This is a genomic window from Paenibacillus sp. 2TAB26, from assembly GCF_052115145.1.
GTDB lineage: Bacteria > Bacillota > Bacilli > Paenibacillales > Paenibacillaceae > Pristimantibacillus.
In genome coordinates this window covers 115,343-230,685 of the sequence record NZ_JBFRGC010000008.1, presented here as the reverse complement: position 1 = coordinate 230,685, position 115,343 = coordinate 115,343, and the positions used below count along the sequence as shown (strand labels likewise).

At 43.6% G+C, this 115,343-nt stretch carries 112 protein-coding genes (2 of these 112 running past the window's edge); 82 read left to right on the top strand and 30 right to left on the bottom strand.

Annotation, left to right across the window (positions count from 1 at the left end):
* The 3 genes from AB4Z50_RS11105 to AB4Z50_RS11095 form a co-directional block, all read left to right on the top strand.
* A protein-coding gene (locus AB4Z50_RS11105) for an ABC transporter substrate-binding protein (RefSeq protein ID WP_441878795.1) crosses the window boundary here: on the top strand, positions 1 to 860 show its 3' portion. The gene continues 133 nt to the left of window position 1, outside the view; only the last 860 of its 993 coding nucleotides appear in the window; the start codon falls outside the window, past its left edge; it ends in the stop codon at positions 858 to 860.
* Positions 861 to 1,020: 160 nt separating this feature from the next.
* Positions 1,021 to 2,655: a helix-turn-helix domain-containing protein gene (locus tag AB4Z50_RS11100; protein ID WP_441878793.1), complete on the top strand. Its 1,635-nt coding sequence runs from the start codon at positions 1,021 to 1,023 to the stop codon at positions 2,653 to 2,655.
* 123 nt (positions 2,656 to 2,778) lie between these two features.
* Entirely contained in the window at positions 2,779 to 3,759 is a 981-nt protein-coding gene (locus tag AB4Z50_RS11095) for an ABC transporter substrate-binding protein (protein WP_441878791.1), read from the top strand.
* A gap of 146 nt (positions 3,760 to 3,905) precedes the next feature.
* Here AB4Z50_RS11095 and AB4Z50_RS11090 read toward each other — a convergent pair whose 3' ends face one another.
* Positions 3,906 to 5,489 carry a sensor histidine kinase gene (locus AB4Z50_RS11090; protein WP_441878789.1) on the bottom strand — a complete coding sequence of 528 codons (1,584 nt, stop codon included), beginning with the start codon at positions 5,487 to 5,489 and terminating at the stop codon, positions 3,906 to 3,908.
* Positions 5,490 to 5,684: 195 nt separating this feature from the next.
* Between AB4Z50_RS11090 and AB4Z50_RS11085 the strand changes: the two genes are divergently transcribed.
* The 5 genes from AB4Z50_RS11085 to AB4Z50_RS11065 all read left to right on the top strand — a co-directional run bounded on the left by AB4Z50_RS11085 (position 5,685) and on the right by AB4Z50_RS11065 (position 10,324).
* Positions 5,685 to 6,752, top strand: a complete 1,068-nt coding sequence (locus AB4Z50_RS11085) for an HD-GYP domain-containing protein (protein WP_441878787.1) — start codon at positions 5,685 to 5,687, stop codon at positions 6,750 to 6,752.
* Between the two features lie 5 nt (positions 6,753 to 6,757).
* Positions 6,758 to 7,288 (top strand): heme NO-binding domain-containing protein, encoded by a 531-nt coding sequence (locus AB4Z50_RS11080; RefSeq protein WP_441878889.1) that lies wholly within the window; start codon positions 6,758 to 6,760, stop codon positions 7,286 to 7,288.
* An 8-nt stretch (positions 7,289 to 7,296) separates the two neighbouring features.
* Positions 7,297 to 9,006 (top strand): ATP-binding response regulator, encoded by a 1,710-nt coding sequence (locus AB4Z50_RS11075; RefSeq protein WP_441878785.1) that lies wholly within the window; start codon positions 7,297 to 7,299, stop codon positions 9,004 to 9,006.
* Positions 8,999 to 9,361, top strand: a complete 363-nt coding sequence (locus tag AB4Z50_RS11070) for a response regulator (protein ID WP_441878783.1) — start codon at positions 8,999 to 9,001, stop codon at positions 9,359 to 9,361. The genes AB4Z50_RS11075 and AB4Z50_RS11070 overlap by 8 nt, the downstream gene beginning before the upstream one ends.
* Positions 9,362 to 9,466: 105 nt before the next feature.
* Positions 9,467 to 10,324 carry an imm11 family protein gene (locus AB4Z50_RS11065; protein ID WP_441878781.1) on the top strand — a complete coding sequence of 286 codons (858 nt, stop codon included), beginning with the start codon at positions 9,467 to 9,469 and terminating at the stop codon, positions 10,322 to 10,324.
* Positions 10,325 to 10,918: 594 nt separating this feature from the next.
* Here AB4Z50_RS11065 and AB4Z50_RS11060 read toward each other — a convergent pair.
* Positions 10,919 to 12,520 carry a response regulator transcription factor gene (locus AB4Z50_RS11060; RefSeq protein ID WP_441878779.1) on the bottom strand — a complete coding sequence of 534 codons (1,602 nt, stop codon included), beginning with the start codon at positions 12,518 to 12,520 and terminating at the stop codon, positions 10,919 to 10,921.
* A 15-nt stretch (positions 12,521 to 12,535) separates the two neighbouring features.
* Positions 12,536 to 14,263, bottom strand: a complete 1,728-nt coding sequence (locus tag AB4Z50_RS11055; RefSeq protein WP_441878777.1) for a sensor histidine kinase — start codon at positions 14,261 to 14,263, stop codon at positions 12,536 to 12,538.
* Positions 14,264 to 14,605: 342 nt separating this feature from the next.
* Here AB4Z50_RS11055 and AB4Z50_RS11050 point away from each other — a divergent pair, with 342 nt between their 5' ends.
* The 12 genes from AB4Z50_RS11050 (at position 14,606) to AB4Z50_RS10995 (ending at position 24,462) form a co-directional block, all read left to right on the top strand.
* A complete protein-coding gene (locus AB4Z50_RS11050) occupies positions 14,606 to 15,514 on the top strand; it encodes an ABC transporter permease (RefSeq protein ID WP_076268873.1) in 909 nt (302 codons plus the stop codon).
* 27 nt (positions 15,515 to 15,541) lie between these two features.
* The gene (locus tag AB4Z50_RS11045; protein WP_441878886.1) at positions 15,542 to 16,447 is read left to right on the top strand and encodes a carbohydrate ABC transporter permease; all 906 of its coding nucleotides are present in this window, start codon (positions 15,542 to 15,544) and stop codon (positions 16,445 to 16,447) included.
* A gap of 44 nt (positions 16,448 to 16,491) precedes the next feature.
* The gene (locus tag AB4Z50_RS11040) at positions 16,492 to 18,084 is read left to right on the top strand and encodes an extracellular solute-binding protein (protein WP_441878775.1); all 1,593 of its coding nucleotides are present in this window, start codon (positions 16,492 to 16,494) and stop codon (positions 18,082 to 18,084) included.
* A gap of 24 nt (positions 18,085 to 18,108) precedes the next feature.
* Complete coding sequence (locus AB4Z50_RS11035; protein WP_441878773.1) at positions 18,109 to 18,861, top strand: ThuA domain-containing protein; 753 nt, start codon at positions 18,109 to 18,111, stop codon at positions 18,859 to 18,861.
* Positions 18,858 to 19,907 (top strand): Gfo/Idh/MocA family protein, encoded by a 1,050-nt coding sequence (locus tag AB4Z50_RS11030; RefSeq protein WP_441878771.1) that lies wholly within the window; start codon positions 18,858 to 18,860, stop codon positions 19,905 to 19,907. Before AB4Z50_RS11035 ends, AB4Z50_RS11030 begins: the two co-directional genes overlap by 4 nt.
* A gap of 188 nt (positions 19,908 to 20,095) precedes the next feature.
* A complete protein-coding gene (locus AB4Z50_RS11025) occupies positions 20,096 to 20,248 on the top strand; it encodes a hypothetical protein (protein WP_441878891.1) in 153 nt (50 codons plus the stop codon).
* Positions 20,197 to 20,637 (top strand): GNAT family N-acetyltransferase, encoded by a 441-nt coding sequence (locus AB4Z50_RS11020; RefSeq protein ID WP_441878884.1) that lies wholly within the window; start codon positions 20,197 to 20,199, stop codon positions 20,635 to 20,637. Before AB4Z50_RS11025 ends, AB4Z50_RS11020 begins: the two co-directional genes overlap by 52 nt.
* An 18-nt stretch (positions 20,638 to 20,655) precedes the next feature.
* Positions 20,656 to 21,408 (top strand): aminoglycoside adenylyltransferase domain-containing protein, encoded by a 753-nt coding sequence (locus tag AB4Z50_RS11015; protein ID WP_441878769.1) that lies wholly within the window; start codon positions 20,656 to 20,658, stop codon positions 21,406 to 21,408.
* Between the two features lie 373 nt (positions 21,409 to 21,781).
* Positions 21,782 to 22,216, top strand: a complete 435-nt coding sequence (locus AB4Z50_RS11010) for a YciI family protein (protein ID WP_441878767.1) — start codon at positions 21,782 to 21,784, stop codon at positions 22,214 to 22,216.
* Positions 22,213 to 23,502 carry an RNA polymerase sigma factor gene (locus AB4Z50_RS11005; RefSeq protein WP_441878765.1) on the top strand — a complete coding sequence of 430 codons (1,290 nt, stop codon included), beginning with the start codon at positions 22,213 to 22,215 and terminating at the stop codon, positions 23,500 to 23,502. Before AB4Z50_RS11010 ends, AB4Z50_RS11005 begins: the two co-directional genes overlap by 4 nt.
* Positions 23,503 to 23,594: 92 nt before the next feature.
* Entirely contained in the window at positions 23,595 to 24,029 is a 435-nt protein-coding gene (locus AB4Z50_RS11000) for a YciI family protein (RefSeq protein WP_441878763.1), read from the top strand.
* 91 nt (positions 24,030 to 24,120) lie between these two features.
* Positions 24,121 to 24,462 carry a DUF1801 domain-containing protein gene (locus AB4Z50_RS10995; RefSeq protein ID WP_076268722.1) on the top strand — a complete coding sequence of 114 codons (342 nt, stop codon included), beginning with the start codon at positions 24,121 to 24,123 and terminating at the stop codon, positions 24,460 to 24,462.
* A gap of 244 nt (positions 24,463 to 24,706) precedes the next feature.
* On the opposite strand, the gene AB4Z50_RS10990 is transcribed toward AB4Z50_RS10995, so the two are convergent.
* The gene (locus tag AB4Z50_RS10990; protein ID WP_441878761.1) at positions 24,707 to 24,892 is read right to left on the bottom strand and encodes an ROK family protein; all 186 of its coding nucleotides are present in this window, start codon (positions 24,890 to 24,892) and stop codon (positions 24,707 to 24,709) included.
* Positions 24,893 to 25,037: 145 nt separating this feature from the next.
* On the opposite strand from AB4Z50_RS10990, the gene AB4Z50_RS10985 reads away from it, so the two are divergent.
* Both AB4Z50_RS10985 and AB4Z50_RS10980 read left to right on the top strand, forming a co-directional pair.
* The gene (locus AB4Z50_RS10985) at positions 25,038 to 25,958 is read left to right on the top strand and encodes a phosphotransferase enzyme family protein (RefSeq protein WP_441878759.1); all 921 of its coding nucleotides are present in this window, start codon (positions 25,038 to 25,040) and stop codon (positions 25,956 to 25,958) included.
* A 29-nt stretch (positions 25,959 to 25,987) separates the two neighbouring features.
* On the top strand, positions 25,988 to 26,500 hold the full coding sequence (locus AB4Z50_RS10980; RefSeq protein ID WP_441878757.1) for a GNAT family N-acetyltransferase: 513 nt from the start codon (positions 25,988 to 25,990) through the stop codon (positions 26,498 to 26,500).
* A gap of 83 nt (positions 26,501 to 26,583) precedes the next feature.
* Here AB4Z50_RS10980 and AB4Z50_RS10975 read toward each other — a convergent pair whose 3' ends face one another.
* Together AB4Z50_RS10975 and AB4Z50_RS10970 are read right to left on the bottom strand one after the other, a co-directional pair.
* Positions 26,584 to 27,567: a sensor domain-containing diguanylate cyclase gene (locus tag AB4Z50_RS10975; protein ID WP_441878755.1), complete on the bottom strand. Its 984-nt coding sequence runs from the start codon at positions 27,565 to 27,567 to the stop codon at positions 26,584 to 26,586.
* A gap of 24 nt (positions 27,568 to 27,591) precedes the next feature.
* Positions 27,592 to 28,398: an alpha/beta fold hydrolase gene (locus tag AB4Z50_RS10970; RefSeq protein WP_441878753.1), complete on the bottom strand. Its 807-nt coding sequence runs from the start codon at positions 28,396 to 28,398 to the stop codon at positions 27,592 to 27,594.
* Between the two features lie 200 nt (positions 28,399 to 28,598).
* Here AB4Z50_RS10970 and AB4Z50_RS10965 point away from each other — a divergent pair, with 200 nt between their 5' ends.
* The 5 genes from AB4Z50_RS10965 to AB4Z50_RS10945 all read left to right on the top strand — a co-directional run bounded on the left by AB4Z50_RS10965 (position 28,599) and on the right by AB4Z50_RS10945 (position 34,461).
* Positions 28,599 to 30,383 (top strand): sensor histidine kinase, encoded by a 1,785-nt coding sequence (locus AB4Z50_RS10965; RefSeq protein ID WP_441878751.1) that lies wholly within the window; start codon positions 28,599 to 28,601, stop codon positions 30,381 to 30,383.
* Positions 30,358 to 31,149: a response regulator transcription factor gene (locus AB4Z50_RS10960; protein ID WP_076268731.1), complete on the top strand. Its 792-nt coding sequence runs from the start codon at positions 30,358 to 30,360 to the stop codon at positions 31,147 to 31,149. The genes AB4Z50_RS10965 and AB4Z50_RS10960 overlap by 26 nt, the downstream gene beginning before the upstream one ends.
* Before the next feature lie 106 nt (positions 31,150 to 31,255).
* The gene (locus AB4Z50_RS10955) at positions 31,256 to 32,587 is read left to right on the top strand and encodes an extracellular solute-binding protein (RefSeq protein ID WP_441878748.1); all 1,332 of its coding nucleotides are present in this window, start codon (positions 31,256 to 31,258) and stop codon (positions 32,585 to 32,587) included.
* 94 nt (positions 32,588 to 32,681) lie between these two features.
* On the top strand, positions 32,682 to 33,563 hold the full coding sequence (locus AB4Z50_RS10950; protein ID WP_076268733.1) for a carbohydrate ABC transporter permease: 882 nt from the start codon (positions 32,682 to 32,684) through the stop codon (positions 33,561 to 33,563).
* Between the two features lie 13 nt (positions 33,564 to 33,576).
* Entirely contained in the window at positions 33,577 to 34,461 is an 885-nt protein-coding gene (locus AB4Z50_RS10945; RefSeq protein ID WP_076268734.1) for a carbohydrate ABC transporter permease, read from the top strand.
* A 155-nt stretch (positions 34,462 to 34,616) separates the two neighbouring features.
* Here AB4Z50_RS10945 and AB4Z50_RS10940 read toward each other — a convergent pair whose 3' ends face one another.
* Positions 34,617 to 36,224 (bottom strand): glycoside hydrolase family 43 protein, encoded by a 1,608-nt coding sequence (locus AB4Z50_RS10940; RefSeq protein ID WP_441878745.1) that lies wholly within the window; start codon positions 36,222 to 36,224, stop codon positions 34,617 to 34,619.
* A 152-nt stretch (positions 36,225 to 36,376) separates the two neighbouring features.
* On the opposite strand from AB4Z50_RS10940, the gene AB4Z50_RS10935 reads away from it, so the two are divergent.
* From AB4Z50_RS10935 to AB4Z50_RS10910, 6 genes are all read left to right on the top strand, one after another.
* Positions 36,377 to 37,264, top strand: a complete 888-nt coding sequence (locus AB4Z50_RS10935; RefSeq protein WP_441878743.1) for an AraC family transcriptional regulator — start codon at positions 36,377 to 36,379, stop codon at positions 37,262 to 37,264.
* An 81-nt stretch (positions 37,265 to 37,345) separates the two neighbouring features.
* Entirely contained in the window at positions 37,346 to 37,777 is a 432-nt protein-coding gene (locus tag AB4Z50_RS10930) for a GNAT family N-acetyltransferase (RefSeq protein WP_076268737.1), read from the top strand.
* A gap of 103 nt (positions 37,778 to 37,880) precedes the next feature.
* The gene (locus AB4Z50_RS10925; RefSeq protein WP_441878741.1) at positions 37,881 to 38,468 is read left to right on the top strand and encodes a hypothetical protein; all 588 of its coding nucleotides are present in this window, start codon (positions 37,881 to 37,883) and stop codon (positions 38,466 to 38,468) included.
* A gap of 82 nt (positions 38,469 to 38,550) precedes the next feature.
* Complete coding sequence (locus tag AB4Z50_RS10920) at positions 38,551 to 39,435, top strand: LysR family transcriptional regulator (RefSeq protein WP_441878739.1); 885 nt, start codon at positions 38,551 to 38,553, stop codon at positions 39,433 to 39,435.
* Positions 39,436 to 39,545: 110 nt separating this feature from the next.
* Positions 39,546 to 39,983: a rhodanese-like domain-containing protein gene (locus AB4Z50_RS10915; RefSeq protein WP_441878737.1), complete on the top strand. Its 438-nt coding sequence runs from the start codon at positions 39,546 to 39,548 to the stop codon at positions 39,981 to 39,983.
* A 125-nt stretch (positions 39,984 to 40,108) separates the two neighbouring features.
* Complete coding sequence (locus AB4Z50_RS10910) at positions 40,109 to 41,167, top strand: serine hydrolase domain-containing protein (RefSeq protein ID WP_441878735.1); 1,059 nt, start codon at positions 40,109 to 40,111, stop codon at positions 41,165 to 41,167.
* A gap of 89 nt (positions 41,168 to 41,256) precedes the next feature.
* Here AB4Z50_RS10910 and AB4Z50_RS10905 read toward each other — a convergent pair whose 3' ends face one another.
* The 6 genes from AB4Z50_RS10905 to deoC all read right to left on the bottom strand — a co-directional run bounded on the left by AB4Z50_RS10905 (position 41,257) and on the right by deoC (position 46,902).
* Entirely contained in the window at positions 41,257 to 42,558 is a 1,302-nt protein-coding gene (locus AB4Z50_RS10905) for a pyrimidine-nucleoside phosphorylase (RefSeq protein ID WP_339206672.1), read from the bottom strand.
* A 41-nt stretch (positions 42,559 to 42,599) separates the two neighbouring features.
* Positions 42,600 to 43,307 (bottom strand): purine-nucleoside phosphorylase, encoded by a 708-nt coding sequence (gene deoD / locus AB4Z50_RS10900; RefSeq protein WP_441878733.1) that lies wholly within the window; start codon positions 43,305 to 43,307, stop codon positions 42,600 to 42,602.
* Positions 43,308 to 43,328: 21 nt separating this feature from the next.
* The gene (gene deoB / locus AB4Z50_RS10895) at positions 43,329 to 44,510 is read right to left on the bottom strand and encodes a phosphopentomutase (RefSeq protein WP_441878731.1); all 1,182 of its coding nucleotides are present in this window, start codon (positions 44,508 to 44,510) and stop codon (positions 43,329 to 43,331) included.
* Between the two features lie 17 nt (positions 44,511 to 44,527).
* Positions 44,528 to 45,709, bottom strand: a complete 1,182-nt coding sequence (locus tag AB4Z50_RS10890) for a NupC/NupG family nucleoside CNT transporter (protein WP_441878729.1) — start codon at positions 45,707 to 45,709, stop codon at positions 44,528 to 44,530.
* A 76-nt stretch (positions 45,710 to 45,785) separates the two neighbouring features.
* Positions 45,786 to 46,178, bottom strand: coding sequence for a cytidine deaminase (locus tag AB4Z50_RS10885; protein ID WP_076268745.1), 393 nt, complete (start codon positions 46,176 to 46,178; stop codon positions 45,786 to 45,788).
* Between the two features lie 55 nt (positions 46,179 to 46,233).
* On the bottom strand, positions 46,234 to 46,902 hold the full coding sequence (gene deoC, locus AB4Z50_RS10880) for a deoxyribose-phosphate aldolase (protein ID WP_339206677.1): 669 nt from the start codon (positions 46,900 to 46,902) through the stop codon (positions 46,234 to 46,236).
* Between the two features lie 308 nt (positions 46,903 to 47,210).
* Here deoC and AB4Z50_RS10875 point away from each other — a divergent pair, with 308 nt between their 5' ends.
* Positions 47,211 to 47,717 (top strand): HEAT repeat domain-containing protein, encoded by a 507-nt coding sequence (locus AB4Z50_RS10875; RefSeq protein ID WP_441878726.1) that lies wholly within the window; start codon positions 47,211 to 47,213, stop codon positions 47,715 to 47,717.
* Positions 47,718 to 47,807: 90 nt separating this feature from the next.
* On the top strand, positions 47,808 to 48,428 hold the full coding sequence (locus tag AB4Z50_RS10870) for a DUF1361 domain-containing protein (RefSeq protein WP_441878724.1): 621 nt from the start codon (positions 47,808 to 47,810) through the stop codon (positions 48,426 to 48,428).
* A gap of 110 nt (positions 48,429 to 48,538) precedes the next feature.
* Here the strand turns inward: AB4Z50_RS10870 and AB4Z50_RS10865 are convergent, their stop codons facing one another.
* Together AB4Z50_RS10865 and AB4Z50_RS10860 are read right to left on the bottom strand one after the other, a co-directional pair.
* A complete protein-coding gene (locus tag AB4Z50_RS10865) occupies positions 48,539 to 48,892 on the bottom strand; it encodes a hypothetical protein (RefSeq protein ID WP_441878722.1) in 354 nt (117 codons plus the stop codon).
* Positions 48,893 to 48,993: 101 nt separating this feature from the next.
* Positions 48,994 to 49,743, bottom strand: a complete 750-nt coding sequence (locus AB4Z50_RS10860) for a hypothetical protein (protein ID WP_441878720.1) — start codon at positions 49,741 to 49,743, stop codon at positions 48,994 to 48,996.
* 204 nt (positions 49,744 to 49,947) lie between these two features.
* On the opposite strand from AB4Z50_RS10860, the gene AB4Z50_RS10855 reads away from it, so the two are divergent.
* Both AB4Z50_RS10855 and AB4Z50_RS10850 read left to right on the top strand, forming a co-directional pair.
* On the top strand, positions 49,948 to 50,574 hold the full coding sequence (locus tag AB4Z50_RS10855) for a hypothetical protein (RefSeq protein ID WP_441878718.1): 627 nt from the start codon (positions 49,948 to 49,950) through the stop codon (positions 50,572 to 50,574).
* A 26-nt stretch (positions 50,575 to 50,600) separates the two neighbouring features.
* Positions 50,601 to 50,954 (top strand): DUF3221 domain-containing protein, encoded by a 354-nt coding sequence (locus AB4Z50_RS10850; RefSeq protein ID WP_441878716.1) that lies wholly within the window; start codon positions 50,601 to 50,603, stop codon positions 50,952 to 50,954.
* Here the strand turns inward: AB4Z50_RS10850 and AB4Z50_RS10845 are convergent.
* Together AB4Z50_RS10845 and AB4Z50_RS10840 are read right to left on the bottom strand one after the other, a co-directional pair.
* Complete coding sequence (locus tag AB4Z50_RS10845; protein WP_441878714.1) at positions 50,941 to 51,393, bottom strand: hypothetical protein; 453 nt, start codon at positions 51,391 to 51,393, stop codon at positions 50,941 to 50,943. The genes AB4Z50_RS10850 and AB4Z50_RS10845 overlap by 14 nt on opposite strands.
* A 269-nt stretch (positions 51,394 to 51,662) precedes the next feature.
* Positions 51,663 to 51,920 (bottom strand): hypothetical protein, encoded by a 258-nt coding sequence (locus AB4Z50_RS10840; RefSeq protein WP_441878712.1) that lies wholly within the window; start codon positions 51,918 to 51,920, stop codon positions 51,663 to 51,665.
* A gap of 319 nt (positions 51,921 to 52,239) precedes the next feature.
* Here AB4Z50_RS10840 and AB4Z50_RS10835 point away from each other — a divergent pair, with 319 nt between their 5' ends.
* The 6 genes from AB4Z50_RS10835 to AB4Z50_RS10810 all read left to right on the top strand — a co-directional run bounded on the left by AB4Z50_RS10835 (position 52,240) and on the right by AB4Z50_RS10810 (position 61,340).
* Positions 52,240 to 53,868, top strand: coding sequence for a glycoside hydrolase family 5 protein (locus AB4Z50_RS10835; protein ID WP_441878710.1), 1,629 nt, complete (start codon positions 52,240 to 52,242; stop codon positions 53,866 to 53,868).
* Positions 53,869 to 54,109: 241 nt separating this feature from the next.
* The gene (locus tag AB4Z50_RS10830; protein WP_339209495.1) at positions 54,110 to 55,045 is read left to right on the top strand and encodes an ABC transporter permease; all 936 of its coding nucleotides are present in this window, start codon (positions 54,110 to 54,112) and stop codon (positions 55,043 to 55,045) included.
* Positions 55,046 to 55,126: 81 nt separating this feature from the next.
* Complete coding sequence (locus AB4Z50_RS10825; RefSeq protein WP_441878882.1) at positions 55,127 to 55,951, top strand: carbohydrate ABC transporter permease; 825 nt, start codon at positions 55,127 to 55,129, stop codon at positions 55,949 to 55,951.
* Positions 55,952 to 56,030: 79 nt separating this feature from the next.
* Positions 56,031 to 57,695: an extracellular solute-binding protein gene (locus tag AB4Z50_RS10820; protein WP_339206686.1), complete on the top strand. Its 1,665-nt coding sequence runs from the start codon at positions 56,031 to 56,033 to the stop codon at positions 57,693 to 57,695.
* Positions 57,696 to 57,820: 125 nt separating this feature from the next.
* Complete coding sequence (locus AB4Z50_RS10815; RefSeq protein ID WP_441878708.1) at positions 57,821 to 59,767, top strand: histidine kinase; 1,947 nt, start codon at positions 57,821 to 57,823, stop codon at positions 59,765 to 59,767.
* Positions 59,742 to 61,340, top strand: a complete 1,599-nt coding sequence (locus AB4Z50_RS10810; RefSeq protein ID WP_441878706.1) for a response regulator transcription factor — start codon at positions 59,742 to 59,744, stop codon at positions 61,338 to 61,340. The genes AB4Z50_RS10815 and AB4Z50_RS10810 overlap by 26 nt, the downstream gene beginning before the upstream one ends.
* A 64-nt stretch (positions 61,341 to 61,404) precedes the next feature.
* On the opposite strand, the gene AB4Z50_RS10805 is transcribed toward AB4Z50_RS10810, so the two are convergent.
* Positions 61,405 to 62,490: a DUF3626 domain-containing protein gene (locus AB4Z50_RS10805; protein ID WP_441878704.1), complete on the bottom strand. Its 1,086-nt coding sequence runs from the start codon at positions 62,488 to 62,490 to the stop codon at positions 61,405 to 61,407.
* A 211-nt stretch (positions 62,491 to 62,701) separates the two neighbouring features.
* Here AB4Z50_RS10805 and AB4Z50_RS10800 point away from each other — a divergent pair, with 211 nt between their 5' ends.
* The 3 genes from AB4Z50_RS10800 to AB4Z50_RS10790 all read left to right on the top strand — a co-directional run bounded on the left by AB4Z50_RS10800 (position 62,702) and on the right by AB4Z50_RS10790 (position 64,450).
* Positions 62,702 to 63,535 (top strand): helix-turn-helix domain-containing protein, encoded by an 834-nt coding sequence (locus AB4Z50_RS10800; RefSeq protein ID WP_441878702.1) that lies wholly within the window; start codon positions 62,702 to 62,704, stop codon positions 63,533 to 63,535.
* 93 nt (positions 63,536 to 63,628) lie between these two features.
* Positions 63,629 to 63,991, top strand: a complete 363-nt coding sequence (locus AB4Z50_RS10795; protein WP_339206696.1) for a VOC family protein — start codon at positions 63,629 to 63,631, stop codon at positions 63,989 to 63,991.
* A 27-nt stretch (positions 63,992 to 64,018) separates the two neighbouring features.
* Complete coding sequence (locus AB4Z50_RS10790; RefSeq protein WP_441878700.1) at positions 64,019 to 64,450, top strand: DUF6526 family protein; 432 nt, start codon at positions 64,019 to 64,021, stop codon at positions 64,448 to 64,450.
* A 62-nt stretch (positions 64,451 to 64,512) separates the two neighbouring features.
* Here AB4Z50_RS10790 and AB4Z50_RS10785 read toward each other — a convergent pair whose 3' ends face one another.
* A complete protein-coding gene (locus AB4Z50_RS10785; protein ID WP_441878698.1) occupies positions 64,513 to 65,184 on the bottom strand; it encodes a DUF2306 domain-containing protein in 672 nt (223 codons plus the stop codon).
* A 350-nt stretch (positions 65,185 to 65,534) separates the two neighbouring features.
* Between AB4Z50_RS10785 and AB4Z50_RS10780 the strand changes: the two genes are divergently transcribed.
* The 11 genes from AB4Z50_RS10780 to AB4Z50_RS10730 all read left to right on the top strand — a co-directional run bounded on the left by AB4Z50_RS10780 (position 65,535) and on the right by AB4Z50_RS10730 (position 75,368).
* Complete coding sequence (locus AB4Z50_RS10780) at positions 65,535 to 65,855, top strand: thioredoxin family protein (protein ID WP_441878696.1); 321 nt, start codon at positions 65,535 to 65,537, stop codon at positions 65,853 to 65,855.
* Between the two features lie 127 nt (positions 65,856 to 65,982).
* Positions 65,983 to 67,413 (top strand): MFS transporter, encoded by a 1,431-nt coding sequence (locus AB4Z50_RS10775; protein ID WP_441878694.1) that lies wholly within the window; start codon positions 65,983 to 65,985, stop codon positions 67,411 to 67,413.
* A 116-nt stretch (positions 67,414 to 67,529) separates the two neighbouring features.
* Positions 67,530 to 67,859 (top strand): metal-sensitive transcriptional regulator, encoded by a 330-nt coding sequence (locus AB4Z50_RS10770; RefSeq protein ID WP_076268759.1) that lies wholly within the window; start codon positions 67,530 to 67,532, stop codon positions 67,857 to 67,859.
* Between the two features lie 188 nt (positions 67,860 to 68,047).
* Complete coding sequence (locus AB4Z50_RS10765; protein ID WP_441878692.1) at positions 68,048 to 68,185, top strand: hypothetical protein; 138 nt, start codon at positions 68,048 to 68,050, stop codon at positions 68,183 to 68,185.
* 101 nt (positions 68,186 to 68,286) lie between these two features.
* A complete protein-coding gene (locus AB4Z50_RS10760; RefSeq protein WP_441878690.1) occupies positions 68,287 to 68,490 on the top strand; it encodes a cation transporter in 204 nt (67 codons plus the stop codon).
* 50 nt (positions 68,491 to 68,540) lie between these two features.
* The gene (locus AB4Z50_RS10755) at positions 68,541 to 70,970 is read left to right on the top strand and encodes a heavy metal translocating P-type ATPase (RefSeq protein WP_441878688.1); all 2,430 of its coding nucleotides are present in this window, start codon (positions 68,541 to 68,543) and stop codon (positions 70,968 to 70,970) included.
* 13 nt (positions 70,971 to 70,983) lie between these two features.
* Positions 70,984 to 71,874 (top strand): hypothetical protein, encoded by an 891-nt coding sequence (locus tag AB4Z50_RS10750; protein ID WP_441878686.1) that lies wholly within the window; start codon positions 70,984 to 70,986, stop codon positions 71,872 to 71,874.
* A gap of 147 nt (positions 71,875 to 72,021) precedes the next feature.
* Complete coding sequence (locus AB4Z50_RS10745; protein WP_441878684.1) at positions 72,022 to 72,720, top strand: response regulator transcription factor; 699 nt, start codon at positions 72,022 to 72,024, stop codon at positions 72,718 to 72,720.
* A gap of 1 nt (position 72,721) precedes the next feature.
* Positions 72,722 to 73,657 (top strand): sensor histidine kinase, encoded by a 936-nt coding sequence (locus AB4Z50_RS10740; RefSeq protein ID WP_441878682.1) that lies wholly within the window; start codon positions 72,722 to 72,724, stop codon positions 73,655 to 73,657.
* A gap of 95 nt (positions 73,658 to 73,752) precedes the next feature.
* On the top strand, positions 73,753 to 74,679 hold the full coding sequence (locus AB4Z50_RS10735; RefSeq protein WP_441878680.1) for an ATP-binding cassette domain-containing protein: 927 nt from the start codon (positions 73,753 to 73,755) through the stop codon (positions 74,677 to 74,679).
* Entirely contained in the window at positions 74,676 to 75,368 is a 693-nt protein-coding gene (locus AB4Z50_RS10730) for an ABC transporter permease (protein WP_441878678.1), read from the top strand. The genes AB4Z50_RS10735 and AB4Z50_RS10730 overlap by 4 nt, the downstream gene beginning before the upstream one ends.
* Positions 75,369 to 75,539: 171 nt before the next feature.
* On the opposite strand, the gene AB4Z50_RS10725 is transcribed toward AB4Z50_RS10730, so the two are convergent.
* Positions 75,540 to 76,619 (bottom strand): AI-2E family transporter, encoded by a 1,080-nt coding sequence (locus AB4Z50_RS10725; RefSeq protein WP_441878880.1) that lies wholly within the window; start codon positions 76,617 to 76,619, stop codon positions 75,540 to 75,542.
* Positions 76,620 to 77,181: 562 nt separating this feature from the next.
* Here AB4Z50_RS10725 and AB4Z50_RS10720 point away from each other — a divergent pair.
* Genes AB4Z50_RS10720 through AB4Z50_RS10700 form a run of 5 tightly spaced genes read left to right on the top strand, consistent with a single transcriptional unit; the run spans position 77,182 to position 82,889 of the window.
* Positions 77,182 to 78,195, top strand: coding sequence for an ABC transporter ATP-binding protein (locus AB4Z50_RS10720; RefSeq protein WP_441878676.1), 1,014 nt, complete (start codon positions 77,182 to 77,184; stop codon positions 78,193 to 78,195).
* Positions 78,182 to 79,117, top strand: coding sequence for an ABC transporter ATP-binding protein (locus AB4Z50_RS10715; protein ID WP_339206714.1), 936 nt, complete (start codon positions 78,182 to 78,184; stop codon positions 79,115 to 79,117). Before AB4Z50_RS10720 ends, AB4Z50_RS10715 begins: the two co-directional genes overlap by 14 nt.
* A 5-nt stretch (positions 79,118 to 79,122) precedes the next feature.
* Complete coding sequence (gene opp4B, locus AB4Z50_RS10710; RefSeq protein ID WP_441878673.1) at positions 79,123 to 80,085, top strand: oligopeptide ABC transporter permease; 963 nt, start codon at positions 79,123 to 79,125, stop codon at positions 80,083 to 80,085.
* Between the two features lie 26 nt (positions 80,086 to 80,111).
* Positions 80,112 to 81,017, top strand: coding sequence for an ABC transporter permease (locus AB4Z50_RS10705; RefSeq protein ID WP_076268768.1), 906 nt, complete (start codon positions 80,112 to 80,114; stop codon positions 81,015 to 81,017).
* 15 nt (positions 81,018 to 81,032) lie between these two features.
* The gene (locus tag AB4Z50_RS10700; protein ID WP_441878671.1) at positions 81,033 to 82,889 is read left to right on the top strand and encodes an oligopeptide ABC transporter substrate-binding protein; all 1,857 of its coding nucleotides are present in this window, start codon (positions 81,033 to 81,035) and stop codon (positions 82,887 to 82,889) included.
* Between the two features lie 90 nt (positions 82,890 to 82,979).
* Here the strand turns inward: AB4Z50_RS10700 and AB4Z50_RS10695 are convergent, their stop codons facing one another.
* The 4 genes from AB4Z50_RS10695 to AB4Z50_RS10680 all read right to left on the bottom strand — a co-directional run bounded on the left by AB4Z50_RS10695 (position 82,980) and on the right by AB4Z50_RS10680 (position 87,312).
* Positions 82,980 to 83,987, bottom strand: coding sequence for an ABC transporter substrate-binding protein (locus tag AB4Z50_RS10695; protein ID WP_441878669.1), 1,008 nt, complete (start codon positions 83,985 to 83,987; stop codon positions 82,980 to 82,982).
* A gap of 86 nt (positions 83,988 to 84,073) precedes the next feature.
* Positions 84,074 to 85,723: an ABC transporter substrate-binding protein gene (locus AB4Z50_RS10690; RefSeq protein WP_441878667.1), complete on the bottom strand. Its 1,650-nt coding sequence runs from the start codon at positions 85,721 to 85,723 to the stop codon at positions 84,074 to 84,076.
* 123 nt (positions 85,724 to 85,846) lie between these two features.
* Positions 85,847 to 86,071, bottom strand: a complete 225-nt coding sequence (locus tag AB4Z50_RS10685; protein WP_441878878.1) for a hypothetical protein — start codon at positions 86,069 to 86,071, stop codon at positions 85,847 to 85,849.
* An 86-nt stretch (positions 86,072 to 86,157) separates the two neighbouring features.
* Entirely contained in the window at positions 86,158 to 87,312 is a 1,155-nt protein-coding gene (locus AB4Z50_RS10680; RefSeq protein ID WP_441878665.1) for a GNAT family N-acetyltransferase, read from the bottom strand.
* Positions 87,313 to 87,669: 357 nt separating this feature from the next.
* On the opposite strand from AB4Z50_RS10680, the gene AB4Z50_RS10675 reads away from it, so the two are divergent.
* From AB4Z50_RS10675 to AB4Z50_RS10655, 5 genes are all read left to right on the top strand, one after another.
* The gene (locus AB4Z50_RS10675; RefSeq protein WP_441878663.1) at positions 87,670 to 88,554 is read left to right on the top strand and encodes a helix-turn-helix transcriptional regulator; all 885 of its coding nucleotides are present in this window, start codon (positions 87,670 to 87,672) and stop codon (positions 88,552 to 88,554) included.
* 137 nt (positions 88,555 to 88,691) lie between these two features.
* Complete coding sequence (locus AB4Z50_RS10670) at positions 88,692 to 89,135, top strand: OsmC family protein (protein WP_076268773.1); 444 nt, start codon at positions 88,692 to 88,694, stop codon at positions 89,133 to 89,135.
* A 192-nt stretch (positions 89,136 to 89,327) separates the two neighbouring features.
* On the top strand, positions 89,328 to 89,780 hold the full coding sequence (locus AB4Z50_RS10665) for a hypothetical protein (protein WP_441878661.1): 453 nt from the start codon (positions 89,328 to 89,330) through the stop codon (positions 89,778 to 89,780).
* A 306-nt stretch (positions 89,781 to 90,086) separates the two neighbouring features.
* A complete protein-coding gene (locus AB4Z50_RS10660; protein WP_430055289.1) occupies positions 90,087 to 90,695 on the top strand; it encodes a TetR family transcriptional regulator in 609 nt (202 codons plus the stop codon).
* Positions 90,696 to 90,854: 159 nt separating this feature from the next.
* Positions 90,855 to 91,598 carry an SDR family oxidoreductase gene (locus tag AB4Z50_RS10655; RefSeq protein ID WP_441878658.1) on the top strand — a complete coding sequence of 248 codons (744 nt, stop codon included), beginning with the start codon at positions 90,855 to 90,857 and terminating at the stop codon, positions 91,596 to 91,598.
* 103 nt (positions 91,599 to 91,701) lie between these two features.
* Here AB4Z50_RS10655 and AB4Z50_RS10650 read toward each other — a convergent pair whose 3' ends face one another.
* On the bottom strand, positions 91,702 to 92,091 hold the full coding sequence (locus AB4Z50_RS10650) for an SET domain-containing protein (RefSeq protein ID WP_054026376.1): 390 nt from the start codon (positions 92,089 to 92,091) through the stop codon (positions 91,702 to 91,704).
* A gap of 185 nt (positions 92,092 to 92,276) precedes the next feature.
* Between AB4Z50_RS10650 and AB4Z50_RS10645 the strand changes: the two genes are divergently transcribed.
* From AB4Z50_RS10645 to mglC, 7 genes are all read left to right on the top strand, one after another.
* Positions 92,277 to 92,867 (top strand): hypothetical protein, encoded by a 591-nt coding sequence (locus AB4Z50_RS10645; protein ID WP_441878656.1) that lies wholly within the window; start codon positions 92,277 to 92,279, stop codon positions 92,865 to 92,867.
* A gap of 268 nt (positions 92,868 to 93,135) precedes the next feature.
* A complete protein-coding gene (locus tag AB4Z50_RS10640; protein WP_441878654.1) occupies positions 93,136 to 94,788 on the top strand; it encodes a response regulator in 1,653 nt (550 codons plus the stop codon).
* On the top strand, positions 94,785 to 96,542 hold the full coding sequence (locus tag AB4Z50_RS10635; RefSeq protein ID WP_441878652.1) for a cache domain-containing sensor histidine kinase: 1,758 nt from the start codon (positions 94,785 to 94,787) through the stop codon (positions 96,540 to 96,542). Before AB4Z50_RS10640 ends, AB4Z50_RS10635 begins: the two co-directional genes overlap by 4 nt.
* A complete protein-coding gene (locus AB4Z50_RS10630; protein ID WP_441878650.1) occupies positions 96,535 to 97,518 on the top strand; it encodes a substrate-binding domain-containing protein in 984 nt (327 codons plus the stop codon). Before AB4Z50_RS10635 ends, AB4Z50_RS10630 begins: the two co-directional genes overlap by 8 nt.
* Positions 97,519 to 97,643: 125 nt before the next feature.
* A complete protein-coding gene (locus AB4Z50_RS10625) occupies positions 97,644 to 98,654 on the top strand; it encodes a galactose ABC transporter substrate-binding protein (RefSeq protein ID WP_441878648.1) in 1,011 nt (336 codons plus the stop codon).
* Between the two features lie 108 nt (positions 98,655 to 98,762).
* Complete coding sequence (locus tag AB4Z50_RS10620) at positions 98,763 to 100,283, top strand: sugar ABC transporter ATP-binding protein (RefSeq protein ID WP_441878646.1); 1,521 nt, start codon at positions 98,763 to 98,765, stop codon at positions 100,281 to 100,283.
* A 27-nt stretch (positions 100,284 to 100,310) separates the two neighbouring features.
* The gene (gene mglC, locus AB4Z50_RS10615; RefSeq protein ID WP_430055270.1) at positions 100,311 to 101,327 is read left to right on the top strand and encodes a galactose/methyl galactoside ABC transporter permease MglC; all 1,017 of its coding nucleotides are present in this window, start codon (positions 100,311 to 100,313) and stop codon (positions 101,325 to 101,327) included.
* Positions 101,328 to 101,465: 138 nt separating this feature from the next.
* On the opposite strand, the gene AB4Z50_RS10610 is transcribed toward mglC, so the two are convergent.
* Both AB4Z50_RS10610 and pdxR read right to left on the bottom strand, forming a co-directional pair.
* Entirely contained in the window at positions 101,466 to 102,311 is an 846-nt protein-coding gene (locus tag AB4Z50_RS10610) for a Cof-type HAD-IIB family hydrolase (RefSeq protein WP_441878644.1), read from the bottom strand.
* 15 nt (positions 102,312 to 102,326) lie between these two features.
* The gene (pdxR, locus tag AB4Z50_RS10605; protein ID WP_441878642.1) at positions 102,327 to 103,754 is read right to left on the bottom strand and encodes a MocR-like pyridoxine biosynthesis transcription factor PdxR; all 1,428 of its coding nucleotides are present in this window, start codon (positions 103,752 to 103,754) and stop codon (positions 102,327 to 102,329) included.
* Between the two features lie 130 nt (positions 103,755 to 103,884).
* Between pdxR and AB4Z50_RS10600 the strand changes: the two genes are divergently transcribed.
* The 3 genes from AB4Z50_RS10600 to murI all read left to right on the top strand — a co-directional run bounded on the left by AB4Z50_RS10600 (position 103,885) and on the right by murI (position 107,315).
* Entirely contained in the window at positions 103,885 to 104,352 is a 468-nt protein-coding gene (locus tag AB4Z50_RS10600; RefSeq protein WP_441878640.1) for a RidA family protein, read from the top strand.
* A 126-nt stretch (positions 104,353 to 104,478) separates the two neighbouring features.
* Positions 104,479 to 106,365 (top strand): LTA synthase family protein, encoded by a 1,887-nt coding sequence (locus tag AB4Z50_RS10595; RefSeq protein ID WP_441878638.1) that lies wholly within the window; start codon positions 104,479 to 104,481, stop codon positions 106,363 to 106,365.
* Between the two features lie 152 nt (positions 106,366 to 106,517).
* A complete protein-coding gene (gene murI, locus AB4Z50_RS10590) occupies positions 106,518 to 107,315 on the top strand; it encodes a glutamate racemase (protein ID WP_441878636.1) in 798 nt (265 codons plus the stop codon).
* 59 nt (positions 107,316 to 107,374) lie between these two features.
* Here the strand turns inward: murI and AB4Z50_RS10585 are convergent, their stop codons facing one another.
* The gene (locus AB4Z50_RS10585; protein WP_441878876.1) at positions 107,375 to 108,145 is read right to left on the bottom strand and encodes an exodeoxyribonuclease III; all 771 of its coding nucleotides are present in this window, start codon (positions 108,143 to 108,145) and stop codon (positions 107,375 to 107,377) included.
* Positions 108,146 to 108,441: 296 nt separating this feature from the next.
* Here AB4Z50_RS10585 and AB4Z50_RS10580 point away from each other — a divergent pair, with 296 nt between their 5' ends.
* The 5 genes from AB4Z50_RS10580 (at position 108,442) to AB4Z50_RS10560 (ending at position 112,741) form a co-directional block, all read left to right on the top strand.
* Entirely contained in the window at positions 108,442 to 109,323 is an 882-nt protein-coding gene (locus AB4Z50_RS10580; RefSeq protein WP_441878634.1) for an alpha/beta fold hydrolase, read from the top strand.
* Between the two features lie 192 nt (positions 109,324 to 109,515).
* Positions 109,516 to 109,968, top strand: coding sequence for a MarR family winged helix-turn-helix transcriptional regulator (locus AB4Z50_RS10575; protein WP_441878632.1), 453 nt, complete (start codon positions 109,516 to 109,518; stop codon positions 109,966 to 109,968).
* A gap of 26 nt (positions 109,969 to 109,994) precedes the next feature.
* A complete protein-coding gene (wrbA, locus tag AB4Z50_RS10570) occupies positions 109,995 to 110,609 on the top strand; it encodes an NAD(P)H:quinone oxidoreductase (protein WP_076268782.1) in 615 nt (204 codons plus the stop codon).
* A gap of 119 nt (positions 110,610 to 110,728) precedes the next feature.
* Complete coding sequence (locus tag AB4Z50_RS10565; protein ID WP_083682118.1) at positions 110,729 to 111,556, top strand: AraC family transcriptional regulator; 828 nt, start codon at positions 110,729 to 110,731, stop codon at positions 111,554 to 111,556.
* Between the two features lie 132 nt (positions 111,557 to 111,688).
* Positions 111,689 to 112,741 (top strand): hypothetical protein, encoded by a 1,053-nt coding sequence (locus AB4Z50_RS10560; RefSeq protein ID WP_441878629.1) that lies wholly within the window; start codon positions 111,689 to 111,691, stop codon positions 112,739 to 112,741.
* A gap of 379 nt (positions 112,742 to 113,120) precedes the next feature.
* Here the strand turns inward: AB4Z50_RS10560 and AB4Z50_RS10555 are convergent, their stop codons facing one another.
* The gene (locus tag AB4Z50_RS10555) at positions 113,121 to 114,530 is read right to left on the bottom strand and encodes a HEAT repeat domain-containing protein (protein ID WP_441878627.1); all 1,410 of its coding nucleotides are present in this window, start codon (positions 114,528 to 114,530) and stop codon (positions 113,121 to 113,123) included.
* Between the two features lie 128 nt (positions 114,531 to 114,658).
* Positions 114,659 to 115,343 carry the 3' portion of an aldehyde dehydrogenase gene (locus AB4Z50_RS10550; RefSeq protein ID WP_441878625.1) on the bottom strand. 734 nt of this gene lie beyond the right edge of the window, so 685 of the gene's 1,419 nt are visible here — the last part of the coding sequence; the start codon falls outside the window, past its right edge; the stop codon is at positions 114,659 to 114,661.

Genomic DNA, 115,343 nt, shown 5'->3' with positions numbered 1-115,343 from the left:
AGGCATCTAATGAAAGTACGACCGAAACGCGGGTTTATAAACATTTCTTTGGAGAAACGAAGATCCCGGTCAACCCGGAAAAAGTCGTTACACTCCAATATGCCAGTCATATGCTTAAGGTAGGACTTAAACCAATCGGAGCTTCAAGCCATTTGCTTGAAACAACGGATGCGGACTTTAAAGGTATTGAAGACGTTGGAAGCGCAGATCAAATAAACTACGAGAAAGTCGTGTCATTGCAGCCTGACTTGATTATTGCTGGTGACATTGAGAAAGACGTTTATGACAAGCTTACAAAAATAGCTCCAACGGTTGTTGTTCCATGGATGGATTATGATGTATTCGGACACGTTGAGGTTATAGGAGATATTCTGAATCGTAAGCAGGAAGCAGCAGCATGGAAAACGGATTTCAATGAGAAAATGAAAACAGCAAAAGATGAAATTATCGGTAAAATTGGCGAGGGCAAAACTTTTGCTATTTATAGAGTGGACCCGAAACAATTTTATGTCTATGGCGTTCGCAATATGGGCTTTACGCTTTATAAAGCGCTTGGACTCACACCGCCTGCTCTCGTTCAGAAGGAAATAGAGAAAGACCCGAATTTGTGGGCAGTTCCGATCTCATTGGAGGTGCTTCCGGATTACGACGCTGACTATGTGTTTCTGACTTTGCTTGAGGGAGAGGATACAACTAAGCGTTTGGACGAAATTAAGCAAAGCTCGTTGTGGAAAAATCTCACGGCCGTTAAAGATAATCATATTTACGATATTAGTATGGACACTTGGTTAGGCTACACGCCTCATGATATTGAAGTTCAAATAAAGGAAGCTGTTCAATTTTTGACACAGGATAAGTAGAAGCAGCGAAGGAAAGTTAGAAAGGTTGAACTATTGCTCTTCCTTTAATATCTGTAAAATTAAATGAACGCAGCATCTGGTGTTTCCAGAAGGGTTGCGTTCTTTATTTATTTCGCAATACTATAGAGAGCAGATAAATACGAGATGCAGGTGATGAGCGGTGTACGATGACCAGCAAAAGAGTGATTATAAGCAGCTAGAGGGCATGTGGTTCAAGCTTAGAGCAGTCGAAAAAAACAATAGTCTCACTGGCAATTGGTCTCTCCGAATGCAATTCATTGAGTCGCATATGCTGGTCATCACAGCATCAGGCAAGGGATGGATTACTGTAGATGGTCGGTATTACGAGCTTCGGGCAGGGAGTGCCTATGTATGCACGCCTGGCCAGCTGGTTGAGGCATCTATGAAGGATTTAGGAGAGCGAGGGCTATACATTGTGCGCTTCGATGTATTTGAGCAGCCTCAATTGCCCGCAAAACAAGAACATAACTATCCACTTGGCCGAAATATGAGGTTTCCGATCACTGGAGAAGTTGTTGTATCCTCGATGATCGTCATAAGTGCACTCTGTGAAGCGATGGCGAAGTCTATGCGAAGCGATAATGATATGCAGCGGCTGCGCGGGCAAATCGAATTTTATGAACTGGTTTATAGTCTGTTGCGAGATGGTCAGCGCTTACTGGACAATAACTCTGAAGCGGATTTGGAACGTGCTAAAACGTACATCGAGCAGCATTATCGGGAGGACCTTACCATTGAGCAGTTAGCGAAGGAAGCTGGAGTCAGCTCTCGGCATTTTATTAGACTGTTTAAGCAAAGATATGGCTGCAGCGCTATCGAATATTTGTCTAGATATCGAATTGGACAAGCTCAAGAGTTGATGAGACCTCACCATGATTATCAGCTCAAGGATATATCCAGTTATGTAGGCTATCAGGATGAGGTTTATTTCCGCCGCAAATTTAAGCAAATAACAGGCACTCCTCCGGCGGCGTTTATGAGATATGCGAGGCAAAAGATCGTGGCGTTCCACGCAAATATGATCGGTAATCTTCTCGCGCTTAATATTACTCCTCATGCGGCTCCCGAGGATCATCCATGGGTCGAATATTACCGAAGGAAATATGATACGAGTTCGGTGTTGTCCCTTGCTAAAGACGATGATGTGAAAATAGAACAGATCAGAAGCATGAGCCCTGACTTTATCGTTGGGCTAGAAGGTTTCATGAGCTTGGATATGCAGAAGACGCTTAATGGAATAACATCAACTTATTTCTTGCCGTGGGAACACGATTGGCGCATGCATTTACGATTAATCGCAGAAAAGCTAGGTAAAACTGCAGAAGCAGAGGTATGGCTGGATCGGTATGAAAGAAAGGCGGCAGCAGTTCGGGAGCGAACCAAAAGCGTATTGTATATTGAACGTCTGCTTATTGTGAGAATATCCGAAAAAAATATTAGCGTACTGGCAAATCGGAGTCTTGGAGAGGTGTTTTATGATGATCTTCATATTATGCCTGCAACGGAGGTAAATAGGGATCTTAATAATCAACAATTGACACAAGAGGAGCTTGCGCAGACAGATGCGGACAGATTGCTGCTTATCGTGGATGAAGATGCTCAGTCGCAGGCAGCCTGGCAGGACCTCAAGCAATCAGCGTTTTGGGGGAGGATGCGGCCGATTAGAAACAATCGCATCGATTATCTTCCACCCTACCCTTGGACAGAGTACACGGCGTTCACGCAAGAGCTAATCTTGGACGAAGTGTTAAAGCTTTGGCGTAATCGTGCATAAAATGTTGGCGAGATCGTCGATAGGCGTATAGACGTATTTCCTTTATACTGCTAGAAGTGATAGTGATTCTCATTGTCAAATGAGAAACGATGAACATCGAGCACTCAGGGGGAGTATAGAAAAATGAAATATTTGAAAATAGGTTCGTTCATGGTTTTGGCCATGGTGTTGATGGTAGTGATGGTCGCTTGTTCAGGGAACAATGAGTCAACAAAAGGAACGGTGAAAAACTCAGAAACAGAAGCACCATCGGATAATGTTCGTGTCGTAGCAAGTGAGAAGGGCGAAATTACTATTCCGTCAAATCCAAGCAAGGTCATTGGTCTTTCTGTTGTTTATCCGGAATTTCTACAAGCATTAGGGGTTACTCCGATCGCGGTGCAAAATTATCATGCCGATTTCCCTTCATACCTGCAAGAAGCCTTCAAAGATGTGCAAAAAATGGGCATTGCCGAAACACCAGATTTTGAGATGATATTAGCAGCCGAGCCTGATCTTATTATCGCACCAGCATGGTGGTCGGATAAAGACTATGATCAGCTAACCAAGATTGCACCAACGGTGTTGCTGCCGCAGCGTGATGACTGGCGTGATGAACTGAAGGATATTGGAAAAGTACTTAACAAGGAGGATGTCGCGAATAAAGTCATTCAAGACTTAGTTGATCAGGAAGCGGCAGCCAAAGCAAAGCTTGATACTCTTGTTGGTGACGAAACCGTTATGTATATGATGATTATGCCAAAATCAGTTGTCTTGTATGGTGAAAATATTGATCGCGGAAGCTTTATTCACAAGACGCTGGGGCTTAATCCGATTGCGAACTTTCCTCAGACGGAGCAGTCTCTCTCTATATCGCTTGAGAAATTGCCGGAATACAATCCTGACCATCTTATCGTACAGCTGGACGACGAGAACAATGAAGTCATTCAACAATCGTACAAAGATATGTTGAACAGCGCATTATGGAAAAACATGAAGGCAGTTAAGAACAATCAGGTATACGTGATGGGCGGCAAAGAATGGTTTAGTCTAGGCATGTCTCCGCTTGCTAACAGCTATGCAATAGACGCTGTTCTTAAAGTATTCGAAAGTAATGAGAAATAAAGAATAGCCAATGTGTCTTTATAGTTTCATGTAATATTTCGAGAAAAGTATTCAAAAAGAAGCGCCGGAAAAGTCTCGTAAAGAGAACCCGGCGCTTTTTTTCATTTGAATTTTACTTAAAGCCGTTATTTGAGCTTTCACGAATTCTAGGCTCGCGAGATTGGAATCCAGCAAATGAAGATGCTTCCCACCCCGGGCTCGCTCTCAACCGAAATATGTCCGCCCATTACGGAACAGAATCGGCTGCTTATGGCAAGTCCAAGCCCAGTACCGCCATATTTGCGAGTGGTGGAAGCATCAGCTTGAGTGAACGGCTGAAATAATTTGTCCAGCTGCTCAGGGCTCATGCCGATGCCGGAATCTTTGATAAGAAAGCTAAAGCCTGGTTTTCCTTCCATATCTTCTTCATAGACGTTAAACTGAATAGCTCCATTATGGGTGAATTTGCTAGCATTGCTAAGCAAATTTAATAGGATTTGGCGCAGCTTTGTAACATCAGCCATCATTTCACCTCGTACATAGTGAGTTTGCAGCTGGTTGCCATTACTTTCAATAAGCGGTTTTATGGTTGTCATGACATCTTGGATTAAATCATGAACCTGAAACATCTCTTCATGGATTTCCATCTTGCCTTCTTCAATTTTTGAAATGTCCAAAATATCGTTAATAAGGGAGAGCAGATGCCTTCCGCTTTTTCCGATTTTGCCTAAATCCTCTACAAACGTCTGCTCACCGAGCTCCTCTGCCTCCTCGATCAGCATCTCACTATAGCCAATGATGGCGTTCAGCGGTGTCCGAAGCTCATGGCTCATATTGGCAAGAAATTGGCTCTTGATTCGATTGGCTTTAATCGCTTCATCATGGGCCTGCTCGAGCTGCGCTGTCCGCTCCTTAACCATCTGCTCCAAGTGTTCGTTGAGCTGCCGCAATTCATGGTTTATTTTTAGAATCTCATCCGACTTATCTTGTATTTCAGAGTCTTTAACAGAGAATTTATTGGAAATATAGATACCGATAAGGGACATGCCTAATGTAAATAGCGTTCCTCCGGAAATGATATAAGCGAGCCATTGTTGATTCAGAATCATCCCAGATTCCGCACTGTGTAAATGGATATTGTCTATATCAAAATGCGCAGCCATCATGCCGATATAATGCATGCCAACGACTGCAGCGCCCATTAACAATCCACTACCCAGCTTCTTCCACATATGTCCGCGCTTGTTCTCACTGCCTTTACGAAAATAAAATGAAAGCCACAAGGCCGCAACTGAGGCCACAACAGCAATAATAATAGATAACGAGAAATAAATAGGATCGTAGGTGATCTCAATCATCATTGCTTCCATGCCGATGTAATGCATCGTTACTATACCGCTTGCCAGCAATATTCCCCCGCTCAGCAATTGAGGCAGTGAAAGCTGGTTTCTACCGACGATATGAAGGGCCAAAAAAGACGCTACTATAGCTACAATAACCGACAGAACAACGGTTGGCATATGATATGCAATGGGAACGGGCAGCGAAAAGGCGAGCATTCCAACAAAATGCATCGACCATATGCCCATACCCATAGCGCAAGCGCCAAATAGGAGCCATAACCATCGTTTTCTATTATGCGTAGTACTTATTCGTCCGACCAAATCAAGCACCGTATAAGAGGCAACGACCGCTACAAGATATGAAAAGATGACCAATACAATATCGTATGTTCCATGAGCATGATTCATTTGCTAACCAACTCCTACTCGGTTCATTATGGCAATGATTACATTTCGACAAAATATGAGAAATTCCCTTCCTTATCCTATTTTTGAAATCAAAAGCTTAGCAAGAACTCTCTCGATTAATGTCGAATGATGTTCTATAATGATAGCAAGTATGGAAAGATTATCTAATAATTAAAGAACAAATGAGGATAAATTATGGATGAGCTATGGATGAAATCCGCAAAGTTTCTGATTGTAGACGATCAGGAATATAATATCAGTCTCCTAGAGCGTATATTGTCACGAGCAGGTTATACGAATTTGTTCACGACCACAGATGCAACGCAGCTAGAGACGTTATACCGGGCCAATCAACCCGATATTATTTTGTTAGATTTACATATGCCTGTTATGGATGGATTATCGGCGCTGCAGCATTTAAGAAAATGGAAGCAAGAAGGCGAATATTTACCAGTACTTGTCTTAACAGCGGATGTGACACCCGAGGCCAGAACGCGGGTGCTGCATGAAGGTGCCAACGATTTTATTACAAAACCTTTTGATAGGATGGAAGTTGTCCTTCGTATTCAAAACTTTTTGAAAACAAGATATTACCATCTGAAGCTTCAAGAGCAAAACTACAATTTGGAGCAGCGGGTTCGCGAACGCACCAAAGAAATCGAACGGGCAAAAAATGAAATATTGAACGTACTGGGGCGTACCGCGGAATATCGTGATGATGAGACGGGGCAGCATACGCAGCGAGTGGGTGATATGGCTGGAAGACTTGCAACTGATTTAGGGTTGTCGGCAGAAGAAGCAGCTCTTATTAGACGAGCAGCACCTTTGCATGATATCGGAAAAATCGGAATCTCAGACAGCATCCTGCTGAAGCCGGGAAGGTTCTTGCCGGAGGAATTCGAAAAGATGAAGCTGCATACGGAAATTGGCGCCAGCATTTTGGAGGGAAGCCAGTTCCCGGTTCTGCAATTAGCCAAAAGCATCGCGCTGTCTCATCATGAGAAATGGAATGGGACAGGTTATCCGAATGGACTTAGCGGAGAAGATATTCCACTTGCCGGTAGAATCGTAGCGATCGCTGACTTCTATGATGCCCTGACGCATGAGCGACCGTACAAACGGGCATGGACACAAGAGGAAGCCATTGCTGAAATTAAGCTTCAGAGCGGAGTTCATTTTGATCCTAAGGTCGTAGAGGCCTTTTTGCGTGTAATAGAAAGCAGCAGTGAAGATGAGAGAGAACGAGAGGGTGTTCAGTTGTGAAAGGAATGGTGTTCACATCTTTTTTGGAAATGGTAGAAAACAAGTTTTCCCTGAAGTTGGTAGATGAAATTATTGAAGCTGCAGAGCTGCCTTCAGGAGGAAGCTATACAACGGTTGGCACATATGACCACCATGAGATGATTAAATTGATCGTGGAGCTTAACGCTCGAACCCAGATCCCTGTGCCTGACCTCATTCGAACATTTGGCGAATATTTATTTGGCCAGCTGCTAGATATGCATCCTGACTTTATGGTGGAGAATAGCACCGTATTTGAGTTTTTGCAAAAGGTCGACAGCTATATCCATGTTGAAGTGCGCAAGCTTTATCCTGGAGCGGAGCTTCCAACGTTTCAATATGACACTTCTATACCGGGTACTTTGATTATGACATACAACTCCTCACGGCCGTTCGCTGATTTGGCTGAAGGACTTATTTTAGGCTGCGTGGCGCATTATGGAGAAGCAATAGATGTGAAAAGAATCGATTTGGCAGATGGAACGTCTGCCCGTTTTGAATTAACCCAAGTGGGGTGAGCCATGCCATGAATGATATAGATGTAGTCCGCAGGCAGCTTGAGCGGGAGAAGAAGGCTCGCCAAGCAGCCGAGAAGATTGCCGAGGAAAAAACTCGTGAGATCTATTATGTTAACCAAGAGCTGAGGCAATTAAATGATCAGCTGGAGGAGCTTGTGAAAGAACGGACGCTTGAGTTGTCGAAAGCTCGCGATGAAGCAGTGGAAGCCAGTCAGATCAAAAGCCAATTTCTTGCGAGCATGAGCCATGAATTGCGGACTCCTCTGAACGCGATTATCGGTTATAGCGAAATGCTGAAGGAAGACATGGAGGAGATGGGCGAACCTGCTCTGGCCGAAGATCTTAACAAGATTAATAATGCCGGCAGGCATTTGCTCACACTCATAAACGATATACTCGACTTGTCCAAAATCGAAGCAGGTAAAATGGAATTATACTTGGAGCAATGTGATATTCCGAGCATTATTCATGACATTGTAACGACTGTGCATCCGCTAATGGAAGTGAATAAGAACCAGATCAAGGTAGAATGCACGGAGGGCTCGATCAAAACCGACATAACAAAGCTCCGTCAAATTCTATTTAATTTGCTCAGCAACGCAAGCAAGTTCACGAAGGATGGAACAGTAACGCTGCAAGTGGAATTTGAGAGTGAGGCGGGACTGCCTGGCATTGTATTCCGGGTACAAGATACTGGCATCGGGATGACTGCGGAGCAGATGGACCAAATTTTCCAAGCGTTTAAACAAGCGGATTCGTCGACAACGAAAAAATATGGCGGTACCGGCTTGGGGCTCGCGATTAGCCAAAGTCTATGCTATATGATGGGAGGCAACATCAGCGCAAGCAGCATAGTAGGCGAAGGCACTACGTTCACTATCTGGCTTCCCCTGCTGGAGAATGCAGATTCTGAACAACTAAGTGCCTTAATACATAGTGATGAAAGCTTTCCCATGGAAGGGGCTAGAACGATTCTCGTCATCGACGATGATCCAGCGATGCTTCGGCTAATGCAGTATTATTTGGGGAATGAGGAGTGGAACGTACAGCTCGCCCCATCCGGGCAAGAGGGTGTCCGCTTAGCGAAGACGCTGAAGCCGGCAGTCATTGCGCTTGATGTGCTCATGCCGGGAATGGACGGTTGGAACGTACTGGCAGCACTCAAGAATGATTCTGAGCTTGCGCACATTCCTGTTGTGATGATTTCCATGATGGACGAGCAGCATTTGGCTTATGCGCTTGGCGCGTCGGAATTTCTAACCAAGCCGATTTATCGGGAGCGATTGATCTCTACATTAGATAAGTATATACCTGAGCGCCAGTCGCATTCTGTGCTGGTCATCGAAGACGATGCGGTAACAAGTGACATGATGACAAAGCTGCTGAAGCGGGAAGGCTACCGCGTGACAAGGGCCGGCAATGGGCATCACGCACTGCAGCGCATGCAAGAGGAAGCGCCTCATTTAATATTATTAGATCTTATGATGCCGGAAATGGATGGCTTTGAGTTTGTTGCGGCGATGCGTGAGCACGAAGAATGGCGAGCGATCCCGGTTGTCGTTGTGACAGCGAAAAGTATAACGGAAGAAGATCGACGGAGGCTTAATGGCTGTGTAGAGAACATCGTGCAAAAGGGGCATCTGGATCGCAAGGCTCTCTTGCATGAAGTACGCCATTTGATTGCACTCTCGCTTGCAGAGGGGGGAGAACATGTATAAAATTTTGTTGGTTGAAGACAACGAGATGAACCGGGATATGTTGTCGCGCCGCTTGATTCGCAAAGGTTATCAAGTGGTCATGGCATCCGATGGCCTGCAAGGGATAGAGATGGCAAAGTCGGAGTCGCCTAATCTCATCTTGATGGATATGAGCTTGCCCGTCATTGACGGCTGGGATGCTACAAGGGAACTGAAGGCAGTTGAGGGGACCAATCATATTCCAATTATCGCCTTGACCGCCCATGCGATGGCAAGTGATCGTGAGAAGGCCTTTGAAGCGGGATGCGATGATTTTGATACTAAGCCTATCGAATGGAGTAGGCTGCTTGAGAAAATTCAGGTTTTCTTAACGTGAGTATATCGGCCACTTTAATGATATAAAGCTCATATAAAGCTCCCATTGGATGGTTTGAGCTGATGAGGGTTCGTGCGTGCAAATTATAATGAGGAAGTGTACGTTATGAAAGTATGGTGGCTTGATTATCATCCGGCATTTAACTCGGCAAGTTATGAGAATTACGATGACTACGCAAATATGAGGAAGCTATTTAAAGAGTGCAAATCAGTTGCAAGTAATTGGACGGCACTGCGTGTTTCCATTGAGGATAGGAATAAACCTTCTGATTTTATGTATAGAACTGGAGGCTCACTCATCGTTAGCGCCAGAGCCAAAGATTTAATCTTACAAATACCGAATATTAATGTGGAGTTTTTACCCCTCATTTCAGATTCTGAGCTTTATGTCCTAAATGTACTTACCGCTTTAGATTGTGTTGACCCAGACCAGTCGCTAGAAAAAAGAATAGATGGATCAGGCAGATTAATAGGGTATGAACAATTTGCTTTCCGTCAAGAAGTAGTGGAAGGCCATGACATTTTTAGGGTGAGGTTACATGAAGGTGATCATATACTCGACGAGATCTATGTATCGGATAAACTTAAAAAAATAATTGAGGAACAGTTCTTTGGATTCCAGCTTATTGAGGTATGGGATTCAAGCTTCTCGTGGAAGCAAAAAGAGGAAAAGTATTCATCGATGTGCGAAGACGTGGACAGGTCTTTAGTTGAGACGTTCGATTTCAATAGAGCAATCAAATATATAAAAAGCAACAAGGGGAAACATGCTTATAGTGGAAATTGGTCACTAAAGGTTGACGAGAAAGATGAGATTTTATTAGGTGATTTATTATTAGATGGTACATATAGCTGGATGAATCCAATCTACTATCCACCAATCATTTTAGGGCTCGTATGGGGGATAAAGGAAAATAGAAAATCATTAGTCAGTAGACTCAAAGATGGATTTTCTTTCAATTAACAGCCCCTACATTACGTAAACGGAATAAGATGATCAGACTTGAATCTATTATCTAGATCTATTTTTGCGAGTAAGACTCATTTAGCGAAAATAGATCTAGATTTTAGATTTTTTTTTGTTGAAACGATCATAAATTGCTTTTTTAAGGGTGCTGAGCAAGCTTAAGTCTATTTTCTAGATCTATTTTCATTTTGCATTTTCCTAAACTATTCCTTATCGTGTCTTTGCACGAAGATGAGTTTCGATTCAAGAATGGAGAAATGAAGATTGAAAAAATTCAGCTTAAGAATCTTACTTTGTATTGCAGGCTTGATCCCCTCTATATTATTAGTAAATATACTGATCAAACTATACCCGTTTACAGGACTAGGAAGAATAATCGCAGTCCCAATGATTTTTTTGATTAATAGTGGCATTATCATAACAGTACTAACCGTAACAGTAAAAGCTGAATTGAGTAAAAAAATAAAATTCTATATATGGTTAACGACTATAATCCTAACTTCATTTATTTGTTTATTACTATATCCTCAAGAAATAGGACCTCACGTTATGATTCAAATATGGAAGGATTTTATAAAGTAATCGTCAGTGTCACTGTTTGAGACCATTTTGCATTTTCCTAAACTCATTAGGCGTACAGCCGATCTCCTGCTTGAACAGCTTGGTAAAATAAGAGTAGTTCGTGTATCCGGTTTTGCTGGCGATTGTATTGACCGATAAATGTGTGGTTTCGAGCAAATGCTTGGCGGCCTTGATGCGCACTTGAATAATATAATTCCCTAATGAAATACCCGTTTCTTTCTTAAACAATCGAGCCAAATAATCAGGATTAAGATAGACGGTTTCGGCCAGGCTCGTTCTGGACAGCTCATCTCCGCAATGGCTGTGAATATGCTGCTTTATTTCTTCTACGACGGACTTGGGCTGCTCCGTGAAATTCCGGTACTCTGTCGCCGTATTCACCAGATATTGAAGATAGTTCTCCATATCCTCAATGGAGTTCAACGATTGCATAAACATGTGATCATTAGTTCTTCCCGTATACATTTTATGTGCTTGAATTTCTTTGCTCTTGAGATACGCATAAACAAGCTGAACGATATCCAGTCGGAACAAACTCAGCACAGAAGCATTCAGCATTTGCTTTTGGGTGATATTGTGCAAATATGAGCTCGTTTCCGCAAGGAAGGAGCTTGGTTTATTTTGCTCCAGCAGCTGATCCAAAAGCATTAAGTTAGGCGGTATATAAGAAGTTTCTTGCTGATTGAAATGCTCCAGCAAAAAGGTTTGATTTCGATATTTAATGATCTTCTCATTCATGCTAAGCAGATCCTTCATGACGTGATGGATGGCCTCCAGTTTTCCGGTGCTTGCTATATTGCAGCTTGCATCACATTTGAGAAATGTACTTGCTCTTTGAATGAAGGTAGCGCAAATACTTTCAATGATTCCGCTGTCAGGAATGTCCTTCCATTTCAGTATCGCCATCCAATTGGACTCCTTGAACTCCAATATCGATTCGACTGTAAAACGTTTATTCTGGAACAGCTCATGCAGCACATTCATAAGCGCAAAATCAAATAGGTCCTTGTCTTTTTTTTCTAGGCTTTCCTCATGAGGAAATACATGAATAAGGACAGGCAGTACCAAGTCTGTTAAGGCGTAAGGGAGATTCTGCTCTGCAATCAAATAGGAAATGTTGGAGGGGGTAGAATAGGTTGTTTTCCCCGTCACAAGCTTACGCCAAAAATGCTCCTGTACGTTTTTTTGATTTTTTTGCCAGTAGTAGCCTTCTTGAACCGCCTTGGCGACGCCCTGCTGTTCGTTAGCTTTGAAGATGGCTTTCTGAATAATTAGCGTCAGCTTGTCAAATTCAATTGGTTTTAGAAAATAATCAAAGCTCTGCAGCTCAATCGCTTTTTGCGCGTAGTTGAAATCAGCATAATTGGTCAGAAATATGGTCTGAATATTGTATTTCTCTTCACGAATCCAAGCAAGCAGCTCAAGCCCGCTGCCCTGCGGCATTTCGATGTCGCAGAGTAAAATGTGAATAGGATGCTGCTTGAGCAGCTCCTGCGCGTGGGCGATATTAAAAGCAGTATAGACATGATCAATCGATAATGCCTGCCAATCGACCTTTTTCTCTAGTGCGGTCACAACAAAATAGTCGTCATCTACAAGCAGTACATTCATTTGTTGTTACTCCTTTCACGGTGTATCCTGCGTAGGATGAGGAAGGTATATCGTCACGCAAGCCCCTCCAGCATCAATATTGGAAAAATGAATTTTAGCCTTGCGGTGATATAAGTACTCCAAACGTTGTACTGTGTTCATGATGCCGATGTGATTCCCGTCTGCTTGATCAAGCGGCTGTCCACTTTCAAGCCTTTCCAATATATCCGTGTCAAAACCAGGGCCGGTATCGGATATACGAATAACAGCAACCTCTTCCTCGGATTCCCTTTCCACATCAACATCCAGCCTAATTTGAACCTCCTGTACACGCGAAACAGCATATTTCACTGAATTTTCGATGAAGGTCTGAAGCACAAGCGGCGGAATTCTCATCTTGCCCGTGTCTTGGCCTTGATGAATATGATAGGAGAAGGCATCTCTGTAACGATGTTTTTGAATTTCCAAATAAATGCGAACATGATCAATCTCATCGTCCAGCTTCACGAAATCTTCCCCATTTTGAAAAATATAACGAAAATAGTTGGACGTTGAAATGGCCATGCTTTGAATTTCCTCGAAMATTTGCATTTGAGCCATGCTGTGAATGTTGGTTAAGCAGTTCAAAAAAAAGTGAGGCTTGATCTGTAATTTCATATAATCGAGCTGAATCTTTTGTTTTTCAATTTCATGCTCATAAATATCGATTTTGAAAATTCGAATTTGCTCCAGCAGGTTTTTGAACAGTTTATTGGCATATTCCAGCTCAACGATTTTGTTCATCTTGAGATCGAGCGGTTTGCTGTCTTCATTAAACTGCGTCAGGCTGAATGAAAAGTTTTTGAGCGGTCTTAAAATCAGGATATTGAAATATACCATGATGCCGCATAGGGCACAAGCAACAATAGCAGCAAGGAGCATAATGAGCAGCTGGGCAATCATAATTTTCTCAAACGCGCCAAACTTGATGAACATTTTCACGCCAAAGGTTGCGTTTGCAAATGGTTTGCTGACGGTTGTTGTGGTCTGGATCATGCCTAGCAGCGTTTTCTTTTGCTCGTTGTTACGGACCTCAGTGCCCTTATCCGTCGACAGATTATTGATGACATTGCCTGTATGATCTATTAAGGATACAAACCCGTTGCCGCCAAGATCCATTTGCTGAAGCGGACCAATCAGTTCATCAGCCGAAATGAGACAAATCAGGTAGCTTTCATGAAATGGCACGATATTAATGATAAAATATTTCGCATTCAGCTGGATAAGCGACCAGTTGGAATAATAGGTTTCAAGCGAATTTTTATCTTGTACATAGGATGCGATTTGTTTTTTTAACGATAAATAATCGGGGTACAACACATTGGTTGGTGAGGAATTTAAAAAGTATTTTTGATCTTCTAAATAGATGAAGAAATTATACTTTTTCTCGTAATTTTTTTGGAGCTCGGAGAAACGCCTGTACAGTTCTGTATTTGCTTTAATAAATTCGTTATCGGTGGAGCGAAATTGCTTCATCTTTTTTACGTTTTCATCGTTTGCGAGCGTCCAGCCCATGTATTGATTAATATTGGAGAAATCAAGATTGATTTGATTAATGTACATATTCGCGGTGTTTTGCAAATACCGTGTCGTTTGCTGCTTGACCATGGAAATAGCGACGATACTAATAATGCAATCCAGTACTAATACAGAGACTAAAATCAAGAGCATCACTTTTACGTAGTGCCTAATCGGATAGGATTTGCCGGGTTTGCGTTTTGTCATAGGTCTCATTAGCTTCCTCTCTTTTCGGGCTTTCTGTCTGCTAGTAAAACCAATTATAATGCAAACGCAGTAGAATGAGAGGCGGGTCTAGCCCGTTTTCACATGAAAGTCCGAAAAAAACGCAAGAAAGTCTGGATAGTGTCAGTCTTTTTTTTATTTTTAGCATTCTGCTGCCAAACCATTAGATGAATGGGATGAAAAGTCCGAATAGCGATTTAGAATAGTCCGAATTGTTCTCAAAGCAGCCTCTATAATAAAGAGGCAAGAGAGAGTGTGACGAAACAACATGGACGCAGACGAATGAAGGATGGGGGAATTTCATTGAAGACCAGCCAATTAAACATGAATATGCAGCAAACGATTGGCCGGATAAGAAAGAATTGGGGCTTGTATGTTTTGCTGCTGCCAGCAGTTGTGCTGCTTCTGCTTTTTTCTTATAAGCCGATGTATGGGGTGCTGATTGCTTTTAAAGATTACAGTCCTGCTCTCGGAATTATGGACAGTCCTTGGGCAGGGTTCAAGTACTTTGAGAAGTTTTTCAACTCCTATCAATTTTCCAGCACAATTAAAAACACGTTGATTATTAGCTTCTATAGCATAGCTACTTTTCCAATACCGATTATGCTCGCGCTGATGATCAATCAAATGCGAGTGAACCGGTTTAAGCAAGTATTTCAGACGGTAACCTATATGCCGCATTTTATTTCTACCGTTGTAATGGTGGGTCTGATCCTCATTTTATCCTCACCGAGCACCGGGCTAATGGGCAATATCTTTCGCTTGTTTGGTGCTGAGGCTCCTAACTTGATGGGCTCAGCGGAATGGTTTACCAGCGTTTATGTATGGACGGATGTTTGGCAGCACGCTGGCTGGGACAGCATTATCTTCATTGCGGCGTTATCCGCTGTTGATCCAAGCCTTTATGAAGCAGCGAAGGTGGATGGGGCAAGCCGCTGGCAAAGAATACGTTTCATTGATATTCCGATGCTGCTCCCAACGGCCATCACATTGCTGATCCTTCGAATTGGCGGACTGCTAGGTGTCGGATTTGAAAAGGTTTATTTGATGCAAAATAATTTGAACATTTCCTCCAGCGAGGTTATTGCTACCTATGTATATAAAATCGGGATGCTGAGCAGCCAGTACAGCTTCTCCTCGGCGATCAATCTGTTTAATACGATCATTAGCTTTATATTACTGATTCTAGTTAATCAGGCAGCCAAAAAATACAGCGAAAACAGCCTGTGGTAACAGAAAGGAAGGATACGGATGAGCACAATGGAAACCGCAGCACAACCGGCTTTGCATAAACAAAAAAGGCGTTCCTTCGACGCCATGGAATGGATGTTATATTTGTTTGCGATTGTGATGCTGATCCTAATCGTTTATCCGATTTATTTTATCGTCATCGCATCATTCAGTGATCCTGCCGCCGTCGCTAACGGTCAAATGTGGGTTTTGCCAAAAGGCTTTACGCTCGATGGCTATAAGGAATTATTGAATCATTCAAACATATGGATCGGCTACCGAAATACGCTCCTGTATACCGTAATAGGGACGATCATTAGCTTGGCGATCAATGTTTCGGCAGCTTATGCACTTTCCAGAAAAGATCTTGTAGGCCGCAAGAGCATCAATATATTTTTTATATTCACGATGTTTTTTAATGGCGGTCTCATTCCTACATTTTTGACAATCCGCGACTTTCATTTGTATGACACTTTTCTAGTTATGGTACTGCCTTTCTCTGTTGCCGTGTTTAATATCATTGTGGCACGTACGTTTTTCCAGTCCAGCATTCCCGGCGATTTGTGGGAAGCCGCCCAGCTTGATGGCTGCGGCAACCTGAAGTATTATGTGCAAATCGTGCTGCCGCTGTCAAAAGCCATTTTGTCTGTTTTGGCCTTATGGACGGCGGTTGGCTACTGGAATTCCTATTTTAATGCACTCATTTACTTAAAGGATCAGGATTTGTATCCCTTGCAGCTTGTGCTTAGGAACATATTAATTACGAACCAAATGCAGTCAAGCATGGGAACAGGCGAAGCGGCGCTTATTGCCCTGCGCTTAGCGAACCTAATGCGCTATTCGGTTATTATCGTCTCGACGCTTCCAATCATGTGTATGTATCCATTCGTTCAAAAGTATTTCAATCAGGGGGTGATGATTGGCGCTGTGAAGTAATTTAGCCATTTGCCATTCACAATAAGTACTAGGGGGAACTTCAAATGAAGAAAAAATTGTTCATTGCACTAGTTCTAAGCTTAAGCATGTTAATCAGTCTTATAGGCTGCGCTTCTGGCAAAACGGAGAAGGAACCTGCCCAAGCAGGCTCCGAATTTAGCTCAGAAGGGCTGCCGATCGTAACGGCGCCAATCACACTGGATGTGTTGACTGTGCGCTGGGGCAATATGGGAGATACATTCAAAAATAATAAATGGCTGCAGGACCTTGAAAAAGCAACGAACGTTAAAATAAACTGGCAGGTCATGTCCTCCAATGACTGGGGCGAGCAAAAATCGATCATGCTGGCGAGCGGCAAGCTTCCTGATATTATTTTTGGAGACAATGCCTTCTCGGATTCCGATATCGTCAACAACCTAAGCTATTTCCGCCCGCTCGATGACTATATCGACAAATATATGCCGAACTTGAAAGCGGCAATGGACGAAACGCCAGAGCTGAAGCAAATCAGCACATTCCCAGACGGCAAAATTTACTCTTTGCCTGCTAGGCTGCCATCACGTCCTCTATCGACGATGCAGCCTGTAATCAATAAAGCGTGGCTCGATCGTCTCGGCCTTGAAGTTCCTAATAATATTGAAGATTTGTACAATGTGTTCAAAGCATTCAAAGAAAAGGATCCGAACCAAAACGGGAAAGCGGATGAAATTCCTTTTAGCGGCTCGGTAGATATTAGCATGGATTTTCTAAATCCATTTGGCATAACAGATTTGAACGGCAACAGCATGATGCTCAAGGACGGCGAGCCCGTTTTCTATCCGACTTCGAACGAATATAAAGATGCGCTGAAATGGACGCATAAATTGTATTCAGAAGGGTTGATCGATCAGGAGCTGTTCACTCAGGACAATACCATGTCTTCTGCTAAACAGCAAAATCCAGATGCGGCTATGATCGGCTTCTCGAATCAATGGATACCGGATGCTGTCTTCGGAAAGTGGAAGGATGAATATGCAGCAATTCCGTCCATTGCTGGACCAGATGGCAAACGTTATCAAACAGGCGATCCTGTTGGATTAAGCTTAAGACGCAATGAAATGCTGATTACGACATTCAGTGAAAATCCGGAAGTCGCTGCGCGCTGGGCGGATCAGTTCTACACAAATGAAGCAAGCATTCAAAATTTCTGGGGCGCAATCGGAACCGTTATTGATAAAAAAGGCGATGGCAGCTATGCGCTGATGAATCCTCCAGAAGGCACAAGCGCGGATGCTTGGTACTGGGATCAATCGGTCCGTGATTTTGGTCCAAAATATGTAAGCCCAAGCTTTGAGAAAAATATCATTTTGGATGAAACGACAGGCGACGGTCTGAAGCTTGCAATCGACAAGCTCGTAAGTGAATATGTAACGACGCCATTCCCGAATGTTATGTACAACGTAGAAGAATTCAAGGAGCTTCCAACGCTTACTACGGATATTGACAGCTACGTCAAAACGAACCGTGCAAAATGGATTATAAAAGGAAACATCGATCAAGAGTGGGACGCGTATATTAAACAGCTGAACGGTATGGGACTTGAACGATTGGTTGAGATTCGCAGTGATGCCTACAAACGCTACACAAGTGTTAAGTAACTGTTGTAAAGGAGCTCGTACGTAATGGTGAGAGTAACGGTATGGAATGAAAATCGTCATGAGAAAAACAATCCGGTTGTAGGTGGCATTTATCCGAACGGCATTCATGGCGCTATTGCAGACTTCCTGACGAAAGCAGGCTTTGAAGTCGGAACAGCTACGCTCGATGAGCCGGAGCATGGACTAACGGAGCAGGTATTAAATCAGACGGATGTATTAATTTGGTGGGGGCATTTGGCGCATCATGAGGTCGAGGACAGTATCGTTGACAAGGTGTATCAGCGGGTGCTGAAAGGAATGGGGCTTATCGTTCTGCATTCAGGGCATGCTTCGAAAATTTTCAGCAAGCTGCTTGGCACACCGACAGGACAGCTGAAATGGCGCGAGGCGGATGAAAAGGAACGGATTTGGGTCATTGACCCGGCCCATCCAATTGCGTCAGGCCTTGGCGAATACATCGAGCTGCAGCAGGAAGAGATGTACGGTGAGCATTTTAATATTCCGACTCCAGACCAGCTGGTTTTTGTTTCTTGGTTTGAAGGCGGCGAAGTGTTCCGCAGCGGCGTTACTTACCACCGCGGACAAGGGAAGGTCTTTTACTTCCGTCCGGGGCATGAGACCTATCCGACCTATTACAATAAAGAAATCCAGAAGGTGATCGAGAACGGCGTGCGATGGGCAGTGCCAAGTCAAACGGCTGAGCCTGTTTATGGCAATGCAGCTCCGCTGGAGCCTATTAAATCCAAGCCTTACTCGAGAGAGGTAACCGAAATATGAGAAAATTTCGTATCGGCTTGATAGGTTTGGGCGGAATGGCTCAGGAGCATATTCGGTGGATGAAAGCGGAAGGCCGCTTTGAGATTATTGCGGTAAGCGATGTGTATGAAGAAGCGTTAGCCAAGGTGGGCGACCAGCTTGATGTTGCTGAGGGCAAGCGTTACTTGGACTATAACCATCTAATTGAGGATGCGGATGTGGATGCCGTAGTGTCCGTTACGCCGAACAACGTTCATGCTGACATTATTCGGGCTTGCCTGCAAGCACGGAAACCATTCATGGCGGAGAAGCCTTTTACCCGCATGTTTGAGGAAGCCGAGTCACTGCTTGAGTTGTATGAAAAGCAGCCCATTCCAGCAATGATGGCGTTCACCTACCGTTATACACCTGCATTCCGTTACGTACGGCAGCTTGTGCGCGAGGGTAAAATCGGATCGGTTCGCAGCTTTAGTGTCCAATATTTGCAGGGATGGGGCGCAGCGCCAAATAATGTCCCTTATATCTGGCGTTTTAACAAAGATATTACCGGCACGGGGACGCTTGGCGATTTGGGCTCGCATATGATCGATATGGCACGGTTTCTATTTGGGGAATTCGAAGAGCTGTCGGCACAGCTGCATACCATTATTCCGCAGCGGCAAGATCCAGCGAGCGGCAACATGGTTACCATCGAGGTGGATGACTTTGCAAGCTTCCAGGCTCGTATGGAGGGCGGTATAATGGGCGTCTTCCAAACGACTCGCAATGCGATTGGATCGGGCAATCAGCACGAAGTATCCATATATGGAGATTTAGGCACGCTCCATGCTTCAACGCTAAATCCGAATGAGTTGATTTGGATTCGTGAGGAGGCTCCTGGTCAACTTGCGAGAGTGGTTGTCGAAGTTCCTGCAAGTTGTAAAGTGACGCAGTATGCTGATTTTACGGCATTGCTTGAAGGAAGCATTCCGGACGGCATTGCCGGCTTTATGGATGGCTACCGCAATCAAGAGATTTTAGATGCTATTATTAAGGCAAGTGAAATAAAAGCAACCGTACAGCTGTAAATTTAATTTGTTCCGGTTCAGTGAAGACGATTTTAGTCTTTGCTGAACCGTTTTTTTGTTTCTAGAAGAGGCTGCACCGAAAAAACGTGTAGATTAGTTACAATTAAACTGTACCTTGCTTGCAGCCGCATACTGGTATAAGTTTGAAATATAGCTTCTTTTGAAAATAAAGATTGAGAGTGGGATAGATGATGAAAATAGAAGTGAAACTGGCTGCTCCAGATGAAGCTTATATCATAAAAACGTATATCCTCTTTATTTGCACGATCTATCTGGGCATTACGGACATATGCCGAACAGCCATGGTATTTACGAGGATAATAACGATTGTAGAACATTAACGGAGCAATATGATGTTCAGAATATTTGGTGGGAAAAGCCTGACTGTTTGTACCCTTTCCTAATAAGGGTCGATGACATTCCTGCGGGCTTTATGCTTATTGCTACACCTCCTCATTGTGCAAAAGGGGTCAATTATTTTGTGAATGATTTCTTTCTATTGCAGCCATTCAGAGGGAAAGGTGTTGCACAAAAGGCCGCGACGCAAGTATTTGAGATGTTCAAAGGCCAGTGGGAGCTCTTTACAAACCCGATGGAGCAAAATATAACAGGGCAAAAATTTTGGAGAAAAACAGTATCAAGCTACACAAAGAACCATTTTGAAGAAGCGGTTGGCATGACATTTGACGGTCATAAAATGGTGTTTAGATTTAATAATGCGGACAGATGAGTTGGGGGAGGCAAAAGCATGCAGCTGTACTTGGATAAAATCGTTTCTTTGTTTAAAGGGGAGCTCGGCGACAATTTGTCGGGCATTTATTTACACGGTTCATTGGCTATGGGATGCTTTCATCCCCAAAGAAGCGATATCGATTTTATCGTTGTGATCAAAGAAAGTCTGACCGAGGAAAACAAAAAGAGGACGGCTAGGTTAGTGCTAGCGCTGGATGATGAAATGCCAAATGCTAGAGGTATGGAGTTTAGTATGGTTTTGGAATCGCACCTGAGTTCCTTCGTCTATCCTACGCCCTGTGAAATGCATTATTCTGACTTCCACAAGGAGAGATATCGCTCAGACGAAAACTATGTTTGCGGCGGGTACGAGGATCATGATTTTGCATCGCAGCTGGTTGTCGCTTATTATCGCGGAATTACCTTATATGGCAAGCCGCTTAAGGAGCTATATGAGCCTATCGATAAAACGTATTTTCTAGCGTCCATTTATCATGATATTAAAGGGGCTTCGGAAGACATTATGGATCAACCGATGTATATTACCTTGAACCTGTGTAGAGTGCTGTTCTACCTGAGAGAAGGAAATATATCGTCCAAAAAAGAAGGAGGAGAATGGGGCATCAAAGCTCTTCCAAAAGAGTATCGGGACTTGATTGGAAAGTGCCTAGACGAGTACGCCGGAGTTAAAGGGAAACAAACGTTTGATCGTGAGCTTTTAGCGGCATTTGCAGGTGAGATGCTGCGTGAAATAAAGGCATTAATATAAGGGAGATGGAAAGCAAAGCTTCCACTTAAACTGTTGATGTGATTAATTGTTAAAAGCATAAAATTACTTAACGAATACGAGAACCTCTATTTGCCTCGCTTCTTCTCTTTTGCAGAAGGCGGCGGACATAGAGGTTTTTATTTTGCTTCATGATGTATACACTGTGCTTGCTCCATAAAGGAGTTTTATTTAAAGATGAAGAATAAATAACGGATATGAACTGGAGCGGGACAACATGAGCAATTAATAGACATCATTTTAACTCGCTAAGTCGAATTTGAACAATGGTATTCGTCGTTTAAATAAGGACGAAATAATTAGCTGAGTAAAAACAATAATAGAGACTCTATTATAAAACCAGGAGGGAATACATATGCGATTTATGATGATCGTCAAAGGAACTAAAGATTCCGAGGCAGGAGTTATGCCAAGTCAGGAGCTTCTCGAAGCGATGCTTCGTTACAATGAAGAATTGGCTAAGGCTGGCGTGCTGCTCGCAGCGGACGGGCTCCAAGCAAGCTCGAACGGCATACGCATTTCTTATCCAAATCCCGGTGAAAAACCGAAAGTAATAGACGGTCCATTCACTGAGGCCAAAGAAATCATAGCGGGGTATACGCTTATTGAAGTTAATTCTAGGGAAGAAGCCATTGAATGGGCGATGAGGATGCCAGATCCCCATGGTAATGGCGAGGGTGAAATTGAGCTGCGGCAGGTGCTTGATGCGATGGATTTGACACAAAACCCGGAAACGCTGGCTATGGAAGCCGCGCTTCGTGAACAGATGGAGAGGCCTAAAAAATCGTGAGCCAGTCTGCAGTCCATCGTACAATTGATGCCATCTGGCGTATTGAATCAGCCAAACTTATAGCCGGGTTGGCGCGGATGGTTCGCGACGTCGGCCTTGCGGAAGACCTTGCACAGGATGCGCTTATTATTGCACTAGAGAAGTGGCCGGAAAGCGGAATTCCGGATAATCCAGGAGCATGGCTTATGACTGCAGCGAAACGCCGTGCGATTGATATGATTAGGAGGAGCAAGCTGCGCGACCAGAAATATGAAGAGTTTGGACGAGGAACCGTCTTATATACCGAGGAAGATATTCATATTGCGATGGACGGAGAGGTCGGAGATGATCTCCTGCGCTTGATCTTCACAACATGTCATCCTGCTCTATCTCAGGAGGCTAGAGTAGCTTTGACGCTGCGCTTGCTCGGAGGACTTACCACGGATGAAATCGCACATGCTTATCTTGTAGCAGAGTCGACTATTGCACAGCGGATTGTTCGAGCGAAACGTACATTAAGCAGCTTGCGAGTTGGTTTTGAGGTTCCTGTAGGCGATGAGCTCAAGGAACGACTCTCTACTGTACTCGAAGTAATCTATTTAATGTTTAATGAGGGGTATACGGCGACTTCCGGCGGCAGCTGGTTTCGACCGCTGCTCTGTCAGGAAGCGCTAAGGCTAGGGCGTATCCTTGCGGAAATTGCACCCGCCGAGCCTGAAGTGCATGGTTTGGTTGCTTTAATGGAAATCCAATCGTCACGCTTCAAAACACGGGTAAATGCTGCGGGTGAACCGATTCTTCTGATGGATCAAAACCGCGGTTTATGGGATCAGCTGCTCATCCGCCGAGGCTTAACCGCTCTTGAGCGAGCTCAAAAGCTCGGCCGTCCGCTTGGTCCTTACGCGCTTCAAGCTGCGATTACGGCGTGCCATGCTAAAGCTCGGATGGCATCGGAGACCGATTGGGCGCGTATTGCCGCTTTATATGAAGCTTTGTCGCGCGTCATGCCGTCTCCTATCGTAGAATTAAATCGGGCGGTAGCGATTGCAATGGCTTTCGGTCCTGCGTTCGGCCTTCAAATTGTTGATGAACTCACGTCCGCAGCATCATTAAAAGACTATCATTTGCTGCCGAGCGTCCGTGGTGATCTTCTGGTTAAATTGGGCCGTATGGATGAGGCGCGCACAGAGTTTGAGCGTGCTGCTTCGTTGACACGTAACGCTCGCGAGCGCGAGCTTCTGCTGAATCGTGCTGCCGAGTGCTTGTCTTTAGAAGCAGATAAAGAAAATGAAGGTCATGAAAAATAACGATCATGTCGATTATGAAGCTCCCCATTCGTTGCTGAAGTAGAGGATGGTTTGAAATCACCCCGTTCTCAAGAAACAGGGAGGAAATATATATGCGATATATGTTGATTGTTAAAGCAACCAAACAATCTGAAGCTGGTGTGAAGCCCGATCGACAGCTTATGGATGAGATGGCTTCATTCAATGAATCTCTTGCTGAGGCAGGTGTGCTCTTAGCTGCTGAAGGTTTGCAACCCAGCTCGAGCGGACTGCGGATCACGTATTCCGAATACGGAGAGAAGCCGAATGTTGTAGTCGGTCCTTTTGCGGAGGCAAAAGGAATAATTGCGGGATATACGCTGATTGATGTGAAATCGGAGGAAGAAGCCATTGCATTTGCGATGCGTATGCCAAATCCAGCCTACGGCGGCGAGGGTGAAATTGAGCTCCGCCTGCTTCTTGAAGATACGAAATTGCTGCAAGGCTCAAGAATGATGGCACTGGAAACGGATTTGAGAGACCAAATTGACATCCTAAATAAAAGTTGAGTTTTTTTAATGAAGCTGTCGATTTTGTTAATCCTCGTTCGACGTAATGATAGAGTCAGGTAGAATTTCAATTACAAAGGAGAAATATCAAATGAATCAAGAAGTAACAGATTTTATCGCAGCGATAAAAGAGCCTTGGCAAGTGGAGCTGAGTTCTGAGCTGCGCAAGCTTGTTCATGGAGCTATCCCAGACGTTCAGGAGCGCATTCAGTATAAGAAACCTCATTTTTTGAAAAATGGAAAATACGCTGCCGTTATTTCAACTTCGAAGGATGCGGTGAGCTTTACGATCTTCAATGCAAGTGAGCTATCGTTTCCAGAGCCATTGTTTGACGGTCCTCCTGAACGGAAAACCATTAAGCTTAAACAAGGGAATACAGTTGATTATGATCAACTGACGTCGTTAGTTGGCCAGGCCGCCTCGACATTATAAGGTGTATTTTGAATGAGAAGAGCACCATGCTGGTGCTCTTTTTTGCGGGAAGCAACATAAGGAGCAGCTATAAGAAGGCCGGACATCATTCAATCGAATGGTGTCCGGCTTTTCTGTTCTTTATGAATAAATAAAGCTACGCAAATATGGTTATTGTGTAAGCTTCCTTATCCAAGCTCTAGCGCCAAAGGCGATGACACGGTTATGAATCTTAGGTTCTGTTAGGTTGCAGCACTTCAACAATTCATTCTTCAAGAGCAGCCTTGGCAGCTTCCATATAGCCCTTATATGTCGGAGTACTGCCGCCAACCACGATGACATCTGGATTATACAGATGAAGCAGGTTAGTTAAAGCGTAGCCAAAATATTGACCTGCTTGGCGTACAAGCGCAGTCACCTGCGAATCGCCTGCTTCTAGCCGCTCACGCACTATAGATTATAGRAAATAGCTGCAATAAGAGTATTTCGGCCATGCCAAGAACAAGTATAATTGTATTTTATCGGAGCTAGCTGTTTATAAATGGTAAACTAAAGAAGTGGTTTAGATAACTATCTATAACGAGGCGGATACAAATATGGAAGAACAAATATTGAAATTTCTTAAGGAAGCTTATTCTATTGGTTGTTATAAGGTGGAGACGGTAACCAATGAAATCTATCGTTGTCTTGCAGAGCAGGGCACCTTTTTTGTTCGAATAACGAACTATAAAACCTATCAAGAGCAGTCAGAAGAAGTGAGCTGGACGAATTTTTTATGCCATCAAGGCGTTGGCGCTTCTGAAGCTGTCCGCTCCTCTAATCATCAATATATTGAAAAGATCATGCTGGATGAAGAAAAGCTAGCCGTTGTATATAAAGCTGCGGCGGGCATTCATTTGCCACGGGCGGAGTGGAACACATCCGTACTTAAAAAGGTTGGAAAACAAATAGGTAAGATGCATCGTGTAACCCAATCCTATCGTGAGTCTACGGCACATCTTAAGGATTGGTATGAAAACAAGGAATATGATTTTCTCACACATATCCCGAAGGAAGAAACAGTGATACGAGAAATGGCGGATCATCTTTTAACAAAGATTAAGGGTTTACCTAAAAATAATTCAAACTACGGACTGATCCACGGTGATTTATGGCTAGAAAACATCTTAGTGGACGGCTCTGAAATTACGATGATTGATTTCCAAGATTGTGAAAAACATTTTAATATTTTTGATTTAGCTGTGCCCATCTATTCTGCTATGGAATTCTCATTCTCAGGCGGAGGGAACATAAAGGACTATCGACAGTCCATTACAGAAGCTCTCCTTGATGGGTATAGAGAAGAGCACAATCTATCTCCGGAGATGGTAGACACATTGCCTCTTTTTTTGAAATTGAAACAGCTGTTTGAATACAACCTGATGCATATGTATTGGAATCATGAACAATTAGGTGAGGAACAAGTTCGAATTTTGAATTTATATAGAATGCGAATAGAGTATGATCACTTTTTGTAAAAGGGTTAGCTGAGCGGAGGTGTTGTGAATTGACTGCTTATGATTTTGTATTTCCTGAACTAGAGACAGAACGTTTGAGGCTTTCTATTTTGACTTTAGAAGATTCTGAAGCAATTTATAAGCATTTTTCGGATGAAAATGTGACCAGATTTATGGATATAAACCCATGTGAAGATTTAAACGAGGCCAAAGAGATTATTCAATATCACATCGATGATAAGGGCTGCCGATGGGGGATTTTCAGTAAAAAGGATCATAGACTCGTTGGAACTTGCGGTTTCCATTGCTGGGTTCAAGGAGAGCAGCCTAAAGCAGAGATAGGATTTGATTTAGCCAAGGAATACTGGGGAATGGGGTTAATGCAAGAAGCGCTGCTCCCTGTAATAGCGTTTGGATTTGAACAGATGGGTTTATCGATGATCGAAGCCACCGTGGAACAGCAAAATGAAAAATCCATTCAACTGCTGAATAGGCTGCATTTTGAGAAGGAAGCAGAATTAAGGGATGAGCTTTTTTATTATTATTTGAATCGAACGATATGAAAATTAGAAATCAAAATAGACCGAAACCATTCGAAAATGTGGTTCTCGGTCTATTTCTTGTTTTCAAAATGGGGAACAAGCGATTAGCCCTCCTCCAAATTGGAGTAGTGTGTGACCCGGTTTCTCCCGCTTTTTTTGGAGTTGTAGAGCGCTTGATCAGCTTTTTGAAGCAAGAATTGATCGGTATCCTCCTGCGTAATCGTTGCTGCGCCAATACTAACCGTCACATGATATTCTCCCCAATGAGCTGTTTCAGTCTTGCTGCGATACCTTTCGGCCGCTAATATGGCATTCTCCTGGTTGGTATTAGGAATAATAATGACGAATTCCTCTCCTCCAAATCGAGCCACAATGTCGTCTTCTCTTGACGCGGTTACGAGTAATTGTGCCAGCTCTGTAAGAACCAAATCACCGACCGGATGCCCATAGGTATCGTTAATGCTTTTAAAACGATCAATATCGATAATTAAGAGTGAAAATGGCAGCTCATTTTGTTGAAATAATGCGATATTTGCGAGCAAGCTCTCTTGAAAAAACCTTCGGTTTTTGAGCCCGGTTAAAGGATCGGTTGAGGCTAGCTTTTCCAACTGGTGGTTCAAAATTAGCAATTGCGATTGTTTGCTTTCATATTCTTCATGCAGGAGTTCAAGCTTTTTGTTCGCTTCATGGGTTGCCCGATAAAGCTCCTCCAGCTTTATTTTGGTTTGCAGAATATCGTTCTCATGTTCAATGCGTTTACGCATTTCCACAATGACACAATCAATGACAATTTCGCCATCTCGTTCGTGACGTATCCCGTTTAACAGTACAGGCACATCAAGCTGGTCTCTCGTTTTAAACGAGAAGTACATTTCATTTACATGCCCATACAGCTGGATATACGGATAAAAATAGGTATGAAAAAACAGTTTGTTCGTAAGAGACATAGTGGTTTCAAGATGTCGGTTCAGCAGTTCCTGCCGGTCAAAACCAAGCATGTTTAACAGCGTTTGATTGAACTCTAAAATTACCCCTGTACTTGAAATAGTGAAAAATCCACAGGGGGCATAATTTAACTGGGTATCCATGTAACGACTGCCTCTCTTCAAGTTCTAGTTGTTGGTTAGATATTGTTTGATCAACTGCGTCGTCTCTTCGGGATGACTTAAGTGCGGGTAATGCCCTTTTGCGAGCATATGCTGAAGAGTGCTGTTTTTAAGATGAGCATGCAAATAGTCGCCAACCTCAATAGGAGCAATGCTGTCGTCAGAACATTGAAGAATAAGGGTAGGGATCGTTGCATGAATGAGATCCGCGCGACAATCGGATAAAAAAGTTACCTCAGCAAATTGCCTTGCAATATGGGGATCCCTAGAGCAAAAGCTTTTTTCCAATTCGTTAGTTAATTCTTTGCGATCTGGATTTTGCATGACGATTGGCGCGAGGTAGCTCGCCCAGCCAATAAAATTCATTTGCATCATATGAAGCAATTCATCGATTTCATGCCTATGGAAACCTCCATAATAATCAGGAAGGTCGTTTACATAACGCGGAGAAGGACCCAGCATAATGATGTGTTTAAAATATTCTGTATTGTGAATGGATGCAAGCATCCCAATCATACTGCTAACGGAGTGGCCAACAAATATAGCATCCTTTACATGCAGCGTATCCATAATTTCAATGACATCTTGCGCATAACCATGTAAACTACTATATTTTTCGGGTTCATAATAATCGATTTGTGATTCTCCAGAACCTACATAATCAAACAAGATGATGCGGTAATCATCTTCAAAGCTCGGGACGATGTAGCGCCACATATCTTGATCGCAGCCGAATCCATGAGCAAATACAATCGTTTGTTCACCTTTGCCTAAAAGATTTACGTTATTGCGTACTAGGAAATCAACGGTCATCGGAATTCCCCTCTCTAAGATGATTAGCAAGTAGATACTCTGATATGCCATAAGCTTATGATCATTATATCTGATTACAGTGACCAATGGATTATTAATCTAATTAATTAATATATTAGCAGTGGAAATGATAGGGCTTTCTTTTTATTATCTTAATTGTGTATAGTAAAAACGAAATGAATGGGACAAGGAGTGTAGGCATGAATCGTTTCGGACAAATGAATACATTGCGTAATCAAATTTTCCTTGGCTTCATGCTCGTTATGGTTATCGTGCTGGGGGCGGTCGGCTTTTTTACGTATGATCAAGTTTCGGTTCTGCTGCGCAACAATGCGGAAAAACATATTCAACAAACGGCTGTTCAAGCGACAGGCAAGCTGGATGTGCTGCTGCGGCAGATCGATACGTTTACGATGCAGGTAGCAACAAGCGCAACGATCCAGCGGTTGATGGCACAAGAGGTGCAAGGACGAAAGATCAGCTTTGAAGAACGTCAATCCCTTCAGCAGGAGATACGAAAGCAAGAAGCTTATGCAACGGGGATTCGCTCATTGGAGCTGTATACAACCGACTATCGGATGCTGTTCCCGCTTACGGATATAAGCTTGGACAACCGGGTATCTACGGGCTGGCTCAGCCTTGTGGACAAGGGAAGAGGCAGGTTAGTCTGGTTCGGGATGGACCCGAGGTACCCTGATTCCATCATTGCGATTCGCCATGTTCGGCTTATTGATCATTCCTTCTCGCATGCAGGGTATTTGATGGTGCAAATTGATAAAAAATATTTTGAGCTCACGGAATCGAATGGAAACGCTGACAATAGTTCCAGCGAAATGATGGGTTTATTCGATGCTGAAAATCAGACGATTACCTCCGATTTTTCGAAGGAAGTAGACGTCGAGAAGATGCTTAATCAAGGGGATGAGACGGTAGCGCTGGACGGAGAACGCTTCATGGCCATTGAGAAAAAATCGGAAATGACCGGCTGGAAAATTATTATTTTAACGCCAATAAAGTATGCTGCCGAAGGCATTTCGATTTTGCGTACCGTTATTATTGTTTCGATTTTAGTAGGCGGCATGTTATTTCTTATTTTAACTTTTATTTTATCAACGATGATTACTCGCCCGATATTGAATTTGATTAAAGTGATGCGCAATGCGAAGTTTGGGACCTTGAAGCCGATACCGGTTACGTCCAAAACGATGGAAATTAACGAGCTTAACAATACGTACAATCAGATGGTTGGCTCTTTGAATGAGCTTATTGATGTTGTTTATCAGAAGGAAATTGTTCAAAGCCGGACGGAGCTGAAGGCGCTGCAAGCGCAAATTAATCCGCACTTTTTGTTTAATACACTGGAAGCCTTTTATTGGGCGCTGGATGAGAAAGGCGAAGAGGAGCTGGCGGATGTTGTTATTGCGATGTCTGGTTTGTTCCGATATGTCATTTCACACGCGGATGAGGATGAATGGGTAACGATCGGTGATGAGCTTGAGCATGCGCAGCGGTATTTGAAAATAATGGATATGCGCATGATCGATAGGCTGACATGGAAGGTTGAATCAGATGAAAATTGCCGCAGCGTGCCGATTCCTAAGCTTCTTATTCAACCGCTCGTGGAAAATGCTATTCTGCACGGCGTTGAGCAGCGAATTGGGGCAGGCACCGTTGTTGTTCGGGTCGAGCCATCTGAGCGGACGGGTTATACTCGCATTGCTGTGACGGATAATGGACCAGGCATGGATGAGGAGAAAATTCGGGCGTTATACGCAGCAATGGACAAAGGTCAGCATCAAACTTCCTCCAAAGGAACTGGAGTTGGCATAAGCAATGTGGAGCGAAGATTGCTGCTTTATTATCATTTGGAAACCAAAGGCTTGGAAATAAAGAGCGAGATCGGCAGTGGCACAACCGTCGCCTTTGAGATACCGAATGAACATGGAAGGGGAATTCCAATTGAAAACCATACTGATCGTGGATGATGAACCGAGAACGAGGGAAGGCGTACGCAAAGTGCTTGAAGCATGGTCGGCTGGACAATATCGGATAGAGACCGCATCCAACGGGATAGAAGCGATGGAGTGGCTGAAGCATAACGAGGCGAATTTGCTAATCACCGATATACGCATGCCTGAAATCGGCGGGCTCGATTTAGTGGAGCGAATAAACGAGCAGCTGCCGCATCCTCCTGTTGTCATCATTATTTCGGGTCACCCTGAATTTGATTACGCGCAGAAGGCGCTGCAGTTTGGCGTGGTCGAATATCTGCTCAAGCCTTTGGATAAGACTAAACTTATTAAAGCGGTAGAGCTTGCTATGAAAAGAGAAGAAAGTAAACACCGGATTGAGCGCATGGAGAAGCTAATGGACCCGAAGCTGCTGGATATTGCGCAGGAAGAAGACCGCTATAGCCCGCAGGTGCAAGAAGCGATTCAGTATTTAAAAGACAATTTGCAGAAGCCGCTCACTATGCGCGATACAGCAGAGCATTTGCATATGAATGCTAGCTATCTCAGCGTGCTCTTTAAGGAGCAGACGGGGCTAACGTTTAGCGATTATTTGACGAGAAAAAGGGTGCAAAGAGCTAAGGAATTACTGTCTACAACAAGACTTGCGATTGCTGATATTGCTGAACAAGTCGGTTATCAAACGGCGAAGTATTTTGTGAAAGTATTTCGTTCGCTTGAAGGAACTAGCCCGGGTCAATACCGAAGAACGATCGCTCATTCCGAGGAGACAATCCAATAAAAGTAGTATTTTCCCCAATTCATGTACCCTTACGATGCTGACATCGTGTTGATAAAATGGATTTGTAAGATTCAAATCTATCACCAGCAGAAAAGGGGTTGTAAACGTGTTCAAAAAGAAATGGACGATTCTCCTATTGACTCTATGTCTTGCAGTTGTTGCAGCAGGCTGCGGTCAAAATTCGAACAATGGCGGTAAAGAGGATTCAAAGAATGGTGCAAATGGAAGCGGTTCCGAGAAAGTAACGGTTAACTTTATGCACTTATGGCCTGAGGGCGTATCGGCTGGACAAAACAAAATTGTGAATCAAATCATTTCTGAATATCAAAAAGAGAACCCTAACGTTACGATCAAACAAGAAGTACTAGATAACGAACAATATAAAAATAAGTTGAAAGTGCTTTCAGCATCAAACCAATTGCCGGATGTAGGCGTTACTTGGGCAGCAGGCTTCCTTCAACCGTATGTAGAGGGCAAGCTGTTCACACCGCTGGATGATTTGCTTAGCGGAAATCTTAATGGCAAATTCGTCAGCGGCACAACAGAGGCTTATGCTGTAGACGGTAAAACGTATGGTTTGCCGCTTGAATTCAATATTTCACCAGTATATTACAATAAAGCGCTTTTTGAGAAATACAAGCTGGAAGTGCCGCAAACCTACGAGCAATTTAAGCAAGTTGTGAAAACGCTCTCTGAAAACGGTGTCGCGCCAATCGCCCTTGGCAACAAGGATCGTTGGACTGGATCATTGTGGTACATGTACCTTGCAGACCGTTTTGCAGGACAAGAAGCATTGTCCAAAGCGATTAGCGGCTCAGGATCTTTCAAGGATGAAAACCTAGTAAAAGCGGCTAGTGAGGTTCAATCGCTAGTAGACAGCAACGCATTCGTAAAAGGCTTTAACGGCTTGTCCAACGAAGAAGCAAAATCAGAGTTTCTGAACAGCAAAGCGGCTATGTACATGATGGGTACGTGGGAGCTTCCTAACTTCACAACGAATGAAGATATTCCTAAAGAGTTCCGCGATAGCGTTGGTTTCTTCAAGTTCCCAACGGTTGAAGGCGGCAAAGGCGATATCAACAGCTGGGTAGGCGGACCAGGCGTTGGATTGTTCGTTTCAGAAAGCTCAAACGTCAAAGCAGAAGCGAAAGCTTTCGTAGAATATTTTGTGGAAAAATGGGGCGAGCAATCCGTTACTGGAGCAGGTGTTATTCCAGCAACGAAGGTGGATACTTCCAAGCTTGAGCTGCCTCAGCTATATGTAGATCTGTTCAATGAAATGAACAAAGCTAGCAGCATCACCTTGTTTGCAGATGTACAAATGCAAGCAAATGCCGCAGAAATGCACCTCAACCAAATTCAAGCGTTATTCGGCAAAGCAGTGACGCCAGAGAAATTCTCTGAAGAGCATGATGCGGCCATTTCCAAAGGAAACTGACAGCTTCTAGAATAGGGAGCAGGGAAGCCGTTTGCCCGGCAGAGGATGCCGGGTAAACGCTTACTGCTTGAGAATGAGAAAGGAGTCGGCTAATTTGGATAAGGTCATGTCGAACAAAAGAATAATTGCGCTGTATGTGCTGCCTTCCCTGCTTCTGATATTAGCTATTGTATATATTCCAATCGTTCTGACTGGCTATTATGGATTAAACCAGTGGAATGGCATTGGAGCGATGAAATTTATTGGTTTGGATAATTATCAAGCTCTAATTAAGGATAAAATGTTTTGGAACAGCGCTGGTCATTCGCTTATGTTAGCTGTTTTTTCAACACTTAGTCTCATTCTCTATTTAGTTATTGCTATGGTGTTGTCCGCCAAACTAAAAGGCGTCAATTTTTTTCGCAAAATATATTTGATTCCGATGCTGCTGTCGTCCGTAGCGATTGCACAGCTTTGGCTGAAAATTTATCATCCAACGAATGGGATTCTGAACAGCTTTCTCGAATCCATTGGGTTTGCAAATCCTCCCGCATGGCTGGCTGAGTCTTCACTGGTATTGTTTGCTCTATTCATTCCAATCCTCTGGCAGTATGCGGGCTTTTATATTTTAATTTATTATGCTGCGCTTAAGAACATCCCAGCTTCACTTGAGGAAGCGGCGAAGATTGACGGCGCGAACGCCTTTCAAATCGCTTACAAGATCAAGCTTCCGCTGGCGATGGAGGTCATTAAAGTAACGATCGTGCTGGCGATTGTTGGATCGCTTAAATACTTTGATCTGATCTACGTCATGACAGATGGTGGGCCAAACGGTTCCAGTGAAGTGATGGCATCGTACATGTATCACCAGGCTTTCCGGGCATATGACTTTGGTTATGGCAGTGCAATTGGTTTCTTCCTGCTTATCATTTGTCTCATCGTAACTTGGATAATCCGAAAATTGACTGCTACAAAAGATACGATTCAATATTCGTAAGGAGGGAAGCTTCATGATGCCCGGAACTGCAGGACAGCTGAGGAACGGAAACAAAAGCTCCGGCGCTTGGATAGCAAGCAAACTGGGTTATTCCGTACTATATATCGTGTTATCGGTCGTTGCCATATTGCAAATTTTCCCGCTCGTATGGCTGCTGTTTTTCTCGCTTAAAAACAATCAGGAAGTATTCAATCTTCCTCCGCTGTCACTGCCTATGAATCCTAGGTGGGAAAATTACGAGAAGGTATGGAGCGCTGGAAATATTGATGTTTATTTTTTCAACAGCGTATGGATTACAGTTGTTGCGACGGTGCTTACGATTGTGTTAGGCAGCCTAGTTACCTACGCGATAACAAGGTTGAAGTGGAAAGGCAGCTCTTTTGTACTCGGTCTATTCATGGTTGCGATGATGATTCCGGTGCATTCGACGCTCATTCCGTTGTTCAGCATTTTCAACAAAATACATCTTATTGATCATCCGTTGTCGCTTATTTTGTCTTATGTAGCGTTCAATATGCCGATCACGATTATGATCCTGCTTGGCTTCTATTATGCTTTGCCGCGTGAGGTAGAGGAAGCGGCGGTTATCGACGGCTGCTCCGTGAACAAAATATTTTTCCGAATCGTACTGCCGATGACAGGCTCTGTTATCGCAACGACAGGCATTATTAACATGATTTATAATTGGAATGAATTTATTTTCGTTAATACATTTATAAGCTCAGATGCCTATAAAACGCTGACGGTCGGCGTGCAAAACTTCATCGGCCAATATACGACGGACTGGGGCGCAATCGGCGCTACATTAATGATTAGTATATTGCCAATATTGATTGCATTCTTATTCTTAAGCGATCGTATCGTTGAAGGCATAGCAGCAGGCTCGGTCAAAGGCTAAAGCTGATGATGGGACGTCGTCCGCTTGGCAGTATCTGAACCGTACAAGAACCTCCAATCACAGCAGTGATTATGGAGGTTCTTTCGTTTATGCAAAGGATAAAAAAAGAAAGCTCTTAGGAACGATGCTCAGCTCCCAAAAGCTTTCTTGCTTCATTAATGATTGTCGTATATAAAATAATCAAAGTCTGCGTGCAGGCTGCGTCCCGATGTATCCTGACACTGCATGCCGACGAATGCGCCTGTGAAGAAGCCGCCGCCTTGAATGTAGTCATCCGATAGCTTGTAGCATTCGAAGTTTACAGGCAGACGAGTCCAGCTCTTGCCATCAAACGAATAAGAGTAGTAGTACAGTGTATTCTCTACGTCAACACGGACATGCACATAGGTAACGTCTTCTGGAATTGCTATTTCGTTTCCTTGAAGCGGCTCAGAGAACGAAAAATTATCGCATGCAACAAGCTGCAAAATTCTTCCCTTTTCCTCATTCCATGAGATTTGGCAGGATGTCCAGTTTTGCGTATTGTAGTAGTTCACAAGCCCAGCTGATTGTTGGAAGGACGTCGGTTGAAATGCGATTTTTGTTTCAGCTGTAAAGTTGAAATGCTGCCATCTCCTTGCGATAAATGACTGCGTAAATTTAGAAGTCAATGATTCTTTGCCGTATAGACGAAGATGTCCAGGGTTATCGGTCAAAGAAACAATTTGATCTCCTAAAGGGATGCGCAGGCTTTGGAAATGCAGATTTAGCGTGCTGCTATCGAAATCATCCTTAACTGGATAATCGCGTTCCCATTTCACTTCGGGAATGTTAGGTCCTTCAATGACAAGGGATGGCTGGTTGCCGCCAACGACATAAGGCCAATCATTGCGCCATTCGAGCCGCTGAATAGCTGTTTCTCTGCCAAGCGGGCAGTAACCACGCGGATCAAGCAGCGGCTGGCCTTCTCTAGAGAGAGGTCGTCCAACAAGATGCACTAAGAACCATTCGCCGGTATGCGTTTGAACGATAGAAGCATGGCCAGCCTTTTGCAATGGAATACGCGGTGCATGGAACGATGAGATTAACGGATTTTCCGGATGCACCTCATATGGTCCGGCAAGCTGTTTGGAGCGAGCGATGGTCGCCTGATGCTCATATTTGGTGCCGCCCTCAGCCGTAAGCAAGTAATAGTAGCCATTCATTTTATAAAGGTGAGGAGCTTCGGTCAGCTTAATCTCGGTTCCTTTGAAAATAATTTCAGGTTTACCGATTAGCTTCTGCTCACTCGCGCTGTATTCTTGTAGCAAAATACCATAGAAGTTGTGATGGCCGACCCGTTGATCCCACATCATGTTTACAAAATACTTTTTGCCGTCCTCGTCATGGAACAACGATGGATCGAAGCCGGAGCTATTCACATGAATGGGCTCGGACCATTCGCCATCAATCGTGTCGCAGGTAACCAAATAGTTGTGGCAGTCTTTCCATTGCCCTTCGGTCACTTTCACATCGGTATAGATCAGCCAAAATTTATTGTCGCTATAGGATAGTGCAGGAGCCCAAATACCGCCAGAATCAGGATTGCCCATCATGTTCAGCTGGCTGAGCCTGCTTAAAGGTCTTGCGGCAAGCCTCCAGTTTTTTAAATCCTTAGAGTGGTAAATGCCAACGCCGGGAAACCATTCGAAGGTTGAAACCGCAATATAGTAGTCTTCTCCTACACGGCAAATACAGGGGTCTGGATTAAAGCCAGGTAAAATCGGATTTTGGATGGCAGTCATATCTTTTCTCCTTTTTAGGAAATGAATTGTAATCTATACTATCTATATCATAGCAATGATTTTAACCCGTTCCCATATCCATACCATGTTGATATTTACCCAAATCAATCATATTTTTGGGCATGCAAATAAGGAAGGAGAAATGCGAGCTTATGCAAATGAAAATAGAGTCCGCTAGAAAGGAATTTATGCTGCCTGATATGGATTCCACCTTCCGTGTTTTTGCAGCACACTGGCGTACGGTTGATCCGGAATGGAAATACCCACTGCATAAGCATCCTCTATTTGAAGTGAATCTCGTATTATCGGGAACGCAGGAGATGAAGGTTAACGGACATACCTATAAGCAAGGTCCAGGTGATCTTATATTGCTCAATCCGGGGGACAATCATGAAAGCTCTGTCGCTAGTAATGATGAAATGACCTATTATTGCTTGCATTTTGACGTCGATGAGAGGTCTTTCCGTGAGCTTCTTATTCGCAATAGCCATTGTTTTCACGAAGCTGGCAGTGAGCTGGCAGTAGCAATCAAGCCAGCTTTGGATAAATTAATGGCATTAACCTCTGAAGAATCAGTGGTACGAGTAGAATCTCGCATGAATATTTTGTCTGCTTTATTTGAACTGTTTGCCGGATTAAGCGGTACGCTGTCTGAGCTTAACCGCGGCGATGAGGCTGGTGCACGGAAATCGGCTGCAGCAGCACAGATTGCGACTATGCTGGAGCGTACGGTTGAGGGTGCGGCAAGCAGAAGAGAGCAGGAGGACGAGATGGAGACGATAAAATTAATTGCGGATTCGGTGGGTTACAGCATGTCGTCGGTCAATCGCATGTTTACCCAGGTGTATGGCGTGTCTCCCCGTCAATATTTGTCCACTTTGATGCTGAAAAAAGCGAAGCTGCTGTTGATGAATCCCGAAGCAACGGTAGAGTCGATATCGGCGAGGCTTGGCTACCATAATATTGCGCACTTCAGCAGGCAGTTCAAACGTTGGACGGGAGAGTCGCCAAGCAGCTTCCGCAGCCGTTTCCATGAATAAGCAAAACGCTTCATCTTGAATGTGCAATATACTATAATTGGAAAGTGATCATTATATTATCTTATTTGGCGGTGGAAACTAGTGTCAGCTGAAATTACTTATGGAAGCAAAGAAGAAAGCGAGTACGTGAAAAGAAAACTGATCGAGTATAATCATGGGCATGTCCCCGACGAGTTGAAAAACAATTATGAGGAAATAAACCTGACGATAAAGGATGATGAAGGCAAAATCCTTGGCGGACTATTAAGCGTCTTTTGCTGGAATTGGATAGAGGTCGATATTTTGTGGGTAGATCAAGCTCTTAGAGGCACAGGTCTCGGCAGCCAGCTGCTATCCCAAATAGAGAAAATAGCTAAAGAGAAGAAATGCACCTTCATTAAGCTAAACACGTTTAGTTTTCAGGCGCCGGAATTTTATAAGAAAAACGGTTATAGAGAAGTGGCGGTTTTTGAAGACGCGCCCTTAGGCAGCAAACATTATTATTTTCGAAAAGATATTAGTCCGTTGACTTAAATTAGATGCGACTGCGGTTATTGCTTTGAAGTCGGCAGCAGAGCAGCAACAATTATTTCCATCCCATCGTTATAGGATATAAGAATGAATGGGAGTGATGAACATGAGAAATAAAGTACTATTACTAACACTTAGCTTCATCTGTTTGTTTATCGTAGTGAACGCTAATTTTGTCCATGCTTGCTCACCTATCCCATGGAACTTTGAAGAGGCTTATGAGTCGAAAGCTATGGTTTATGGCAAGGTGGCTGATATAAGTGAGGACGGAAGAAAAGTTACACTGGCTGTTACTTCATATGCTGGACCGGGCAAAGCGCCGCAGACGATTTATTTGCCAGAAACGATAGACAATAGAAGCAAATATCCAGCTGGAAATGCATGTCCTGATTTTTCTATGAAGTTCAAATCCGGTGAAGAATACGTCTTTTTCTTATCTGACATCCCTCCTAATCTTAAATTGCTATCCCCAAGCTGGATAACGGCATCTAAAGTAGAAAATGGGCAGGTCGAAGTTGGATATCCTAATGGTGAAACAGACTCCTCGCAAGATCGGTTGAAGGAATTTGCAGATTCAAAGAATTACGAGATACAGTCGCCACATAGCACATCTCCTATTTGGGGAAAAAGCGATAAGTTATTAGTGCCGTCCATGATCGTAGTCGGCTTGCGCATCATGTTAGGACGTATTTAATGTTGTGAAATACGAATGAACAACAGCTAAATCCTAGTTATAATAGGGGAACGATTCTCCCTATAGAAAGGGGAATAGCGCCTTGGAATTAACGTACTTAAAAACATTTCGCGAAGTAGCAAAGTGGGGGAGCTTCACACGAGCTGCTGAAACTCTGGGTTATGCGCAGTCGAGTATTACGACACAAATTCAGAAGCTTGAAGAATCGTATGGGGCAGTTCTAGTGGAGCGATTTGGGAGGAAAATGAGGCTAACGATGGCCGGGGAAACGCTATTGCAATATGCCGACGATATCGTTAGGCTGCATGAGGAGTCAAAAGAAGTTCTCTCCACACAGTCGAAGGGCACGCTGACCATTGGTACGATTGAGACATTGGCTGCTTTTTTCCTCCCCCCGCATCTTCAGGCTTATCGTATAAGCTACCCACAGGTTAACATTGTCATTCAGCCGGGAAATGAACCGGTAATTATCGAGAGTGTAAAAGAGGGAGCTTTAGATGTCGGGATCATCTTAGATCCGCCGTTTACTGATCCTGAGCTTCACAGCTGTATTTTGAGGGAAGAGGAGCTTGTCATCATTGCAAGTCCCGATCATCGCTTCGGAAGCTTTGATAAGGTGCAGGTTGAAGATTTGGAGAACGAATCGATGATTTTAACAGAGAATGGCTGCACCTACCGGGCTATGCTGCTCAAGGTACTCAAACATAACCATGTGAATTATACATTATCGTATGAGTTTGGCAATTTAGAAGCGATTAAGCAGTGTGTGATGTACGGTCTTGGAATTGCTTTATTGCCGCGTATTGTCGTTGCTGATGCGGTTCAGAAAGGCGAGTTGATTGCTGTTCCTTTTGCGCACCCCGATTGTAAGTTCTATACACAGCTCATCTATGCCAAGAAGAAATGGAAATCCAAAGCGTTTACGGGGTTCTTAGAGCTTGTTGGTGGGGTTAATCATCAAAATTAATAAAGTGTACTATAGATTTCTATCGATAACTCCATTGTTTAAGGCTGTGCTACATTGTATTTAAGAAATCGAACGGCTTAAATATAACAGCCCAAATGGAGGCAGCGGAAATGGAAAACGAATCTTATGTATCGCTTGTTCTTGAAACACCAGCAGCTTCACCGGAGGATACCCATCGTCATTATATGAACAAACTGGCTGTAGAAACAGATGTTTCTGACGTATGTCATGATATGAAGCGGGGCGTTAATGACTTTCTGCTCATCGATGTTCGCAGCGCAAAAGCTTATGAAGAGTGCCATGTTCCTGGTGCGATTAACCTGCCGTCCAATATGATTAATGAGGAGAGGACTTCATCCTTCTCAAAGGAACAAGTCATTGTTGTATACTGCTGGGGGCCGGCATGCAATGGAGCTGCCAAAGGTGCCGCTCGTTTATCTGGGCTTGGCTTTAAGGTAAAGGAGATGCTTGGCGGCATGGAATATTGGCGTAAGGAAGGAAATGAGGTAAATGGCTTGTTAGATGGGTCTGCCCCTTTAATCGGGTAATGAACAAGCCGCGGCTCTCAGGAGTACTAAAACCTGATAACAAATCATTATAGTTAAACTTTATCGGATATGGAAATATGCAAATGGTAAAATGAAGCTATGTTAATAATGAGAGGGTTTTAGAGATGGAAAAAGAACTAACTTCCTTATTTGATCAGTATCATGAGCAGCATCATTTTTCAGGTGCAGGATTAGTGAACAAAGGCGGCAAGGTCATATTCGCCCGAGCATACGGCTTTGCACATAGAGGATTTAAAGTGACAAACCAGATGAATACGATGTTCGATACAGCTTCGATTACCAAATTGTTTACTGCAGTTGCGATACTTCAGCTTGTTGAGCAAGGCAAAATAAAGCTGGAAGACCGAATTACAGCGATCATCGACCTCACTGGCACCAAAATACCAAGCGACGTTACGATCACTCATTTACTTACGCATACGTCAGGTATTGCTGATGATGCAGATGAAGAAATGGGAGAGAGCTACGAGGATTTGTTCATAAACAAGCCCAATTACTCGATAAGAGATTGTGCTGATTTTATTCCTCAGTTTGCGTATAAGGAACCCAAATTCAAGGCGGGAACTAACGTCAGCTATAATAACTGTGCATTTGTGCTGCTAGGCCTCGCGATTGAGAAAGCAACCAATGGAAACTATCGAAGCTATGTAGATGAACATATATTTCGTGCTTGTGGGATGCAGAATACAGCATTTAGCTCAAAAGATGAGGGAGATGCTCCTATTGCTGAAGGCTACGCCGCCATTTATGACGAACAAAATATAGTCGCGTGGCGTAAAAACATATATTCCTATCCGCCAATGGGTACTTCTGATGGAGGTGCATTTACTACTGTCAGCGACCTTGACTTGTTCATGCGTGCACTCATTAATGGAAGGTTGTTATCCGAGGAGATGACGACCGAGATCATGAAGCCTCATTCTGCCATCGAACAAAAGTATGAATGGGGCAAAATCGTAAACGGATATGGCTTTCATTTTCTCTACAATAATGATGGCAAACTAATTCGAATGTATAAAGAGGGTTCAAATGCAGGTGTAGCTGCTATGTTTGCCTATTACCCGGAGATGGATTCTACCAGTATTATACTGGCAAATCAAACCTGCAACGTATGGGAGCTACATTTCAAAGCAGAGCAGCTGTTGCTGGCTGAAGGTAATTAAATCGGTGCATATGGTCTGCTGTAATTAAAGAAGAGGACTGTTGTAGCTGCCTAAACGGCAAGCTCCAACGGTCCTCTTCTTTAATTATATTATTCTGTCACAATTCCGTAGATGAGTACGGGTGGTGTTACGCTGCTGCCGATGCGGATGTTTTCGTAAATGATATTAAGCACATCATCAACATTCTCACGGTTGGAATGAATCGTAACGAGGGATTCACCTGTTTTAACCGCATCGCCGATTTTTTTATTCAGCATGAGGCCAACAGCCAAATCAATTTCCGATTCCTTCGTCGCACGTCCAGCTCCAAGCAGCATCGCTGCAGTTCCGATCTCATCGGCAATTATTTCAGTGACCACGCCGTCTGCTTTGGCAGGCACTTCAATCAGATAAGGCGCTTGCGGCAATTTCTCAGGATGATCTACAACCGAAGGATCGCCGCCTTGATTAGCGATAAACGATTTGAATTTTTCGAGTGCTTTGCCGTTGCGAATAACTTCCTTCAGCATTTCCTCGGCTTCTTCTAGAGAACTAGCTTTATTCGCAAGAAACACCATTTGGCTGCCTAGTGCAAGGCAAAGCTCTTCCAAATCTTTAGGTCCTTTTCCTTGAAGTGTATCGATTGCTTCTTTCACTTCAAGCGCGTTGCCGATTGCGAGTCCAAGCGGCTGGCTCATATCTGAGATGACGGCCATCGTCTTACGGCCAACGTTATTGCCGATGCTTACCATAGCATGTGCAAGCTCTTTGGCATCTTCAACAGTTTTCATAAACGCACCAGCGCCTGTTTTCACATCCAGCACGATAGCATCTGAACCTGCAGCAATCTTCTTGCTCATAATCGAGCTGGCAATGAGTGGAATAGAATCAACTGTTGCTGTAACATCACGCAAAGCATATAGCTTCTTATCAGCTGGCGTCAAATTGCCGGATTGTCCGATAACCGCAATTTTATCCTTGTTCACGAGGTTCACAAATTCATCCTTGCCGATTTCCACATGGAATCCTGCAATGGCTTCCAGCTTGTCGATTGTACCGCCAGTATGTCCAAGACCGCGGCCTGACATTTTGGCAACCGGGATATCCAGTGCAGCAACAAGTGGAGCAAGTACAAGCGTAGTTGTATCGCCAACACCGCCAGTGGAGTGCTTATCTACCTTCACGCCTTCAATTGCCGACAGATCAATCGTATCGCCGGAATTCACGATCGCCATCGTTAAGTCAGCGCGTTCGCGCTCTGTCATATCCTTGAAGAAGATAGCCATAGCCAAGGCGCTAACCTGATAGTCAGGAATTTCATCCTTCGTATAGCCTTCAATAATAAAGTTGATTTCCTCTGTTGTAAGCTCTCCGCCGTCACGTTTTTTCTCAATTAGGTCAACCATTCTCATGTTGTTGTCTCCTCGCTGTTCATTGATTATTTAATATCAAATTATAGTGAAATTACGGTTTCAAGAGCAACTTCCATCATATCGTTAAAGGTGCTTTGACGCTCTGCCGAAGTCGTTTCTTCGCCAGTTAGAAGATGGTCGCTTACTGTTAGAATCGTGAGTGCGTTAACGCCGTATTTAGCTGCAAGAGTATAAAGTGCTGTCGTTTCCATTTCTACACCTAGAACGCCGTGATCCATCAGTCTTTGAACAATTGTTTTATCATCGCGGTAGAAAGTATCCGAGCAGAAAATATTGCCGACATGCAATTTTAGCCCTTTTTCAATACCGCGCTCATAGGCCGCCTTTAACAAGGAGAAGCTGCCGATGGGCGAGAAATCATATCCGCCAAAAACATGGCGATTAACGCTGGAATCTGTACAAGCGGCTTGCGCCAAAATAACTTCACGAACATGCACGCTTTCCTGCATAGCGCCGCAAGTGCCTACACGAACTAGATTTTTAACGCCATAGTCCTTAATCAATTCATTCACATAAATACTGATTGAAGGGACGCCCATTCCAGTTCCCTGCACGGATATGCGATTTCCTTTATAAGTACCTGTAAAACCTAGCATGCCCCTAACTTCGTTATAGCAGATTACATCCTCCAAATAAGTATCCGCAATATATTGGGCTCTTAGCGGATCTCCCGGCAATAAAATGGTTTCTGCAATTTGGCCTTGTTCGGCTGCAATATGAACGCTCATCAACATTCTCCTCTAAAATCGTTATTTTAATTGTCCCAAAAAGCTTTTGCCATGCTCTGGCATCTTTACTCCGAAGTTTTCAGCAATGGTTGCCCCAATATCTGCAAAGGTTTCGCTTATCGGCAGAGCTTGACCAGCTTGTTGAAAACGCGGCGAGTATGCGAGTAGAGGCACATATTCACGAGTATGATCCGTACCATGATAAGTCGGGTCATTGCCGTGATCGGCTGTAATGATCAGTAAATCCTGATCCGTTAATTTGGCGAAAACCTCTGGCAAACGAGCATCATATTCTTCCAATGCTTGTCCATAGCCCTTTGGATCGCGGCGATGCCCGAATAGCGCATCAAAATCAACGAGGTTCAAGAAGCTGATTCCCGTAAACGATTCGTCAAGGGTCGCGATAAATTGATCCATGCCGTCTGCATTGGACACTGTACGCACCGTTTTCGTAACACCTTCACCATCGTATATATCGGATATTTTACCAAGAGCGATGACATCAAATCCACCATCTTTTAGCTCATTCATTACTGTTCTATTAAATGGCTTCAACGCATAGTCATGGCGATTGGATGTTCTTTTGAAATGGCCTGGCTCGCCAACAAAAGGACGTGCGATAATTCTCCCCAGCATGTAGGGATCTTCCAGTGTGATTTCTCGGCAAAATTCACAAATTTCATAAAGCTCGGACAGTGGAACAACCTCTTCATGAGCAGCAATTTGCAGCACGGAATCAGCAGAAGTGTATACAATCAGCGCGCCCGTCTGCATATGCTCTTCACCAAGCTCGTCGATAATCTCAGTGCCGCTTGCAGGTTTGTTCCCAATGACCTTGCGACCGGTATGAGCTTCAATGCGAGCAATCAATTCCTGCGGGAATCCATCTGCGAAGACACGAAATGGTACTGCAATATGAAGTCCCATGATCTCCCAGTGGCCCGTCATTGTATCTTTGCCATTGGATGCTTCTTGCATTTTTGTATAATAAGCAAGCGGCTGGTCTGCGACCTTCACTCCAGCAATTTCCTTAATGTTGGATAGTCCGAGCTTAGCCATATTAGGCATCTCCAGACCTCCGCATTCCCGTGCGATATGACCGAGTGTATCGACATCAACGTCCCCGAAGCTTGCTGCATCCGGCGACTCGCCGATACCTACAGAGTCCATGACAACAAGGTGAATTCTTTGAAACTTGTTCATTGGTTTTAGGCTCCTTGTTATTTAATAAACAGTCCGGCAATAATGGCAGACAAGACGCTAACTAAAGTAGCCCCGTACAACAATTTTAACCCAAATCGAGCCACGACGTTACCTTGTTTTTCATGCAGGCCTTTCACAGCGCCGGCAATGATGCCGATCGATGAGAAGTTGGCGAATGAAACTAAAAATACAGAGACAATGCCGACAGCGCGAGCGGACAAATTAGGATATTTTTCTAGCTCAAGCATAGCGACAAACTCGTTGGATACCATTTTTGTAGCCATAATGCTTCCTGCGTCGACTGCGTCTTTCCATGGAACACCCATGATAAAAGCGAAGGGAGCAAAAATATATCCTAACAGTTCTTGGAACGAGATGCCAATGATACCGCTGAAAAGTCCATTTACGAGCGCGATCATGGCGATAAAACCGATAAGCATAGCTGCGACGATGATAGCAACCTTGAAGCCATCTAATATATATTCGCCCAACACTTCAAAGAAGGATTGTTTTTCTTCTTCTTGCACCTGCAAAATATCATCTTCCGGCTCAACCTTATAAGGGTTAAGAATGGAAGCGATGATGAATCCGCCAAACAGATTCAGCACAAGCGCCGTTACTACATATTTTGGATCGAGTATTTGCATGTACGAGCCGACAATCGACATCGACACCGTAGACATCGCCGAAGCACACAATGTATACAACCGATGTTTAGGCAGCAACCCGATTTGTTTTTTAACGGAAATGAAAACCTCTGATTGTCCCAAAATTGCTGAAGCTACCRCATTATAGGACTCCAATTTGCCCATGCCATTTATTTTGCTCAAGACAAGACCGATATATTTGACGATAAACGGCAAAACCTTGATGTATTGCAATATACCAATCAGCGCGGAAATAAACACGATTGGCAGCAATACACTCAAGAAGAAAGAAAACTGTCCTTCATTCAATAAGCCGCCAAATACGAATTCAATCCCCGTATGGGCATAGCCAAGCAATTTCTCAAACATACTGGAGAAGCCTTTAATTAAGACAGCACCAGCAACGGTATTTAATAGAACGAAGGCTAAGATCACCTGCAGGACGACCATGATAATGAGCGGTTTATAGCGAATGTTCTTTTTGTTATTGCTCGCGATGTAAGAAAGCCCAAGAACAACAAGCAAACCTAATATAGCGATTAAAAATTTCATGGTTCATTCTCCTAGTTAGTTAATATTGTGCGAGTTTAGAATTACTATGAAGCGCTTACAATAGATTCACAGATTACTATTTCATATCGGAGGCTTGAAAAGCACCTGGCAGCAGCTGTGCCATGGTCCATTCTTCTGTATGCCCATGGAGATTTGTTAAATAGATTTTTGTATTCTCATCACAAAACTCAGCCAATACCTGTCGACAAGCGCCGCATGGAGATACAGGACCTTCGGTATCTGCCACTACTGCAATAGCTTCAATGATGCGTTCACCTTCGGATACCGCTTTGAAAATAGCCGTTCGCTCAGCGCAATTCGTTAATCCAAACGATGCATTCTCAATATTACAGCCTCGGTAAATGCGTTTGCTGCCTGTTAGTAGAGCGGCACCAACTGCAAAATGCGAGTAGGGGATATGAGCATGCTGACGGGCTTCAATCGCTTCTTTAATTAACTGTTCCTTCATCCTACAATCCTCCTGTAAAGGCTGCTCCAAATTGGAGCAGCACCATCATATCTATTTAGTAAGAAGAGGTCGATTGCTCGCCTTCCATAATCTTCACGCCTGAGCTGGCACCGATTCTTGATGCGCCTGCTGCAATCATTTTTTCCATATCTTCAAGACTGCGAATGCCGCCGGAAGCTTTAACGCCGAGCTTGTCCCCAACGGTTTTGCGCATAAGCGCTACGTCTTCAGCAGTTGCTCCGCCAGTTGAAAAACCTGTCGATGTTTTCACGAAATCCGCACCCGCACGATCAGACAACTGACTAGCGCGTACTTTTTCATCGTCTGTAAGCAGCGATGCTTCGATAATTACTTTCACAATAGCTTTACCAGCAGCGGCTTCAACAACGGCTTGAATATCTTTTTGTACAAAGTCGTCGTCGCCATCTTTGAGTGCACCAATGTTAATGACCATATCAACCTCAGTCGCTCCATTTGCAATAGCATTCTTAGCTTCAAAGGCCTTTGTCTCCGTAGTAGAAGCCCCTAATGGAAATCCGATTACTGTACAAACCTTAACGGTGCTGCCTGCCAATTGCTCAGCAGCGTAAGCTACCCAAGTTGGATTGACGCAAACGGAAGCAAAACTATATTTTCTCGCTTCTGCCGTTAATTTTGTAATCTCAGACTTTGTGGCATCTGCACGCAAAAGCGTATGATCAATCATTCCAGACAAATTTAACATAGCCAGTTCACCTTCCCCTTATACGAATGCTTAATTTCACGCTTATAATAACACGACTTTGAACATATGTAAAATCATAAATGAACAAATGTTCAATCCTAATGTTGGATAATGTAGATTATAAGGAAAAATTCATGAGTTGTACTTACAATGAGCTGATACCCGAGCTTAGAGGTGTATGTTCCGCAACATTCTTTCAGAAAAAAACGTTTTACATTTGGAATGGGAAAATGTAGTGTGTCATCTTTTTGAGATTTGTATACATTAAAGGATTTGTTTTTTTCATCTTATAAAAAGGAGATAAAACAATGTCTGACTTAAAACCATTTGATGCTAATATCATGAAACTAGGCAGCACAAATACACAAGAAGCGTTTCATGCGATACATAATTTGAAAAAACAAGGGACAAGTGTAATTCCAGCTTTAATCGAACAACTGCATGTAACGGATGTATCTGTACGTACTATGATCGTTGTTGTACTAGGTGAGTTTAGCGAAGCAGCATCAGAATCTGCTGCTCAGGTTGCTGCCTTGTTGAAGGAGGACAATGAACAGCTCAGAATGGCCTCTGCATTAACTTTAACGAGAATAGGCAGCCATAGCGTCCCTTATTTACTGCAAATACTCGCTTCCACAAATGATAAAGCTTGTTTTTGGGCAGCATGGGCATTGTCTTTCATTGATCCCGCTCACATTAATGATGAATCTATTGAACGGTTAAAGCATACCCGAGAAAATCCTGATAGTCCGATTGAAGTTTTTGCAGCGGAAGAGGCATTAGGGAAAATATTAGCCAATCGGCTTCAAAAGTAGAACGAAAAAGCCTTGCGAGGCAATCTCGCAAGGCTTTTGATACCTTTTCACCCGAAAATGCATAAAATGGATAACAATAGGAGTGTTTGGATGAATAATCGTTTTAAGGCGAGAATATCTTTTTTTACGTATATAGCGCTTCTGTTTACGTTGGATAACTATTATTCATTTATGATCTTTAATTTATTTCTTGCTTTTGCAGCACTGGAGCTGTCTTTTTTGCTGCCTTTATTTAAGTCGCATAAGAAAAGAAATATGCTGGTTAGTTTTGTTTTCTTTATCGTTTTCATCCTGCTCTCGCCAAATGTGTTCTACGTTGTAACCGATCTGATTCATCTCAATTTCTTTTCGTTTAATTATATGGAGGGGCTTCACGTTAATGAGTGGTGGAACTTCTTTGTGTTAATCAGCGGGGTTTTCATAGCTCTATTTTTTTACATTTTAATGATCAAAGAGATTCAACAGCTTCTTATAAATACGAAATGGAATAAACTGATTTTATTAGTGTTTATGCTGCTCGGCGGTCTAGGGATATATATAGGAAGATTTTTACGCTTTCATTCTATTCATTTGTTTACGGAGCCTTTGTCTTTATTGAAACAAGTGCTAGATTCATTAAACGGAAATTCATTGCTGTTCATCCTATGGATGAGCGTTTTACAATTTATCGTTTATTGGTTTTTTGTAGATTCAAAAGGGAATGAAGCTTGATGGAGGGAACACCTTACTTATAGAAATTTAATAAAAACCTCCTGTTAATTGAGCTGATTCAGCTGCTTTAACGGGAGGTTTTCCTATTGTGCTATCTTTTCGTCTTATAGTTACGGCTGCCGTATTACCCTCCGTTGTGAAACTTTCCTCACTATTTTTTTAAATACCATATAGCAGAATGATACGGCAGGCGCTGGGTCGCTTAAGCTCCAGATGGCAGGCGCTCTTTTGACAAAATGGGATTTAACGATTGGCAGGACGCTTAACTGTTTGGTTCGGACATAATCGCGCGATGAAATAAGATCTTCAAACAAAAAGCAGAAGGCGATCCCTGTATCACTTGTAATCGCATAGCTTCCAATCGGCTTGCCTACAAGCTCGTTGTAAGCGAGCAGTGGGAAGTTAACGCCACATTTTTGAAGGAGGGGGTCCAGTGTAGTCGTTCTTGCATTAATCTCCAGCAAATAATACTTGCCGGTTACCGCATCCTTCTTGAATTCAATTTCGGCGAAGCCCTTATAGCCAATCGCTTCTAGAAAGGGGGCACCGATGTGGTAAAGCTCCTCTATGTACTTTTGCTTTGTGAAGGAGGATGCACCAAAGTTAATTGGGAATTGCCGTAGTTTTTGACAGGCATCCAGTGAGTTACCTTTGAACTTTGATCCAAGTAAGCATCAAATGTGTAGACATGATCATCGAAGCCGGGAATAATTCTTTGCACGATAACCTGAAGTTTTGCTTGCCTCGATTTCTCGATTGCAGCTCTCATTTCCTCCAAGTTATGGCATGTGAATATTTTGGCTCGAAAAAAGTCCACGAAAGCTGGAGAGTCCGTGGGTTTCACGATACATGGAAAGCCGATCTCAGCAACGACTCGTTCTTCAAATCGTTCCTCAACTGGGCTGATCGATTCTGGCACTAATACACCGTGTTTTGTTGTAAGGGTATGGAGATACTCCTTATCCATAATATTGCTCCAAAAGCCTTGTACGTTCATATTAATATGGTAGTACTTTTTGAGCTCGTCCAAATAAGAATCAACGAACTCCACATAAGGGTCGACGCTCGGAAAAAGGACAGGCTTCTTGTCCTGCTTTTTGGCGTAGTCGATTAAATAGTGCAGAAGCTCCTCTTTCTGCTGTTTATAATGAGGAACAATAATTTGCTCGCTTAAGTATTTGGATTTGGCGCCATATGTATTTTGCTTGGAATAATCCATTGCTACTGTATAGATCCCCTTGGAACCGAGGCCTCTTATGATGCTTAAACCTGTGTAAAAGTTTGATCCAAGTATGACAGCTTTATTTTCCACCAAACAACACTCGCTTCCTTAGTCATATGAAATAGTTATGTCATTCGCGTTGTTTTCAATATCTCCTAAATATTGCTAAATATATCATGAGGGTATTTCATTATCAAACACATTTTAATGGATATAGCCATTGTCTGCTCTACTGTATTAGAATAGTTATGCAGGGAATTATTGCAAGCTTAAGTATCTTGTAAGAGGAGAATGGCCATGACACGTGTTCAAGCCGTAATTACTAATCCCTTTTTCGATAAGCCTTTATGGCTTCCAAAAGCAGAGAGCCGAGAAACTGCATATTTATCAAAAAATTCAAGCGCAGAGGATGTTGTTATTTTTCTGACAGTGCTATGTGGCATGAATGATATTGATATAAATAAAGAACCTAATAAAGTGGTAAAAGAACTCATTAATACAGATGAAATTGTACTGAGCGGCGGGATTGCTTTTGAGAGTCATAGCCATGTGATACTTCCCAGTTGTTGCTGTGGATTGGAGCAATGGAAGGAGGTCCTTGACGCGGTCATAAATAAGAAAAGTGCCTGGCTAGGACATGATCCCTTTCCATCTATCGAATACTTGGATCAATCAGTAAGGATTTGGTCGGATGATTACTATGGAGTGATGAATGTTAAACCACCAACAGAACAAGAGAAGCAGAAAATGTTTTTTATTGAATATAACGATATTGAATTGATTGAACAACTGGAGAGTATTGAAGCTGATCTATTGGATTTCTTTAAATACGCATTGGTCAAACAATTATCGATGGTCAATGCTGAGCTATTGGACAAGCTTTTCTTGAAATATTGTGAGTGGCTTAGCTTGGAAATAAAATAGCCACCAATCAAATAGGGAGGAAAAAGATGAGAAAATGGATAGCGTATTTGCTAGTCGCAATTGCAGTCTGCGGGTTAATCATTGGCATTAATAAACCATTTGAAAAAGGCGATTATATTCTAGAGAAACAACTTAACAGCAATGACGCTCCAACCCTATTTGTTGTCTATAACATTTCCAAAAAAGAGGCTAAATCCAAATCGCTTTCTGATTTTTTGAATAACGAAAATCATAACGATGTGATGATTATTCGCGTTGATGATAGAGAGCTTTATAATGACCTGAGGATCGGCGAAAGAGTAACGATCAAAACAAAGGGTTACACGATGTTGTCATCCCCACCTCAAGCGGTAGCGGATGAGATTATTAGGCATTCTTGAGCTGCTCTAACGCCGCTTCAATAGGTTTGTCTAGTCGTGTATTCTCCTTGATGTCACTCCAATAAACGATCAGAACGTTTCCTTCCTGATATAATCTCGTAAACGATTTGGAATCGGCATTCTCTGTTTGTTTATTGAGTTCTTCAGCCCCATTAATACGATCTTTTTCAGATTGAAAGATATAAAAATACAAAAACTCAGGTTCATTTTCTTTCTTATCTAGTGGCATTCCTACGGAATAGACCTCGGGAATAACATCGTTTAATTTCGGTGGGTAACCTGTTATCCCATAGGATATTAGCTCTAACTTCTGTGCTTCAATCGCTTTAGTTACATCCTCTAAAATAAACTTATTTTCCTTGCTATTTGTATCTTTGGAGCATCCGCCTAAGATGATGATGCATAATAAAATGAAAAATACTGGTTTTATTTTCGACATTACCGATAGTACACCCCCAACATAATAATAATGCTGCCTTGCGACATCTACTTGTAATCATATAGACTCCTTAATAATTGTTAAGGTTGCATAATTTGGATGGATTAGCCATTTGGAAAGAGTTGAAGTCTAACGAATCGTAAAGAGCTTATTTTGCGGAAAAGTGATGTTTAAAGATGCTAACGAATCACAGCAACGCTATTAGGTACTTTTGATCACGAAAAGGGACCAATTGAAGGAAATAAGGTTGCTGGTGTTCGTTATATTTTTTAAAGGTGAAAATGTAGGCGGATAACGTGTATCAGATTCGTTACAGATAATGATGGTACCTTTGGTACCGCTTGTATCTCTGTTACCTCAGGTACCTTTGGAACTGCTGGTATTTTTGATACCTCTAGTACCTCTAGTACCTCTAGTACCTCTAGTACTGCTGATACTGCTGGTTTCGCTGGTACCGCTGGTATCTTTGGCACTTCAGGTACCTCTGGAACTGCTGGAAGTGTTGGTACTGCTGGTATCCCTGGCACCTCAGGTATCTCTGTAACCGCTGGTATCTCAGGCACCTGAGGTACCTCAGGTACCTTTGGAACTGCTGGTACTTGCTGTCACCTCCGGGGTACTCATGATACTTCTGGTGGACAGTTCGACGTGTTACTTTACCTTTTCGCATACAAATGCAGATGCATCGCTATACACAAACTAAAATGCATATTGGCTGCTAGAAGGCTGCGCCTTTCGGATATGCTCTCCGTATTTCGGAATGCTCACCGTAAACTGCGGTCTTGTGCTATATTTTGAGAGAGTAACGATGATAGTTCCAAACCATACATATAAGGAGGCAATCCGATGATGAGCGTGCATAGCAACAACAATAATGTAAGCGGTTTCGTTAGAGCGGAAGGTAAAAAGTTGCTTAATGGAGACGGCAAAGAAATTGTGCTGAGAGGCGTTGGGTTCGGAAGCTGGCTGCTGCCGGAAGGCTATATGTGGAAGTTTCCGCAAGGCGGAGACCGTCCGCGCAAAATCGAGGCGATGGTCAAGGAATTAATCGGCGAAGAGAAAGCAGCACAGTTCTGGGATAGTTATGTGGAGCGTTATGTGGATGAGATTGATGTCCGCGAAGTAGCGAAGCAGGGCTTTAATTCCGTGAGGTTTCCAATCAATGCCCGCGGAATTCTAGAACAAGGCGAAGAGATCATTTTTAATGAAAAAAGGCTTGCACGAATTCATGAAGTGATTGAATGGTGCAGAAAGTATAAGCTGTATGTCATTTTGGATTTGCACGGGGCGCCAGGCGGGCAGACGGGAGCCAACATTGATGATTCGGAAAATGATTTGCCGGAGCTGTTTACGGATCGCCGCAACCAAGAGCTGACGATCGCGATTTGGCGAATGTTCGCAGAGCGCTATAAAGACGATTGGATTATTGCCGGATATGACCTCTTTAATGAACCTCTTCCGGATTGGTTTAACCAATATAACGACCTTGTAGAGCCGCTGCACAAGGAAATTACAGCAGCGATCCGTGAAGTGGACAAGCGTCATATGATCATTATTGAAGGGGTGCATTGGTCAACGGACTGGAGTGTATTCACAGAGAAATTTGATGATAATTTAATGCTGCAATTCCATAAGTATTGGAACAACCCCGATACGGAAAGTATTCAGAAATATATAGATAAGCGTGAGGAGTGGAATGTGCCGATCTTCATGGGTGAAGGCGGTGAAAATAACGCACAGTGGTACAGCGGAGCATTCCAAATGTTCGAGGATCATCAGATTTCGTGGAATTTCTGGACGTGGAAAAAGATGAACACATCAAATTCTCCATACTCTATTCGGATGCCGGAAGGCTGGAATCTGCTGACGGCTTATTTGGAGGGCGGCGCTAAACCGGATGAAGCAACGGCGGAAGCGATCTTAAATGAATATCTCGATAATCTGAAAGTGGACAACTGTGATGCGTTCCCAGGCATATCCCGTGCGCTGCTGCGTCACCTTCCGCTCCAGATTCCTGCTGAATTTTATGGACAAGGTGAGGGTGCCGGCTTTGGCATCGTGAACAAGAAAACGAACAAGACAGGACTGCGTGTAAGTGACGGCGTGCCAATGAGGATGATTACGGGCAAGACCGAGATGCCAAGCTATCATTCAGAGGGCGGCAAGGTTTGGGCAGAGGATAATACGCTTTGTGTTGAGCTGCATCAAGGAGATTGGCTCGCGTATGATGCTTTGTGCGTCGAAGCAAAGTCATTTGAGCTGCATGCAGGGCTGCTAGCCGCTGCGGGTCAAGCGACATTATCCATTGAACTAGGAGGCCAAGAGCCGGTGAGCTGTGAGGTAAACGGTGAGGATTGGACGGAGAGCCTGCTTCTAAAGGACATCCATCTACCAGCTGGAGCAGTTCGTGTCATCATCCGTATTTTAAGCGGCAGTGTGGATTTGGATTGGATTGAATTTTCGTTTGCTAAATAGAATGAAAAACTAAAATGTGATGCGAGGCAGGTTCTGCCAGCATCACATTTTTTTGTGCGCAAAAAACGGTAGATGCACCCAAAACCGAAAAATGGTCACCTGAATACGAAATCTAAAGCCTTACGAGACAGGAGCCAACAATCTACAATTAAAGTATAAGAGATGCAAGGGCTTACATCAGATTTTCAACAGCATGGGGGTAATTATTTTGAAAACACAGCTAGGTTCAGCGCCTGCTTCCTTGCCTGCTGCGGACGCAAAGGCAGCAAGAAGCAAATGGTTCAAAAAGTTGTACAGCCAACGGCACATTCAAATTATGGCGTTACTAGGCGTGCTATGGATGATTATATTCAACTACGTTCCTATGTATGGCGTTATTATCGCCTTTAAAGAATTCAACATTGTTAAATCCATAAGCGAGGCGCCTTGGGTTGGCTTTATGCACTTTAAGGAGTTTTTCCAGGATGAGAGCTTTGTTGATGTCATGAAAAATACACTCGGCATCAGTCTTATCAAACTTGCAATCGGATTTCCACTACCTATTATTTTTGCATTATTTCTAAACGAGGTTCGTTCGGTCGGCTTCAAAAAAGCGATTCAGACCATTTCGTATTTGCCTCACTTTTTGTCATGGGTTATTCTCGGCGGTATTCTTGCCACTTGGCTTTCGGATGTTGGGATTATTAACAACGTTCTTCTTGCTCTTAATTTCATCGATGAGCCGATTTCCTATTTGGCAGAGCCTAGCTACTTCTGGAGCATCATCATTACATCAGATATATGGAAAGAGCTTGGCTGGTCCGCCATTATCTATCTTGCGGCTATTGCCAGCGTATCGCCAGAGTTGTATGAAGCAGCAACAATTGATGGCGCAGGACGTTTTCAAAAAATGTGGTACGTCACTTTGCCTAGCATTAAGGCGACGATCTCCATTCTGTTCATTCTAGCAGTGAGCGGCGTGCTTAACTCGAACTTTGACCAGATTCTAGTGCTGCGCAACTCATTGAACGAGAGCGCGAGCAACGTTATCGATATTTATGTTTATCAGACGGGCATGCAGCAAGGACGTTATTCCTACTCCACTGCTGTTGGATTGTTTAAGTCTTTAATCGCATTAATTCTATTGCTTATTGCAAATCGAGTAACGAAAAAAATGAACGATACTTCACTGTTCTAGAAACGGAGGCGACTAACCGTGTTTAATATTAAACGTAAAACAAAAGGAGAAGCATTTTTCGATATCTTCAACAATTTCGGTATGCTGCTCATTTGCTTCGCGACCCTATATCCGATTTGGTATGTGCTGGTCAATGCCTTCAATGAAGGGCAGGACGGCATGCGCGGCGGGATCTACTGGTGGCCGCGGGTTTTCAGCATCGAGAGCTTCGACGCGGTTTTCCAAAGCAGCGGCATCATGACTGCGATGGGAATTACCGTAGCCAAAACACTGCTTGGCACGGTGCTTCACGTGTTTTTTACGGCGATGGTTGCTTATGCATTCTCACGTAAAGGCCTCATCGGCGGAAAAATATATATTCTCTTCGGAACGGTTACCTTGTTCTTTGGCGGCGGTCTAATCCCGACCTACCTGCTTGTGAGAGACCTGCATTTGCTGGATAACTTCATGGTCTATATCATTCCTGCCATGTTCAGCTTCTTCGATCTTATTATCTTCATGACCTTCTTCCGGGATATTCCGGATGGCCTTGAGGAAGCAGCCAAAATTGAYGGAGCAAATGACTGGTCGATATTTGTGCGAGTGATTTTGCCAGTATCGATGCCGGTTATCGCTACAATTGCTTTGTTCCACGGGGTATACCAATGGAATGATTATTTTGCCGGCGTAATCTACATGAACAACATGGACATGCAGCCGATACAAACTTATTTGTACCGTATTGTTGCTCAGTCCAGCTCTAGCCAAATGTTGGCCGCTATCCCTGGAGGTATAGGGAAATCCGTTACTACACAATCCATTAAGCTGGCTACGATGGTTGTCACGACCCTTCCAATCGTTATCGCTTATCCGTTCCTGCAGAAGTATTTCGTAAAAGGAATGATGATCGGTTCGATTAAAGGTTAACTTATGGCAGTACCTTCCGCCCTTTATTGAGCAGAGGATTGCATATATAATCATTCATACAGAGAAGGGGAAGACAAACATGAACAAGAAGCTTAAGCTCAAAAATGTATTGATGCTGATGGTCGCAACGGTTCTAGTCTTTACGACCGCTTGCTCTTCAGGCGGCAACAAAAACAATGGCAAGGAAGAGGGCAATGGCGCTCCTGCTGAGCAAGTGAAGCTTACTCAGGACGATAAGGGCTGGGAAGTGGATAAAAGCCCGATTACGTTCGACTGGTACATCAACTTCTCTTGGTTCCCTAACAAATGGGGCGTAGATGCGACTTCGAAATATATTACTGAAAAAACTGGCGTTAACATTAACTTCATCGTTCCAGCCGGCAACGAAGCTGAGAAGATGAATACAATGATCGCTTCGGGCTCTTTGCCTGACTTTATTACACTAGGCTGGTACGAAGATGCGGTTAAGAAAATGATCGAAGGCGATCTAGTCCTTCCGCTGAACGAGCTTGCTGATCAATATGACCCTTACTTCTACAAAGTAACAGACCCTGCTAAGCTTTCTTGGTACAAACAAGAAAACGGCAATGTATACGGTTATCCGAACTCTTCCTCATCACCTAAGGACTATGAGAAATTCGGAGACAACATTACATCCACGCAAACCTTCCTTGTGCGCAAAGATATGTACGAAGCACTAGGCAAGCCGGATATGCGTACGCCGGAAGGCTTCTTGAATGCACTTGAGGCTGCGAAAAAAATGTATCCTGATGTGAATGGCCAACCGCTTATTCCACTAGGCATGTATGATTTCAGCGACACAGGCAACGCGTCGCTTCAACATTATATTCAGAACTTCCTTGCTATTCCTTACGATAAAGATGGTCAGCTGTATGATCGCAATACAGATCCTGAATACGTAAAATGGCTGAAAACAATGCGTCAAGCGAACGAAGACGGCTTGCTGTCGAAAGATATCTTCATTGACAAGCGCCCGCAAATGGAAGAAAAAATTGCACAAGGCCGTTATTTCGCAATGCTTTACGCTAGATCTGACCTTGCAAACCAACAAAATGCACTATTTGCAAATGATCCGAACTCCATCTACATTGCTGTAGACGGTCCTGCTAATACTAACCTTGATCAGCCGACGCTTGCTGGTCCATCGATCTCAGGTTGGACAGTTACACTGATCTCCAAAGATGTGAAAGACAAAGCGCGCGCGATTCGTTTCCTAGACTATTTGATCTCGGAAGAAGGACAGCATGATACGTTCTTCGGTAAACAAGGCGTAACTTGGGATAATATTGATGGCAAAGATCAGTTCTTGCCAGACGCATTGAATCTATTGAATACAGATCGTGGCGCTTTCGACAAGCAGCTTGGCGCATCCCACACGTTCTGGATGATGATGGATACGAACCTAACGCCAATCTGGTCTCCGCCAGCTGTTGAGCCATTCAAGCAATTGGAAGATTGGACTCGCGGCAAGGCGAAGAGCTTGTCGGAATTCGACCAGTTGAACCCAACTGGCACTTCAGCCGAAGGTATTATGAACACAAAGATAGATCAAGAGTTTGGTAAAGTATTGCCAAAACTAGTGCTTGCTAAATCGGATGCAGAGTTCGATAAAATTTGGGGCGATTTCCTAAAGAAACGTGAGACTCTTGGATTCAGCAAAGTACAAGCCTACAAACAAAAGAAATACGAAGAAAATGTTGCGAAGTTGGACGCAGCAAAATAATATAATCATTTCTACCACTTAGGGGGAAGACCCCAGCGAAAGGTACTCCAGAACCGGAAACGGTCTGGGGTGCTTTTTGTGCAATATAAGAATAGCTGTTTTTGCTTGATGGGGAAGTTAATCGAGTGAATGAAATACAGAGCGGAAGTGAGAGCATTATGGGCAGAAAATTTCGGTTACATCTTCAGTCTGCTACGAATTGGCTAGGACATCGATCGATGCAAAGCCGCCTTGTGGCGGCTTATATCGTCATATTATTAATCCCTAGCATCGGCGTATCGAACTATCTCTTTAATCAGATTAGGGATAGTTATATTAACGATACCTTTAAGCAAAGCCAATACTTGCTTGAAATGGAGAAAGTGAATGTTCTAAATCAGATTGAAGCTATGGAACGGGCTGCCCAGCTCACGCTATCGAAATCTGAAATTTTGGATTATATTTCAAAGGATGAAGAGCTTCCTATTGAAGAGCTCCTCGACTTATATCGCGGCGCCCTTACCGACATGATCAACATTCAAATCAATAATCCAAATATTGTCCATCTTCGATTGTTTGCAAACAATGATCATATGTCCGAAGTTTGGCCGATTATTTTCCATGAACGCCGGATTCAAAAAGAGCCGTGGTACGCCAAGCTGGATCAATTGGATGGCAAGGAGATGTGGATATTCAAAGAGCAGGATCTCGACATTTTGCATCGTTACGTGACGGATGTTAACGAGCAAATGCCGAAGGTTTCACTCCTGCGCGTCATGAATTCCGGAAGCAAGCGTATTGGGATTATCCAAGTCGAAATGCTGCTGAAGCAGTTCTCGCCTAAAGCATTTGCCAATATTAAGGATGACGGGTCACAGATGATGCTTGCTGATGGCAACGGAACTATTTTTATGGATGACAATCAACCGTTTGTCGGCAGTGATCCAGAGCTTCATCAAGCCATTTTGCAAGAGTTCCGGGAAATGAATGAGCAAGGGGTTAAGGAAAAGCGATTTTCTGTAAATAAGCATCCTTATTTGCTGGTCTCCACGCCTGTGGAACAAGTCAGCGCGCATATTCTTAATGTGGTGTCGTTAAAAAATGTTGATGAACGCGTATCCAGAGCCGAGAGACAAATCATCGCTGCTAATATTATTTTGATCGGTCTATTGTCCTTCATAACGTATTTAATGAACTCCTTTATTCTCAAAAATCTGAGACGTCTCACAGAGGCAATGAAGAAAGTAAGAAGAGGAGAAATGCCAACGGGGCTTCCTTTGGGCGGAGGCGGAGAAATAGGCGAGCTAGCGCATCATTTTAACAAATTAATTCATACAATTAATGAGCTAATTGCCCAGGGAGTTAAGAAGCAGGCGCTAACGAAAGAGGCGGAGCTGCGCACCCTGCACAGTCAGATCGACTCGCATTTTTTGTACAATACGCTCGAGAATATTAAGATGCTCGCAGAGATGGAAAACCAGCGGACGATATCCGATTCGCTTACCTCGCTTGGCGGGATGATGCGTTATAATTTCAAGTGGTCTGGCGAGTATGTAAGCTTACAGGATGAGCTTCGCCATATTCAGAATTATATTGCCGTCATGAATATTCGGTTCGACGAACCGATTCAGCTGGAACTAAATATACCACCGAAGCTGCTAGAGATTGAAGTGCTTAAGATGTCCCTGCAGCCAATCGTAGAAAATGCTGTAAAACATGCGTGGACGGGTGTGGAAGAGAGTACGAGCAAAATATTAATTGATGTTATTGAGGATGAGGATGCAGGCATTATCATCAGGCTGAGAGATAACGGCATGGGTATTAAAGCGGCCCGCTTGGAGCGGTTAAATGAAATGATTCACACCGATAATAGTAACGGGATTTCTTCAGAGAAAGAAGCGGGAAAAGGAAAACAAGCGTTTGGAATCGGCCTGCGCAATGTTCATCAGCGTATTCGGCTTTATTATGGCAAGTCATATGGATTACAGGTATATAGCAGAGAAGGGCAATTCACCGAAGTAGTCATTACCCTTCCTAAGGTACTGTTGATGGGAGGAAGTTCCGGGTATGAGAACAATGCTGATCGTAGATGACGAGAAAAATATCCGATTAGGGCTCAAGACGATGATAGAGAGAGAATTTCCCGAATTGTATCACATTCGAATGGCGATTCATGGAGAAGATGCGTTAACACAATATCGCAATGAACGAGCAGATATCGTAATTACAGATATTCGCATGCCTGTGATGGATGGAATTGAACTCATTAAACAGCTAACTCAGGAGTCGGAGCCGGAGCAGAAACCGATCTTCATTATTTTAAGCGGCTATGACGATTTCTCCTATGCAAAGGCTGCAATAGAATACCAGGTTAAAGATTATTTGCTTAAGCCGATTCGGCGGGACGAGCTGTTTGAATCACTCACAAAGAGCGAAAACACGCTGCAAGCGCAAGCTGAATTAGCTGAGCGGGTAGCGGTAAGCGATACGTACCGTGAACAGCTGCGGATAAACAGGCTGAAGGAATGGTTCAGGCAGGATGACCCTGCTTACGATTTTGCAAATGATCTGGAAGCTAAAATCGGATTTGAGCAGTTTACTAGACCGTTTACTGTTGCCGTCCTGAAATATAAATCGGAGAGCGGCGACTCCATGAACAAAGAAGAGTTCAAGCTGCTAGTGGAGAAAATGATGCAGCCGATTAAAGGCGTACTGGAGGTCTCGTTTCTAGATAGTGAAGGCAAGCTCGTTCTGATCGGCAGCCCAGCATTGCAGTTCGAAGAATTGTTTAGGCAGGCTGGCGGGAAGGAACTGGATGGACTGCGGATGGGGATAAGCGCCGAGGGGAATGAAATCGAAGATCTGTTTCATTGTTATAAGCAAGCTTCTGAGGCGCTGCAATATTCATTCATTTATTCGAATTGCCGTCTGCTGCATCATGAAGACATTCGAGCTAAGCGGCAGTATTATCCGGTGCCAGAAGAAGAAATTCGCAAGCTTGGCAACATGCTCGGAACCGATCGAGAACGGGAGGTTCAGGAGCTGCTGAAGCAAATTTTCCATACGGAGGATATACCAAATGTAGATATTGGCTACTTAAAGCTGGTAGGCAAAATGATCAATGAGCAGGTTCTGGACGAAGTATTTCGTATTTACGGTGAAGAGTCGATCGAGGTATTGAAGCTGTATCGTAAAGTGGGCAGTATGGATAATTTCCGCAGCTTTCACGACTATTATCGGAGCTTGGAGCTGCTGCTCTCAAGCGTGAACGACTATGTCAGAGGCATACGCTCAGCGTATAGCGAGCATTCAGAGATTAAAGCAGCGGTTAATTATATGGAGGATAACTATTATCGTCCGCTTAATATGGCTGTCGTGAGCAATTATGTTGGCCTTAATTACTCCTATTTCAGTGAAGCGTTCAAGGTTCATACGGGCGAGAATTTTGTATTGTTTCTAAAAAAAATTCGTATTCGCAAAAGCAAAGAACTGCTGCTCGAAGGCAATCAGAAGATGCAGGAAATCGGCAGCGTCGTTGGCTTTGAGAACAGCAAGCAGTTTTCTCGTGTGTTTAAGGAGCTTGAGGGAATATCGCCGCAGGAATATCGAATCAAGGTGAGATCAGATGCTGATCAGAGCAAAGAATCGGTAGAACATAGGGTTTAGAGGGGAGGAGCTACGGGCTCCTCTTTTTTAATTTTCCTTTGTTAACCTCCGATTACGCTAACTTTCACTTTTCCATTGGCTTTCCATATCTCACTAAAACATGCCAGAGTAATTTTAATTCTTGCAGAACTTCTTTGTAGGTTCCTCTATCGCTCCAATGACTTGGATTTCGTTTCAAGTCCATAGCTGCTGCGCCAATCATATTAACATCAATAAAATCACTTTGCGCAATTCTTTTGGCTAGTGAAGGCATCGAAGGACCTCTAAAATTGATAGGCACCTCATCAACTAAAAGGGTAAAGCCCCTATGCCAGTAAAGATCAATTGCATACTTTAAACATAGCTGTTCTAAGATTTGTCCTGTATGGGTGCCCTTAAATGATGGATCGGCAACAAGCGTCTTTACGTCTTCTTTAAGAGAAATGTCACCATGAACCTGAGCTTCGATATAGTGGTCAAGATTTCGATTTGGCTCTTTGTTTGATGGATTTTGGAATGGTTTCTCAAGATTGACGAGCATATGGTCGATTAACTTTCGAACCGTCAGATTGCTTTCACCAATGGCAAAATTATTATAGAACGCATCCCTCATGAGAGCAGCCAAAATAAGGTCAAATTCCTTATACGTCCCCTTTTCCTTAGGGTCTTGGTGAGAATCCAAATAAGTATAAGTGCAACGATGAGAGACCTCAGCGGATAAAAGAAAATAACATGATCCAAACCGTGGAGCAGGTCCATCGGGATGTAACATGACATTGAGTGCCCCATACTTCGGCCGTTCGCTATTGGTTGAGCCATTTATTTGGTACGCTCCGCCAAACATTTTATTTTCCCAAACGTCTCGTTCACCACCTGGAAATGCTGATACACTTCCATTCGATAGGAAAGTCTCGAACTGGCTTTTATAAATCCCCTGCTCAAGCAGTGCTTCAGCAACGCTTTTCATGTTCGGATCTAATCGATCGGGGTGAAAGTGCAGCGCAATACTTGCATGAGATTTTAGTTTAGTGATAGCATCTTCAAATGTCTTCAGCTCGATGCTGGACATTTGAAGGATTTCCCTCATTGTTTGCTCCACCTCATTTTTGCGGCTTCTTGCGTAATTTGTTATATACTCTTGAGCTAATTGCTGAGACCTCGATAATTCCATAGGCAGAAGAGTCCCTTCCCTTTTTTATAGAATCATAATACAGGATGGACAGTAAGGGAAATGCAGATAGCGTTATTAAAAATACTTTATTTTTTTCTGACAATAGAAAGTTATCATGTATAATGATTTACATATGTTGTAAGTATTCAACGTCACCATGTTTAATGATTCTAATAGGTAGACTACATGGCAGAGGTGGGGTAGTAATGGTGTGAGTCACTCCGTTCAAGAAGTTTACGAAAAAAAGACGGCAGGCTTGAAGCAAACGACGGAATCTGATCATGAAGTCGCTGTAAAAGCAGCAATTGTTCAGATGGTAGAACGTATGGAAGATTCGACTCTTTCGACGGGAATGCTGGCAAAGCTTATTTCGTACAGTCCTTTTCATTTTGATCGTATCTTTCGCTCCACCACAGGCATTCCGCCTCGGCTGTATTTATCTGCTCTTCGCTTTCAATGGAGTAAAAAGCTGCTATTGAAATCTACTTTATCAGTTACAGAGGTAGGTCAAACGGTGGGATACAGCAGTTTTAGCACCTTTTCTTCCAAATTCTCAAGTTTTATCGGGCTTTCGCCGCAGCAGTTTAGACATTTTATAGAGAGCAGGTTGCTTGGGCTCAATGAACTTCGATCCATTCGTTTGCCAGAGGGCATTAAGGCGCTTTCAGCCATAGAGGGGAATGTTAAGGCGTCAGAATCGCTTCATGGCGTGATTTGTATTGGCTTGTTTCCTAGGCCAATTCCTATGGGCAAGCCTATGGGATGCACCATGGTTTTTGAGTCAGGAGCATACGTGATACCGAATGTTCCCGATGGAACGTACTATATCATGTCTATCGCATTTTCATGGGATGCTTCTCTCGATGAGTATCTGCATCCGCAGCACTCTTGGCGTGGCAAGGCAAATGGGAAAATCACTGTAACAGATGGCGTTGCTAAAGGCGAATCCAATGTTACCCTTCGACCTCCAAAGTTTTATGATCCGCCTATATTGATTTCCTTTCCCGTTCTCGTTCAAGCTTATCTTAATAGGCTGGAGGGATAAAAGAGAGCAAACTAGAAGAAGCAAAATTCACGGTTTATGGCTATTCTTTTTGTAGAGTCTTATCAGACTACTGCAAAAAGAGGAGTGAACGTCATGTCACGCGTTATTCATTTTGAAATAGAGACTAGAAATCCAGAGAAAAAAATGTCATTTTACGAAGAGGTTTTTGGTTGGAAGTTCCAAGAGATGATGGAGGGGTACTGGATAATCATTACGGGCGAAGATGGTGAGGAAGGAATAGACGGTGGACTAATGCGCAGCTCTACAGAAGAGGCACTGCGAACCGTTAATTCAATTACCGTGGCGGATCTGGATGAATATTTGGGCAAGGTCGAGCGGGCAGGCGGCAAAGTTACCTCCGCCAAGATGGAAATCCCTGAAATTGGTGATTTTGCTTATTGTGAAGACTCTGAAGGTCTTGCTTTTGGTGTGATTCAGTTTTTCAAGAAAGAATGAACTAGACATTACATTGGGGGAATCGTTGTGAGCAATGTGAAAACGCAAAGCTATGAGAACCATGGGCAATATGCACCTTTGTATCATTTTATACTGGCGCCCATTGCGCTTATCTTATTTATCGCGTCGATTGTTCATATATTTAAAGAGCAATTCAGCTTCTCTTCGCTATTAATTTTTGGTCTTTCTGTATGTGTAGTTCTATTAGGGGCGGTTGTCCGTCAGTTCGCAACGAAGCTGCAGGATCGCAGCATTGTTCACGAGGAGAATTTTCGGCATTTCAGGCTTACAGGCAAACCATTGGATACAAGACTTAGCGTGCAGCAAATCATTGCTCTGCGTTTTGCGGAGGATGATGCTTTTCCTGCATTATGCGTGAAGGCTGTTGAAGCGGGAATGAATTCCGGGACGATCAAGAAATCGATTACGAAGTGGAGAGCGGATTATAACCGCGTTTAAAAGCAGGATGATAAAAAGGAAAGAGCAAGGATGGGTTGCAGCCGTCCTTGCTCTTTTTCTGTTTATATCTTTGGATATATACCGTTCTCATGCGTCATGCCAATACGCTTTTTTCTACTCATTAGCATTTCAATAAACAGTAGATTTGGTACCCAGCAAATCCAAGCAATAACGAAGAACGATTCATTCGTATCCGTTATTTTCCATATACCGGCTGCGAGTGCAGTAAACAAGCGGAGTGTAATTGCAGCGCAGGTAAGAGCATAGTTTCTTGCCATCCAGCGTCCATGCTCAGCCTTATTCCGGTGGACGATAATGCTTTTTAACGCGCGATAAAGGGAATACAGCCATAAAATAGATAAGGTGCCGAAGCCAACCTTTGCGATCAGCCCGCCGTTTGCGTAAAAAGCGAGATACAGGCCAGTGATGCCGCCAATTCCAATCATTGCAGCATAAATATAGCCGATCGTGCGGTGTGCTTTTGGCGAGCGATGCCGAAACCGCTTGATGAATTGAAACCAGCCGATTGCAATCGCTATTCCAGCAGAAACGGCATGGCCCCATAAAACGCTGTACCATAGGTCAGGCATGCTTCCTTTTTCTGTGACAAAGCCCTGCTCCTTAATGCCGTCAAGTGATCCGTACAAAAGCAAGGCGTAGGCCCCAACCGCTAACGCCAAAAAAGCCAATATTCCAAGTGACCACGAACGACCGGCACTTCCTCGTACACGCATCAGTTTACCTCCGAATTTCATCGTTATTTACTGTTAATGAAAATGTATCATTTAAGCTTATTCCGCCTCAAGCGGCTGGCGACGGAGCTACGACTACGTCTTAAGTCTAATAGGTCGATCCGCAGATAAAGACCCAATTGCCTCAATTCCGACGGAGATCATGTTAACTTATAAATAGATTTTTAGATTTTTATCTTAAATTTTAATTTGGCGGTATTTGAGTTATTATAGTGTTTGTCTGATTTTATGAAGTTAAAGTATATTAAGATTCTCCATCAACAAAAACTGTGTGTTGCGTGTGGTGGTTATGTACCTATAAGGGTGAATTAGACAAGAGGAGGAATATAGCAATGACTATCTTAAATTTAACGGACAACACCTACGATAAGTTGGTTTCTGAACAGGATGCCGTCTTGGTGGAATTTTGGGCGGAATGGTGTACGCTCTGTAAACAAATGAAGCCGATTCTAGAGGAAATCGACCTAGCTTATGCAGGAAAAGTAACGGTGGCCATGGTGGATGCAGCGACGGAAACGAAAGTGACAGAGCAAATGGGAGTCATGAGTTTACCAGCTTTGTTTATTTACAAAAAGGGTGAGCTAGTCGGGAAAGTAACAGGATTTGTACCGAAAGAAACGTTAACGGGCGCTATCAATCAACTCATCCCATAGTGGATTTAAATCAAATCAAGTTACTGCTGATTTAAAGTCAGCAGTTTTTTTATGGAAATAGTTGTTGACAATATAGGGTAGGGGGGTATACTATACGAATGTAAATCAAATCAAGGAGGAATACGATATGTCAGGAAATTCAAATGCTATGGCTAATGTGAATCCGCTAAGATGGAAGGCATTGTTCTTGCTATGCTTGGCTCAGTTCATCGTTATCATGGATACATCTATCATCGGGGTTGCTCTTCCAGCTGTTAAAGAAGCACTTGGTTACTCGCAAAACAACCTGCAATGGGTATTTAATGCGTATGTCATTTTCTTTGGGGGATTATTGCTGCTAGGAGGCCGACTTTCCGATCTATTCGGTCAACGCAAGATGTTTATGCTTGGGTTTATAATCTTGTCACTTGCTTCGCTGTTAGCCGGATTAGCTTGGTCCCAGGAGTCGATGAATATTGGCCGCGCCATTCAGGGATTTGGATCTGCGCTAATCGCTCCAGCTGCATTGACCATCATCATGCAACTTTTTGTCGCTAACCCTAAGGAGTTAAACAAAGCTTTCGGCTTCTGGGGAGCATCCGCAGCAGCAGGCGGAACCGCCGGGGTTTTCCTTGGAGGAGTCATCACGGAATGGCTCAGTTGGAATTGGACATTCCTGATCAACATCCCCGTTGGCTTGTTCGCTATTTTGTACAGTCTGTATGTCCTTCCAAAAGGAACAAAAAGCAAGGGCAGCATCGATATCTTAGGATCACTGACGGTCACAGCTGCGTTGGTGCTGGCGGTATATGCGATCGTCACTTCGGAGCATAACGGATGGGGGGCGCAAACATTTGGTCTATTGGCCATTGCTGCTGTACTGTTCATTCTGTTTCTGATCGTGCAAGCGAAGAAAAAAGACCCGCTCGTACCTCTACGGATATTTAGAGCTCCAAATCTACTTGCGAGCAATATCATTTTGGCAACTCTTTCAGGTGCTTGGATTCCGCTTTGGTTTTTCTTAAATCTGTATCTTCAACAGGTTTTGAACTATTCGGCATTCATGGGCGGGGTTGCTCTGGTGCCGATGACGATCCTCATCATGATCTTGATGGTCGCAGTCATGGGAAGGCTTGTCGGCAAGTTCGGCATCAAAGGAAATCTCGTCATTGGCATGCTTATATTAGCAGGATCACTGTTGCTGTTCGCTGGGAATACGCCAGAGGATGGAAACTTCGTTACCAACGTACTATGGGCTTCTCTACTCGGGGCACTTGGCATGTCAATGGCTTATATCCCGGCAACGATTTCCTCCTTGTCAGGGGCAAGACCGGAAGAATCCGGTTTGGCGTCGGGCTTATCCAATATGAGCTATCAGATTGGTTCAGCCATTGGATTAGCTGTCATGGTTGCTGTATCTTCTTCCTGGACAAAAGGGGAGCTGGATAAAGGGATCGATCAAATTGCAGCATTAAATACGGGTTTTCACTCCGCATTCGTTGGAGCAGCTATCATAGCTATCGTGGGTGCGCTTATCGCGTTGATTTTTATTCGTAAAGGGAAAACGCCAGAGAATTGAAAATGAGATAGCATAATAATCAGTCGTGTTATTCACGGCTGATTTGCTGCTTTATCAGAACTTTGCATCGGATAGGGTTAGGGGGTATAATAGGGCTTAAGGGGAGGGGATAAGCCATGGAAAATGAATTAACGGTTGCATCCGCTGGACATGAAAATCATCACCACCATCAACATAGCCATCACTCCGAGAAGACCAAGATAAACCTGACCAGTCGCCTGAACCGAATTGAAGGGCAAATTCGAGGGATCAAAGGGTTAATCGAAAAAGATACGTACTGCGATGACGTGCTCAATCAGATCGCGTCGGTTCAATCGGCTCTAAACGGCGTCGGAAAATTACTTCTCGAGAACCATATGAAAAGCTGTGTCGTTGAAAAAATTCAATCGGGTGAACATGGAGTCATTGATGAGTTGTTGACGACAATAAATAAACTAATGAAATGATAATCGGAGCAAATGTGCTTGTGTACATTTGCTTTTAAATTTTATTCATCAACTTCGCTTGACAAATATAGGGTACGGGGGTATTCTATACTTATCGTTACCATTAATTACAAAGGTTGTGTTGGAGCTTGACTCTTCGTATATTAGCCTTAGCATCTCCACTCTCATAAGGTGCGGAAGAAGTGGGTTTGCCATTCGAACTTTGGCTGGATGAAGCGTTCACCGGCTTGGAACTGTCGATTCTAATAAAATCGGATATGCAGGCTGCACCCTTGGAGCAAGTGACCCGTTTGCGAAAGGAAAGTGTGACTAAGCTTGTCGGTTGAATCAACTTCAAGGAAGTCATCAATAATTTATTATTTTGTCGTTAATATACTATAGGGGAGTATTGTATATTAACAAAACAAGTGAGACGGAGGAATTAATAATGAAAAACGTTATGTTAAATGTAGAAGGAATGACTTGTGGCAGTTGTGTTCGTAGGATTGAAGGTGCAGTCGAAACTCTCGGTGCCAAAGCGACTGTTGATCGAGCCGCAGGCCTGGTTGAATTGGTGTATGACGACAGTGAAGTCTCATTGGATGCCATTGTCGAAACGATTGAGAAACAGGGTTACGATGTCGTGAAATAAAAAAGTCACATAGTTAAGATGGTAATACGACAGAAGAATAGGTGATGATCATGAGCAGTTCTAATCAAGCAGTATCTAATCAACAAGCCACACTACAGATCACTGGCATGACTTGCGCAGCATGTGCGAGCCGTATAGAGAAAGGCCTGAATAAGCTGGAAGGCGTTGCACAAGCAAACGTGAACTTCGCCATGGAGCAAGCATCCGTCAACTTTGACCCTACTCAAGTGAACATGTCCCAATTGGAGCAGAAAATTCAAGCCCTGGGATACGGTACGGTGAAGGAGTCCATTGACTTCGATATTGTAGGCATGACCTGCGCAGCATGCGCCACGCGCATCGAGAAGGGCCTTAACAAAATGAGCGGCGTAAAAGCGACGGTAAACTTAGCTTTGGAGACGGCGCATGTGGAATTTATTCCATCCATGACAAGTGCTGCAGATATGATCAAGAAAGTTGAACAGATCGGCTATAAAGCTAAACCAAAGAGCGAGCAGACGAATGAAAGCGATCATAAGAAAAAAGAAGTCCGCAGCCTGCAGATCCGGTTGATTGTATCAGCTATTCTCTCTTTGCCGCTTCTCTGGGCAATGGTTGGGCATTTCTCCTTTACGTCATGGATATGGGTGCCTGAGATTTTCATGAATCCATGGTTCCAATTGATATTGGCTACCCCGGTACAATTCATTATTGGCAGCCGTTTCTATGTCGGAGCCTATAAGGCGCTGCGCAATGGCAGTGCGAATATGGATGTATTGGTAGCGCTCGGCACATCTGCCGCCTACTTCTATAGTGTTTACTTAACCATCGAATCAATAAATGCATCCGCACATCATCAGGTTGAGATGTATTATGAGACGAGTGCCGTGCTGATTACGTTAATCTTGCTGGGTAAATTATTTGAAACGCAGGCGAAAGGCCGATCTTCCGAAGCGATTAAAGCATTGATGGGTTTACAAGCCAAGTCGGCTATCGTCATACGGGATGGTCAGGAAGTTAGTATTCCAATAGAAGAGGTAGTAACTGGAGATGTATTCCTAGTTAAACCCGGCGAGAAAGTGCCAGTCGATGGTGTAGTGCTTGAAGGGTTATCGGCAGTTGATGAATCGATGTTAACCGGTGAAAGTATCCCGGTAGATAAGCAGACAGGAGATCAAGTCATTGGAGCAACGCTGAACAAAAATGGCGTGCTTAAAGTTAGAGCGACTAAAGTCGGAAAAGAAACGGCGCTTTCCCAAATCATCAAAGTCGTAGAGGAAGCGCAAGGCTCGAAAGCGCCGATTCAAAGGGTGGCTGACGTGATCTCTGGAATATTCGTCCCGATCGTTGTAGGGATCGCGATCGTCACTTTCTTGATCTGGTACTTCGCTGTTGATGCAGGCAATTTCGCAGAGGCGTTGGAGAAGGCAATTGCCGTTCTGGTTATAGCATGCCCGTGTGCGCTAGGTCTTGCTACGCCAACATCGATCATGGCTGGTTCGGGTCGATCCGCTGAACTCGGTATTTTGTTCAAAGGCGGCGAGCATTTAGAATCCACGCATCGCATTAACACCATTATATTGGATAAAACGGGAACGGTAACGAAAGGCAAGCCGGAATTGACGGATGTACGGATTGAGCAAGGCTATAATCGGGAACAGCTCTTGTCCTGGATTGCTGCAGCGGAGAAGAATTCGGAGCATCCGCTTGCGGAAGCGATCGTGGCTGGCATTCAAGAGCAAGGTATTTCTCTCCCATCGACCGAATCCTTTCAAGCGATACCTGGGTTTGGCATTGAAGCTACAGTTCAAGGGAACGAATTGCTAATAGGAACCCGAAAGTTATTGGCGAAAGCTAACGTGAACGCGGAGTCCGCTTTTGAGGAAATGAGCCGACTGGAGTCGGTTGGAAAAACAGCGATGCTGGTTGCGGTTAACGGGAAGTACGCTGGTATGGTAGCCGTAGCGGACACGATTAAAGAAACTTCGAAGCAGGCAGTTGCCAGATTAAAGCAGCTCGGTTTGGAAGTCGTGATGATGACAGGCGACAATGAACGTACGGCGAAAGCCATTGCGAGCCAAGTTGGAATCGACCATGTGCTGGCGGAAGTGCTGCCCGATGGCAAAGCCAACGAGGTCAAGCGATTGCAAGAAAGCGGTAAGAAGGTCGCAATGGTTGGAGATGGAATTAACGATGCGCCGGCATTGGCAATTGCGGATATCGGGATGGCTATCGGAACGGGAACCGATGTGGCCATGGAGGCTGCGGATGTTACTTTAATGCGCGGTGACTTGAACAGTATTCCGGACGCGATCTCGATGAGTAAGAAAACGATGGTAAACATTAAGCAAAACTTGTTCTGGGCGCTTGCTTATAATGTCATCGGCATCCCGATTGCAGCGCTTGGATTCCTTGCACCATGGCTCGCCGGAGCAGCTATGGCTTTAAGCTCCGTCTCCGTTGTACTGAATGCGCTGCGTCTACAAAGGGCAAAAGTTTAAAGTTATTCAGATCATGGAGGCTAAAATGAAACGAATTTATTTGATCGGATTGCTAGCTGTACTCGTTCTTGTTGCTGCTTGCGGAAAACAAAATAAACAAGAAACAGATAATCATGGTGCTCATGGCGGGAATTCTCAAGTGGCATCACCCGCTGCATCCAGTGCCGGAGAGCACGGAGCTCACGGAGAAGAACATTCTGGTGAGACGAAGAAGCTTGAGACGAATGCTGAATGGAAATGGTCTGAAGAAACGCCGAAATCTGGAGAGAACACCGTAATAACCGTACAAATTCAAGATACGGACGGAAAGGCCATCGAGGCATTTGATATTAATCACGAGAAGAAGCTTCATCTCATCGCAGTCAGCAAAGATTTATCTTACTTTGACCACATCCATCCGGAGTACAAAGGGAATGGGCAATTCGAAATCACGACATCGTTCCCTTCCGGTGGAGATTACAAGTTATTCGCCGACTATATTCCTACCGGCGGATCAGCCACAACGAAGTCCGAATGGATCAAGGTAGAAGGGCTAGCCGCTGAACAAGTTCCGATTAAACCATCGGATGAACATTTCGTGATTGTGGACGGGGTAGAAATCACACTCGAAAACAATCATCCGGAAGCCGGCAAAGAAATGGAGTTGAACTTCAAACTTTCGGATGCGAAGTCCAAAGATCCGATAACGGATTTAGAGCCTTACCTAGGCGCAGTTGGGCACGTTGTGATTCTAAGCGAAGATACAGAGCAGTATTTGCATGTACACCCGATGGAGGAAAAAGCGAAAGGCCCGGAGGCGAAATTCATGACGATTTTCCCGAGTGCTGGTGTATATAAGATTTGGGGGCAATTTCAACGAAACGGTAAAACGTTTATCAGCCCTTTTGTAGTTGAAGTGAAATAAACGAATCTTAAGTCCGCGTAAAATCGCGGGCTTTTTTTTAGTTATTGGACAATGTTCCTGTCATCTGACACAAATAGGCTATGGTATAGTAAGGAAATAGATTGAAAATATAAAATGACTTTACATAGATAGGATAGGTGGGACGGCTTGAAACAACGCATATTGCTCGTAGAAGACGATCGATCGATTAGCGAAATGGTAGAGGCTTATTTGACGTTGGAAGGCTTCCATATCGTACATGCGGCAGATGGTGAAGAAGCACTGCGGTTATTTTCTCAGGAAACGTATGATTTAATATTGCTGGATGTCATGCTGCCTAAGCTGAATGGCATTGATTTTTTGAAGAAGATTAGGGAGCATAGTCTGCTTCCAGTCCTCATTTTATCTGCTAAGGATGGCGATGTGGACAAAGCTTTAGGATTAGGATTCGGAGCAGATGACTATCTGGCCAAACCGTTCTCTATGATCGAACTGCTCGCAAGAGTAAAAGCTGCGATTCGCAGAGCAACGCTATACTCAGGTGTTCGGAATCAGGAAGCCTCGAACGTACTTCGTGTTCATGAACTTACAATCGATACGGATAATATTGATGTAAGTAAACGGGGCAAGTCGATTAAGCTTACTTCAAAGGAATGGCAGATCATAAAGCTTCTAACGATGAACCCAACCAAAGTGTTTACGAAGGAGCAAATTTACAGATCGGTATGGAATGATGATTACTTTGGAGACGAGAACGTTATAAACGTTCATATCAGCCGTTTGAGAGAGAAGATCGAAGACGATCCATCATCGCCGCAATATATAAAGACGTTATGGGGCATCGGATATAAGCTGGGAGAATTTTAATATGGTTTATAGTTTATTAGGTATCATTGTCATACTCGCCATTTTAAATGTCATTCAGTATCAAATGAAGCGCGCTAGAAGCTCCGACTTACGGTATATTGCAAACCAAATCAGCAGACAGCTAGAGCAGCAATCTTCGGAAACGCTGCTTCTCATGACAGATGATCGCGAATTGAAACTTCTGCTGGTCGAGTTAAACCGCCTCTTCACAGATAATCAAAATAAGCTGGCGCAGTTTACTAAAACGAATCATTCCATGAGGAAAATGCTTGCTAACTTCTCGCATGATCTAAAAACACCGCTAACCGTCGTGCTCGGCTATGCCGAGATGATACAAGGCAGCCGCGAGATGGCATCTGAAGAAAGAGAACGTCTTCTGCGGCTGATTCATGGAAAAACGCTGGAGATCATTAAGCTGATGAACGGTTTTTTCGATCTAGCTAGATTAGAAGCGGGTGACAACGACATCACGCTATCGCGAATACATATGAACGAGCTATGCAAAAAAAGCATTTTGTCCTTTTACGATTTGGTGCAGGCAAGCGGCTATGAAGCAGATATTCAAATTCCAGAAGAAGCGATCTATGCTTTAGGAAACGAGGAAGCGCTGGAGCGGGTGCTCAGCAATTTATTGTCCAATGCCATTCGTTACGGCAGCGATGGGAAGAGAATTGGGCTTGCTATGAGCGTTGACGATTCGTATGTTAGGATTGACGTTTCGGATTGCGGCAAAGGGATTAGCGCTCGAAATCAAGAGCTTGTTTTTGAAAGGATGTTTACGCTGGAGGAGTCTAGAAACAAGGCTTTCCAGGGAAGTGGATTGGGCTTAACGATTACGAAAAGACTCGTGGAGGAAATGAATGGCGAGATTACATTGCATAGCATCCCGTTTGAGAAAACGACGTTCACGGTTAAGCTCAAACACATGACCTATTAGCAACTTAAGATTTTTGTTAGAAATAAGCAACAAATAAGATAAGGGTGTTCGATAAACTGAGAACTAGTTACAACATGGAAAGAAGGAGAGAACGAGTGGATTATATTTTGAGAACGAGCGGCCTGACGAAAGCATTTGAGGGCAAAGAAGTCGTAAGCAATGTAAGCATGAGCGTGCGGAAGGGCGAAATATACGGCTTCCTTGGCCCAAATGGCGCAGGGAAAACGACCGTTATGAAAATGCTCACGAATTTGATTAAGCCGACTGCGGGGCAAATCGAATTGTTTAATGAGCCGCTTAGGCCTAACACGTATGATGTATTTAAAAGAATGGGAAGCATCATTGAAATGCCGGTTTTTTATGACAAGCTGACTGCCAAACAAAACCTGCAGCTGCATAACGAGTACATGGGCTGCCATGATGACAAGGTTATCGGAGAGGTGCTCGGCATGGTTGCCCTGCGTAACGTGGATGATAAAGCGGTCAAAAACTTCTCGCTCGGGATGAAGCAAAGACTGGCGATCGCTAGAGCGATTATGAACAGACCTGAATTGCTCATATTGGATGAGCCGATTAATGGGCTTGATCCTGCCGGCATTAAAGAAATTCGTAACCTGCTTCAAATGCTAAGTACAGATTATGGAGTTACTATTCTCATATCGAGCCATTTGCTCAGTGAAATAGAGCAAATGGCCAATACGATTGGCGTGATCAGTGGCGGCAGGCTCATTAAACAGGTGTCGATGGCAGATGTTAGGGGCCAGAACTCGGAATATATCGAGCTCATAACGCCGGATCGGACAAAGGCATGCGCTGTGCTAGCCAACGAGCTCCAGCTCACTAATTTTAAAATTATAAATGACAATATGATTCGTATCTTTGAATCGGGAGCGATGCAGACGACGATTTCAAAGTCGCTTGCACTAAATGATGTGAATATCGAGTCGCTGAACAAGAAGTACACTTCTTTGGAGCAGTATTTCCTCGATTTGATTCAAGGGGACGAGGTGAAGCATTCGTGATTAAACTTATGAAGCTGGAAATAGCGAAAATGGGATTAGGCTGGTATGTGAAGGCAGCGATCATAGCGAATGTCTTGATTGTTACGCTAATGTTCATGATCGGTTACTTTGAGGGTGTAGAAGTAAAAAATGAGATCGCAAATATTGGAGAGCTGTATATTATAGCTGGCGCTATGGTTAGATCGACGTTTATCGTCATGGCTGCCGTTCTAATTAGCAAGTTAATCATTGATGAGTATAAGAAAAAAACAATTCTAGTTATGTTTATGTACCCGGTTAGTCGCAAAAAGCTGTTTGCTTCCAAGCTGGCGATTGTAGCTATCCTTACTTTTGTTGCAATCGTCATCTCGCATATTTTCACATTGTCCATGCTTATTGGCATAAATCATTTTTTTCATATTATAGAGGAAGCGCCTGTACCGATGGATTATGCTGCGCAGCTAGCAAGCATCGTAAGTTTTGCTTTTGCAGCAGCAGGAGCAAGTTTAGTGCCGCTTTATTTCGGCATGCGCAAGCATTCGGTGCCTGCAACTATTCTCTCTTCACTCCTAATCGTCATGCTGACGAGTTCGAGCAATCCTGTCTTCTCACTGGCAACCATCATTTACATTCCGCTTGCTTTAGCAGTATTTGGCGTAGCGATCGCCTGGTCAACGGTTCGGCATATCGAGAATAGGGATGTTTTGTAACACCAAAATCTATTAATTATCATAGAATATTTGAGGGTGAATAAACTAGAATCGAGATTGGTGGTGGATGACGGCAATACGATTTTGGCAAAGTAGAAATCAACAATGGCTACGGGTAAGCAAAAGGGGACCACATCGATGTGATCCCCTTTTGCTTGTAAAGCTTAATACTTATGCGTCTTCCCATTTCTGTTTGAAGAACAGCTGATATACCTTCGTAACAACGATTTTCAGCATCATATATACCGGTATAATAATGATTACGCCTATGATTCCAAAAGCGTCACTGCCCACCAGCACCAATAGAATAGTTGTAATAGGGTGAATATCGAGCTGTTTTCCGAAAATATAAGGTGAAATAATATTATCCTGTATTTGTTGTGAGAGTAGAATGACCACTAATGACCAAATCGCAACAGTTGGCGATTCAATTAAACCAATAATGACGATCGGTACAGCAGACAGTATGGCACCTATAAAAGGAATAAAATTCATAAYAACAGCAACGACAGTCAATAAAAGAGCATAAGGCAAACCGATGATAAGGAAGCCGATATACATCAGAACACCGAGCGCCAGATTTACAACAACTCTCCCCACAATGAATCCGCTTAGAGCCGTATCAATCTCCTGCATCGTTTTTTTACCTTCAGCATGGTACCTCTTAGGCATGAAGCTGACGATTTTCTGGCCGAATTTATCCCCTTCCTTCAACATGTAAAAAAGAAGAATAGGGAAGGTGAACAAAATGAGTGCGAAATTAGAGATAAAAGAAAACATCCCCGTTAAATAGTTAGTCAACAATGAAAATCCTTTATTCAGGTATTCGGTTATTTTTGAAAAAGGACTTACATCTTCAGGTAAAATGTCTGCTAAAAACCCGTTCTGTTCCAGATCTTGCAGCTGCTTGCCTAACGTATTGAAAAGATTAGGCGCATTATTTACTAAATTGAAAAACTGAGTGCGAAGCGAAGGAAATACGCCAACGATAAATAAACTAAACAGCACAGCAGCTGCTAAATAAATAATGAGAATGACCCAAGGTCTCTTTAATTTAGGTCGCTCCATCCAGTTTACAAGCGGGCGTAGTAGATAATAGAAAAAAGAGGCGAGCATCAACGGAATCATAACAATACTGAACAAAGAAACGAAGGGCTTGAAAATAAAATCGACAAGTGATGCTAAATAAATAATGGCAAGAACTAAAATTACAGCGAAACAAATTTTAATAAATCGGTTTAAAGAAATCAGGGCGCTCACTCCATCTGCTATGAATTGTTTTTAGTATCGAATATTATTATCGCCATTAATAAATTCGTTTAGACTAAGGGAAATCTTTTCTGTTTCTGTTTCATTTTAAAAGATTATGTACATATTATTGCATAAAAACAGTGAGGAATCTAACTCGTAAACTAATATTGAAAAATAGTTTATCAGAGTTTCGTTTGCTGAAAATTTCATAAATATTTTTAAAGTAATGATTGTAGTAATGAGTAAAACGGAGATTATATTTACAAAAAGAAAATACATATTTTATTAAATGTAATTATATAACAGTATAAACCTAACAAATAACTATCACCGAAATGTAATACATCACATTAAAGCTTGACAGCGTTTACTATAAACATTAGTATATGATCCATTAGAGTAATGAAATCCAAAAACAAGAATATATATATTGAATATGCTATAAATTATAGTTGCAGTTAAATTGTTTTATGCTTATATTAGATATGATAAATCTATGGTTTGAAAATTCGGAAAATTATGAATATTGCAAGTTTAGAATCACTACGTTAGGAGGATTCTATTGAAAAAAGAGCTGCTGAAAATTGAGAATTTGACGACTTCTTTTCGAATTGCGGATCGTTATTACGCAGCAGTGGATGATGTGACGCTAACGGTAAAAGAAAATGAAGTTCTTGCCATAGTGGGGGAATCGGGCTCCGGCAAGAGTGCGCTGGCCTATTCCATCATGGGCCTCCATACGAGAGCAAAGATAGAAGGAAATATTTATTACCAAGGACAGGACATTGTCCAGATGTCACCCTCCACGCTAAATAAGCTGAGAGGGAAAGAAATAGGCATGATCTTCCAAGACCCATTATCCGCATTAAATCCCCTTATGATTATCGGTACTCAGATTGAAGAAGTTATTCTCCTGCACCAGCCCAAACTCTCTAGTAAGGAAAGAGCGGACAGGGCGATCGAGCTTTTAACTAAAGTGGGTATTCCTCGCCCAGAGCATACATACGGGCGTTACCCCCATGAATTGTCCGGCGGGATGAGGCAGCGTGTCATTATTGCCATCGCGATTGCCAATGATCCTAAGCTATTAATTGCAGATGAACCGACTACAGCACTGGATGTAACGATACAATTGCAAATTCTTGAATTGCTGCGGCGATTGAAGGATGAAAGCAAGGCTGGCATTGTATTAATCACGCATGACTTGGGCGTTGTGGCCGAGATGGCTGACCGAGTCGCTGTTATGTATGCCGGACAAATTGTTGAAATTGCCGATATCTACACAATCATTGCTAAAGCACAGCATCCCTATACCAGATCATTATTGCAATCGATACCAACTGTGAATGAAGCAAAGTCTAAGCTCCATGTTATTCAGGGAATTGTGCCATCTCTTCAGAACCTCCCGAGGCAGGGCTGCCGTTTTCGATCGAGGACGCCTTGGATTGCTGAGGCTGCACATGAAGCGAACCCGGAAATGCATGAGATTTCTCCGGGCCATTTCGTCAGATGCAGCTGCTACAAGCATTTTCACTTCCCTGACGAGAAGGAGGATCATCAACATGTCATTTCTTGAGATCAGCGATCTAAAGGTACATTTTCCGAATCGCGGGAGTCTTTTCAGTAAAAAGGGTCCACCGATCAAAGCGGTAGACGGTATACAATTCTCCTTGGAGCAGGGACAGACCTATGGACTAGTAGGTGAGTCTGGCTCTGGCAAGACCACGACAGGCAGAGCCATCATAGGCTTAAATGCAATTACATCAGGAAGTGTTCTCTTCCAAGGCCAGCAGCTTGCTGCAGGCGGACTTCGAAGCCATGCAGGCTTCCGCAGAGATATTCAAATGATCTTCCAAGATCCCTATTCCTCCTTGAATCCTAAGAAACGCGTGCTTGATATTATCGCTGAGCCGCTGCGAAATTTTGAGAAGCAGTCTGCTGGCGAAGAGAAGCGCAGTGTACAACAATTACTAGAGCAAGTGGGCTTGAGCCCAGAATCGATTTATAAATATCCTCATGAATTTTCAGGAGGCCAGCGGCAGCGAATCGGGATTGCGAGAGCCATCGCTTTAAAACCAAAGCTGATTATAGCCGATGAACCTGTGTCAGCGCTGGACGTATCTGTTCAAGCGCAGGTACTAAACTTCATGCAGGATATTCAGAAGGAGCTAAACCTTACTTATCTGCTCATTAGTCATGATCTCGGCATTATAAGGCATATGTGCGATCATATTGGCATTATGTACAAAGGCCGTTACGTTGAACGAGGAACGACAGCTGATATTTTCAATCAACCTCAGCATATTTATACGAAGCGTCTTATCTCGGCTATTCCTGACATTGATCCAACGAAACGAGAGGAAAAACACTCGTTTCGCAAAGCGGTAAAGGCGGAATATGAACAAGCCTATGAGAATTATTTTGACGAGGATGGTTTGGCTTATCCGTTAAAACCCGTTTCAGAAACACATTTCGTGGCTTTGCCTGGGAGAGGGTGAGGACGATGTGGCGCACAGTTTTACGAAGAATAGTCATAATGATCCCTCAAATTATATTGTTAAGCATCCTCGTCTTTCTAATAGCCAAGGCCATGCCGGGGGATGCATTGACTGGAATGATCGATCCGAGTATTGATCCAGCTGCAATGGATGCACAGCGTGAGAGGCTAGGCCTCAACAATCCGTGGTATGTGCAGTATTGGGACTGGATTACGAAAGCTGTGCAAGGTGACTTCGGACAGTCGTTTCGTTTCAAAATGCCAGTGTCTGATCTGATTGGCCAGCGCATGATGAATACCGTTTGGTTATCCATCGTCACTCTAATCCTTACTTACTTGATTGCAATACCGCTTGGGATTACAAGCGGACGCTATAACGACACATGGGGAGATCGATTGATTACAAGCTATACCTATATTGGATTTGCAGCCCCGCTATTTATTTTCGCTTTATTGATGTTATGGGTGTTCGGCTTTCATTTTGGTTGGTTTCCAACAGGGGGAAGCGTCGCTCCAGGACTGGAACCAAGTACTCTTCAATATGCTATGAGCAAATTTTATCATTTGCTGCTCCCAGCCATCTCGATGGCTCTTATCGCAACCGTGTCGACGGTTCAATATCTYCGAAGCGAAATCATTGATACGAAGCAAAAGGATTTCATTATCACAGCAAGAGCAAAAGGCGCCTCAGAATCCCGCGTTTATAATCGCCATATTTTAAGAAATTCGTTATTGCCGATCGCAGCTTTTTTTGGTTATGAGATTACTGGACTCATCGGAGGCACGGTGTTCATAGAGGGTATCTTCAGTTATCCAGGAATGGGTCAACTATTCTTAAGCTCAATCGCTCTGCGGGATTTCAGCGTCGTTACTGCGCTTGTTTTATTGTATGGAGTGGCTTCTATTGTCGGGGCATTAATCTCTGACATTGTTTTGAGTATCGTTGATCCTCGTATTCGAATTAAATAAGAACTCGAGATGTTGAGGTGAAAGAAATGAGAAAGACGAACATTCCCATAACCGCGCTCCAGGTGCCGGATAAAAGCCCGTCAAGCTTGAATATTATTTGGCGGGAAATCGTACGAGACAAAGTCGCATTCGTATCATTAATTTTTTTGAGCGTAGTTATTCTTTCTGTGTATGGGATCTCGCTTGTTCTGAATCAGGAGCAAATTGTATCGGTTGATTTATTCGCACTGAAAAAGCCGCCGTCATCCGAGCATTTGTTAGGTACGGACTATGGAGGCCGCGATGTTTTTGGGCAATTAATTATTGGGACTCGAAATTCATTAACGATTGCTATTATTGTTACTGCGTTTACAGGAGTCATTGGCGTATGTGTTGGACTCATTTCCGGTTATTTCGGTGGTACGGTTGATAATATCTTTATGAGATTTGTTGACTTTTTTATGATCCTGCCGACCTTGATGATCGTGATCGCGTTTGTTACAGCCGTGCCTAAATATAATATTTGGTCTTTCTCGCTTATTATGACCGCTTTTTTGTGGATGGGGATTGCTAGATTAATTCGTTCGAAAGCGCTGCAGGAGAAGGAGCTCGATTATGTTCAGGCATCCAAAACATTAGGCTCCTCTAATTTTAAAATCATGATGGTCCAGGTATTGCCGAATTTAAGCTCCATCATCATTGTAACGATGACTTTGAACTTGGCGGCAAATATCGGTTTGGAGTCTGGACTATCGTTTCTTGGCTTCGGGTTTCCTGAGAGCATGCCCAGCTTAGGCACGTTGGTCAGCTATGCTAGAGACCCGCAAACGCTCGAGCTTAGATGGTGGATATGGTTACCTGCATCGATACTGATTTTGGTACTGATGTTGAGTATAAACAATGTCGGTCAAGCGCTAAAGCGTGCGACGGATGCAAGACAAAGAAAAGGATAATAAAGGAGGAGAATGATGGTGAAGAAGAACACGATGTTTTCAAGGTCTTTATTTTTACCGCTTATGTTGGCATTACTAGTCTTTCTTGCAGCTTGTTCATCTAATAACGGGAGTGTAGACACGCCGAGCCCGACTGATGGTGCGGCGAAGCCAACGGAGAGTGCCGCTCCTGCGGAAACCGAGAAGCCTGCTCCAGACGATGGTCTTTATTCCATTGAGGATTTCAGCAATGTGAAGAAAAATGAGGGCGAAGCCATAAAGGGTGGTTCCATTACATTTGGCCTTGTATCAGATACACCATTTGAAGGGACGCTGAACTGGAACTTTTATTCCGGTGATCCGGATTCACAAGTACTAAACTGGTTTGATGAAGGGCTGCTTACTTGGGACAAAAGCTATGTATATACGAATGATGGGGCAGCAACGTATGAAGTGTCTGAGGATGGCAAAACATTTACGCTTACGATTCGCGATAATGTAAACTGGCATGACGGCAAGCCAGTAACTGCAGAGGATTGGTTATTCGCTCATGAAGTCATCGGCAACCCCAAATATGACGGTCCACGGTATGATTCGAATTTCACTAATATCGTAGGGATGACGGAATTCCATGAAGGAAAAGCAAAAACGATCTCAGGAATTGAAGTTTTAGGCGAGAAAAAGCTTAAAATTACGTATATTCAATCATCTCCTTCCCTTTTGACCGGTGGTGTATGGAATTATCCATTAGCGAAGCACATCTTCGGCAATATGGATGTGGCTAAAATTTCGGCTTCTCCAGAGGTTCGTGAGAAACCAATCGGCTTCGGGCCATTTAAAGTAAAAAGCATCGTTCCTGGGGAATCTGTTGTTTTTGAGAAAAATACAGATTACTGGCGCGGTGAGCCTGCACTAGATGAGGTTGTATTGAAAGTAATTAATCAAACAACCGTTGTACAACAATTGAAAACTGGCGGTGTCGATCTCGTTGATTCCTTCCCGGCGGATCAATATCCAGATAATGCGAGTCTATCAAATCTTGAATACTTAGGTGCAATTGACCGTGCATATACGTATATTGGCTTTAAACTAGGCAAGTGGGATGCTGAGGCTGGCAAAGTCGTTCCTGATCCAAAATCGAAAATGGGCGATGTAAACCTGCGGAAAGCGATGTGGCATGCGGTCGATAACGATCAGGTCGGCAAGCAATTCTATCACGGCCTGCGCTGGAATGCGACGACACTTATTCCGCCTTCTCACCCAGAGTACCATGATGCTACTAATAAAGGCCTTGCCTTTGATAAAGATTTGGCTAACAAGATTTTGGATGATGCTGGCTACAAAATGAACGGCAAATTCCGTACAAATCCAGATGGCAGCGAATTAGCTATTAACTTTATTTCCATGACAGGCGGAGATATTGCACAGCCGCTTGCTCAATATTATGTACAGTCATGGCAAGCGATTGGCTTGAACGTAAAGCTGGAAATGGTGGAGTTCAACACTTTCTATGATCGTGTAGGAAGCACAGGAAAAGATGATCCAACAGTAGATGTGTATCAAGGCGCTTGGGGCGTAGGAATTGACGTTGATCCAGCTGGCTTATACGGGCGCGATGCGATTTACAACTTCCCTCGTTATGCTAGTGACGAACAGGATCGCTTGCTTAAAGAAGGGGTTTCAGAAGCGGCCTTTGATGTGAAGGTACGTCAAGGCATCTACAAGGAATGGCAGGAGCTGATGGTGAAAGACATTCCTGTATTCCCGACGCTGTATCGCGCCGTTATCGTTCCAGTTAATAAACGGGTACTCAATTTCGCCATTGGAGATGGAACGGGCATTTATTTGCATCAGCTTGCAGTATCTCAAGATAAACCGGTTGTAGCGAAGTAAAGCGGTGGTTATTATTTTAGAATAAGTAGAACTTATTATAGTTAAAAGAGCCTTCAAAGCCACGCTGCTAGTGGTTTTGAAGGCTTTTTATTATTTCCCTTGATTAACGAGCCACTCTGTCAGCTCTTCAGATTGAGCTAGAACAGCGATGGGGTCATAATACCATGATCTCTCTTCAGGCCATATGTAGATGTGGCCATTTTTTACAGCCGGAAGATTGCCCCAGATCGGGTCGTTTTGAAAATATTCTATCGTACGGTCATTGGATGTCAAAATAATATAATCGCCTGCATACTTGGACAGCATTTCCGATGAAATTTCAGCCCACTGCTTCTTCATGATTTCATCGGCAACATCGACAGGAGGTTTACGGCCTAATGATTGATAGATGGGTTGGCCGCCGCGACCGAAGTTGTCTCCATAAACCCAAGTCGTTTTATCGCTGTACTCCATGATGGAGAAGGTTGCACCCTCAGGAATAGCTTTATCTACCTTAGCTTTGGCTTCTGCAATGCGTCGGTCATATTCGGCCAGCCATGACTTAGCTACATCTTCTTTTCCGAATAAATCTCCGAAATAGGTCAACTCAGCGTGAACATTTTTTAATTCTCCGTATGGGATAACAATCGTTGGTGCAATTTTACGGAGCTGCTCGTAGCTGTCTCCGTTGGCTGTAATGATGAGATCGGGGGAGAGGCTGATTATGTTTTCAGCGGATGGCTCTCCATAAATTCCTGTATCTGCAACGCCTGCCAGCGCTTCTTTGAAATAGTAGTTTTCTATCGTAACACCCGGAGATCCTGCCGGAATAACATCAAGAGCAATCAGGCTGCCCAAGTATTCTTCGGCTACAATCCGCTTCGGATGAACCGGAATTTCGATGTCGCCTTTAACCGTGGAGACCGTCTTGAATTTCGCAGCTTCCGGCACGGCCGTTTCGGGTGTGGTCTCTTCGGTGCCGCTTGATGGTGCTCCAGCGTTGGTTGGAGCTTTTTCTGTTCCACAAGCGGAAACGAGAACCGCTAACAATAGTAATGAAACGGCAAAAATGAAACGACGGCTGCTGTAAAACTTCTGTTGAAAAGAAAACAATGTCATATCCCCCTTATTTAAAACGATAATCATTCTCAGTAACACTTTACCGTGTAATCTTGAAAATGACTATGGACTAAAATGATGTGTAGTCATGCAGATTTGTGACGTGAGGTCATCGCACGAAGCAACTCTCGAAGCTGCGCTTGCGTAGAGATCGGGTCGTATCCGCAAAACATATCTGGCTCATTAAGCAGGTATACTTGCTTATTCTGGACAGCTTTCAGCGCAAGCCAGCGAGGGGAGTGAAATAAACGATCCATTTGAATCAGATCACGCTGGCAAGAAGGCAATGAAGTAATGAAAATATGGTCGGCCGGATAAGATGCAATGGTTTCGATATCTGCTTCCACATATCCACGAGCGAAAAAGCCTTGTTCCAGCAATTCGGAGGGAGGCTGAAATCCGAGATCATCATAAAGAATTTGACTGCCTCTGCCATGACTGCTGCTGCAGCAATAAGCTTTGTTCGAATCAATCTCCCATACAACGGCGGTACCGCGATAGCCAAGCTGGCGATCCAGCCTATGATTGCTTCTAATGATCAACTGATCATAATAGGCGAGCCACGCTTCAGCTGTCTGATGTTTATCTACAATGTCAGCAATCATAAGGAACTGTTCGCGCCAGTTCATCGTCATAAAAGGGAGTTCCACCACTGGCGCGAGCGGAAGCAGGTCCTTATTCTCTTCCGCCGTATTGTAGCTAATAATGACATCAGGCCTTGCAGCAGCGATCGCTTCATAATAGGTGGAGGGAGTTTGGCCGTATGTATTTAACTTCTGACTGGTGTTTACAATCAACTTGTTATTGGAATGCTCCAACCAGGTTGTATAGACGCCAAGCTCTGGGATAACGCCGAGCGCCATTAGGCTAGCGGTATGATTTAGATTCAATGCGGCAATCCGTTTGTGCTTGCGCTGATAGGCGGTGGGGGAAAGCCCGACAGCTTCTTTGAATTTACGGCTTAAATAAAAGCCTTCCTTATAGCCGACTTCTTGAGCAAGAGTATTCAGATCAGGAGCTCCGACAAGGATACGCCGCTGCGCGCTGCGAATTCGCAGCAAGGTTAGATAGGCATTGAAGGTGCGTCCCGTATTTTTGCGGAATGTACGTGAGAAATGCTCTTGGCTTACATTAGCTTGTTCAGCCATTTGCTCCCGCGTCAGATCCTTATTAAAATGCGTCTCCATATATTGAATGGCATGCTCAAGCCAGTAGTTGGATGGCTGCTTCAGAGCATTACGTTCTTTGTACAGCTCCACAAGCAGCTCAATAAACAACTGTTGAGACTGAAGCGGTTCACTTAATTGGGGCTCTCTCCACACCGTTTCCAGCTCGCCGGCTAATCTAAGGATTCCGACCGGACAGCGATGCAGCGGTTCAGGGTGATTGAGCCCACAATGCTCGGAGCCCTCCGAAGTCAAGCAGCGATAAGCAATCTGGATACCGCGCAGCGAGGGGGAAGCCTTCCATTTTAGACGCTGAAGGGCATCGCATAACACGACGCTTCCACGCGCTATCTCATACAACTGATCGTTAATAGAAAGCTCAGCTGTACCGCTCGATACGATGAAAATTCGGGAAAATGGTGCCGATTCTTCAAAGAAGCGGTCTGCCACCGTTTCATTATCTACTCTAGTTACTTGGACAGGCATATAAAATAAATGGGAGGCAAGGGACATTTCTTCACAAGCAGGGGACATAGGCAGTTCACTCTTTCTGGATGATGATAAATCCATCGACTTCTCTCATTATAAATGATAACAGTTCTCAATTACAATGGATAGCGCTCATCATACAGAAAAGAGCTGAGAAGGATTAATCCTTCTCAGCTCGTGCTCTTGGTAATCTGTGAATTGATATTAGAATAATGGACCAGGCATGCTGCAGCCTGGAAAAGAATTAACATCTTGAATCGTATTAATGGGATATTGCTTCGTCGCAAATTGACTCTGATACAAGTATTCCTGCAGCACTAAATTACCGCCGGTAATGCTGCATAAAACGCCTGTTACACCTTGTCCGTTCATTAAAGAGACGCCGACTGGCTGGCCGACTAATCCTAAAGCCTTCGAATACCATGACATTTGAAGCATAAAAGAATCACCTCCACCATGCATTGTATGTTAGACATTGGCGGAGGGTAACAGAGGTCAACAGAGGTCAACCTCTATTACTTACATGCTTCAGCGAAAATACGAGCCATCTGCTCGCTGTCCGCTTCTCTGTAGACATAATCATGATAATGGGGCTTGTGAATGCCCTGCCAACCTTTTTCCACCGCGCTTTTATAATAGTGTATGGCACGATCCTGCTCTCCGGTCAAATAAAACAAGCAAGCGGCATTCCAATACAGCGCGGCATCTCCGTTCCAATCCCAGCCTTGATCAAGAGCTTGTGCGTAGCTCCATGCTGCACGTGCATAGTCTCGTTCCACGCCATATCTCGTATCTCCACGCAGATAATGGTTCCCGTTAACAAGGAGATTATTTAAAGGCAGATTCCATCCGAACAAAACGGGGAAATCAATAAGCAGCTTAAACCCAGCAGCTATAGCGGTTTTTTGCGAGCCTATATTGCTTGACCAGCATTGCCAGCCTACTCTTGTCATACCTCGTTGCTTCGCAAGTGACAGTGCACCTAACGCTGTTTTTCGAGCCCATCCGTTGCCTCGATATTGTTCATCTGTTTGAATGCCAAGCTCACATTCATCCCCGACTACCCAATCGGTCAGGCACCAGCTGATGATGGCGGGCCCTTCATCCGTGTCTTGAATTGCAGCGCATCCAAAACCTCTATCCTCATAAGCTTCAATGGAGGCCCAGCCACCTTGAATTTCACTGATGACGCCAACGAGCCCTATTAAATCTTCTCTTTTAAGAAAGCTGCTATCTACCGGAAAAATATGATCAGCAAGCTTAGTCTCTATTCCGTCCAGATTGTGAGTAAAGGTCATTCGGCCAGTTCGCAGAGGCAGCAGATCCTTCATCACGAGGCTGAGCATATTTTCCCATTTCTCATCCGAGGGATAGAAGAGCACATAATCAAGCCGTCCGATGGCTGCAAGCTTCAGCAAAAGTTCTTCTTTAAACAGCTTGTTTACTTCTTCAAAAAATAAATGATTTTCAGGGCTGCCGCCTAAAAATATACCTTGAGGGCTTGTTAATACAGCTGTCGCGCTGTCAATGGACAAGAAAACTCTACCGTGCAAAACACCTTCAATGACACCTTGAATCGATAAATGGTGCTTCAAAGCTCCAAAAAGTGCTGCTGCTTTAGAGAAGTTTTCGCTGGTAAGTTCCGTTCCTATCGCTTTCGAAATATACATAAACTTATTTCCTCCCAGAAGTATGTGAGAGGTTTATTTAATTATAAATGTAAACCTCTCACATGCTTTTTGATTTGATTGTTCTTATTCAAACATCATCACTCCTTTTAACGTAGTAGAGGTCATACTCTAGGTGCTGTTGATACCATGTCTAAATTCATTATGCTTAGTGGAAATAGGCACGGCAAGGTGCTGTTTATTTATACTTAAACTTTACTGATTTCACACAAGTGTAATTTAACCAAAAATGATTTTTACTAAAATAGAGGATTAAGCTTGCAGCAATGACAACTTAGCAAAAAATATCAAAAACAGCCTTCTTCCTTCTGCTATTCTAGAGTCAAAGGAGGCGCACCTTTGATTACTCACAACATCATTCAAAAAAGTATCCAGTACATGGAGGATAACCTTCAGGATGAACTGACACTTGAACAAATAGCTGCACACGCTGGTTTTTCTCCATACCATTTTCACCGTTTATTCCGAAAGGAAGTAGGCATAAACATAGCGGATTATTTGAGAAGCCGCCGACTTTGTTATGCATCTAGACTGCTACTAAACACGGATGAAACGATCATTACGATTTCGTTGAACTGCTATTTTGAAAGCCAGGAAGCATTTACAAGAGCATTCAAGAAGATGTACAGCATGCCGCCGGGCCGTTACCGTAAAATGTTTGCACCACATACGTATTCTACTTTAGGAGGAGATTATATGGATCAAGCTTCACCTGTGAAAGACTGGTTCCTGACGGGAAGCCAGCCTCAAAACTATGAAATGGGGGTTGACCGCAGCATTGTTCATCAAGGAAATGCATCGGGGTATTTGAAGGCGCTTAGTGCAGAGGAACCGGGTCAATTTGGTACGATGATGCAGCAATTTAAAGCTGAGAAGTTTGTCGGTCGCAGAATGAGATTCACAGGTTTTGTAAGGACAAGCGGGGTACAGGAATATTGCGGCTTGTGGATGAGGGTGGACAACAACGCTCAGGATATTTTGCAGTTTGATAATATGAATAATAGAAAAATTATTGGCGATACGGGCTGGAATCATTACGCTATCGTATTGGATGTTCCTGATAACAGTGCGACCATATCCATTGGTGTACTGCTTATGGGCAAAGGGCATGTATGGGTGGATAGCTTCAAGTTCGAAGAGGTTGATCTCAGCGTGCCAACAACTAATCTTGAGATGGAAAGCGAGCTGCTGGATGGGCCGTCTAATCTTTCATTCGAGGAATAATAAAGAGTAGATAAGCTGCATGGCTGCGATTCCAAGGATTGACATAAATTTAGAATGAACATATAATACCTAGTAAATAACTTGGTTTATTTGCAAATGATCTACAAAAAAACCAATGAACTAGAGGAGACTACAAAATGGCTGTTCAAACGTTTAAAGCAACTGCTCAATTACAAGAGGGCGTAAAGGTTTTAACGAAGTCTAGACATTTCGAGCTCACGATCGATGAGCCCAAAAGCTTGGGCGGGACAGATACGGGGATGAATCCTGTTGAAGCGCTGCTCGCTTCATTAGGAGCTTGCCAATCGATTGTTGCTAGAGTTTACGCTCCAAAGTTTGATGTTAAACTGGATGACTTCAGAGTAGAGGTAGAAGGCGACATCGATCTTGATGGATTTTTCAATAAATCGGATGTGCGTCCTGGTTACTCGGATATTCGCTATACCTTCCATATCAAAACCGATTCACCAAAAGAAAAGGTTGAGGAATTCGTGAAGTTTCTAGAGAGCAAATGTCCAGTTGGCGACACCATCGCACATCCGGTTAACGTGAAACTAGAAAGCATCGTTATTGATCATTAATTTTAAGCTGTTCGCTATCATTAAATGTTCATACATAAAGACAAAGCAGGCTAGGTTTCCCCTTTATGAGGGGAACCTGGTCTTTTTTTTGAAAAATACATTAATTTCCTATTTAACGGATAAATGATAACTCGTAAGGGCATTATCCTTAAAGGTAACAAATACTTCACTTATTGAATAGGGAGGAACAAAATGAGTAAGTTTATGACAAGGCTCGTGTTGATCAGTATTTTTACTCTGGCGATTGTTGCTCCTCAGGCAGCAAGTGCTAGGGAGCAGACCATACCAATGCTGCGCGAGGTGAAACAAACATCGCCTAATCAACTGCTCATCACTTACGACCAGCCAGTTGATAAAACAAAAGGCATAACGCCAACAAATTATTGGATTCAGAGTACAACGGATGTTACACCAACAGGCATCGCAACCCTTGGCAAAAATGATCAAGTGAATCCAAGCAATTCATTAACAGCGAGTAAAGTATCGATAGCTGCGGCAGACAGTCAAAACCAAAGCTTTGTGCTTACCTTTAACCAGAACATATCCAAGGGTAAGTCCTACAAAATGATTATTTGTTATGTAACAACGCCTGGCGCACCTCCTTTTACAGGTGATAACGGCTCTGCAACCTTTATTGGTCAATAGCTCTCTTTTTTTCATAAAAAGGCGGGCTTTACCTTTAAGTCATAAGCGCATATAAAGCCGAATGCCTCTTACTGGAGGACATTCGGCTTTATTATTACAAAGTCATTATGATGCAAGCATACGTTAAGATCTTAAATATTATATATCATGTTTGCTTGCGAATTAAATTGGCTTTATTTTAATAGCATAAAAACGAATAACAAAATAACGATATTGTCATTACACTCTTGATTTGATATAGTAGGCTAAAATCACCGAGAGGGGGGACAGTGCTGAGCTAATGGATCTTCCAGCTGTCTGAAGTGGATGAATCGCTCACTGCCCAATATGACAAATGATCTTCCGTTGAATAAGGAAACGATTTTAGATGCAGCTGAACAGGTGCTTAGACGTTATGGGCCTGATAAAAGCTCGGTTGTGGATGTAGCTAAGGTGCTGCAAGTAAGCCATGGTACGTTGTATCGCCACTTTGCAAGTAAAGCTGCATTGCGAGAAGCGGTAACGGGGCGCTGGCTGGAGAGATGCATCGCATTGCCTTTAGAAGCGATAGCCAATCAAACCGGCGGCAGCTCTTCAGAGCGCTTGCGTTTATGGATGGAGACGCTCATCCGCAGCAAGCGGAATTATGCAGCCAATGATTCAGAGATGTTTGCGATGTACGCGGCTGTCACTGTAAATGCGGTTGAAATGATCACCGATCATGTGAACCGCTTGATAGGGCAGATCACGCAAATTATAGATGAAGGAATACGTTCAAACGAATTCAAGTCTGGACAAGCCGAGAACTTAGCGAAGGCCGTATTTTTTGCAACGTCGAAATTTCATCATCCTGCACATGCCAATGAATGGTTGGCAGAAGACATCGATGAACAGTTCAAATTCGTATGGAATTTACTGCTTAGTGGAATCGTATAATGTGAAGCCCCATGATGATTTTAATCAGAGGGGCTTTTTTATTTATAGATAAATCTTCTTTAAATAAAATGACAAATAATAAAAAATGTCACTTGATATTTGTCTGTGGCGAGAATATAATCAGATCATAATGATGTAGATGCCAAGGAGGGAATAGTTTTGGAGAAGCGTTTAGCTGGGAAAGTAGCATTGGTAACGGGAGCTTCAAGGGGAATAGGTCGGGAGATTGCTGAGCAATTAGCGGGTAACGGTGCAAAGGTTGTTGTGAACTTCACGAGTAGCCCAGGCAAAGCAGAAGAAGTAGTAAATGGCATTAAGCGTTTAGGTGGTGAAGCTATAGCGATTCAAGCTGATATTAGTATCGTTGCGGAAGTAGAGGCTATGTTCAGCAAAACGTTAGAAGCTTTTGGACAAATAGATATTCTTGTGAATAACGCGGGTATTATGATTACGAAGCCGATTGCTAATATGACGGAGGAAGACTTCGATAAGCAGTTCGCTATTAATGTGAAGGGCACATTTTTTGCTTGCCAGCAAGCGGCATTGCATATGAACGCTAACGGAAGAATTATCAATTTCTCGACTTCGGTTGTTGGCGCGATGTTCCCGACGTATAGCGTGTATGCAGCGACGAAAGGAGCAGTTGAACAGATCACTCGCCAACTAGCGAGGGAGCTTGGTCCAAAGGGGATCACCATTAATGCCATTGCACCTGGTCCTGTTAACACGGAGCTCTTTAAGGTAGGGAAATCAGAAGAACAAATATCGGGTATTGCCAATATGAATGCATTCGGAAGATTGGGTGAACCTGAGGATATTTCGAGTGTGGTGCTGTTTTTGTCCAGTGACGAGTCACAGTGGATGACAGGTCAGACGATTCGAGTGAATGGCGGTTTTGTATAATTTTGTTGTGAACAAAAAAGACGAGTCCGATCGCAGTTTCTGCGGAACGGGCTCGTCTTTATTTACGCCGTGAAGCTTAGAATAAGGGCAGAAAGCTCACTTGCTATTTTTCGTCCTCATTCACTTTCTCATCAAACCACATCGGATCATCGTTATCCACGTTGTAGTTGATAAGAAGCTCTTCGCCAGCTTTTACGTCTGAGTAAGTAAAGAAGTTAACGACATGATTGTCAAAATCAAGATCGTGATAAGCATTTGGGGTATAGGAATGGTTGAACAACATGCCGTATCCAAGCAGGATCGCAGTGTGATTAGCGCCATACTCAAACACATAATCAGCAAGCATCGTTTTCTCTATGTGCTCATGCTCCTCATTCGGGAAAGGAATGACCGGGGCTTCATGAAACAGTACGCCTTTTGCAATATCAACCTTCGCAAATACTCCTCTATTAAATTCTCCATCGCTAAGCTTAGAAGTCTTTACCTCAATCATGTTAGTCACCTACGGTTCTTTAGTCTAAGGAGCTCGTTGCCATTGCATTAAGCTCGCTCACCTTAGGTAATATATCAATTTAATGAGTAAATAGCCAGCGGCTTCGGTAAACGTTATTTCATAACGATCCATTATTGTGGGAACATTTATCATTTTCAGCCCGTCTAGGTTATGAGGTGATGATGATGAACCAAAAAATTCTGCTATACCTTTTATGTGGAGTCATTCTGTTAAGTACAGCACTTATTGTTAACCCTAAAGCAGCTTTCGCATGCTCGTGTGCAATGTCGCCATCTGCAGAGACGCAGGTAAAAGATGAGCTTGGACGCAAGACTGCCATTTTCACTGGAAAAGTAATCAAGGTAACACAGCCTCCTAAGAAAAAAACGATGTCATCTGCTGATCTCGTTCAAGTAGACTTTGAAGTAGCAACGGTATGGAAAGGAAAACTCAAGCAGCAGACAGCTGTATATACAGCGATGAGTTCTGCAAGCTGCGGATATGAAAAATTTAATGCAGGTGATACCTATATCGTGTCTGCTAATGACAGATCAGGAAAGCTTGAAACAGGGATATGTGATTTAACGAAGCTGGTTTCTGCTGCAGGAGAAGAGTTGAAGGTACTAGGCAATGGTTATAATCCGCTGCCCTTAAGCGCTGGCGAGGTTTTGCATGCTAACGAAAGCGGAGCAACAAAGCTGCAGATCATCATAGGTGCGCTAGCCCTTTTTATGATCATTGGGATTGTTGTTGTGCGAGCACGACGTCGTCAATAAAGGAATGAAGGATGTTATATTTATAGGTTGTATATGTGCAAAAAATAAGCCGTAAGCTCTTTAAGAGGATTACGGTTTTTTTGCATGCTCTTATAGGCTTCGAAAGTTATTTTCCTGCATGAATAAGAAGATAGGAGTAAGACATACCCTAACCTAATCCATTGATTTCTTATTTACATTCATAAAATCTATGGTTAAATGGGGAGTGGCGAAACGAGGTGATTGAACAGGTGCTTCGTCAAAAAGCATTAATTTTGGAGGGGTACATGTGTACAAGCTGCTGCTCGTTGATGACGAGCCGGAAGTTACGGAAGGATTAATGAGTGAGATTGATTGGAAGAGCTGCGGTTTCTCAGAAGTTAGAACAGCAGGAAACGGCAAGGAAGCGATGGAGATTTTTGAGAAAATGGAGCCTGATGTGCTCATTACAGATATTAGTATGCCATATATGAACGGTCTGGAGCTGTCGGAATGGGCTAGAAAGGTATATCCCATTACACGAATTGTCATCTTATCGGGTCATGATGAATTTGAATACGCGAAGCAGGCCATACATTTGCAGGTAGAGGCTTATGTTTTGAAACCGTTCTCGGCAAAGCAGCTAACGGACACGATTGCGGAAGTAGCGAAGCGCATGGATGAAGAACGTGAGAAGCGAACCAATATTGAGCTTCTGGAGGAGCATTACCGCACCAGTCTGCCTATCGTGCGCGAGAAGTTTCTTTCCTCTTTAATTACTCGCAAACAGTCTTATAAGGACATTTCTATAAAAGCAGCGAAATACGGCATGGAGCTGGATGGTGAAGGGTACATCGTATCCATTATTGCAGTTAATCACTCTGAACATCAGAAGGATGCTGAGCTTCAACCACCCTCACATTCACTTGCTTCGTCAACAGATTTGGATCTGAAGCTATTCTCCGTGTGCAATATCGCGGCTGAAATATGGAATAGACATGAGCTTGGCAAAGTTTTTATTCATCAAGATCAAGTTGTACTGTTCACGGTCAGCCCAGAACCCAATAAGGAAGTGGTTATGGAGCAAACACAGGATGCGTTAAAGGAAATACTGCAAAGTATCGAGAGGTTTTTACGTTTTCCCGTCATGATTGGCGTTGGAACCTTCACACAAGATGTTGGAAATCTCAAGTATGCCTATGAGGCTGCAACGGTTGCTCTAGATTATCGCCGGATTCTTGGCAACAACCTCATCATTTGTATCGATGATATGGAAAGTCGTGTGAATGACAAGCTTCTCTTCGATGAATGGAAGGAGCAAAATCTAGTTCGAACGGTGAAGCTTGGTACCGAGAAAGAGCTGGAGGAAGTAATTGATGGACTTTTTGATGAAATATCCCGCATCCAGGCTCCTGTTCATGAGTACCAGCATTATTTGCTCGAGATGGTAACGGCGATTATCAAGCTGACCAAAGCTTATGAGAGTGACAATGATGACATTTTCGCAGGCGGATGGGGCATATTGAATCAATACCAGAAGCTGAACAGCATGCAGGAAACGAAGGCTTGGTTTGGAGATTTATGTGCTAAGGTGAGAGTTCGTATCGCCAGCCGCAGGCAGCATACATATAAACAAATCGTAGAGGATGCCATTCACTATACGAAAGAGCATTATCACGATAGTGATTTGTCTATTGCGAAGGTGTGTGCCCATCTGCATATCAGCGCAGGATATTTTAGCGGTCTGTTCAAAAAAGAGTTGAAAATGACGTTCGGTGCTTATTTGCTGCAGCTTCGAATGGAACAGGCAAAGGAGCTTCTTCGCACGACAGAGCTCAAAGCATTCGAAATTGCGGAGAAAATCGGATTTGCCGATCCGAATTATTTTAGCCTCAGCTTTAAGAAATATGCCGGATTGTCTGCCAAAGAATATCGCAGCGGCTTACTGGGACAAGAAAAATGATAAACCGCAAAAGCATACAGTTTATATTAACCGTTTCTATTACGATATTTTCTGTGTTTATTATATTGCTTGTCAGCGTTGTATTATACGGTCGTTTCTCTGCAACCGCGCAGGAAAATGCCTTTCGCAACTCACAGCAAATTGTCGATCAAGTAAGCTACAATCTTGAAAATTATATAGAGGTCACGTCTGACTTGTTCAATATGATGCATCATTCAATCGGACAAAGCGCCGATGTGAAGTCCGATGGGATGCGCCGCCAGCTGGAATCGATGATGTCGACGCGTTCGGACACGGTATCACTCACCTTATTCGATGATAAAGGTCAACTGCTTATCGATTTACCGAATGTTGAGCTGAAGGAAACGCTGAAAGTGACGGAGGAAGGCTGGTTTCGAAGCGCACTCGATTCAGCAGGTCACTTATCTATATCGCTTCCGCATGTTCAAAATTTGTATAAGCAGCAGTTCCGATGGGTCGTATCGATGAGCAAAAGCATCACAGTGCAGCATCAAGGCAAGCAGGTTCATGGCGTTTTGCTGATGGATGTCAATTTCAATACGATTGATGAGCTGTCCGAACGAGTGAGCTTGGGGCAAAAGGGTTATGTGTACATGCTGGACGAGTCTGCCGGCAACATTGTTTATCATCCGCAGCTTGAGCTCATCTATGCGAAGCTGAAAGAAGAGAATGTTGAGCTGGCGCTTAAGCATACGTACGGCAGCTTTATTGACGATTCTACGGATGAGGCAAAAATGATAAGCGTTCAAACGATTGGCAACGTCGGCTGGAAGGTAGTAGGCGTATCCTATTTGGATGAGGTGATGACGACAAGCGGGCAATTAAACCGATCGATGTCCAAGCTTGTTATAGGCCTAGCGCTAATCGTATTTTTATTATCGAGTTTAGTCGCACGGAGAATCTCAAGACCGATCAAACGACTGGAGCTTTCGATGAAAAGCGTAGAGCGGGGCGACTTCAACCTGGCCGCCAGCGGCGAAGGGCCGCTTGAGATCAAGCGTCTTGCAGATCGGTACAACATTATGATCGGTACGATCAAACAGCTGATGGAACGAATTGTAAGGGAACAGGAGAGCAAACGAAAGTACGAGCTGGAAGCGCTGCAAGCGCAGATCAATCCACATTTTTTATACAATACGTTAAATACGGTCGTACGCATGGTGGGCATGAACAAAAATGAAGAAGTGATTACGACGATTACGTCGCTGTCCAAGCTGTTTCGCATTAGTATAGGCAAGGGGAAAAGCCTAATCACGCTAGCGGATGAGATGGAGCATGCACGGAACTATTTGGTTATCCAGCACATGCGGTTCAAAAATAAATTCGACTATTCCTTTGATTTGCAGCAGGAGGCATTGTCGCTTGCTACCTTAAAGCTTATTGTTCAGCCTCTAATTGAGAACGCGCTCGTGCATGGCATTGAGCCCTCCGTTGACAAGGGGCATATTGCTATTTCCATGAGGCTTGAAGGCAGTGATATTGTGATCAAAATCGTTGATAATGGGCTTGGCATGTCGGAGGAGAGACTGGGTAAAATTCTTACAGGTGCTGTCATAAGCTCGAAGGGATCAGGTGTTGGGGTTATGAATGTGCAGGAGAGAATTCGACTGTTTTTTGGTCCAACTTATGGTTTGCATTTCGAGAGCGAGCAGGAAGTAGGCACAACCGTCACGATTCGTTTCCCTGCTCTTACGCTGCAGCAAGCTGAAGGAGGGGAAAAGCATAATGGTTAATCTCAAAGGCAGGGTCATTAGCTTGCTGCTCTTCATCATAGCTGTCCTTTTATTGTATTCCGCTCTCTACCCGGGTCCAGAAGTGCCGAAGCAGGAGCAGACTGGGAAGACGATTCAGCTTATTCTTCGGACGAGCAAAGGCGACTACTGGAAAAATGTGACGATGGGCGCACAAGCTGCCGTCAAAGAATTTGGCATTACTCTGCATGTCTCTGCTGGTGCAGATGAGGGGGATATCAAAGGGCAGCTGCAATCAGCTATGCAATCGCTGGAGACTCGGCCAGATGCAATTGTACTCRGARCAAATGATGATGCGGCATTTCAGCCTTTTTTGGAGGAAGCTGCAAAGCGGAATATACCAGTTATCGCAATGGACAGCTTGCTAACCTCGGGGAAGACGGCTTCTTATGTCGGAATGGACAATTACTTAGCTGGCAAAGAAGCGCTGCGGGAAATCGCCAGACAGCTTGGAGGCAACGGCGATGTTGCGATTGTAACGTATAGCAAGGGTGGAATTAATGGCATTCAGCGGGAGCGGGGAATCCGTGATGCAGTTAACGAATATGAGGGACTTCACCTTGTTGGCAGTCAATTGTGCTCGGAGGCGTACCAAGAATGTGAGCAAACCGTCAGCAGTATTTTAGATAAGCAAAAGGTAGACGGCATATTAACACTTAACACAGAAACGTCGATAGGAGCGGCGTATGAACTGAAACGCAGGCAAGCGGGCAATAAGATCAAGCTGGTAGGCTTCGATAGCTCGCCAGAGCTGCTGGAGCTGCTTCAGGAAAATCAGCTGCAAACATTAATCGTACAAAATCCCTTCAGCATGGGCTATCTTAGCGTCAAGCATGCATTAGCAGCAGCAAATGGACAAGCGGTTCCCGAGAAGGTTGAAATGAGTATGGAGCTTATAACGGAAGAGAATATGTTTTGGCTTAAAAATCAGAAGTTATTGTTCCCTGTTGTGCAATAATGCTCATTTTATATGCAAATAGATGAGGATATTAATAAAAGTGATGAGGATATTACATGTGAATCCCTCCAAAATTACGACATAATGAAGCAGTAGTTAATTCATCCACCAGGGGGATATAAATAATGAAAAAGTGGACAGCAGCGCTCGTTATTGGAGCATTAGCAGTTACAGCAGCAGGTTGCGGAAGCGCAAATGGCGACGGGAGCGCAAGCAGCTTGCCTAAGGCAGGCGTAGCCATTTATAAATTTGACGACACATTTATGAGCGGTGTGCGCAGCGCGATTGATACAGCGGCAGAAGGTAAATTGGCAGTAGATATCGTAGATAGCCAAAACTCGCAGCCCACACAAAATGATAAAGTTGATTTGTTTATAACTAAAAAAGTAAAAGCAATGGCAGTTAACCCGGTTGACCGTACAGCTGCTGGCATCGTTATTGATAAAGCACAAAAAGCTAATATTCCGGTAGTATTCATTAACCGCGAGCCGCTTGCTGATGATTTGGCAAAATGGGACAAGGCGTTTTTTGTAGGCGCAAAAGCTGAAGAGTCAGGCACTATGGAAGGCGAAATCATTGCTGAGTATTGGAAAGCACATCCGGAAGCGGACAAAAACGGTGACGGCGTGCTGCAATATGCGATGCTGAAAGGCGAGCCGGGGCATCAAGATGCTGAGCTTCGGACCAAGTTCTCTGTACAGGCGATTCAAGATGCTGGCATCAAAGTCGAGAATATTGCTGAAGATACTGCGATGTGGGATCGTGTTAAGGGCCAAGAAAAGATGGCAGCTTTCCTTGCTTCCAAAGGCGATAAAATTGAAGCTGTTCTGGCAAACAACGATGACATGGCGCTTGGCGCGATTGAAGCATTGAAAGCTGCTGGCTACTTTAAAGACAATAAATTTATGCCGGTTGTTGGCGTAGATGCAACAGATCCAGCTAAGCAAGCGCTGAAAGAAGGCACTTTGCTCGGTACCGTTCTAAACGATGCGTCGAACCAAGGTAAAGCAACGGTTGAGCTTATGCGCGTTCTTGCTGCAGGCGAAACACCAACGAAAGAGAACACAGGCTTTGAAATTACAGACGGTAAATACGTTTGGATTCCATACCAAAAGGTAACGCAAGAGAGCAAATAAGATAAGCGGTAAGATGGATGATCAAGAGCGGGGGAATAACGTCACTTGCGTTGCCCCTGTTTTTTTTCGCCTACTTTCTTGGCGGGCTGGACAAAGGGAGGCTATACGATGGCAAAGCAGCATCCTTATTTGCTTGAAATGAACGGGATTACCAAGACGTTTCCAGGTGTTAAGGCGCTAGATGATGTTACGTTAAAAGTACGGCCGGGCACGGTTCATGCGCTCATGGGCGAGAATGGTGCAGGTAAATCTACATTGATGAAATGTTTGTTTGGCATTTATAAGCCGGATAACGGCGAGATCATTCTTGATGAGCAAAAGGTTGATATTAAAAACTCCAAGGACGCATTGAATTATGGCGTCTCCATGATTCATCAGGAGCTGCATCCAGTGCCGCAGCGCAGCGTGATGGAGAACATTTGGCTTGGCAGATTTCCGGTAAGAGGCATAGCGCCTTTCCGGTTCATTGATCATAAAAAGATGTACCGCGACACAGCTCAGCTGTTCGAGGATTTAAATATGACGATTGACCCGCATCAGCTGGTCGGCGAGTTGTCAGTTTCCAAAATACAATCGCTCGAAATTGCAAAAGCGGTGTCCTTCAATTCCAAAATTATTGTAATGGATGAGCCTACTTCCTCGCTTACAGGCAATGAGGTAGAGCAGCTGTTCGACATTATCAATAAGCTGCGTGCACGAGGCGTTTCAATTATTTATATTTCGCACAAAATGGAAGAAATATTACGAATCTCCGATGACGTGACGATCATGCGCGACGGTAAATACATTGGTACTTGGCCAGCTCCTGAGCTGACCATCGATACGATTATTACGCGCATGGTTGGCCGAGATTTATCGGATCGATTCCCGGAGCGTACGAACATCCCAGGAGAAGTCATGCTACGCGTAGAGGGATTAACCTCGCCGCATGCACATTCCTTCAAGGATGTATCGTTCGAGCTGAGAAAAGGTGAAATTCTCGGAATAGGCGGACTGGTTGGGGCTCAGCGTACTGAACTGATTGAGGCGTTGTTCGGGCTTCGATCCGTAAAATCAGGTGTCATCTACAAGGATGGAAAGTCGATCACGATTAAGTCGCCAATCGATGCAAAGCGCCACAAAATTGCACTATTAACTGAGGAGCGCAGGGTGACGGGGATTTTTCCGGTGTTGTCCGTAACCGAGAACACAGCGATCGCTAATCTCGATTTATATCAGAATCGCTTTGGTTTCTTAAATGAATCAAAGATGAGATCGGAAGCAGCAAAAGGTGTTGAGAAATTCAAGACGAAGACGCCGTCTGTTGATCAACTGATTCGCAACCTATCCGGCGGTAATCAGCAGAAGGTGCTGTTAGCTCGCTGGCTGCTTACAAATCCTGATATTTTGCTGCTGGACGAGCCAACAAGGGGCATTGATATCGGAGCTAAATATGAAATTTACAATATTATTATTGAGCTTGCCAAGCAAGGGAAAAGCATCATTATGATTTCGTCTGAGATGCCAGAGCTCATTGGCATGTCCGATCGCATCATGGTGATGTCGGAGGGTCGTGCCACAGGTATTCTTGAAGGCAACATGGCAACCGAGCAAAGTATTATGCGGCTTGCAGCACAGACGGGCTTATGATGAAGGATTTAAAGGAGGTTTACGGCAATGGAAGCAGCTAAAGGTTTGAAAATAAAAAATGCATTTTCGCAAAATGCCATTTGGATTGTACTTGTCGCATTAATTTTAGGAATCGCCATTATTGATGCAAACTTTTTGTCTATAACAACGCTTAGAGATATGATGGTGCAGTCTTCTACGCGAGTCATTATTGCGCTTGGCGCTGCATTTGTTCTTATCACAGCGGGAACTGACTTGTCAGCAGGGCGTGTAGTCGGACTCAGTGCGGTCGTATCCGCATCGATGCTGCAAATGCCTGAATATGCGAGCAAGTTTTTCCCTAACCTGCCTGAGCTATGGGTGATCATTCCGATTGTAATCGCGATCACGGTTGGTTTGCTGGTCGGACTATTGAACGGCTTAATCGTAGCGAAATTTAACGTACCGCCTTTTATTGCTACACTTGGTACGATGGTCGCGGTGTACGGTGCGAATTCTCTTTACTTCGATATGCCGCCAAACAACTCGCAGCCAATCGGCGGTTTGCGCAGTGATTTCACTGAAATTGGTACAGGTGCTGTTGGCAGCGGCCAATTCTCTATTCCTTATATCGTATTAATCGCTATTTTTGTAGCGTTCATCGTATGGGTTGTCTTCAATAAAACGCGTCTTGGTAAAAACATGTACGCCATTGGCGGCAACATTCAAGCGGCTCATGTATCCGGCATTAACGTGGCTAAAAACTTGATGTGGATTTATGCAATTGCGGGTGCTTTGTACGGCTTAGCGGGTGTGCTCGAAGCAGCGCGTACGGGCGGCGCGTCGAACAACTACGGCAATATGTATGAGCTTGATGCCATTGCTGCATGCGTGGTCGGCGGCGTTTCAACAACTGGCGGCGTAGGCAGAGTGAAAGGGATCATCGCAGGTGTTCTTATTTTCACTGTCATCAACTATGGTTTGACTTATATCGGTATTAACCCGAACTGGCAGCTGATTATCAAAGGTTTGATTATCGTTGTTGCTGTAGCGTTTGATATTCGCAAATATGTAGCGAAGAAGTAAAACGAGAACGAAGCAGAAGCTGTCTCAGAAGGTCGATGACCTTGTGGCAGCTTCTTCTTTCATTCACACGATAGGTTTTCATTGTACTTCGCGCAACTGGTGGCAGCTATTCAGCAATGATGCTTTTAGATATGCAGGCTAAGACTTCTCCTCAATCACACGCTCAATATACTTCGCTACTCCATCCTCATCGTTGCTCTCTACGACTAGCGTGGACAGCTCAATGAGAGTAGGATGCGCATTGGAAACAGCGACCTTGGTGCCGGCAGCTTCGAACATCCCTAAGTCATTCAGATTGTCACCGAACACCGTAACGTCCTCAGGCGTACATTGCATCAGCTCAGCCCATTGCTTCAAGCCTTCTTTTTTATTGGCTTTGCTGTGGCTGAATTCTAGAAAATAATGATCTTTTATATATTGATCCTTCATGAGATGAACATGAACCCGATCGCCGAATGTACGCTGTACTTCATCCTTAAGCGGCTCAAGCTCATGCAGCAAGCCAATATAAGTCACAATCAGCGTCCTAAAGGCATCCGAGCATTCGAGCAGCGGCATTTCTCCAAAACGAGGATCATTAGGGCGGCTCTCGTAGAAGGTTATGTCGCCAATTCGCAGCAGCTTCTCGTGGAATACACGTTCCTTATCCTCCGCATCAAGGGCGAACAAGAAGGGAATTAGACTTTGTTTTCTTCCTAGATCAATAATTTGATTTGTCGTTTCGTTATCCAGCCAGTATCCGCCTATGACCTTAGATGAAATGGGATCAAAGATAACCGCGCCATTATATAAAACGATCGGATATTTCCACGGGATAACAGATACGATTTTGTTAGAGCTGATATAGCTTCTTGCCGTTGCGTAACTAATGATGATACCTTGCTTCATCGCATGGTTTATGACGTTTATCGTATACTCGGACAAGGTAGCATCCGATTGAAGCAGCGTTCCATCGAGATCTGTAAGGAAATGATTGTTTGCCATTAATAAAGCCCCCTGTTATTCATGATTAGGAAGTAGGGCTCCCGCCCATGCTTTCACGAGCCGGCGCAACCCTCGTTCCAATTCTTTCTCGTTTAATCCGCCGAACCCCAAATACAATCTTACAAAACGACCGGGCAGGATAGGCGTATCCTGTGCAGCATACACGTAAACGTCCTCCGAAGCAGCAAGCTTAATCAGCTCCTCGGCACTGCACATTGTTTGAACAGCGATTTCCACATGCATCCCTGCACAATCCCCATGAACCTGCACATGCTCGGGCAAATAAGTGTCAATGAGCTGAAGCATCTTAGCACGTTTTTTACGATAAAGATTGCGAACCTTCCTTACATGCCTGTACCAATGCCCTCGTTCCATGAACAGCTGCATGGCCCACTGATCAATGCGTGATGGACTCGTAAGTGTGTGCTCTATAGCTTGCAGCTTGCTGAGCAGCGGAGTCGGGACAACCATATAGTTCATACGCAGCGCGGGTGTGAAGGCTTTGGAAAACGTCCCAATATAAATGACGCTGCCCTGATGATCCATTCCTTGAAGAGAAGGGATGGTTTTGCCTGAATAACGAAACTCTCCGTCGTAGTCATCCTCAATGATATAGGCGCTGTTTGTGCTTGCCCAGTGGAGCAGCAGCTGCCTAGTGGAGTAAGGCAATGAGCTCCCAGTAGGACGATGTGAAGGAGTGACATATAAGATTCGAATTTGTTTGTCTTCTAATATAGAAACGAAGTTCTCCATGTTATGGATGGGGACAGGAGCGACGTTGTAGCCGTGCTGCTGGAAGGCAGCTCTTACCTGAGCGATACCGGCTTCTTCCACTGCAATTGTAGATGCACCGTGTAGCAATTTAGCGAGAATTTGTGTGCTGTAAGAAAAACCTGATCCAATAATGATTTGTTCAGGCGTGCAATTGACGCCTCTTGAACGCTTTAAATAGTAAGACAATTGCAAACGCAAATCGTATTCGCCCCGCGGATCGCCATACTGATGAACATAATTCGCATGGAGAGATAGGGCATCATGAAGGACGGACTTCCATGCGCGAATGGGGAATGATTGTCCGTCCACGGCGAGCAGGCTGAAATCGACGACTGCGTCGTTTTGGATAGGAATCGGAATGGAATGGCGATGTATGCTAGCTTTTTCTTCTAAAATCTCTGTATGAACCATGGCAGCAGCAGGAGTTAATTGTGACTGTATAACAAATAGACCGGCGCGCGGCTTGCTAACCACATACCCTTCTTCCAGCAGTATGTGATAAGCCGTTTCAATTGTCGTTTTACTAAGCTTCGATTGCTCGCGGAGCGATCGAATTGATGGAAGCTTTGTTCCATCCGCTAGAGCACCAGATTGGATGAGTTTCCGTAAATGTCTGTACAACACCAAATAGACAGGGCCTTGCTCTTCTTCTGAAAGGTTGATATCCATCTTATCACCACACAATCTGACCCTTAAAATTCATATAAATCTGACACTGTGGTAGAGGTCAATTTCAGTATAAACTTTGGCATAGGCTTCCATCAATAACAAGAAATATAAATGGAGAGAAGGGGTTGCTATGCCGCAAGTAGAAGGAACCGTTGAAAGTAGATTGGCAACATTAGGGATTATTGTACCAAAGGCGAGCGAGCCCGCAGCTAAATACGCTAACTGCGTATTTTCAAATGGACTTCTGTTTGTTTCTGGCAAAGGACCTGCGGCCACGATAAAAGGGAAGCTTGGCAACGAGTTTACGACAGCAGAAGGTTATCAACTCGCTAGGCAGACAGGAATTGAAGTTCTCGCCGTATTAAAGCATTCACTAGAGCGGTTGGATCTTGTGACTCGCGTCGTAAAGGTACAAGGTTTTGTGAATGCTGATCCGAGCTATGAAGAGCATCATAAGGTACTCGATGGCTTCTCGGATTTGATGGTGGAGGTATTTGGCGAGAGAGGAATTCATGCACGTTCGGTCATGGGGGCGAGCTCCTTAAGATATCAGCTGCCGATCATTGTTGATTCTATTTTTGAAGTGGCCACGGAATAAAGTCTTCTAATTATTAGCCGTTGCATTTGTTTTTATATTGCCTTAACATTAAAGTTTAAGAAAGCCGTCAGGTGATGACGGTTTTTTTATATTTAATGAAGTGCAAATTTCTAAGGAGTGAGCGTCTTGCAGTTTTTCCCTAAACGTTATGACAGATCACTGTTTATCGTTATATTCATCTTTATGATGTTGAAAATGCTCCTGTTTCGCCATTTCGTCTTTTCGGGCATACAGGTGGAGAGCTTGCTGCCTGATGCAGCAGCCGTACTTGCACTGCTTCTGCTGCTGGAGCTAGTCACCTCTGCGAGGTGGAGAGGAGCCGTATTTGGACTCGTGAATGCCGTGTTTTCCTTGCTGCTATTTGCTTCAACGGTGTATGTCAGTTATTACGGAACAGTACCTACGTATACCGCACTGCATGGACTTGACCAGGTACTGCAAATTAGGACAAGCGTAGGGTCTATTATTTTGCCTGCTTATTATATTTACTTTCTGGATGTTGCCGTCTTGGCAGCTCTATATATCGTTAAACGTGTCAGAGGAATACGCAGCGATGGACGCAAGCGAATTGCCAAACCTCTATACACAGCCATTGCAGCTGTTCTATGTATTGCGATCTCGGGTGGATTCATTTGGTCCGCGAGTACGATTCCGAATGAAATCGTGAAAGCTGAGAATTTAGGCTATATCAATTATCAGGTAGCGGTAGCCGTTAAGGCGAGCAAAGAGCAGGCCGCGCTGAAAAATGGCAATGTAGAAGAAACAGGGGCTGATGCGGTAGCGCTCAAATCCTCCTATTTTGAACAAGCTGGAGAGATGGTCGTTGCAGGCATGCCTAATTATTTCAGATCTGCCGAAGGTAAAAATGTGATCGTCGTTCAAATGGAGGCGTTCCAAAACTTTGCCATCAATTTGTCTGTCGGTGGTCAGGCGGTTACGCCTGTTCTTAATCAGCTAGCGAAGGAAAGCTTCTACTTTCCTTATGTATTCCAACAAATTGGACAAGGGAATACTGCGGACGCTGAATTCATGTCAAATACTTCTATCTATCCAACCGGGGATATGGCGATGTCTACAGGCTATGGTGATCGAGAGCTGCCGAGTCTTCCGAGACTGCTTGGAGAAAGCGGGTATGAATCGGGCACCTTTCATATTAATGATGTGACTTTTTGGGATCGCAACCGAATGTATCCTGCGCTAGGTTTTACGGCATATTATGATAAAGCATCATTTAAAAATGATCATTTTAATTCTTTTGGCGCATCGGATGAGGAGCTTTACAGGGTCGGTCTTGAAAAGCTTAACGATATGAAGGAGCAAGGCAAGTCTTTTTATGCTCAATTCGTAACTGCATCCAGTCATCATCCATTCAAGGTTCCAACGGAGCTTCAGCATATTACGATGCCGGACGCCTTGCAAGGAACGCAGCTGGGCAATTATTTGACCGCATTAAATTATACCGATTATGAACTAGGCCGTTTTATTGAGGGGCTCAAAGCGAAAGGCATGTGGGAAAACACGGTGTTGGTTGCCTATGGCGATCACGCTGGTCTACAAACGACAGACAATGATCCTGCATGGGTTAGTGAGCAGCTGGGCATCCACTATGATGAGCAAATTAGCCGCTTAAACATCCCGCTTATTGTTCATGTACCTGGCGTAGAGGGGAAAACCGTTAATCAGGTTGGCGGTCAGGTTGATATTATGCCTACCATTGCAAATTTACTAGGCATATCGCTTGATGATCAAACATTTACGGCATTTGGTCATGATTTGCTTAATATTTCTCAAAATGTAATCGGTATGCGGTATTATTTGCCGACAGGATCATTTTTTAATAATGACATCTTATTTATACCTGGCAAAGGCTTTGAGGACGGAACTGCCGTCGATATTAGAACGAAAAAGCCAGTAGCCGACTTCAGCAAATATCGTGGAGATTATGATTATATACTGGAACTCATGAAGCTTTCGGATGATTATGTACGTCTGCTGCCGAAGCGGGCACCATAGAAACAGATGAAATGCCTCTTGTCTATCCGGACTTGAGGCATTTTTTTCTTCGCAAATGCAATTATAAGCTTTTATGGAGGCAGGCAATGAGGTAAGATGGATATAGCTACAGAAGGTACTCTATTCCAATAAACGTAAGGAATCGATGAGACATGCGAATTGGTTTTTTTGATTCAGGGCTTGGCGGGCTTACCGTATTAGCGGAGGCACTTCAAAGACTACCTGATAAGGATTTTCTTTATATGGCGGACACGCTCCATGTTCCCTATGGGACGAAGTCAGAGGAAGACGTGAAAGCGTACATTTTTGAAACGGTTGGTTTAATGATGGAAGAGGGCATAGATGCATTGGTCGTCGCTTGCAATACAGCGACCAGTATTGCAATTAACGAGTTAAGAGAGCGTTATTCCCTGCCCATTGTCGGCATGGAGCCTGCTGTTAAGCCAGCAGTAGAAATGAATCGAGCAACAGGCAAAAGGGTACTCGTCTTCGCAACGCAGTTAACGCTACAATTGCCAAAATATTACGCACTCGTGTCACGCGTGGATGAGATGGGAATCGTGGATTCACTGCCTCTGCCGGAGCTTGTGCGTTATTGTGAGGCGCTGCAATTCGATAAACAGATTATCAACGAATATTTCCGGGTAAAGCTCGCAAACTATGATTTAGACAATTACGGAATTATCGTACTCGGCTGTACACATTATCCTTTCTACAAGGATATATTGAGGGAGCTGCTTCCTGCTCATATCGAGATTGTGGATGGGAATGTGGGAACGGTGAAACGCTTATCCGCATTATTGAGCCGCTATGGTATTCCTGGAGGCGGAGGCAACGGTAACGTACGCTTTATGTGCTCGGGCCAAGAGCCTGCCTACATGGACAAGATGCAAAAGGCACTTTCGATTTTACGTGAAAAAAATGTTTTAACACAGTCACTTCAAAGCTAATTCGAAGCAAAAGGCGGGCAGCGCTCATCATGAGTGCTGCCCGCCTTTTTTTATGACGATTATATGATTGCCGGCGGTTCTTCCAAAGTAAGCAAAACAGGACAATGATCGCTACCCAAAATATGAGTGTCAATGGACGCATCGATGAGCAGTGGGCTCAGTCTTGAAGAGGTTAAGAAATAATCGATCCGCCATCCCACGTTCCGCTCGCGCACCTTCATCATGTACGACCACCAGCTGTACACATCCGTACGATCCGGGTAAAAATGTCTGAATGTATCGAGGAAGCCAGTTGCTAGCAGCTCCGTCATCTTGCCGCGCTCTTCAATTGTAAAACCGGAGTTGCCTAAATTAGGCTTCGGATGCTTAAGATCAATTTCTTGATGGGCTACGTTCAAATCACCGCAAATAATGACAGGCTTTAAGGCATCAAGCTGCTGAAGATAACTGCGGAAGCGATCTTCCCATTCCATTCGGTAATCCAATCGCGATAAGTCACGTTTGGCGTTAGGCGTATATACCGTAACTAGATAGAATCCTTCAAACTCCAGCGTAATGACTCGTCCCTCTGGCTCCGAGTTTTCCTCAATACCATAGTGCACGGAGAGTGGTTTTATGCGGGTGAACACCGCAGTACCTGAGTAACCCTTCTTAATCGCGTAATTCCAATATTGCGAGTACTCCTCGCCAAGCTCCATGCTGATTTGTCCATCCTGCAGCTTCGTTTCTTGCAGGCAAAAAATATCTGCATCCGTTTCCTTGAAATAATCGTTAAAGCCTTTCGTTACGCATGCCCGTAAACCATTTACGTTCCAAGATACTAGCTTAATCATGATCTATCTCCTTACGTTTTCTATCATTACGTACTAGTTTATCATATTTTCTTCAAAGGACTGTTGGAAACATCATGCTCTGTGGATAAAAAAAGGCTGTGCCAAGCGATTAGACACCTGATAGGAGACCACATTAGTTAATATATATAAAATATCATTTGCAAACGTTATATACAGTTAAGTATTTTAATGTAAAAATTGATAGTGACGATAATATAGACTTAAGCAGCATTTCTGCGATAGATGAGATTGCTTATAAGAACCGTAAACGTTTGAAGAAGAAGGAGGCTATCATGATAAAAATATATAAGAGTGAATCAGGAAAAGAACAGGTTCTGCGTTCCTATAATGCGCTTCTGGAGCTGTGGCCAACGGAATTTGAGGAGCTGGACATTAACACCAAATACGGCGTCACGCATTGTCTAATTTCTGGTCATAAATCGAATCCGCCGCTGCTGCTGCTTCATGGCGTTGGAGATAATTCGGCGGTGATGTGGATGCTGAACATAAAGGAATTATCCAACCATTTTTATTGCATTGCAGTAGATACGATGGGTGGACCAGGAAAAAGTGTGCCTAACGAAAACTTTCAGAAAAAGACGTTTGATCAGGTGGATTGGATCAATGAAATCGTTGATCAAATGGGACTGAATCAATTTCATATCGCTGGTGTGTCGAATGGAGCTTATATGGCTTTTAATTATACGGTTAACGAGGCAAGTAGAGTGAACAGAGTCGTTTGCATGGAGGGAGGTATGGTTACAACACCAATTAAAACGATGGTGAGCACCTTAATGATGATGATGCCGGAAATGCTGATTCCAACCCGCAATAATTTGCTTAAAATTATAAAAAAGCTAAGCTCGCCCCAATCCCGCGTTTATGAACAGCATCCCGAATTAGCGGATCATCTTGTTCTTGCCATGAAAAATCATAATCAACAAGCGATGTTTGCACATAAGCTGCAGAAATATGATCAAGCGTCAGCAGCTGCGATAAAGGATAAGCTGTATTTTCTGATGGGTGAATACAAGCTATCGCATAAGAAGGATTTTTTGCAGGTATTAAACGCAGGACAATTTCGTTACAAAATAATCCCTCATGCAGGACACGGTGTTAATCATGAACAGCCTGATGCTGTACATAATGAACTAATCCCATTTTTACTTCATTGAACTTGTTTTGTTCGGAGTAAGAGATCATACGAAGCGACTAGGCCGACACACTCTCTATATGGAGAAAGAGCTCGGTCCTTTTTTTGCGTGTGGTAAAAGTTGGTTGACATGTCTTTACCCTAATGATAGGATAAAAGTATACTAAAACTAGGAAATACGATTTTAAGATATATGCAGCAAGGAGGCATGGGCATGAATCAACAAAGTGAACAGAGCCAGCTTGATCTTCGGTTATTTCGTGTATGGTTTAAAGCGTCTAAGGCAGTTGGCGACAATGTACGCAAGGATATTGAAAGCCATGGCATTAGTCAGGAACATTTTATGATATTGGAGCTTTTGTATAGCAAGGGGCCTCATCCGATACAGAAAATAAGTGAAAAGTTCTGCATTCCAAGCGGCAGCATTACTTATGTTGTTGATAAGCTTGAGAAAAAAGGATATGTGAGACGAGAGCCAAGCGCTACCGACCGTAGAGGCTCAAATGTCATTCTTACCGAAGCGGGGCAAATACTGTTTGATGATATTTTTCCGAAGCATGCGGATGTCATTACACGCAATTTGAGTTGTGTAAGCAGCGAGGATAAAGAGAAGCTTATTGAGCTATTAAAAACGATCGGCATTAATGCAGAACAACTGAGCAAATAACATAAAAGTTTAAGGGGATGTATCAAATGACAACGATTAATCTTGCTATTATATATTACAGTGTAACGGGAACAAATTATCAAATGGCGCAGTGGGCTGCAGAAGGCGCGAAAGCAGCTGGAGCTGAGGTGAAAATATTGAAGACGCCTGAGCTTGCTTCAGAAGAAGCAATACAAGCTAACCCCATCTGGAGAACTCATGTTGCAGAGACCCAAGATATTCCTGAGGTTACCTATAAGGATCTGGAATGGGCGGACGCTATTATATTTAGTATTCCATCACGCTTTGGCGGTATGCCTGGTCCTGTTAAGCAGTTTCTTGATTCGACAGGCTCACTTTGGTTTAACGGCAAGTTAGTCAATAAAGTAGTCAGCGGAATGACTTCGGCTCAGAATGCTCATGGCGGTCAAGAGCAAACCATCCTTGGACTGTACACTTCGATGTACCATTGGGGAGCGATAGTAGCTGCACCGGGTTATTCGAGTCCAGTTACCTTTGAAGCTGGCGGCAATCCATATGGGACAAGCGTGACAGTGCAAGGCGGGAAAATGGTTGAGGATGTAAAAGCAGCTGTGGAATATCAAGCTAAGCGTACAGTCAATGTTGCGCAGTGGGTCAAGCAAGGGCTCGCTCAAGCTTAAGCAGAAAATAAGAAGAGGCAGAGGGATACTGCCTCTTTTTTTTGTGCTATTATGGTATGGTAATCGCAGCGATCTTCGATGAACAATGGGTATGACAGCCTTGAAAGGCGGGAATTACGGTGAACGCAAGCAAAAGTACATTTTGGAAGTCCTATATGAGCGGTTTAAAATTGCATGTTGCCATAGCCGACTATACGAAGGTGCCGCTTTCGTGGAAGGACGATAATTATACGACGGATGTGAATAAGCTATATTATATCCAAGAGGGCGAAGGGTACATTAAGGCCGGGAATCAAATTTATTATCCAAAGCCCGGTGATCTGTGTCTGCTGCCCGCAGATGTCGTACAATCCTATGGAACGATTAATACGAATACTTACGGGAAATATTGGTGCCACTTCACTGCAAAAATAGATAATTTCAACCTGTTTCAACTGCTCGAAATGCCCGTCATGATATCGATATCCGATCACGAAGGCTTAAAGGGTAAATTTGAAAGGCTGGTACACCATCATAAGAGTGAAGACTGGACATCCGAGCTGCAGCTGCAGTCGGCGTTTCTTGAGATTATGGCCATGATGCTGGAGCAGGCTGAGGATGTGACAATCAAAACACCGGCAACCAGCTCATTTGAGAAGCTGAATGTCGTGCTGACCTATATTGAAGAGCATTTATCGGAAAATATTACAGTAGATACTCTTGCTCAGCTTGTACATTTTCACCCTAATTATTTTATACGCATGTTCAAAAATACGACAGGGCTCTCACCTATACAATATGTGAATCGCAAGCGTATGGACAAAGGACGGCAGCTGCTATCCTTTACTTCACTTAGCATCTCGGCAATAGCTGAATCTCTAGGAATGGATGCCACTTATTTCTCTCGTTTATTCAAAGAGTATATGGCTTTGTCACCGAGCGAATATAGGGAGCTTTCACTGAAATGATTAATTAATAAACCGTCGCTATTTAAGGCGACGGCTTTTTTTTGTGAATATAAACAAAATGTTTCCATTTTCTTCACAAGAGGGAATTGAAAGGCGCTAATTTTACCCATATATTAGATAATGAAAAGGTAAATGGAAGGGAGTGTATATGCCATTAACAAACTTTATAAAAAGAATATTAGTTTCTTTATTGCTTCAAGCTTCATTATCATTTTGCTGGATCTTCTATTTGCTAATTCTGTTCTAATTAAAGAGAACGATCAGCTGCTGACGCTTGGCATTGCATTAGATTTTGTCGTTGTTATCCCTTTATTGCTGTACTTTCTATGGTTTCGCAAGCTGAATTTCAAGATCGCATCCATCATTCCTTTTGCTCTTCTGGGTTATTTAGCATTAGCGTTATTTGTACCAAACACCGATCAAGAAACGATGAACGCTATAAAATATTTTCTTATTCCGCTGCCGCCTTTTATTTTAGCTTTAAAAATCTATGATATTGCGGCTGCCTATAAGCGTTATAAAAAAGTGGATAATCATCCTATAGAAACACTTCGGAAAAGTCTAGAAGAGACCATTCGCCATCCCAAAATTGCAGCTTTGCTCACGCATGAATTATCTATTTTTTATTACGCCTTGTTCGCATGGAAAGAGACACCTTTCATTCGAACGGGATCTGCCTCGTTTAGCTATCATAAAAACTCTAACAAGCTGATAACCTTACTCGTATTTTCGAAAGTATTGATTATTGAAGGGGTATGCATGCACATTCTGCTTGCGCAATGGTCGCATACCGCTGCATGGTTACTCTCATTAGGAAATGTATATATTATTATGCTGCTAGTTGCTGATTACCGAGCGATGTGCTTAAATCCTATTTTGGTATCAGATCAACAAATAAGGTTTCAGTATGGCATTCAGATGTATTCGGATATGAATATCAATACGGTTGCATCCATTTCGGCCATTACATTCGAGAAATTAGCTAAGGATAAAATGAAAAAAACGATAAAGATTCTGGACACAGAACCTAATGTGCATATGATATTAAAAGAAGAAATCACGGTTATTACGGCGTTTGGGATTCGAGAACAAGTTGACCAAATCTATTTATTTGTAGATAAACCTCTTGAATTTCAAACGAAATGCCATCAGTTGATGGAGGCAAGCAAAAAGGACAGCGAATAGTTCGCTTGCCCTGTTATGCTTTCGGATTCATATTTTCTCTAACGAACTGTATCATGCTTATTAAGCAAAAAATGATCTTTTTCAAACGCTAACGAACCTGATTATCGTTATATCATGCTCTACAGGATGATACGAGCTGTTTTTCTCGAAATAGCGATGCTGGAGTTCGTTGCCATAATAATTGCTTGCGAATGGTTTAAATAAGAGCTGCTGAGTTCGTAACAGCGGTGCAGCGTACGCCAAAAACAAAGGAGCTAAGCGGATTCAAATCGCTTAGCTCCTTTGTTATTCCGAACTTTTTCCCATGATTAGGATTGTTCTGCACAACTAGTTCTTTTGGGACAACCTTTATGCTGCAAGTATAAGAACTCCGATGGAATCAAGGATAAAAGCTGTTTGCAGGCGTAGTTGTCGAACACCAGCGGGAATTGAATAGTGATCTGATCAAAATATCCTTCGCTTCATCCGTGCCGATATAGCGCAGTGCTTCTAGAGCATGAGCTCTTACATAACGGTTCTCATCATCGAGTACTGCCGCCAAAGCGGGAACGGCTGCTGCCGCTGTAGCACCCATGCGGGACAAGGACAGCCCAGCTGTAAATCGTACTTGAACATCCTCATCGGACAAGGCTGTAATAAGACCCTTCACTGCAATTTCTGAAGAATTAGACAAAATGCCAAGTGCTTCAACGACTGCAATTCTTACTGTCGCATCGGAGTGGGACAGAAGTTCAACAAGCTTTGGAAGCGCGGATTCAGCATAGCTGCGAAGCTCGCCAAGTGCGAATATAGCATGTTGTACAGTCTCTGAGCGATCGCTCTCTAGTGCGTCGATCAATCCGCTTACTGCATCTGAGCCTGCGATGGACAGTCCATAAGCAGACGTGCGTGATACGTCTAATCTCTCATGATGAAGACCAGCCAGCAGTACTTTCACGCCTGGAGCGCCATATTTAGCAAGCTCATAGGCAGCATTCAAGGCATTTGGTTCGAAGCTATCTTCCAAAGCCGTTGCCAGTGCGGCTAATTTCTCTTCGTTTGCTTCCGCAGTGTTTGCTAGACTGCCTAGCTTACCTGACATCCAGTTCCATGTTTCTTCCCACATGTCTTCGTGGTTTGCGATTGGCAGGGCAAGGTCAGCAGGCTCTTTCCACTCGGAAATCAGATTATTCCATGAAGGCTTAGTTGGAACAGCTGTACGCATAAATTCAAATTTAAGCATGTAACGAGCATTGCCTAATACATTTGGTGTTGAACGGTGCCAGATATCATAGTGGATGAGTGCAAATGTACCTGCTTCACCGCTAGCGTAAGCTTCTCCTTGCACCTCGTCAGAAGCAAAGGTGCGTGATTCATAGTTTTGGGTGCCAGGCACAACGCTAGTAGGCCCAAGCTCAATTGGCGTGTTTTGCGGGAAGTACATAATCATAGCCCACCATGGGTGGTGGTTGCGCATACGGGAGTAGCCCCAGTAGCTGTCCTTATGCCAACCACCAGCAACCGGCTGTGCATTAAAGTGGCCATGGCGATGGGCATGCAGCATGTAATTTGGACCCAGTACGCTTGTTAATGCGCCTGTAATAACGGGGCTGTCGAAAGCCTGTTGTATTTCTCGGATTCGCGGCAGCAGGTTGTTGCCGGGATTGCCTTCCTCGTCATATACTTTTCCAAGTTCAGCTGTCATGGCTTGATGGAAGGATTCAGGGAAATCTGTTTTTAGAATAAGAAAGCCTTCAGTTATAAACTTTTGCATTTGTTCGTCAGTGAGTAGAAGCGGTGATTGATTCATATAATGGATGACCTCCTAATGTTGTGGTGATAAACCGATTATATGAGAAGTCGGACCAATGCTACATACACGAAACTAAGTGAAGCTTGCATAAAACTAACTTCCTGTTTGTCAGCCAAAAAAGCTGCTCATTTGAGCAGCTTTTTAATATTTTTTAATTTTCCTGCATAAGGAGGGAAGACGAGTCCAAGCTCAAACTTGGTGCTTTTCTTCAATATACTCTTCTGATGCGAGAACAGATCAAAGCTGTATTTGCCATGATAGGCTCCTACACCTGAGCTGCCAACACCGCCAAATGGCAAATAGGGATTAGAGACGTGCATAATCGTATCGTTAATACAGCCGCCGCCGAAGGAAACACGGCTCATAACCTCATCCTCCAGCGCTTTATTCTCTGTAAATAAGTAAAGGGAAAGCGGCTTTGGATGGGCGTTAATCATTCGAATGGCCTCATGGTTATCTCGGTACTCCATGACAGGCAAAATAGGGCCAAATAATTCTTCTGACATCGCCGCGCTATCCCATGAAACACCATCCAGTATTGTCGGTTCGATAAAGAGGTCTGCGCGGTCTGTGTCTCCTCCATAAACGATGCTGGCTTTGTCTTGCTCCAGAATGGAAGCAAGCCTGTCAAATTGACGTTGATTAATGATTCGACCATAATCTTTGTTGCTTTGTATAGAAGATCCATAGAAGGATTGGATGACTTCCTTCATTTTTGCGACCAGCTTTTCTTTAATATCCTGATGAGCCAGCACATAATCGGGTGAAATACAGGTTTGGCCGGTATTCATTAATTTGCCCCAGATAATC

Excerpts from the sequence above, each read along its gene's own strand:
- AB4Z50_RS11030 (WP_441878771.1), top strand. The coding sequence starts at position 18,858 with ATGAGAAAATTTCGTATCGGCTTGATAGGTTTGGGCGGAATGGCTCAG.
- AB4Z50_RS10775 (WP_441878694.1), top strand. The coding sequence starts at position 65,983 with ATGTCAGGAAATTCAAATGCTATGGCTAATGTGAATCCGCTAAGATGG.
- AB4Z50_RS10690 (WP_441878667.1), bottom strand. The coding sequence starts at position 85,723 with ATGGATTTATCATCATCCAGAAAGAGTGAACTGCCTATGTCCCCTGCT.
- AB4Z50_RS10785 (WP_441878698.1), bottom strand. The coding sequence starts at position 65,184 with ATGCGTGTACGAGGAAGTGCCGGTCGTTCGTGGTCACTTGGAATATTG.
- AB4Z50_RS11045 (WP_441878886.1), top strand. The coding sequence starts at position 15,542 with ATGGAAACCGCAGCACAACCGGCTTTGCATAAACAAAAAAGGCGTTCC.
- AB4Z50_RS10985 (WP_441878759.1), top strand. The coding sequence starts at position 25,038 with ATGGAAGAACAAATATTGAAATTTCTTAAGGAAGCTTATTCTATTGGT.
- AB4Z50_RS10555 (WP_441878627.1), bottom strand. The coding sequence starts at position 114,530 with ATGAATCAATCACCGCTTCTACTCACTGACGAACAAATGCAAAAGTTT.
- AB4Z50_RS10820 (WP_339206686.1), top strand. The coding sequence starts at position 56,031 with ATGAACAAGAAGCTTAAGCTCAAAAATGTATTGATGCTGATGGTCGCA.
- AB4Z50_RS10650 (WP_054026376.1), bottom strand. The coding sequence starts at position 92,091 with ATGATTGAGGTAAAGACTTCTAAGCTTAGCGATGGAGAATTTAATAGA.
- AB4Z50_RS10805 (WP_441878704.1), bottom strand. The coding sequence starts at position 62,490 with ATGGAATTATCGAGGTCTCAGCAATTAGCTCAAGAGTATATAACAAAT.
- AB4Z50_RS10905 (WP_339206672.1), bottom strand. The coding sequence starts at position 42,558 with ATGAGAATGGTTGACCTAATTGAGAAAAAACGTGACGGCGGAGAGCTT.
- AB4Z50_RS11060 (WP_441878779.1), bottom strand. The coding sequence starts at position 12,520 with ATGAATGTACTGCTTGTAGATGACGACTATTTTGTTGTGACCGCACTA.
- AB4Z50_RS10915 (WP_441878737.1), top strand. The coding sequence starts at position 39,546 with ATGGAAAACGAATCTTATGTATCGCTTGTTCTTGAAACACCAGCAGCT.
- pdxR (WP_441878642.1), bottom strand. The coding sequence starts at position 103,754 with ATGGATATCAACCTTTCAGAAGAAGAGCAAGGCCCTGTCTATTTGGTG.
- AB4Z50_RS10855 (WP_441878718.1), top strand. The coding sequence starts at position 49,948 with ATGACACGTGTTCAAGCCGTAATTACTAATCCCTTTTTCGATAAGCCT.
- AB4Z50_RS10970 (WP_441878753.1), bottom strand. The coding sequence starts at position 28,398 with ATGACCGTTGATTTCCTAGTACGCAATAACGTAAATCTTTTAGGCAAA.
- AB4Z50_RS10575 (WP_441878632.1), top strand. The coding sequence starts at position 109,516 with ATGAATCAACAAAGTGAACAGAGCCAGCTTGATCTTCGGTTATTTCGT.
- AB4Z50_RS10755 (WP_441878688.1), top strand. The coding sequence starts at position 68,541 with ATGAGCAGTTCTAATCAAGCAGTATCTAATCAACAAGCCACACTACAG.
- AB4Z50_RS10625 (WP_441878648.1), top strand. The coding sequence starts at position 97,644 with ATGAAAAAGTGGACAGCAGCGCTCGTTATTGGAGCATTAGCAGTTACA.
- AB4Z50_RS11035 (WP_441878773.1), top strand. The coding sequence starts at position 18,109 with ATGGTGAGAGTAACGGTATGGAATGAAAATCGTCATGAGAAAAACAAT.
- AB4Z50_RS10750 (WP_441878686.1), top strand. The coding sequence starts at position 70,984 with ATGGAGGCTAAAATGAAACGAATTTATTTGATCGGATTGCTAGCTGTA.
- AB4Z50_RS10760 (WP_441878690.1), top strand. The coding sequence starts at position 68,287 with ATGAAAAACGTTATGTTAAATGTAGAAGGAATGACTTGTGGCAGTTGT.
- AB4Z50_RS10700 (WP_441878671.1), top strand. The coding sequence starts at position 81,033 with ATGGTGAAGAAGAACACGATGTTTTCAAGGTCTTTATTTTTACCGCTT.
- AB4Z50_RS11075 (WP_441878785.1), top strand. The coding sequence starts at position 7,297 with ATGAATGATATAGATGTAGTCCGCAGGCAGCTTGAGCGGGAGAAGAAG.
- AB4Z50_RS10740 (WP_441878682.1), top strand. The coding sequence starts at position 72,722 with ATGGTTTATAGTTTATTAGGTATCATTGTCATACTCGCCATTTTAAAT.
- AB4Z50_RS10940 (WP_441878745.1), bottom strand. The coding sequence starts at position 36,224 with ATGACTGCCATCCAAAATCCGATTTTACCTGGCTTTAATCCAGACCCC.
- AB4Z50_RS10975 (WP_441878755.1), bottom strand. The coding sequence starts at position 27,567 with ATGGATACCCAGTTAAATTATGCCCCCTGTGGATTTTTCACTATTTCA.
- murI (WP_441878636.1), top strand. The coding sequence starts at position 106,518 with ATGCGAATTGGTTTTTTTGATTCAGGGCTTGGCGGGCTTACCGTATTA.
- AB4Z50_RS11070 (WP_441878783.1), top strand. The coding sequence starts at position 8,999 with ATGTATAAAATTTTGTTGGTTGAAGACAACGAGATGAACCGGGATATG.
- AB4Z50_RS10670 (WP_076268773.1), top strand. The coding sequence starts at position 88,692 with ATGGCTGTTCAAACGTTTAAAGCAACTGCTCAATTACAAGAGGGCGTA.
- AB4Z50_RS10875 (WP_441878726.1), top strand. The coding sequence starts at position 47,211 with ATGTCTGACTTAAAACCATTTGATGCTAATATCATGAAACTAGGCAGC.
- AB4Z50_RS10810 (WP_441878706.1), top strand. The coding sequence starts at position 59,742 with ATGAGAACAATGCTGATCGTAGATGACGAGAAAAATATCCGATTAGGG.
- AB4Z50_RS11020 (WP_441878884.1), top strand. The coding sequence starts at position 20,197 with ATGCCGAACAGCCATGGTATTTACGAGGATAATAACGATTGTAGAACA.
- AB4Z50_RS11085 (WP_441878787.1), top strand. The coding sequence starts at position 5,685 with ATGGATGAGCTATGGATGAAATCCGCAAAGTTTCTGATTGTAGACGAT.
- AB4Z50_RS10780 (WP_441878696.1), top strand. The coding sequence starts at position 65,535 with ATGACTATCTTAAATTTAACGGACAACACCTACGATAAGTTGGTTTCT.
- AB4Z50_RS10600 (WP_441878640.1), top strand. The coding sequence starts at position 103,885 with ATGCCGCAAGTAGAAGGAACCGTTGAAAGTAGATTGGCAACATTAGGG.
- AB4Z50_RS11040 (WP_441878775.1), top strand. The coding sequence starts at position 16,492 with ATGAAGAAAAAATTGTTCATTGCACTAGTTCTAAGCTTAAGCATGTTA.
- AB4Z50_RS10610 (WP_441878644.1), bottom strand. The coding sequence starts at position 102,311 with ATGGCAAACAATCATTTCCTTACAGATCTCGATGGAACGCTGCTTCAA.
- AB4Z50_RS10680 (WP_441878665.1), bottom strand. The coding sequence starts at position 87,312 with ATGTATATTTCGAAAGCGATAGGAACGGAACTTACCAGCGAAAACTTC.
- AB4Z50_RS10945 (WP_076268734.1), top strand. The coding sequence starts at position 33,577 with ATGATGCCCGGAACTGCAGGACAGCTGAGGAACGGAAACAAAAGCTCC.
- AB4Z50_RS10885 (WP_076268745.1), bottom strand. The coding sequence starts at position 46,178 with ATGAAGGAACAGTTAATTAAAGAAGCGATTGAAGCCCGTCAGCATGCT.
- AB4Z50_RS10620 (WP_441878646.1), top strand. The coding sequence starts at position 98,763 with ATGGCAAAGCAGCATCCTTATTTGCTTGAAATGAACGGGATTACCAAG.
- AB4Z50_RS10850 (WP_441878716.1), top strand. The coding sequence starts at position 50,601 with ATGAGAAAATGGATAGCGTATTTGCTAGTCGCAATTGCAGTCTGCGGG.
- AB4Z50_RS11080 (WP_441878889.1), top strand. The coding sequence starts at position 6,758 with ATGGTGTTCACATCTTTTTTGGAAATGGTAGAAAACAAGTTTTCCCTG.
- AB4Z50_RS10835 (WP_441878710.1), top strand. The coding sequence starts at position 52,240 with ATGATGAGCGTGCATAGCAACAACAATAATGTAAGCGGTTTCGTTAGA.
- AB4Z50_RS11000 (WP_441878763.1), top strand. The coding sequence starts at position 23,595 with ATGCGATATATGTTGATTGTTAAAGCAACCAAACAATCTGAAGCTGGT.
- AB4Z50_RS10665 (WP_441878661.1), top strand. The coding sequence starts at position 89,328 with ATGAGTAAGTTTATGACAAGGCTCGTGTTGATCAGTATTTTTACTCTG.
- AB4Z50_RS10770 (WP_076268759.1), top strand. The coding sequence starts at position 67,530 with ATGGAAAATGAATTAACGGTTGCATCCGCTGGACATGAAAATCATCAC.
- AB4Z50_RS11015 (WP_441878769.1), top strand. The coding sequence starts at position 20,656 with ATGCAGCTGTACTTGGATAAAATCGTTTCTTTGTTTAAAGGGGAGCTC.
- AB4Z50_RS10560 (WP_441878629.1), top strand. The coding sequence starts at position 111,689 with ATGGAAGGGAGTGTATATGCCATTAACAAACTTTATAAAAAGAATATT.
- AB4Z50_RS11090 (WP_441878789.1), bottom strand. The coding sequence starts at position 5,489 with ATGAATCATGCTCATGGAACATACGATATTGTATTGGTCATCTTTTCA.
- AB4Z50_RS10685 (WP_441878878.1), bottom strand. The coding sequence starts at position 86,071 with ATGTCATGGTATTCGAAGGCTTTAGGATTAGTCGGCCAGCCAGTCGGC.
- deoC (WP_339206677.1), bottom strand. The coding sequence starts at position 46,902 with ATGTTAAATTTGTCTGGAATGATTGATCATACGCTTTTGCGTGCAGAT.
- AB4Z50_RS10660 (WP_430055289.1), top strand. The coding sequence starts at position 90,087 with ATGAATCGCTCACTGCCCAATATGACAAATGATCTTCCGTTGAATAAG.
- deoD (WP_441878733.1), bottom strand. The coding sequence starts at position 43,307 with ATGAGCGTTCATATTGCAGCCGAACAAGGCCAAATTGCAGAAACCATT.
- deoB (WP_441878731.1), bottom strand. The coding sequence starts at position 44,510 with ATGAACAAGTTTCAAAGAATTCACCTTGTTGTCATGGACTCTGTAGGT.
- AB4Z50_RS10695 (WP_441878669.1), bottom strand. The coding sequence starts at position 83,987 with ATGACATTGTTTTCTTTTCAACAGAAGTTTTACAGCAGCCGTCGTTTC.
- AB4Z50_RS10645 (WP_441878656.1), top strand. The coding sequence starts at position 92,277 with ATGAACCAAAAAATTCTGCTATACCTTTTATGTGGAGTCATTCTGTTA.
- AB4Z50_RS10715 (WP_339206714.1), top strand. The coding sequence starts at position 78,182 with ATGTCATTTCTTGAGATCAGCGATCTAAAGGTACATTTTCCGAATCGC.
- AB4Z50_RS10965 (WP_441878751.1), top strand. The coding sequence starts at position 28,599 with ATGAATCGTTTCGGACAAATGAATACATTGCGTAATCAAATTTTCCTT.
- mglC (WP_430055270.1), top strand. The coding sequence starts at position 100,311 with ATGGAAGCAGCTAAAGGTTTGAAAATAAAAAATGCATTTTCGCAAAAT.
- AB4Z50_RS11050 (WP_076268873.1), top strand. The coding sequence starts at position 14,606 with ATGAATATGCAGCAAACGATTGGCCGGATAAGAAAGAATTGGGGCTTG.
- AB4Z50_RS11095 (WP_441878791.1), top strand. The coding sequence starts at position 2,779 with ATGAAATATTTGAAAATAGGTTCGTTCATGGTTTTGGCCATGGTGTTG.
- AB4Z50_RS10870 (WP_441878724.1), top strand. The coding sequence starts at position 47,808 with ATGAATAATCGTTTTAAGGCGAGAATATCTTTTTTTACGTATATAGCG.
- AB4Z50_RS10795 (WP_339206696.1), top strand. The coding sequence starts at position 63,629 with ATGTCACGCGTTATTCATTTTGAAATAGAGACTAGAAATCCAGAGAAA.
- wrbA (WP_076268782.1), top strand. The coding sequence starts at position 109,995 with ATGACAACGATTAATCTTGCTATTATATATTACAGTGTAACGGGAACA.
- AB4Z50_RS10845 (WP_441878714.1), bottom strand. The coding sequence starts at position 51,393 with ATGTCGAAAATAAAACCAGTATTTTTCATTTTATTATGCATCATCATC.
- AB4Z50_RS10925 (WP_441878741.1), top strand. The coding sequence starts at position 37,881 with ATGAGAAATAAAGTACTATTACTAACACTTAGCTTCATCTGTTTGTTT.
- AB4Z50_RS10995 (WP_076268722.1), top strand. The coding sequence starts at position 24,121 with ATGAATCAAGAAGTAACAGATTTTATCGCAGCGATAAAAGAGCCTTGG.
- AB4Z50_RS10705 (WP_076268768.1), top strand. The coding sequence starts at position 80,112 with ATGAGAAAGACGAACATTCCCATAACCGCGCTCCAGGTGCCGGATAAA.
- AB4Z50_RS10580 (WP_441878634.1), top strand. The coding sequence starts at position 108,442 with ATGATAAAAATATATAAGAGTGAATCAGGAAAAGAACAGGTTCTGCGT.
- AB4Z50_RS10635 (WP_441878652.1), top strand. The coding sequence starts at position 94,785 with ATGATAAACCGCAAAAGCATACAGTTTATATTAACCGTTTCTATTACG.
- AB4Z50_RS11010 (WP_441878767.1), top strand. The coding sequence starts at position 21,782 with ATGCGATTTATGATGATCGTCAAAGGAACTAAAGATTCCGAGGCAGGA.
- AB4Z50_RS10935 (WP_441878743.1), top strand. The coding sequence starts at position 36,377 with ATGCAAATGAAAATAGAGTCCGCTAGAAAGGAATTTATGCTGCCTGAT.
- AB4Z50_RS11025 (WP_441878891.1), top strand. The coding sequence starts at position 20,096 with ATGATGAAAATAGAAGTGAAACTGGCTGCTCCAGATGAAGCTTATATC.
- AB4Z50_RS11065 (WP_441878781.1), top strand. The coding sequence starts at position 9,467 with ATGAAAGTATGGTGGCTTGATTATCATCCGGCATTTAACTCGGCAAGT.
- AB4Z50_RS10910 (WP_441878735.1), top strand. The coding sequence starts at position 40,109 with ATGGAAAAAGAACTAACTTCCTTATTTGATCAGTATCATGAGCAGCAT.